The following is a 109925-nucleotide window of genomic DNA, read 5'->3' as shown; positions in this document are numbered from 1 at the left end:
ACACCACGTGCTGCACCTCGCTTGGATGCTGCGAAGACGTATGGATCTCGAGTTGGCCATCTTCGAGCGGATAGGCGACAGATACTTGGCTTTCCAAGTAAAAGTGATCGGCGCCCTCGAGCACGACCGTGTCGGCGAGCGTGTGGTCGCACGCCGCCAACGCAGCTTCGGAAAAGTCGCGATTAATCTCGCGCGGCGAGCCGATAAAGCTGCCCGCGTCGCGCGCCGCGGCGATTGACAATAAAGCGGGCAGCGGCGCGATCTGCAACACCACGCCGGCGCGCAGGCGCAGGCCGGCGCGGCGATCGGTGGTGACCAGCAAGGCAACAGGCTCGCCGGCAAAGGCCACCTCAGTCTCAGCGAGCAACGGCTGATCGCGAAAGATGGTGCCCCAGACGTTATGGGCAAGGTCGCGGTGGGTATAGAACGCGACGAAGTTCGGATCGCTGGCGATCGCGCTCGCGTCTAGCTTACCAATGCGCCCCTTGGCGATCGGACTATAAATGACGGTGACAAACACCTCGCCCGCCATCGCGGCGCGGTCGTCGACAAATTCGCTTGCGCCCGCCACGTGCAGGTGCGCGGCGTCGTGCGAGATTTTGGTGTTGCCGCCGACGCTCATGGCGCGCCTCCGGCTGAGCCGGCCAGCGTGTCGGTTAACCAATTCGCCAGCACGACGCGGCGAAATGCGGCCGATCCGCGCAAATCTGAGAGCGGCGCAATGTCGGCCTGCACCGCGGCGAGCAGCTGATTTTTTGCATCGGAGGTCAGGGGCAGCGTGGCACCGGTCAGCATCGCCTCGGCGACGGCCATACGCACGATGGTTGGCCCGACGCCGCCAACCGCGAGACGGCAGGCCGCGATCTCGCCGCGCGCACTCTTGGTCTGCAGCCATAAGCCCGCGTTGACCGCCGAGATGTCGAGGTCTTTGCGCTGCGAGGTTTTAAAGAAATGTACCTGGTCTCTCGCCGTCGGTAGCTGCAAGCGCAGGCCCGAGATCCATTCCCCTCGGGCAAGCCGCAGCTGGCGATAGCCGACGTAAAGCTCCGCAAGCGACAGCCAGCGCGCCTTGCCGCCATGGCCACCTTCGATGCGCACCTCGCCGCCGCACGCCATCAGCGCGGTGGTGGCGTCGCCAATCGGCGAGCCATTGGCGATGTTACCCACCACCGTCGCGACGTTTTTGATTTGCGGCGATGCGAACAGATCGAGAAAGCCCGCGAGGCTGGCAAAGCGCTTCTCAACCGCGCGTCGCAGCGCTGCCACCGACACCATGGCGCCCAGGGTGAGCGTGTTACCGCTCAGGCTAATTTGATGTAAATCGCCCATCAGATGCAAACTAAGCACCTTTAGCGCCGCTACCTTACCCTTATTGATTTGCACCCCGACGTCGGTGCCGCCTGATACGAAGCGATAGCCCTGCTTGAGATACGCGGCAACCTCGCTGCGCTTGGTCGGCGCCGCAAAGGCAAAACCATCGGCGCCACGCGGCGGCGCGATCGCCACGTTCTGCGTGCGCGCAAGGTCCGTCGCGATGGCCTTGGTCCAATACGTCGGCGCAAGTGGCTGCCAAGCGGCAAGATCGATCGCCGTCGCGCCCGCAATGATCGGCGCGTAGCCGGTGCAGCGGCATAAATTGCCGGTGAGTGCGTTCTTGGCGTCCCCCGCCGCGATGGACTTGCACTTCTCGGCCTTGCGCCTGTCCGTGAGGGCCGCCAGCGCGACGACAAAGCCAGGCGTGCAGAACCCGCATTGGCTACCGTTAGCATCGCAAATCGCCTGCTGCACCGGGCCCAAGGCCTCACTGCTGCCGAGCGCCTCAACGGTGACAATCGAGGCGCCATCGCAATTGGCGACCCGCATGATGCAGGCGTTCACCGCGACAAACCTCGGCGCCTTGCCCACAGGTGCGCCGCGGCCTTTGCCCTCTTGGCTGTCACCGATGCCCCCACCCAAGGCCGGCCGCGCCATGAGCACCGTGCACGCGCCGCAATCGCCCTCGGCGCACACAATCTTGGTGCCGGTGAGCCGCCGCGTTTCGCGCAAATAGTCGGCCAGCATCAGCTCCATCGCCGCCGGCGAGGGCTCGTGACGCTGCCCATTTAGATAAAAGACGGCTGAGGTTCGCGTGGTCATGGAAAGCCTTGAGGTGCGGTCGCTTATGCCGCACGCACGGGAATTAGAGCAAATTTATCGACATCCACTAGGCCCCGATCGGTGAGCTTAAGCTTGGGTATCACCGGCAGGCTTAAAAAGGCTAGCTGTAAAAACGGCTCGGCGAGTTCGCAGCCAATGCCGGCGCTGGCCTGGCGCAAACGCCGCAACCCTTGTTCAATCTGCGCCGGTGGCGCCGCCGACATCAGGCCGCCAAACGGTAGGGCAAGCGATGCCACGACGACGCCATCGCGCACCACGGCAAAACCGCCCGCCGACCGCCGCACGCACTCAAGCCCCACCTTTAGATCGCGCGGGTTCGACGCCACGCCGATGAGATTATGGCTATCGTGGCCGACGCTTGAAACGATCGCGCCCGCAAACGTGCCGCCAAAACCATAGGCGTAGCCATTCGCGGGCGCATAGCCATGTCCATGTCGCTCGACGACGCTGAGTTGTGCGACGCCACGCGCGCCGGCATCTTTCACCAGCGCATTGGTTAAGATCTTGCCCTCACGCACGCCGATGACGTTGACGCGGCCGCCAACGCCTCTCAGCGACGCCTCGGAAATCTCGCCGACCTTGATCGTATTGGGAAAGCGTTCGCCGGTGTCTGCGAGGGAGTCGAGCTCGCGCACGTCGACGCCGGACTTCCACACCCGCGCCACGGCGCACTGCTTGGCGCTGGCGAGCTGCACCAAATCGGCGCGGTAGCCGGGCGCAATGGCGCCGACGTGGCGCAGGCCATAATGCCTCGCCACGCTCAGCGAGGCCGCGCGGTACGCCGCCTCCATCGGCACGCCGAGCGCGATGGCGCGCCGGATGAGATAGTCGAGATGGCCTTGCTCGGCGATATCGAGCGGATTGCGATCGTCGGTGCAAAACCCGACGTACGGCGAGGTCGCCGCGTTGATGAGCGGCGCCAGCGCCTCGACGTCTTTGGCGACGCTGCCCTCGCGGATCCACACCGCTATGCCCTTGGCGAGCTTTTCCTTGGCTTCGCCCAGCGAACTCGATTCGTGGCAGCTGGCAATGCCGGCCGACGCATAGGCCGACAAGGCTTGACCGCTGAGCATCGGCGCGTGGCCGTCGATGGGCATGCCCGCAAAGCCAGCGAGCTTCTCGAGCACGCCGGGATCGTTATGCAACACACCCGGCATATTCATCATCTCAGCCAGGCCGAGCGCATGCGGATGTTTCGCCAGCGGGGCGAGCGCGGCGTAGTCAATTACGCCGGCGCCGTTGGTCTCCAGGCCCGCATGCGTCGCCGGCACGCATGATGAAAGCATGACGCGCAGGTCGAGTCGCAGGTGGCTCGCCGATGCCAAAAACCGCTTTAGCCCGGCGATGCCAATGACATTCGTAAGCTCGTGCGGATCGCAGATTGCCGTGGTCGTGCCCTTGGGCAGCACTAACGTCTCAAAGACCTCCGGCGTAACCAGCGAGCTTTCAATGTGAACGTGAGCGTCGATGAAGCCGGGGACCAAACGGGCGCCCTTGAGATCGACACGGCGCCGCGCCCTAAGCGGCGCCTCGACGCCGACGATGACGCCATCGTGCACCGAGATGGCGCCCTTGCGCCACGCCAAGGAAAAGACGTCGAGGTAGACCGCATTGGTCAGCACCAGGTCACACGGGGTACGGCCCATGGCGGCGTCGATGCGGCGCGCCAGCTGCGCCGACGTGGGTGATTGCGGGGACGGAGTCATGAAACGTCGCGTGGCAGCCAAGGCCTTAAGGGTAGCGCAGAATACACGGTAGGCGCACCCAGCCGGGCGAATAAAACCTTGCAATATCAGCCAGTTGGAAATTGAAGTAGGCAACATTTGGAACAAGGCGGGGGGGCGTTGACGAATTCGTTTGGGGCGCGTAAGTTCCGCCGTTCTAAAGGGTTGTAATCGTTACGCCCGGGGAAGACGCCGTGCTACGCATCAAGGAAACCGAAGATATCGACGCCCGCACCGCGGAAGTTGAAGCAATCGTCACGACCTGGCGACAAACCGTCGCCAACGTAAACCCCAAGCTGCGCGAGATGTTTCGCAATCAGCTGCGCATCTCGATCATCCATCACGATGGCGCCCTTGAGGGCGAGGTGCTCACGCAGAGCGAGATCAAGGCAGCGATCGATCCCGACATCATCAGCGACCAAACCCTGATTCCGTCGTACGACGACGTCAAGCACCTCAATCAGGCGCTGGACTATGGCGAGGCCTTTGCCGCGACCAAGAAGGCGCGCTTTGACGTCGAGATGATCCGCGATGTCTATGCGATCTTGGCCCCCGAAGAAAAAGCCAAGGGCCTGCCGTTTCGCAAGGAAAACCCGCTGCACCGCCTCTACTACCACGACATCGTCGGCCCGGAAAAAATCGGTGCCAGCATGAAAAAGCTCGGTGAATGGTGGGACAGCGAAGACGCCACCGAACTGCAAATGCTCGAGCGCATCGTCGCACTACAACAAAAATTCATGGCGGTGTTTCCATGGGTGAAGGAAAGCGGACGCTGCATCCGCGTCATCAGCAACATGCTGCTGCTCGCGTCGGGCTACCCGTACGCCATCATCCATTCGCAAGACCGGCAAAAATATTACGAGGCCCTGCGCGGCGATCAGACGTCGCTGCTCTCGGTCTATCTCGAGGCCATCCAGACCACCGCGCAATCTGAAATGCGCGTGTATGACGAAGCCCTCAACGGCCGCCGCCGCTAGCGCGCGAACGTACTGGCTGGGCATCTTGAGGTGTACGGCTTCGCGAGCCTCGTTACATCCAGACGGATGCGCCTCGGCATCGCTGCAGGCGTGCACCTCAATCTGCTCCAGCCAGTACGTTCGCTTACATGACGCTAGTTATGCGAGCGAGCGCTGCGACGACTTGCTGTTGGATCTCCAGCGTAATCGTTGAGTAGAACGGTAAGGCGAGGAGTTCGTTGCAGGCAAGTTCGGCGTTGGGGCAGGTGGATTGGGGTAACGCCGCGAAGCAGGGTTGCTGGTGGAGGGGCGTTGGGTAGTAGACCTCGGTCTCGATGCCGTCAGCGAGCAATGCCGCGCGCACGGCGTCGCGGCCGGGAACGCGCAGCGCGAATTGTTGGTAACGGTGTGTTGGAGCGGCGGCTTGCGCAATAAGGCCTTGTAAGCCGACGGCGGTCAGGAGTTCGCGGTAGCGGCTCGCCGCGCGTTGGCGGGCGGCGATCGCCTGGCTTACGGCCGTGAGACGAACGCGCAAGAACGCGGCCTGCATGACGTCGAGGCGAAAGTTGCCGCCGAGCTCGTGGTGCTCGTATTTGCGCGCGGCGCCGTGTTGCCGCAGCCGCCGCACCCGCGCCGCCATGGCCTCGTCTTCGCACACCACCGCGCCGCCGTCGCCCGCTCCGCCAAGATGCTTGGTCGGAAAAAATGACAGCGTGCTCACGTATCCGATTTGCGGACGATCGAGGCGTTGCGCTGCATCTTCAATAACAATCAGATCTCGTAGTTCCTCGCCAATTGGCTGTGCCAACGCGCCAAACAGGTGCACCACCACCACCGCCTTGGTGCGCTCGGTGCGCCGCGCTAGCACCGCCAGAGGATCGAGGCATAGCGTGATTGGATCGATATCGGCAAACACCGGCGTCGCGCCGACGCGCGCGATGGCGCTTGCGGTCGAAATAAACGACAGGGGCGTCGTGATCACCTCGTCGCCGGGGCCGATGTCGCTGGCGAGCAGCGCGCACAGCAGCGCATCGGTGCCAGAGCTTACGCCGATCACGTTCGCGGCGCCGAGATGGCTGGCGAGCTCGCGCTCAAATGCGGCGACCTCCTCGCCAAGGACAAAACCGCCGCTGTCGATCACGCGCGCCACCGCGGCCTTAAGCGTCTCGCGCTGCGCCGTCAGCTCGGCCTGCATGTCGAAAAAACGTACGGTCGCCATTGTCGCGCGCCGCCGCTGCCTACGGAAGTTCGATTGCGTCGCCAAGCGCGGGGACCGACGCGACGACGCCGAAGCGATCGGTGAGCAGCTGCGCGTAAGCCTTGGAGCTTTCCTCTTCGCCGTGGGTAACAAAAGCGCGGCGCAGGCCTTGTCGCGGCAGCTTGTCAAACCAGTTTAGCAGCACGTTGCGATCGGCGTGCGCCGAGAAGCCGTCGATGGTGGTGATGCGCGCGCGCACCGGCACGTGCGTACCGCCAATCCACACATGCTTGGCACCCTGCTGCAGCGAGCGACCGGTAGTGCGCGACGCCTGAAAACCAACCAAGAGCACGTCGGTGCGCGGATCTCCAAGATGCTCCTTGAGGTGGTTACGAATACGCCCACCCTGCAGCATGCCCGAGCCGGCAATAATAATGGCGGCGCCCTTTTGCTTGGCGACGTCGCGCGAGTCAGCCGCGTCGTGCGTGATCGAGAGCGTGTCGAATTCAAGCGGCGGGTCGCCGTCGTTAATAAGCTTGAGGGCCTCGGCGTCGTAGCAATCGACGTATTTTTCGTAAAGCGCGGTCACCGAGATGCCGAGCGGCCCGTCGAGCACCACCGGGATATGCTGGAGCTCACCTTCATGCACTAGATGATTTAGTTCGAAAATGATTTCCTGGGTGCGGCCAATCGAAAACGCCGGAATGAGCACTTTGCCGCCGTCGGTAAGCGCCCGCGAGATGACCTCTCGAAACTGCTTGCGCACCTCGGTCCGCGAAGGGTGCTCGCGATTGCCATAGGTGGATTCGGTCACCACGTAATCGACGGCGTCGCGGCCGGTATCCCAGGAGGTGTTCGGGTCGTTGATGAGCGGTCGATCCACCATGCCCAAATCGCCAGAGAAAATAATGGCACGACGATCGGCGCCGGTGCCCCACGCGACGCGTACCGAGCTAGAACCCAAAATGTGCCCCGCGTCGTAAATCGTAATATCAAAGGGCCCGATCGTCACCGTTTCGCCGTACCGCTTCAAGGGCTCGAGCGCGGCGCGTACCAGTCTCAGGTCGTCTTTGTCAAAGAGCGGCTCGCGTTCGCTGAAATTAGCAATTTTGGCTGAATCCTCGAGAATGAGCATGGCAATGTCGAGCGAGGCGGCGTGGCCAATCACGGGGCCGGCAAAGCCTTGGCGAAACATCATCGGCAGCCGCCCGACGTGATCGAGGTGGCCGTGGGTTAGGACCACCGCGTTGACGTGTTTGGCGGCAAACGGAAACGGCGCCAGGTTCTTGGCCTCAGCGTCCTGGTCTCCCTGAAAGACGCCGCAATCGATGACGATGGCCGCGTCGCCATACTGTAAGTGATAACAACTGCCGGTCACGCCTTGGGCGGCGCCGGCAAACGTGAGCACTGCTGACATGCGCGCATCCTACGCCGAAATGTGCGCCAGGCTAGCGGCGCGACAGCCACAATGCCACGCCGATAAGCGGCACGGCGAGCACGCGCTCCCACGACGCTGCGTGGGCCGGTACGCCCAACCAACCATAGTGGTCGACCACGAGCGACATGATGATTTGTCCCATGACCGCAGCTGCGGCAAATTGCATGGCGCCAATCTTCGGTACTAGCGTGATCGCCAAGGCGACAAAGATGGCGCCCAAGATGCCGCCGGTGAGTTGCCACCACGGCGCCTCCGCAGCCTTGGCAAGGCCATCCAGTTGGCCGCGGCCCAGCGCAACCAAAATCGCGGTGGCAAGCCCGATCGCAAACGACACCACCGTCGCGCCGAGCACGCTGGTGTGCTTGCCGAGCGCCGAATTAATGGGGGCCTGCAGCGCAACCATGCTGCCCGCCACCGCCGCGATCGCGATCGCCAAAAAATGCATGCCGCAGTATCTATGGAAAACGACGCAAACGCCAATTCTGGCCCGCGCTCATAACCAGCATCGCCTGGCGAAAGATCCATCGTCCCGCGCCTCGCGCTTGCTGGCGTCGTTGCGTCCTCGGGATTTGGAACCACCAAACCCCTGCGGGGCGCCTAGCCAGCAACCGCGATGCATCACGACGTTTGGCTCTTTCGCCAGGCGATGCTGGTTAGTATAAGGCGGCATGGCCGATCCGGCAGATGCAGCAACTTCGTGCGCAGGCGGCGCCTCGCGTACGGCCGAGTCAGGTGGCGGTGCCAGCGCCGACGCGCCGCCCTTGCGCCAGGCCGCGGCGGTAATCGTGGTGCGCCCAGCCGCGCGCGTTAGTGCGGGCTTTGAGGTCCTGCTGGTGCGACGACGCCACACCATGGCGTTTATGGCCAATTCGTTCGTCTTCCCGGGTGGCGCGGTCGATCGCAGCGATGCCGACGCCTGCGCCGCGGCGGTGCGCGAGCTGCGCGAAGAGGCCGGGCTCGCGTTACCGGCCGTTGCGCTGAGGCCGTGGTCGCATTGGATCACCCCATCATTTGAATCCAAGCGCTTCTCGGCGCACTTTTTTCTCGCCGTCGCGCCCGCCGATCAAGAGGTCGTCATCGACGGCAACGAAATCACCGAAGCGCAGTGGCTGACGCCCGCTGACGCGCTTTTGCAACGTGCCGAACTACGCCTGCCGCCGCCGCAACAACTCACGTGCCACAGGTTGTCGCAACTTGCCTCGCTCGCCGCACTGGCTCACTCACCAACCAACCTCACGCCCATCCTGCCGCGCCTCGGCCAATTCGACGAGGGCCCTGCCATCTTGTTGCCATGGGACGCCGACTACGACCTCCGCGGCCAAGGCCTCGCGCAACCCTGGTCACCCACCGACATCGCCGCCGCCCGCGCCGCCGCCCTGCCCTCGCGCTTCTGCCAAACCGCCGACGGCTATTTTTCGATGCGTGAGTAGGGGGGGGCCCTCGTTTTGCCATAGAGAAACCTCGATCATTTTTAATCTATGAGGTGAACGCGCAAGGCGCGACGTGTCTAAGCAGGCCGGCAGGTCGGCGCACGTATCTTCCTGCTCGCAGATAGCGCCACTCCCGGGCGAAGCGAGACGCCTGTGGTATCCACCACCCTCGGTCGCACGACCACCGCCCTGCAATCTATGCTCGCGGAAGAAACGATGCGCCACCTGCCGTTAGGCTTGGCGCCTAATTTTGGCCCCCTCCCCAGCGGCTCTACTCATCAGAACGCACCCAGAGACTAGCGGCGTGCGGCACATGCTCTTCGCAGAGGTCACAAGCGGCGCGCGGCACATGTTCGGATCAGCGCGTTTCGCGAAGGCACGTTGGCGCCTGGTGTAGACACGCACGGCCTCCTGAGCGCAAGGCGTCGTGAGCAGGGCGAACAGCCGTAGCGCTGAGACGAAGCATGTGGCCGCGCGACGCGTACGCGTAACATCGCAGCAACGAAGCATGTGCCGCACGCCGCGCCCAACCACCTACGCGTCGCGAAACGCGAAATTTTGCGACGTCGGCTCGTCGTCGAACAACGACAGCGGCAGCTCGATATCGACCTTGGTATCGATGACCTTTGAGACGGCGCCGATGAGTTCGGCATCGTCGCAGGGCTTAAGCAAAAATGCGGCCGCGCCGACCTGCGTCGACAGCCGCGGCGCGCGCGGCGAATCAGAAATCAGCACCATCGGCGGCGCGTCAGGCAATTGATCGAGCGCGTTGGCAAAGGCGGCCAGCGCGTCGTCGGGGCAGTCGATCACGACGACATCAAAGCCGCCGTCGCGGACCGCCGCCAACGCGCGCTTTGGACCATCGACCACCAGAACGTCATAGTAGGCGTTAAGCGCTAGGCACCAGCGCTGCGCGAGATTCGTCTGCGCTTGGACGAGTAGCACTAAGCTCACGAGGCCATGCTACGCATAGCGATCGCCACGCGCAAGCACTCTGTGCTCGTTCCCGGCGTGCGGGTTTGGCTCACCCGGCGCGGTTTTTTGCGTCGCTATGCGTCAAACGCACGCCCTCGCTCCAGCCGATTTCAGACGCGAGCGTGCGCGCCTCTTCGAGCGCCGAGGGCGAGAGGCGCGGCAACGCCTTCGTCATGCTAGCGCCCGAGAGCAGCAACTCGGCCGTGGCACGGCGGTCACCGAGGCGTCGCATTTCCGCCACCGCCGCGACCTTGTGCCGATCCGCGAGGTCGGGGCGATTCATGCGCTCATACACCGCGGCCAACATCGATTGAATGCGCGCGATGCCAAGCCTCGCGTGAATCTTGCGCGCATGCTTGAGCGCCGCCTCGCCAAGTTGGGTTGAAAGCGGAAATTCGCTCGCGGCCTCGGCGAGCTGCGCCAACCGCAAAAAGACGCGCCACATATTAGTTGGCCCCGCGTCGGCGTGAATGCCTTCGCCAAACGTCGCAACATCGAGGCCTTCTTGCAGTTCACGGCGCGCCGCGGCCATATCGCCGGTGCGGAGCAAAACACCCGACAGATCGAGATAGAGTTCGAGCACCAACATGGTGTCGCCGCACGAGATGGCTTGGCCGATCGCCTTGCGCAGCGTGATGCCCGCCGTGCGGTGATCGCCCTCGCTAGTTTGCAACAGCGCCAATGCGCGCGCCACCTGCGCCTCAAGCCGGCGCATGCCTTCGCACCAATCGCGCGCCTCCATCAACACGCCCCGCGCCAGCCCAAGCTCGCCGCGGCTGCGCAGACAATCGGCGAGCTTGACCGAATAGATGATGAGGCGCCGCACCGAGACCTCGTCGTCATGGGCGCCGGCGTAGAGCAAAACGCGCGAGGCGCGCAGCGCGCGTTGGTACATCGAGCTGGCGGTGACGTCGTCGAAAAAGTGGGTGGCGAGATCGCCGGCCTTGCCGAGCAGCTCCGCCGCCGAGGCCGCGTCGTTCGCCAAATCATAGTGATGGCCGAGCAACGATGGGTCGCCAACTTGCCCCGAGAGGTATTCGGCCGCCGCCATATGCAGCATGCGTCGGACATCCGCCGGCGTCGCGTCGTAGACGACGTCGCGTACGAGCGCCGAACGAAAGCGGACGTCTTCGCCTGAGATGGTAATCAAGCCGCGGCCCGTAAGCACGCTGAGCGCGCCGTCGAACATGCCCTCGAGCGAGAGGCTGGTGACATGGCGCAGCGTGGCCAGCGGCAGCTCGCGTCCGAAGACGGCGCAGGTCTGGGCCAAGATCAGCGCCGCGTGCGGCAGCAGCGCGAGCCGCGAGGCCACCATATTCGCCAGGAGCGGCGACACCGCGGAGACTTCGCCGCCCTCAAACGCATAGCGCACCGCGTGTTCGATGTGTTCGAGTTCGCACGTGGTTTCCTTGGCGAGGAAGTCGCCGGTGATGCCGAGGCCAGCGAGTTCGGGCGGCAATTGCGCGGTTAACTGGCTACGCTCGTCGGGACTTAGCGGCCCGAGGTTTACGCTCGGCAACGACGCGAAGCGTGCCGCCATCGCAGGCGGTGAAATCACCAGCATCGCGGCAAAAGGGTGCGGCTCGGCTAGCAAGCGCCCCAAGACATCCATGCTTACCGGATCGTACTGTTCGATCTCGTGCCACACCGTGCTAAAGCGCGCCGTATCGGCAAAGCCTTGCAGCGTGCGCACCGTCGCCGCGACGATCTCGCGTCGCCGCGCCTGCGGCTCGAGCTCGAGCAGATTGGTCTGATGGCCAAAGACCTCGCTGATCCCGGCGATGTCGCGCGGATTGACGCCAAGCTCGGTTAGATGGTTGATGAGCGCATCCGCTAGGCACACCACCGGCACGCGCAAAATGGTGCCGAGCAGGTGGCGCAGCGGATAATACGGCGCATGCAGTCCGCTTGGATCGGCGACGATGGTGAGTAAGGTGTGGGGCTGCGTCGCTTGCAGCCGCTTGGCGGCGGCGGCCACGCGCTCGGGCGCCGAGGCCGCCTCGTTGCCGACGACCATGAGCGACCGCGTGCTGCTCTCCCACGACATCGCGATGGCCTGCGACAGCTCTTTGTCAGGCAACAGCTCGACAAAGCTCGCGGGCAGCGTGACCGGCACCATCGCACCCGCGGTGATGAGCGGCATGCTCGGCCGCGCACGCCCCGGCTGGCCGAGGCCACCAGGCAGCACGCGCGGCGCGCCGCACTCCGGACAAAAACGAAACCGCGCCGGGCTCTTGGCGGCGCACTGCGGGCACGTTAGATCTGGCTCGCTTGAGGCCTCGCGCAGCGCCAGGATGGCATTGCGCATCTCCGCGGCGCTTGCCCACCGATCGACGGGATGCTTGGCCAGGGCGCGCATGCACACCGCATCGAGCGCCTGCGTCGATTCGCGTCCGGACTCCAAGCTGGAAGGAATCGCGGGCTGGCCCTGCACATGCCCCGACAAGACCTTGCTGATGTCTTCGCTAAAGAACGGCGTGCGCCCAGTGATGAGCTCGTACAAGATCACGCCCACCGCATAGAGGTCGCTGGCAAAGCTAGGCGTCGCGCCCGAGATGAGCTCCGGTGCCATGTACTCTGGCGTGCCGAGGATGGCGCCGTCATCGCCGTCGCGCGGCGCACTCACCAAACGACTGATGCCAAAGTCGACGAGCTTGACCAGATCTCGCCCGCTGCGCCGTTGGTCGACGATGATGTTATCGCTCTTGAGATCTGCGTGCACGACGCCGGCGAGATGCGCCTCTTCAAGGCCCGCCAGCGACTGCGCGGTCAGCTCGAGCACGCGCGCCCGCGGCAGCGGCGAATGCTCGGTAATGAGCTGCGTCAGCGTCGGACCGCGCAGATACTCCATCACGATAAACAGCAGGCCGTCGACGGTCTGGCCATAATCGATGACCGAGACCGTGTTGGGATGGTTGAGCCGCGAGGCCGCCAAGGCCTCGTCGTGGAAGCGCTTCATGACCCGCGGATCGCTGGCGACCGAGGGGCTTAAGATTTTCACCGCGACGGTGCGGCCAAGCGTTAGCTGGTCGGCGCGAAACACCGAGCCCGAGCCGCCGATGCCGACCAAGGCGGTGAGGCGGAACTTGTCGCCGAGGACGCGCCCAACCAGGGCCTGCGCCTGCGCAATTTCATCTTGAAGATCCTGATCCATCGCGCGGGGCCTACGCTCCAATTTACCAGAAGCCCCAGCCGCTTGCCGCCGCTTTGCTCGGCGAAAAAATTACGGTTTCGCGACGTTCATGTAAGCAGGTGTACGTGCCAGCTGCGCCTCGTCGACGGCGAGCGCATAGCCGCGCAGTGCTGGCGTTGGATTTTTTTTCGAACGCAGTTGTATAAGCGTGCCCGGCGATTCGATAACCCCCGCGCTCATCGACCATCCGGGTGCATGTGCGGGCGCGGTCCATTGATAGAGCCACCCCGCGTCGGCCTCCGAAATCCACACGCCGCCGCGGCTTGCCTTGGTGCCAAACTGCGCGCGCCGCCGCCACGGATAGATCCCCACGCCTGTCTCCGGCACAAATACTTGGGCCCACGCAATCGCCTCATCGGCGCCGCGCGCCGGGGGCTGAGTCGTCGTGGGGGCCACCGGGCGCGCGACCTCGGCCAAGGCCGAGCTGCTGGCGACGACCATTTTTTTCCAGATGCGAAACACACCGGGCGGGGTGGGCGTTGCCTCGAGACCTGTTGACACCAACGTCACGAAGACAGGCATCAGCCCTTCGTAGGCCGCAAGCGTTTGCGCGTCGAGATCGATGTCGAGCCACCGCTCGCCATCAATGTAGCCGGGCGGCACCGGCGCCGCCGAGATGAGTCGCGCATGGCGAGCCGAGATCCATTCGGTTTCGGAAATGCGGTAGGCGACCGCCGTTGGCGGTTTAGAGGCATTTCGCTCGAGCTGCAACACGGGCACGAAGGCGCGATCTGGCAGCCTGCGCAGCGCACGGGCTGGCGCGGAGGCAGCCCACACCGGCGCGCCACCCGGCGCCACGACGACCGCAATTGGCAACGAAGTCTTGGCGGTCACGAGGTCATACCCAGCAAAGCCCTGCTTGCCAGGCTTGGCGGGCGGGGTTGGGGCCTGCGGAGGCTCGTTGGAGGTATCGAGCAAATCGCCGCACACGTAACCTCGCGGCTCGAGCAACACCCAGCCCATGACGCAACCGTCGCCGGTAACCGCCGACACGGCGCGCACGCGCGCACCCGCGGCCAGGGTGCCAATGCGTTTGCTGTCGGGGGAAGGCGCCAACATGATCGCGGTCGCGGCGCGCGCCTGCAGCGATGGCGTATGCGTCGCAATGGCGGGCGGCGGCAGCGCGGCGCGCGCACCCGCCAGCACCTCAGGTGGCAAGGGTTCGGCGGCGCACGCGCACACCGCGCCAAGGGCAAGCATCAGGGCCATTGCCTTGTGAAGCGCCACGTCGCGATGGTAACGTATTTCAAATGAAGTTGGGGCAGCTGCTGCTACGCGATCGTCGGCTTACCCAAGAAGAGCTCAACGAATCCCTGGCCGTGCAGAGCCAAAGTGGCGGCCGTCTCGGCACCGTGTTGGTCGAACGCGGGTTGTTGGATCTAGATACGCTGACTTATTACCTGGGTTTTGAATCAGGCGTCGGCATCGCCACCGGCGCGACCTTTGAACGCGCCAAGAAAACCGCGGTGCGCTTGCTGTCGCCCGAGATGGCGTATCACAGCAAGTGCGTGCCAATCGTCATCCAAGATCGCCAGCTCATCGCCGCGTTCGAGGACCCCTTGGACCTGCAAGTGCTCGATCAAGTCGCCGAATACACCGGCTATCGGGTGATTCCCCGCATCGCGCCCGAGATTCGCATTTATTACTATATCGAGCGCTTTTACGGCGTGCCGCGCCCGCCGCGCTTTTTGCCGTTTGGCGATGCGCCGCGCCTTTCGACCAAGGAAGGCTTGCCAGCCCTGCCGTTGCCAGGCTTGCCGCCGCAATCCGACGCGGCGAGCGAGCGCGCGGCCACCGTGCCGAGCACCGCGGCCGAGGTCAAGCGGGCACCGCTGCGGCGACGCACCGTGCAGGAGACCAGCGGTGACGAGCTCATGCTCGGCGACCTGGAAGATTTGGTCGAAGACCTCGAGGCCGATACGTCGGATGCCGCCGAGCCCTCGGTGGAGGCGCATGAACGCTCGGGGTCGTTCTTTACCGGCGGCAAGGTGTCGCGCGCGTACGCCGCGGTCGCGATCGAAGGCGCGATCGCAGAGATGGAAACCGCCGAGAATCGCGCCGCAGTGGCCGACGCGTTGCTGTCGGGGCTGGCGACGTGGACCACGCGCTGCGCCTTGTTTCTCGTACGCGACGACTTTGCCATTGGGTGGAAGGCGCACGGCGAAATGCTCGATGAGCGCCTGCCATGTGTGCTAGTGCCGCTGGGCGCCAATTCTATCTTTCGCACGGCGGTCACCGAGGGGCTATTCACCGGCGAGGCGCCACCCGCGACCATCCACGATTACTTGCGACGCGCCTTCAATCAATCCGAATCCACCTTGCTGCTCACGGCGGCGGTAAAGATCGGCAAGCGCGTGGTGAATATTGTCTACGGCGAACCGACGCGGGCCCTAACGCCGGCGGATTGCGATCAAATTCGCCGCCTGTGTGCGAAGGCCGCCGAGACCTATGCGCGCCTCGCCGTCGCCAAGCGTTCGGCGTAACCGTGCCTCGCTAGCTCGCGCCGTAGATCACAGCGCCGCGAGCAGTGCCGCGTTTTCGGCCGGCGTGCCGACAGTAATGCGCACGCAATGCGCGAGATGGCCTGGGCGATGCAGATTGCGAATTGCGATGCCCTGTGCGGCGAGGCGTTGCGTCAAGGCGAGCGCGGGGTTGGCGTGGTCGTCGGCGAGGGCGACGCGGCAGAGCAGAAAATTCGCCGCGCTTGGATAGACTGTAAGCCCGCGCGCCGCGAGCGCAGGCGCCAACGCTTCGCGCGCCAGAACGATCTCGGCGCAGCGCTGCGCGACCCACGGCATGGCATGCCGCAAGTGCCACGTCGCACCAGCCTGCGCCAACGCGCCGACGTTGTACGGCATGCGCGCGCGCTCGAGCACGGTGATGAGCTCAGGGTGCGCGCAGACATAGCCAACCCGCAGCGCCGGCAAGCCGATCTTTGAGAACGTGCGCATGATGACGAGGTTGGGCGTGGCGGCAAGCGCGCCCAGCAGCGACTGCCCGCTGTATTGCCCATAGGCCTCGTCGGCAACGAAGATGATATCGGGAAATTCGCGCGTCAACGCGAGCACGTCGGCGAGCGGCCACAGCGTGCCGCTGGGATTATTGGGCAGCGCGAAGAAGGCGAGGTTGGGTGCGCGGCCGGCGCAGGCATCGCGCACCAGGCGCGGATCGAGGGTGAAATCGCGCTCGAGCGGCACCTCGATTGGCTCAAGCCCCGCGGCGAGCGCGGCCAGGCGATACACGACAAAGGTTGGGTCGGGATAGAGCACGCTGGCGGTGGCGCGCCCGGGGCGCAGTTGTCCGAAAGCCGTACAAAGCAGCGAGATGAGCTCGTCCGAACCGTTGCCGACGCACAGCCACGAGGCGTCGAGCGGTGACGAGGCGCCCGCTTCGCCAAGCTCATGGCGCAGGTGCGTCGCCAGCGCCGCTTTGAGCGCGGTGGCCTTGGCGTCGGGATAGCGGCCGACGTCGACGGCGGCGAGCACCGCGTGCAAGCTGCCGCGCAGCTCGGGCGGCAGCGGAAAGGCGAGCTCGTTGGCGTCAAGCCGCACGGGCGTCTCAGCCGAGCCGCTCGGCGCGTGATACGTCGCGCGGCGCAGATGAGCCGGCGCCAAGGCGAGCAGCGAATCGAGTGACGTCGACGTCATGCGGGCAAACCGTCGCATCGCCGGGGGCGTGCCGCAAGCGGTCTACGTGACAACCGCGCGGCGTCGCTAAGCCGCGGGCGTCGAATCGCTCTTGCGAGTCATCGGGCAGGTGCTCACGCCAAGCAACGTGTACAGCGGGCAGCTACCGATGAGGCCGGTAAGCAGCGGCACGACGCCGAGAAAGCCCCATGGCGTCTTGGGACCGACAAAGGCGATGGCAAGCAGCGCGAGGCCGAGCGCGATGCGCAGCACGCGTTCGATAATGTGCTCGTTGGCAGGAAATAGTTTGGCTAACATGATGGATCCTTTTCTCTCGCACCTAGCGTGCGATGGTACGACTCGTATAGCGCGTCGCGCCGCCGAGGCAAGTTGCAAGGTGCGTGCCGCCGGGTGTGGCTACCAACGATCCATGGCCCCGAGGTCGTGTACCGCGGTGAAGCCCTCGCGCGCCAGGATGGTCGCGACTTGCCCGCTACGATTGCCGCTGCGGCAATAAAGGACGATGGGCGCGGTTTTTGCGCCGAAATCGGCTAGCCGCGCAGAAACCGCGGCCAGCGGAATGTTCTTGGCGCCCTTGATATGGCCTGCCGCAAACTCCTCCGGCGTGCGCACATCGACCAGCAAGGCGCCTTGCCCGACGAGCTTCTTGGCGTCGGCGGGGGCTACCTTGGCGCCGCGGCTGCCGCCGAGCGCTACCGCGATAAAGGCAAAAATAACGAGGCCAATGACAAGCTTGCTCAACATGATGTTCCCTCCGTGATTGCGTGTGGTGCGGGCTGCGTCTTGGCACGCTCCGCGCGCTGCTTGATCGCTATTAGCGCCGCCGTGGTGGCCGCCGAGATCAGCAAGACCCAGCCGATATGCAGCGACGTGCCTAGTTGTCGCGGCACTTCCTGCAACAAGACAAAACACGCCATGGCGACGACGAACCAGGCAAAGCCAAGCCGCAACTTGTCGGGCGCGATACGCCCGGCAAAGGCCGCGCCGACAAAGCTGCCGGCGACCGCGACCGCGACGATCATGGCGGTAAGCACCCAATCGATGTGCACGTGCGAGGCATAGCCCGCAAACGCGGCGCTCGACTTCATCGCGATCACTAGCAACGAGGTGCCAATGGCGTGCTCCATGGGCAAGCCACCGAGCAGGACCAGCGCCGGCACGACGAGAAAGCCACCGCCGGCGCCAACCAGCCCCGTGACCGCGCCCACCGCGATGCCTTCGCCCGCGATGCCGGCGATGCGGCCCACTTGGTTCGCTGGGGGCCGCTTAGGCACGTCGAGGACAGGTGGTGCACTCGCCGCTGCGGTGGCGTTGGCCGAGATGGCGACGCGCTTTTTGCGCAGCATCGCCACCGCGGTCACCGCCATCAGCACGGCAAATAAGATGAGCAGGATGGTGGCGGGAATTAGCGGCGCCAGCCATTGCCCGGCCGCATACGCGCCGGCCATGCTCGCGGCGCCAAAGATAAGTCCCGTAGACCACCGCACCCGCCCGGCTCGCGCATGCGCGATCATCCCAACCAGGCTCGTCGCGCCCACCACGACCAACGACATGGCGATCGCCTCGCGCCCGTCCATGTCGAGCACGTAGCGCAAGATCGGCAGCGTCATGATCGAGCCGCCGCCGCCAAGCAGGCCAAGCGTGATGCCGACCAACGATGAGAGCGCGAGCGCCAACCACAACATGGCTGGGGCTAAAGCATGGTTCGTGCCAACGACGCGGGCTGCCGGGGGCAGAGGCGGAGGCGGCGCGCGGCCGGGCCCGAAGCGTCGCGTTGTTTCAACTGTGATTCACTACTGAAACATGGTGAAACATGAGCCTAGGCCGGCGTCATTGCGCTTAGGCTTGGGTGGCCATTCATGGCGCCCCAGGCGGCCGCGCCGAACCCTCCACCCGTGGCACGCGTTTTGCTCTACGGTAAGGCCATGTTGATTCGCCAAATGTTCGATAGCGACAGCTCGACGTATACCTACCTCGTCGCCGACCAGCGATCCAAGCAGGCCGCGCTCATCGACCCCGTTGCGGGCCAGGTCGAACGCGACCTCGCGCTCGTGCGCGAACTCGGCCTGACCCTCGTCCACGTCTTAGAAACCCATATCCACGCCGATCATATTACCGGCGCCGGCGCGCTGCGCGAACGCACCGGCGCGACCACGGTGGCCTCGAGCCACGGCGCGGCCTGCATCGACCGCCACGTCGCGCATGGCGAAGTGATTCGCCTCGGCGACGTCGCGATCACCGCGTTGACGACGCCTGGCCACACCGATGACGGCGTGTCGTATGTGACGACCGGCGCGGTGTTTACCGGCGATACCCTGCTCATCCGCGGCTGCGGGCGCAGCGACTTTCAAAACGGCAACCCCGAGGCGCTCTACCACTCGATCACGCAGGTGCTATTTGCGCTGCCCGACGACACGGTGGTGTATCCCGGCCACGACTACAAGGGCCTGACGACGTCGACGATTGGCGAGGAGAAGCGCCACAATCCGCGGGTCGCCGGCAAGAGCCGCGACCAATTCGTCGAGATCATGAATAATCTCAAATTGCCGCCGCCTAAACATCTGCTTGAGGCCGTGCCGGCCAACCGCGCGTGCGGCACGGTGCCGGTGCAGGAGGCGCAATGAGCGCGCCCGGGACCGAGGCGGCGGCGCCCACCGCAAATTGGCCCAGCGCGTGGCTGGCCGGCACAACCGCTAATTCTGCCGGCTATCGCGATGCCGAGGTCGCGCATGTCGCGGCGCTCGCCAAGCTGCTAACGCAGGCCGGGGCCGCGTCCGACGCGGTGCGCCTGATCGATGTCCGAGAACCGGACGAATACATCGGTGAGCTCGGCCACATCAAGGGCGCCGCGCTGGTGCCGCTGGCCACCGTCGAGGCGAGCGCCGCCGCGTGGCCGCGCGACGCGATGGTCGTCTTGGTATGTCGCTCCGGCGGCCGCTCGGGGCGAGCCGCGGCCTCGCTGCGCGCCATGGGCTTTGCCCACGTCGTCAACATGGTGGGCGGCATGCTGGCATATAACGCCGCGGGCCTGCCGATTACGCGCTGAGGCCTAGCGCGCGCATGCGGCGCCACAGCGTGACGCGGCTGGTGCCGAGCAGCTTGGCCGCGCGATCGCGATTGCCACCCGCGCGCGCCAACGCCTGGCGAATGCGCGCTGCCTGGTGGACTTCGTTATCGGCCACGGCGTCCTCGCGCCAGCGCTCGTCGGCCGGCAACGAAGGCGCGAGGTCAAGCGCGGCCCCCGAGGCCTGCGCCGCGGCGTCGCCAATAAATTGAACCGTCGCTGTCGTCGTCGCCACCTCTGGTGGCAAGTCGGCGAGATGCAACATCGGCTCGTCGCCCATGACGTGCGCATAGGCCAAGGCATTGCGCAGCTCGCGCACGTTGCCCGGCCAGGCATAGCTGCGCAGTGCCTGCGCCGCCGCCGGCGACAGGCCGGTGATGACGCGCCGCTTGGAGCCATCGTTGATTTCGGCCAACAGCTTGTCGGCGAGCAAGAGCACGTCGTCGGGGCGCTCGCGCAGCGGCGGCAAGAACAGCGGAATCACCCGCAGGCGATACATTAGATCGGCGCGAAAGCGGCCGGCCTCCACCTCGCGGCGCAGCGCGCGATGCGTCGCGCTGATGATGCGGACGTCGACGGGAATGGCATCGCGGCCGCCGACGGGAATTACGGTATGCGTCTCGAGCACGCGGAGCAACTTGGCCTGCAGCTCGGGCGGCATCTCCGCCACCTCGTCGAGAAAGAGCGTGCCGCCATGCGCCATTTGGATGTGTCCTGGCGTGTCCTTGACCGCGCCGGTGAACGCACCCTTGGCGTGGCCAAAGAGCTCGCTGTCGAGCAGATTCGCCGGCAGCGCGGCGCAGTTGATAGCGCGAAACGGGCCGCGGCTGCGAGGCGACAGCTCGTGCAGCGCGCGCGCGACGAGCTCCTTGCCGGTGCCGGTCTCGCCGCGCACCAGCACGGTGACGTCCTCGCTGGCGGCGCGCTCGATGAGCTGGAACACGCGTTTCATCTGCACGTTGCGCGTCCACATGCCGTGAAACAACAACGGGTCATGCGACAGCGCCTCGTGGGCCGCCTCCATGGTCACCAGCCAACCGACGGTCCCCACCGGCGTCGCCTGCACGCGCACCATATGCGGGCCGGCGCCAGATCGCCCGGCGCGGGCGGAAGCGGCCTTGAGGGTGGGCCGCGCGATCACCGTCTGGATCGGCGTGCCCGCGGCCAGGGCCTCGGCAAACGGCCGTTTGGGACCATCGCCGCATAAGAGCGCCGGCGCCGCAATCCCAAGCGGAATCTCGACGCCGAGCAGCGCTCTGGCGCCCGCCGTGACCGCGCTGACCCGCAGCGATTTGTCGAGCACCAGCGCCGCGCCCACCACCGATTGCAGCGCCGCCGCGAGCATGTCTCCACGTGTTTCGTCTTGTTTCACGCCTGTAACGTAGCACGTCTCGCAAGGCGCAGCGCGTCGTACTTGTGCTGCAGCAGCATGCCGACGACCATGGTCGCGACAAACACCATCGGCGCCGTGCCCTGCGATCCCAGGCTCGCCAGGCCCGGGCCAGGGCAATAGCCACCTAGGCCCCAACCGATGCCGAAGATCGCCGCGCCCACTAGCAGCGGCTTGTCGATATCGGTGCGATTGGGCAGGTGAAAGGTGTGATCAAACAGCGGCGAGGCCTGGTGCTTGATGATGCGCCAGAACATGAGATGCACCGCGATGCCGCCGGCCATGACAAACATCAGGGTTGGATCCCACGCGCCAAAGATATCGAGAAAGCCTTGCACGTTGCTTGGATCGAGCATGCCGGCGAGGCCGAGCCCCAGACCAAATAGCAGGCCGGCGATCATGCTGACGAGGTTACCGAGCGCCATGTTAGTTGCCTCCTTGCACGAAGCGTAACGTCGCCACCGTCGCCACGCCGGCGGCGATAAACGTGCCGGTCGCTAAGATCGATCGCATCGATAGCCGCGTGATGCCGCAAATGCCATGCCCGCTGGTGCAGCCATTGCCGAGCCGGGTGCCAAACCCAACCAGCAGGCCCGCCACCGCCACGACGCCGAGCGAGGCCACCGCGCCGCTGCCAAACACCTGCGGCGCAAATGCCTGCAACGCGACGCCAGCGATTACCAGCCCGAGCAAGAACGACGCGCGCGCCGGCTTGTCATCGGTGCGCGGCACAAACAGCGCGCCGAGCAAGCCGCTAATGCCAGCGACCTTGCCGTGCGACCATAGATAGAGTGAAGCGGAAAGCCCAATTAGGGCGCCGCCGAGTGCGGCCATGACAAATGGATGCATGTCGGGTTGCCATAAGCACAGCGCGTGCCAACCGCTCCCGGCTGCGACAACGCACCGCTAGTAGCCAGTTGGCGTGCCATATGCGGATCCCCACGTCGCAAATTGTTTCATTGAAACACCGCGTGTTTCACGACTCGGGCGCAGGCGTGCTGCGCGGGAGGCCGGCTTGAAACGCCCATCGCGGCCCCCACCCCTGAGGCCCTGACTCACCAGCGATCCAACCTCGCTCGCTTGCAAAGCATAAGCTTTTCAATTGGATAAGGCATGGCCCGCGATCTGCATAGTATCCGGCCATGTCAAAAAAACACACACCCACCAAAGCAACCCACCTCAGCACCGCCCTCGTCGCCGCGCTCATCGCCCCGAGCGTCTTGGCGTGCGTCGCACCGGCCCAAGAGCCTTCAGCGCCACTCTATGAACCGCCCACTTGGGCCGAAGACAAATCGGGGCTCAAGGACTACTGGGAAATGGCGGGCCTAAATATGGACACCCTGCCGGCGGACTTTGACTTCTGCAGCCGAATTGGCGCTGATGCCGCGCCGCAAATCGTCGCCTTCCGGCGCTCGGCCGACGACGAAGTCGAGGCGGTGATGGCCGCTTGCGAGGGCGGCAAGACCCGCCTCCTCGCGGTGCTGATGGGCGTCGGCGCGGACGACCCAGCCTCGCCCGGCACCTTGGTCGTCGCGGGCGACATCGCGGCCAAGCCGCTGCTTGGCGCGGAACCCGACACGATTGTGTGGGATACCTTCACGCAGTGGGCGGTCGATTTCGTTGAAACCGACGCAACCTGCGATCCGGCTGCCTTGCGCGTCTCGGCCACCCGCGCGTACTCGCTGCAAGCACTTGACGAGGGCAGCAACACCGAGCCCTTGCTGCGCGGCGCCATCACGTCGACGCTCGTGGGCACGCGCACCGTCGCCAGCTGCGATTAGCGCCATCTTGATACTATCTTGATACCGCCGCCCGCGAACTTGATGACCTCAAAATAGTACAGCTTGCGACCACGCCTTACGCTGATGGCGAAGGATGTGTTCTATGCGAGCTCTTACCAAATTTAGCCTGCTTGTCTCGACAACGCTGGTGGCCGCGCCACTGTCAACGCTGGCCGCCGACCCCGAGGTAGCGACGAGCGGGTATGTCGAAATGTATTATCAATGGAATCTCGGCAACCCGAGCAATGGTCTGACCAATTGGCGTGGCTTTGACAACCGCCACAACAGTTTTACGCTCGATGCGGTGGCCTTGACCACCACGTGGCAAGACGATGGCTTTACCGGGACGCTTGGCTTGCAATACGGCGCTACGCCGCGCACCTACTATGCGGCGGAACCTGCGCTGGCGGGTGCGGGCGGCGCGAGCGCCACCGGCGCCGATGTCTGGCAATACGTGCAACAAGCCAACGTCGCCTACCGCTTGCCTCAACAACCAAAGCTCGAACTCGCGGCGGGGCTGTTCCTGTCGCCGATCGGCCCCGAAGGCATTGCCGTGCGCGACAACTGGAACTTCTCGCGCTCCAATCTGTTTTTTGGCTTGCCATTTTATCACACCGGCGCGCGCGCCAAGTTAGCCGTCAGCGATCGCCTGTCGATCACCGCGGCGGGCTATAACGGCTACAACAGCGTCGTCGACAACAACGACGCCAAATCAGTTTCGCTGCAATTTAGCTATGCGGTGCCGGAACAGCTTACCGCCTCGGTGCTTTACTTTGGCGGCGTCGAACGCAGCGAAGGCGCACCCGAAGGCTCCCCGTGGCGGCATCTAATCGACGCCCATGCCACGTGGCATGTCACGCCTGCGCTCTCCCTGCTCGCGCACGTCGATGTTGGCGTCGAACAAACTAAATTTGGTCGCAGCCATTGGGAGGCGGCGGCGCTCTACGCGCGTTACAAGCTGTCATCCGAGCTGATGGTCGCCGCGCGTGGCGACATCTTCCGCGAGACCGCGGCCAAGAACGATGACGGTCAGGCTGGCGCCATCTTCTTCCCAACGACCCAAATCGCCTCGGCCACCGGCTCGCTGTCTTATCAACCTACGACGCATGCGCTGGTGCAACTCGAAATTCGCCACGACCGCGCGGACGACGACCTGTTCTTTAGCGGTGACGTGGCGCTCACCCCCGAAGGCAACGCGATCGCCAACGCCAGCGACCAGTCGACCATTTCCGTAGGCGTCACCGCTTGGTTTTAGTGTCATGACCAACCTCATCATGCTCGCGGTGCTTTGTGTGGGGCTGCTCTTTACCGGAGATCGAAATATGGACGTTCTGTTTATCTTGGCCATCTTGTTTTTTTTCATCGTCAGCGCCGGCCTTCTCGAGCTGTGCGGAAAGGTCTAAACCCATGTCGCTAATTACCGCCATCGCAGGCGTGCTCGCGGCGCTGCTGCTGATTTACCTGCTCATCGCCCTGCTCTTTGGAGAGAAACTCTAATGACCGGACTCTCGCTGGTTCAGATTTTATTGTTGTTCATCGCCTTGATCGCGCTCGGGCTGCCGCTCGGCGCCTATATGGCGCGCGTGTACGCCGGGGAAGCCACCACGGCTCAGCGTGTGCTTGGCCCGCTGGAGCGGCTGCTCTATCGCGCGGCCGGCGTCGATCCCGCCCAAGAGATGTCGTGGAAGCGTTACGCCGCCGCGCTGCTGCTGTTTAACGCGCTCGGCATGCTGGTGGTGTTCTTGGTCGCGCGACTGCAACAATACCTGCCGCTCAATCCCGCGAATTTGCCCGCCGCGACGCCACAGGTCGCGCTCAACACCGCGGTGAGCTTTGCGACCAATACCAATTGGCAGGCGTACGGCGGCGAAACCACGCTGAGTTACTTCACGCAAATGGTTGCGCTCACCGTGCAAAACTTTGTCTCCGCCGCCACCGGCATGGCGGTGCTGGTGGCACTCATTCGCGGTTTTACGCGGCGCAACGCCGAGACCGTTGGCCACTTTTGGGTCGACCTAACCCGCAGCACGCTCTATATCTTGCTGCCACTCTCCGCCGTCTTCGCGCTCTTTCTAGTCTCGCAAGGCGTGGTGCAAACCTTTGATGCCAGCGCCACCGCGCAACTGGTTGAGGCCACAACCAATGGCGACGGCGCCGCCGTCACCGAGCAAACCTTGGCGCTCGGACCCGCCGCCTCGCAGATCGCCATCAAGATGCTCGGCACCAATGGCGGCGGTTTTTTCAATGCCAACTCGGCGCATCCGTTTGAAAATCCGACCCCGTTTGCAAATTTTCTCCAGCTCATCTCGATCTTGCTCATCCCCGCGGCGCTGTGCTTTACGTTTGGACGCCTGATTAAGGATAAGCGGCAGGGCTGGGCGCTGTTCGCGGTCATGGCCATCATCTTGCTGCCGCTCATGCTCGCCGCGACGTCGGCCGAACAAGCCGGCAATCCCGTCTTGTCGCAGCTCGGCGTCGATCAGGTCGCCTCGTCGCTGCAGCCCGGAGGCAACATGGAGGGCAAGGAGCTGCGCTTTGGCGTCGTCGGCAGCACCATGTGGGCCACCGCCACCACCGCCGCCTCCAATGGCTCAGTCAACGCCATGCACGATAGCTTTACGCCGCTGGGCGGCATGATCCCAATGTGGCTCATCCAACTCGGCGAGATCGTGTTTGGCGGCGTCGGCTCGGGCCTCTACGGCATGCTCGTCTACGCCGTCATCGCCGTCTTCATCGCCGGGCTGATGATCGGCCGCACGCCAGAGTATCTCGGCAAGAAGATCGAGGCCTATGAAATGAAGATGGCGGCCTTGGTGCTCTTGCTGCCCGCGGCGGCCATTTTGGTCGGCACGGCGCTGGCCGCCTCGACCACCGCCGGTACGTCGACGCTCGGCAACCCGGGGGCGCACGGGTTTAGCGAAATCCTCTATGCGTTTTCGTCTGGCGCCGGCAATAACGGCTCGGCCTTTGGCGGCATCACGGTGAGCGGCACATTTTATGCGACGGCAATTGCCGTTTGCATGGCGATTGGCCGCTATTGGGTGATCATTCCGATCTTGGCGATGGCCGGCTCGATCGCCAGAAAAAAATCGATTCCCACTAGCGCCGGCACGCTGCCTACCCATACGCCGCTGTTTGTCGCGCTCGTCATCGGCGTCATCATCTTGGTCGGCGCGCTTACCTTTGTGCCGGCGCTCGCGCTTGGCCCTATCGTTGAACATCTGCAGCTCGGGAGCATGGCGCCAGCGCTTGCGCCCTAGCGCGCCCGCGATGCCTTGCCCCTGAAAGGACCACTATGTCTACGACCCAGTCCAAACCCGCCCATGCCTCCGCCTCGCGCGCGATCTTAATCGCGGCGATCAAGGATTCGTTCGCCAAGCTGCATCCGCGACGCATGGTCAAAAACCCCGTCATGTTTGTCGTCGAGGTCGGCAGCGCCTTTACCTTGCTGCTGTTTTTCTACGCCTGGCTTGGCGGCGGCGCCACCGCCGATGCCACCACCTCGCCTGGGTTCATCTTGGCTATCTCGCTGTGGCTATGGTTTACCGTGCTCTTTGCCAACTTTGCCGAGGCCATGGCAGAAGGCCGCGGCAAGGCGCAGGCAGATACCTTGCGGCAATCGCGCAAGGACGTCTCGGCCAAGCGCCTGGCCGATGCCAAGCGCGACGCGGCGGTCGAGGAGGTCTTGTCCGCGCGCTTGCGTCAGGGTGACTTTGTCTTGGTCGAGGCGGGCGACGTCTTGCCCGGCGATGGCGAGGTCGTCGAGGGCGCAGCGTCGATCGACGAGAGCGCGATCACGGGCGAGAGCGCACCGGTGATTCGCGAGAGCGGCGGTGATCGCAGCGCGGTCACCGGCGGCACGCGAATCTTGTCGGACTGGCTCATCATTCGCATCACCGCCAATCCCGGCGAGACGTTTCTCGATCGCATGATCTCCATGGTCGAAGGCGCCAAGCGGCAAAAAACTCCCAACGAGATCGCGCTCGACATCTTGCTCGTCGCGCTGACGATCATCTTCTTGCTCGTCACCGCGACCTTGCTGCCCTATTCGATTTACGCCGCCAAGGCGGCCGGCACCGGCGCACCCATTTCCATCGCCGTGCTAGTCGCGTTGCTGGTGTGCCTGATTCCCACCACCATCGGCGGCCTGCTCTCGGCGATCGGCATTGCAGGCATGGATCGCATGGTTGCAGCAAATGTGATCGCGATGTCGGGACGCGCCGTCGAGGCCGCCGGCGACGTCGATATTTTGCTCCTCGACAAGACCGGCACCATCACGCTCGGCAATCGGCAGGCGACCGCATTCTTGCCCGCGCCTGGCGTGAGCGAGGCCGAACTAGCAAAAATCGCGATGCTGAGCTCGCTGGGCGATGAAACCGCCGAGGGCCGCAGCATCGTGGCCTTGGCGCGCGACAAATTTGGCGTGGCCGAGCAACAAGGCACTGAACCCAGAGCGCTCGCGGTACCGTTTACCGCGCAGACACGCATGAGCGGCGTTGACATTGGCGATCGCATGGTGCGCAAGGGCGCCTTTGATGCGATCGCGGGCTGGCTGCGCGACCAGAGTGCGTCGCTGCCGCCCGAGGTGAAACGCCACGTCGAAACCGTCGCCAAACAGGGTGCCACACCGCTTGTCGTTGCCGATGGCACCAAAGTAATGGGCGTCATCCAACTCGCAGACATCGTTAAACCAGGCATTCGCGAGCGTTTTGCCGAGATGCGCCGCATTGGCATCAAGACGATCATGATCACCGGCGACAATCCGCTGACGGCGGCCGCGATTGCCGCCGAAGCCGGCGTCGACGATTTCCTCGCCGAGGCCACGCCGGAGGCCAAGCTCGCGATGATTCGCGACTATCAGGCCAAGGGACACTTGGTTGCGATGACGGGCGATGGCACCAACGATGCGCCCGCGCTTGCGCAAGCCGACGTCGCCGTGGCGATGAATACCGGCACCCAGGCCGCCAAAGAGGCCGGCAACATGGTCGACCTCGATTCGAATCCAACCAAGCTGCTAACGGTCGTCGAGGTTGGCAAGCAGATGCTCATGACGCGCGGCTCGCTCACCACGTTCAGCATAGCCAACGACGTCGCCAAGTATTTTGCGATTATCCCGGCGGCGTTTGTGGCCACATATCCCGAGCTCGGCGCGCTAAACTTCATGGGGCTGCACTCCCCGACCACGGCCGTCATGTCGGCCGTCATTTTTAACGCGCTGATCATTGTTGCGCTCATCCCGTTGGCCTTGCGCGGCGTCAAGTATCGCCCTGCGCCCGCGTCCACCATCTTGCGGCGCAATATTTTTGCGTACGGCCTTGGCGGCCTCGTGCTGCCTTTTCCCTTCATTAAAATCATTGATATCGCGCTAACCGCCGTTGGCGTTAACTAGGAGAACGTATGCGAAACCTACTGCGTCCAGCCATTGTCTTACTTGCGCTCTTCACCGTGATCACGGGACTGCTCTATCCGCTGGTGATAACCGGCGTCGCGCAGGTAGCTTTTCCTCACCAAGCGAACGGCAGCCTCATTACGTCCCAAGGCAAGGTCGTTGGCTCGGAGCTAATTGGTCAGCCATTCGCCGGCCCGGGTTATTTTTGGAGCCGACCTTCGGCGACTGGCACCGTCGCTTATAACGCCGCGGCGTCGAGCGGCAGCAATCTCGGTCCGTCCAACCCCGCGCTGCATCAGGCGGTTGCGGATCGCATCGCGGCCTTGCGGCAAGCTGACGCATCCGCGCCAGGCCCCGTACCGGTCGATCTGGTCACCGCATCGGGTAGCGGCCTTGACCCACACATTTCGCCCGCCGCCGCCCACTATCAGGCACCGCGCATCGCCCGCGAGCGCGGCTTGCCCCTCGCCGCGGTGACGCAACTCATCGACGCCCACACCGAGGGTCGCACGCTGAGCCTGTTTGGCGAGCCACGCGTTAATGTGGTGAGGCTCAACCTCGCGCTGCAGCGGCAGAACCATTAGAATCGGGCGGCTCGCACATCGCACGCAAGACCGCCATGGCGCCTACCACGCAAGCCGACCAACGACCCGATCCGGACGTGCTCTTGCGACAAGTGCGCGCTGAAGAGGCCAAGCGCGCCCGCGCCAAGCTCAAAGTATTTTTTGGCTTTGCGCCCGGCGTCGGCAAGACGTATCGCATGCTGCAGGCCGCGCGCGATCTGGTCGCCGAGCAACACGTCGATTTGGTCGTGGGTCTCGTCGAGACTCACAAACGCTATGAGACCGCGTCGCTGGTGATTGGCCTCGAGCTCTTGGCGCGGCGCAAGCTCGACTACCGCGGCATCGCCACCGAAGAGTTTGATCTCGACGCTGCCTTGGCACGCAAGCCACAAGTGATCTTGGTCGACGAGCTGGCGCATACAAACATTCCCGGCTCGCGTCATCCCAAACGCTGGCAGGACGTCATGGAGCTGCTCGATGCGGGCATTGAGGTGCATACCACGCTCAACGTGCAGCATCTCGAGAGCCTCAACGACGTGGTCGCGCAGATCACAGGCATCCGCGTCCGCGAGACCGTGCCCGATGCCATCTTGGAGCGGGCCGACGAAATTGCGCTGATCGACGTCTCGCCGCAAGAGCTGCGCGCGCGCCTCAAGGACGGCAAGGTGTATCTCGGTGCGCAAGCTGACCGCGCATCCGAGAAATTTTTTACCGAAGGAAATTTACTCGCCTTGCGCGAACTTGCGCTGCGTCAAGTGGCGCACTATGTCGACAATGACGTGTTGGCATTTCGCCACCAACACGGCGCCCGAGCGGCGTGGGGCTCAAGCGAGCGCATCCTGGTCGGAATTACGCCGGCGGCGCATGCCGCCAAGCTGGTGCGCGCGGCCAAGCGGATGGCCGAACGCCTGCGCTGCCCGTGGGCCGTGGCCTACGTCGATTCATCAGCGATTCGGCCGCTCGATGACCACTCTCGCGACGCCCTCGAGGCGCATTTTTCGCTCGCGCAATCCCTCGGCGCATCGATCGCGCGGCTCACCGGTAGCGATGTCGCGAAAACGTTGCTCGACCATGCGCGCGCCACCAACGTGACGAGAATGGTGGTCGGCAAGCCGCAGCGCACGACGCGCTTGGGCCAGTGGCGCGATCGCATCGCGGGATCCTTGCTCGAGGAGTTGGTCGCGGAGAGCGGCGAAATCGACATCCACGTCATCACCGGGACCGCACCGGCGCCGGCACCGCGCACGCCGACGAGCCAGCCTGAACCACGCGACGCCATCGAGCTTCGTCGCTATATGATGGCCGTAGGGGTGGTCAGCGCGGTCACGGGGTTTGCGGCCTTGGTGCGCGCGCTGGTGCCGATTCCCGATCTCGAAATGCTGTATTTCGTCGGCGTCTTGGTCGCCGCGAGTGCGTGGGGTCGCGGCCCAGCGATGCTTACCGCCTTCCTCAGCGTTGTGGCATACGATTTCTTTTTCGTGCCGCCCGTACACACCTTCACAGTGGCCGATGGCCGGTATGTACTCACCTTTATCATGATGTTCGGGCTCGGGCTCATCGTCAGCGAGTTGACGTCGCGGCTACGGCGACAAGAGCAGGCCGCAGTCGTGCGCGAAGAACGCACGGCGCGCCTCTACGCCACCAATCGCGAGCTGAGCGAGGTCGCCGACGCCACCGCCGCCTCGGTCGTGGTTGCGCACGCGGCCGCCGAGATTTTTGCCGCCAGCGTCCTTATCATCGGCGAGGGCGAAAATGACGAAATCGTCGATATAGCTAGCTATCCTCCAAACTACGCGCTGGCCCCCAAAGAGCGCACGGTGGCGCAATGGAGCCTCAAGCAGCACAAACTCGCTGGACTCGGCACCGACACGCTCAATGGCGCCACCGTCATATGCGTGCCGATCGGCGACCCCGAACACCATGCCTTTACCCTAGTCTTGGAGCCTCACAACAGGCTGCCGCTTCGCGGTGAGCAACGCGAATTCCTCGAGGCCTTTGTCCGCCAGGCCTCGATCGCGTTTGATCGCCTTCGCCTCGCCGATGAAGCGCGCCGCGCAGCCATCGCCGCGCATACCGAAGAGATGCGAAGCGCCATGCTTTCGGCCGTGTCACACGATTTGCGCACGCCACTGGCCGCCATCACCGGCGCCGCGACATCGCTCAAAGCCGAGCCGCCGCTAACGAGCGCCACCAGCCGTGAGCTCGTCGACGCCATTTGCGATCAGGCCGACAAGATGGATCGCCTGATCTCAAACTTGCTCAACATGACGCGCCTCGAAAGCGGCGGCCTGACGCTCGGGCGCGAGTGGGTGCCCCTCGAAGAGCTGATTGGCTCAGCGTTGGCGCAAATCGAAAGCAAGCTTGGCGACCGCCCGGTCAACGTGCACATCGATCCAAAGGTGCCCTTCGTCGCCGTCGATCCGGTGCTATTTGAACAGGTGTTTGTCAATCTGCTCGAGAACGCCACGAAGTACGCGCCTGGTGCCTCTCCAATCGAAATCGCCGCGACCTGCGCCGATCAACAAATTATCATCGAGGTAATGGATCGCGGCATTGGGCTGTTGCCGGAGCGAGCCCAGGACATATTCAAAAAGTTTCAGCGTGGCCATCACCCCGACGTCGCGGGTGCGGGCCTAGGCTTGGCCATCTGCCGCGGCATTGTCGAAGCCCATGGCGGTACAATCGCGGCGGTGCCTCGCGACGGCGGTGGCACGAGCTTTCGCATCGTCTTGCCGGTGGTCTCGCCCCCAAGCAACATTGCCCTGACGCCCACCGAGACCGCCTCGACCGCGGCTGGCAGCGACGGCAACGCCGCGGAGACAACGCGATGACCGCGGAGTTGGCCACGGCACCACTTGTCTTGCTCGTCGAGGACGAACCCCAAATGCGCCGGTTTATCCGCGCCACGCTGCTGGCTCACGACTATCAATTGGTCGAGGCAGGCACGGCGCATGAGGCCGTGGCGCTGGCGACCAGCCGCCAACCCGCCATCATCTTGCTCGATCTAGGCCTACCGGATGGCGATGGCATCGCGCTGACTCGGCAGTTTCGCGAATGGACCGCCGTGCCCATTATCGTCATCTCGGCGCGCGGTCGTGAAGAAGACAAGGTGGCGGCGCTCGACGCCGGTGCCGACGACTATCTCACCAAGCCCTTTGGCGTTAGCGAGCTAATGGCTCGCATGCGAGTTGCCTTGCGGCACGCGAAGTCCGCACAGCATGCCTCGACTAGCCAACAGCTATCATTTGGCGACATTCACATCGACGTCGGCGCGCGCACGGTTACGCGCGGCGGCACGGCCATTCACCTCACGCCCACCGAGTACAAAATGTTACTTCTTCTCGCCACGCACGCCGGCAAGGTGCTGTCGCATCGCCACATCTTGCGCGAGGTGTGGGGCGCCGCGCACGAAGCCCAAACGCACTACGTCCGCGTCCACATGGCCGAGCTGCGCAAAAAGATCGAAGTCGATCCGGCACGGCCGCAATGGCTCACCACCGAGCCTGGCGTCGGCTATCGCCTGCGCGCGCTGGAGTAGCCCACATTGCCGCGGTAGGCTAAGCGCATGTCGGCCGCCGCCAACCAAGCCCTCGCCCACGCGTGGATCGACGCGTTTAACGCCCACGATGTGCCACGCCTGATCGCGCTCTACGCCGAGGCTTGCACGCATACCTCGCCCAAATTGCGCGCCGCCGGTGGCGAGGGCTGCATCTGCGGTAAGGCGGCGCTTGCCTCGTGGTGGCAGGGCGCCATGAAGACCATGCCCTCGCTGCGCTACGAGCTGCTCACGGTCACCGCAAACGAAGCACGCGTCTTTATCGAATACACCCGCCACTGCGACGGCCAAGCGCCCATGGCGATCGCCGAGGTGTTTGATGTTGCCGATGGTCACATTAGCGCGTCGCGCGTGTTTCATGGCTGAGCGCGCCACCACCGAGCCTACAACTGGCTAAAACGTCCACCCGACATTTAGATTCACCAATGGTTGTACGGTGCTCTCGGCTTCGGTGGTCGTACCGCTGGAGTCTTCGCCTGCGACTCCTATGAGCTGAATCCCGGCTTGTACATTAAACGTGAACCCGGATTGCGTCGCGATTTTGTAGCCGGCATAGGGGCCAATCGATAACCCCTCGGCGGCGACGCGGGTGGCGCCAAGTTGGCTGCTGGCATACATGTAGATTGCTTCGGCGCCGATTTGAAAGCCGCGGTTAAATGACCCCACGACATAATAATTGAGTTGGGCACCAACCTCGTAGATTGAAATATCGAGGATCTCGCCGCCACCCACAATGCCGGCAATGCTCCACCGGTCACCGCCACGCTTCTCCACCGTCAGCTCGACAAATGGCAGCAGCAGATGCACCGGCGAAACCATCACCGAGAGGTTGCGCGTATCTTTGCGAGCCGGAGTTGGCGCATAGGGTGCCGCGCTTGGTTGCGCTGCGGCCTGGCTTGCCATGAGGATTAGTACCGACATCACAACCAACCCACGTTTTGCATTCATAGGGTTGCACCATATGAATCCGCGCGGCTAAAGATCAAGTTAAGTTTGTCTTCATCAGCGTTGGGTGTGACGAGCGCCTCCAACAGAGCGTGCAAACGTCACAACTTCATCAACGCCGCCGCAACATCGCCGCGCGTCCATGCGCGTGCAGACCTTCAATCTGCGCAAATGCGTTAATCGGCGCGGCATCGCGTGCCGCGGCTTCCGCCGTGTATTCAATGTGCGTCACGCGTTTTTGAAAATCGTAGACGCCAAGCGGCGAGGCAAACCGCGCCGAGCCTCCGGTTGGCAACACATGATTCGATCCCGCGAGATAATCGCCAGCCGATTCACACGCGTGCTGACCAATAAAGATCGCGCCGGCGTTGGTGATGCGCGCGGCGATTGCGCGCGCGTGGGTCATGTCAAGATGCAGGCTCAGATGTTCGGCGGCGTAGGCGTTGGCAAAGGCCACGGCGTCGTCGAGTTGCGGCGCGATAATGACCGCACCTTTGGTGGCGAGCGACGCCGCTGCGATTTCGCGCCTTGGCAACGTTGCGAGCTGCGCCGCGAGCTCGGCGGCAATCGCGTCGGCGAGCGCGCGCGTGGGCACCACGGCGATGGCCTGCGCCTGCGTGTCGTGCTCGGCCTGCGCCAACATGTCGGCGGCGATCCACGCTGGGTGCGCCGTGGCATCGGCCAAAATCAACACCTCTGTCGGGCCAGCAACCGAATCGATATCGACCAGGCCAAACACGCGACGCTTGGCGGCGGCCACCCACGCGTTCCCCGGCCCAACGATCTTGTCAACCCGCGGGATGGTCGCTGTGCCGTAGGCCAAGGCGCCCACAGCCTGCGCGCCGCCAATTTCAAAGATACGCGTAACCCCGGCAAGTTGCGCCGCAAACAGGGTTTCCGGCGAGGCGCCCGGCGTCACCATGATAATGTCGGTAACCCCCGCGATGCGCGCCGGAATTGCCGTCATCAGCACGCTGGAGGGATAACGCGCGGTGCCGCCCGGTACATATAAGCCTACGCGGCCAAGCGGCACAGTGTGCAGCGCGAGCGAAATTCCGTCGGCGGTTAAGGTGGCAGAAGCTGGCACATGCGGCGCGGCCGACAGCGCGTGAAAGCGCTCGATGCGGTGCGCGGCCAGCGCGATAGCCGCCTTGACCTCGGGCGCAACGGCGTCGGCCTTGGCGGCCCAGCTCGCCTTGGGAACTTCATAGCTGCCAGCGTGCGGCGACCGCTGATCAAACCGCTCGGTATACGCCTGCACCGCGGCGTCGCCCCGCGCCGCGACGTCGCGCAAAATGGCGTCGACCTGCGTCTCAACCTCGGCGCTCATTTCGGTAGTTCGCACCAGCAGAGCGCCTGCCTCGGCCAATTCGCGAATTGCAATCACGCCCTATTGGTAGCACGGCAATGCGCAATTGACAGTCACACCCCCGCGGTATAAGCCTCGCCCATGTCCAACTTCTTGTTTTCCTCCGAATCGGTCACCGAAGGCCATCCCGATAAATTGTGCGATGCGGTTTCCGATTCCGTCCTCGACGCAATTTTGGCGGAAGATCCCTATGCGCGCGTCGCATGCGAGACCTTCACCAAGACCGGCTTCGTGCTGGTGGGCGGCGAGATCACGACGACGACGTATGTCGACATCCCCTCTATTGTCCGCCAAGCCGTCAAAGAGATTGGCTACAACGGCTCGGACATGGGCTTTGATTGGCAAACCTGTGGCGTCATGACCGCCATCGAGCAGCAGTCACCAGACATCGCGCGCGGCGTCGATCGCGGCGATTTGGCCAAGCAAGGCGCCGGCGACCAAGGCCTGATGTTTGGCTATGCCTGCGACGAAACGCCCGAGCTGATGCCGATGCCGATTCAAATCGCGCACAAGCTGGCATATCGCCTAGCGCAAGTTCGCAAGAAAAAAGTTGGCGGCATCGACTGGCTGCGCCCTGATGGCAAGACCCAGGTTTCGGTGCGCTACATGGACGGTCGGCCGGTTGCCGTTGAGGCCATTGTGGTCTCGACGCAACACTCGCCCGACGTCAAGCTCAAGGATCTGCAGGAAGCGATGCGCGAATATGTGATTGCGCCGATCGTGCCAAAGAATCTCATCACGAAGGCCACCAAGTTTCACATCAACCCAACCGGACGCTTTGTCGTCGGCGGGCCAATGGGCGACTCTGGCCTCACCGGCCGCAAGATCATCGTCGACACGTACGGCGGCATGGCGCGCCACGGCGGCGGCGCGTTCTCCGGCAAAGACCCATCCAAGGTCGATCGCTCGGCCGCATACTATGCGCGCTTCATTGCCAAGCATGTCGTTGCCGCGGGCCTGGCCACGCGCTGCGAGGTTCAACTCGCCTACGCCATCGGCGTCGCCGAGCCGGTTTCGATGTTGGTCGATACCTACGGCACTGGCATTGTCAGCGACCAGCAACTTTCCAAAGCCGTGTCGCGCGTGTTCGATGCGCGCCCGGGCCTGCTCATCGAAGAGCTCGGCCTGCGCAAGCCAATCTTCCGCAAGACCGCGGCCTACGGCCACTTTGGCCGCGAAGAGCCGGAGTTTACGTGGGAGAAAACCCCGCACCTCGCCAAGCTCAAAGACGCCGCTGGCGTCAAAAATGGCAAAGCGACCAGCGGCGGCAAAACGCCCGCCGGCAAGCCCACGCTCGGTGGCCGCAAGACCGCCGGCAATGGCAAGTCGATGATCGCCTCGGCGTAAGTCGCGCGCGATGGCGCACGGCGACCTCGCCTGCGGGCTGAAGTCGCGTCACACCGCCAGCTGGCGCTAAGTCAGTTCAAAATTTATAGGTCTCATTTATTTTTGCGATGCGGTACCGTTTCCGCTGCCCTCGCGTGTCTAACGGTTGTTCGATTCAACAACACAACCCAAAGGACAAGATCATGACCAACAAATTCGCGACCTCTTTGCTCTCCCTCTCACTGCTGGCCGGCGCCGCCTGCGACGCGCAAGTCGACTCGGAATATCGCGGCGAGCCGCTCGCCACGCTCTCGGGCGAGGTGGTGGCGTTGGCCTCGACCTCCGCCGTCAATGCGTCGCTGGTGTGGAGCAACTTCGCGCAAAATGGCGACACCTACCTCGCCGCCGAGGCCCCGGTGAGCGGCGAGTTTCCCGCGCAATTTACGCTCGACGTATTTCTGCCGCCGCCCACCGAGCTGCTCAATCATTTTGCGGAAGATGCGGACGAGGTCGCCTTGGGCCTGGCCTATGTTGTCGCGTTCCCCCAGGACTATGACGCCACCACCGGCGAAACGCCTGAGACGCCATGGGGCATCTCGGCGGGCCATGTCTTGGCCTACGCGCCGGCGGATTTGCCGGCAGGCAGCAGCGCGGCCGAGTTCGCCGGCGCGGCCTTGACCGCGGGCTTTCACGTCCTCGAGGTGCTCGCGGCCGACGATCCGGCGTGTGCGCAAACCGAGGGCTACGATTGTCTGCGCCCCGCGCCGGCAGGCCTGTCGACCTCGATCACCATTACCATCGACGAAGCCGCGGCAACCGAAGAGCTCGCGCCCAATCTCAACTAGCGGGCCGAGCTAACCTTGGCGCTGGATCTGCATGCCGTCTTTGCCAACCACGGCCACGTGGTGTTGCGGCGTGCGCGTCAACTGCTTGGCACAGATGCCGACGCCGAAGATGCGGTGCAAGAAATATTCATGGCGATGATGGAACATCCGGAGCGCTTTCGCGGCGAGAGCACCATGACCACCTATCTCTATCGCGTTACGACGAATCATTGCCTCAACCGCCTGCGCAACCAGGCCCGCCGCGCCGAGCTCGACAGCGCGACGATGGAAGGTGTCAATGAGATCGCGACGGCGACCGCGCCTCTTACCTTTGACGCCAAGCGCGTGCTGGCTCGCTTGCCCGAGCGGCTCGCCCAGGTCGCCGTGCACTATTACATCGACGAAATGACCCACGACGAGATTGCCCAGGTGCTGGGATGTTCGCGCCGCATGGTCGGTAAGCTGGTCACCAAACTACAAAAAGAGGTTGTGCCATGAATTCGCCAAGCCCCACAACGAACGCCTGCCCTTCGGCCTATGCCTTGGATTTGCTCGTCGCGGGCGAGCACGCGGCCAAGGCGGCCGCGGCGGTGCAGGCCCATTGCGATGCCTGTGCGACGTGCGCGTCGCGGCTGGTCGCCCTGCGGCAGGCCCAGACGTCCTTCGCGCAAGCTCATCGGCTGCCCGCGCGCGCGCCGCGGCGGTTGCCAGCGCGTCCGTGGTGGAAGACCTGGCAAGGCTTGCTCGCACCCGCAGCGGGCATGGTCGCGGTAGCGGCGCTCGCCTTGCTGGTGTGGCAGCCTCCGCCACCGACGCGCGAACTCGTCGCCACGACGCGCACCAAGGGCGGCTTTGCGCTCGCGTATTTTTTGCAGCGCGATGGCATCGTCACCCGCGGCCAAGATGGCGACGTCGTCTATCCGCAAGACGCCTTGCGCTTTTCGTTTGTGGCGCCGACGCCGGGCTTTACCTATCTGCTGGGCCTCGACGCCACCGGCAAGGCGGCCGTCTACTATGAGCCGCCGGCGAATGCCACCGCCGTGGCGATGGCGCAACCGGTGCTGATGCCCGACAGCATCGTGCTCGACGACACGCTGGGAGGCGAGTTGTTTTGGGGCCTTCATTGCGACGCGGCGCAGGACCCGGCAGCGCTAACGGCGACGCTTGCGCAAACGCGATCGCTTGCCAATGTGCCCGCATGCGCGTCGGTCACCCTAACGTTGGAGAAACGCCGCCGTGACTAAACGCTTGCTCGTGCTGCTATTTATGGTGGGCGCGGCGACAGGGGCGCGTGCCGAGGTAGTGCGCTTTGCGGTCATCGTCGGCAACAACCAGGGCGAGGCCGACGAGGGCAATCTGCGCTTTGCCGAGGCCGACGCCGAGAAAATGCGCGACCTGCTGCTCGACCTCGGCGATTTTCGCCACGAAAACATTGTGCTGATGCAAGGCGAGTCCGCAACCGCGGTGCGCCAGGCCATCGTCGCCACCAACGATCGCATCCGCGCCCTGCCCGACGCGGCGCAGGCGGTGTTGCTCGTCTACTACTCTGGCCACGCCGATGCGCGCGAGCTCCACCTGGGGCGCAGCGGGCTAGCGGTGCGCGAGCTCGAGCAACTCGTCTCCGGCAGCGCGGCCGGCATGCGGCTATTGATCGTCGACGCGTGTCGGTCGGGGTCGCTGACGCGGGTCAAGGGTGGCACCAAGGCGCCCGCCTTTGACATCGTCATGGACGAACGGCTCGCCGCGCGCGGTGCCGTAGCGCTAACCTCGAGCTCGGCCAGCGAGGATGCCCAAGAATCTGACGCGCTCGCCGGCTCATTTTTTACGCACTACCTGGTTTCCGGTGCGCTCGGCGCCGCCGATGCCAATGGCGACGATGTGGTAAGCCTGGCCGAGGCGTATCGCTATGCCTACGAACACACGCTGCGCGCCTCGAGCAAGACGCTGGCGGGGCTGCAGCATCCGACGTTTCGCTATGACGTCGCCGGCTATGGCGATTTTGTCTTTACCCGGCTAGGCCGCAGCGCGAGCCACCGTGGCCGCCTGGCCTTCCCCAAGGGTCGCAGCTACCTGGTGCTCAAGGGCGACGCCGAAGGCCAGGTGATCGGCGAAATCGGCCTGCACGACGCGCAGCGCACCATCAGCGTGCGCCCTGGCAACTACTTCATCCGCGGCCGCGGCCAGGCCTATCTGCTGGAGGGCCGTGTCGTCGCCGTCGCGGCGCAGCGAACGCAAATCGACGACGGCGCGCTCGAAAAAATCGCCTACGCGCGGCTCGTGCGCAAGGGCGGCGTGTTGCCGCGCGTGGCGACCGCGTTTGTCAGCGGCGCGCTGCATACGGCGGGCGCCAACGCGGCAAGGCCGTGCGTGGGTGGCGACCTCGGCTATGGCGTCGCTTGGCCGAGCCTAGAATTCGCTTTGCTCGCGGGCGGCTGTCGTTCGAGCTTTGACACCTCGACCCTGCGCGCCACGGTTTCGGAGCTGCGCCTCAGCGCGCGCGTTGCCTATGCATGGGATCGGCGCGCGTTCACCCTCGCGCCCTATCTCGGCGTGGGCGGCGGCGTGCTGCGGCAACAATTTTCGACGCGCGGCGAGGCGCCGACGCGCCACTCGGCCTTTGGCCGCGTCGACGCCGGCGTGACGGTGCGAAGGCAACTCGCGGGCGCCATCTACGGCTTTGTCGACGCCAGCGTTCAAACCTACTTGTTTCGCCAGCAAGCTCATGCCGACGCGCTGCGCGCCGACACCAGCCTGAACGTCGCGCTCGGCGTGGGCGCTTGGTTTTAGCGGCCTAACAGCAGCTTTTGGTCGCGGGTGCGGCAGCGGACGGCGCTACGCCCTGCCTTGGTGCACAACAACTCGCATCCGTCGCACAACTCGCGGCGGCGCCAATGGACCCAGCGTTGGCCGCGACGGTGCGCGCATCGGCGCCAAACGTCGGCGCGCTGTCGAGCGTGTGAAAGGTCTCCCACGCAATGCCCTGCGCATCGGTCACCCAATGCTTGTCGGCCTTGGCGTAACAGCACGTCGTCGCTGCCTCGCTGGTGATCGGCGTCGCCAAGGTGGCGAGGCGCGCTTGCATCTCGGCCAGCTCCTCGGCGGACTCAACTTGGATGCCGAGATGGTCAAGGCCGGGCGTGGCGCCGCGTTGCGAGATGGCAAAATTTACGCGCGGGTCTTCGAGCATCCACTTGGCATAGTCGGGCTTGCGCACGGTGGGCGGCGCGCCAAACATCGCCTCGTAAAAGGCGATGCTGGTCGTGAGTTGATCGACGGCGACGTGGACATGGAGACGTTTCATGAGTTCCTCTTTCGTTTGGGGGCGCAGTCGGCTTTGTTTTTGGATTTCCCCGCGGGAGCGCAAGACGCGCCGCCACAGCAGTTTTCGGTGAGAAAGGCGAGGAGCTGGTTCATCGCGGCAAAGTTGGCCGCGTAGTCGATGAAGCGCCCGCGCGGCGCGGCATGCACAAGCCCAGCGTGGCTAAGCTCTTTTAGGTGAAACGACAAGGCAGAAGGCGCCACGGCAGTTTCGCGCGCAATCGCGCCGGCCGTCATCCCACCCGGCCCCGCCTGCACCAAGGCGCGAAACACCGCCAGCCGCGACGCCTGGGCAAGGGCGGCGAGCGATCGCACTGCACTGCTTGATTCCATATTTCAAACATAATTGAATCATTGAATCTGTCAAGTATCAAAAGACCTCGCGACGAGGGCGCCACCGGCAGCCGCCCCAGCCGCGCGCTTACACCAAGGGCGCGTGGCGCAACTTGCTATCGAGGTAATAATGGCGGCCGCGCCAGAACTCACCGGCGACGCCGACCAGCGACACCACCGCCGCGGCATAGAACAACGAGGTGCCCCATGCGGGTAGCAGCAGCGCCAGCAGCAGCAGCAGGGCGACCGTCAGCGTGCGCGCGCCCCACACCAAGGCGCGGCTTGCCGCCTTGTGGTGCGCTAGGAGATTGTCGAGGCCGCCCACCGACAGCTCGGCGGCGAGCACGGCCAGCAGCGCCCACGAAGAGGGCGACACCACCCGCGGCGAGAGTTCGAGCGCTATGAACACGAGCACTGGAATCGCCAAGGCAGCCACCATGCGCACGAGATCAAAGCGATCGATGTCGCCGCGGCCGCGCAGCGAACGCCAGCTCGCCATCAGGTAGTCGCCGCCCGAGAGCCAAGTCACGACGACGACCGTAATCAAGATATAATAAGCGGCCCATTCGTAGCCCGCGGCTTCGTACGTGGCGAGCAGGCCCCCGACCATGGCGCTCATCACCACGGCGCCAGGCCAAAATCGCTTCTTGATGAGCCACAGGCCGGCCAGCGCGACCAGGGGCGCGATGACGCCGATCCACAAGATCACGCGCATGGAGAGATCATCCTTGAGCAGGGCGAGCAGCACCAACATGGCGAGCGCCTGCATCTGGGTCCACGTCTTGACCTTGGCGAGATACGACGTCTTCATCGTCAGCGCGCGGCGTTCGTATGATGATCGCAGCGCCGTCACCGCAAACTCGCGGACAAAAATGAGCGCGCAGGCCCACGCCGGCGCAAAGCCAATATCGGCAAAGGGCGCGTAGACCAGCGCCACAAAGATCTTGTCGGCCATAGGGTCAAGCAGGCCGCCCAGCACCGTCGGGCCCTGCTTGCGCGCGAGGTAGCCATCGACGAAATCGGTGCAGCCGACCAGGGTGCCGACCACCAGGCAGATCCACAGCGCCGTGGTGTTTTGTTGATAGAGCGCCCACGCCAACACGGGCATGGGAATCAGCCGCGCCACGGTCACCATGTTGGCGGTAATCCACGGGCGTCCGGGCGGCATCGCGCCGCTATAACATAGGCCTGCAGCGCCGCCAACCCTGGTTGCGGCCTGGGGCTTGCTGTTGAGAGGTACCCCGGCCTACGCTGCTGGCGCTACTGCCGCGGCTGCCATCAGCGCCAAATTCGTGCTCACCGCCAGCCCCTGTCGTCCCGCCGCGCGTTGCCAGATATTGCAATGCCCGGCGGCGAGCACCCTGCCCGCAACCACGTGAGGCGGCACGTTGGTGAACCACAGCAACGCGCCGCCGCGGACGAGGGCGCGCGAAACGAGGGCAACGTCCGCTAGCTCGCCCACGGCGATCATGGCGGTCACTGGCGCGGGCGTTAGTTGCCCGCTGGCTAGCTGTGCCTCCGTGACCTCACCGCGCACGCATAATCCCGCCACGGCGTGCGCCAATAGCAAGCGCGCTAACGTCGGCGAACCAAGCACCCACGCGTCATCGGCCGCGCCCGCGACGCGCCCTGCGCGCGCAGCCTCGAGCGCCGCAAGCACGTGTCGAAAACGAAACTTGTCGAACATGGATCGCCGCCCAATATAGCGCGCCGGTTTGCCTGCGACGCGGGGGACGCCAAGTTTCGCGACGACGCCGGTTGCACGCCATCGCGCCGCGGTTTATGACCCCACCCGCGCGCGCGTAGCTCAGCTGGATAGAGCGTCGGTCTCCGAAGCCGAAGGTCACAGGTTCGACTCCTGTCGCGCGCACGGCTCGTGGGTCTTCTCGTAGCTTTGGCGGGCGTTTTTTACAGTGCCAAGGCTGGTTTGTTGTGTACCCTTGAAGGGCCATGTCTGCTTGCCTGCGCTGCGCCTCGCCACTTGCGTCCGAGGCGCAATTTTGCCCGCATTGCGGCACGTCGGTCCGCGCGCTCAGCGAGGCCGGTACCGCCGATGGCAAGCTCATCGATGGCCGCTATGCCATTCGCAGCCGGATCGGCGCTGGCGGCAGCGGCACGGTGTATCTTGCCGATCACATTCATCTCGGAAAAAAAGTCGCGATCAAGGCGATGCACAAGGATTTGCTCACCGACGCGCTCGCGCTCGAGCGCTTTCGCCGCGAGGCAACCATGGTGGGCGAGCTGACCAATCCCCATATCGTGCAAGTGTTCGACTATGGCCGCCTGCCCGATGGCCGCGTCTATTTGGCCATGGAATATCTTGAGGGCGAGAGCCTGCAGGCCATGCTCGCGCGGCTCGGTCGCGTTTCGGTCGATCAAACGATCGATGTCTTATTGCAGGCCTGCGAGGCGCTCGGCGAGGCGCATTCGCTTGGCTATGTGCATCGCGATCTGCGGCCTAAAAACTTGTTTCTCTCGCGGCGCGCGACGGAATCTAATTTTCTCAAGGTGCTCGATTTTGGCCTCGCCAAGGCGGTGGATCTCACGCAAACGGCGGCGCACACCACCCTCGGCCTCACCTTTGGCGATCCACGGTATATGTCGCCAGAACAGGCCAAGGGCCTCGCGGTTGACCAACGCAGTGACCTCTACCAATTGGGATGCGTCGCCTATGAAATGCTGACCGGTGCGCCGCCGTTTCATGGCGCAGGCGTCTTTGAGGTCTTGGCCAAGCACGCGACCGAAGCGCCCTCGCCGTTGGTGGTGCATCGACCCGACGTGCCCCCGGCGCTTGAGACCATCATTATGCGGTTGTTAGCCAAGGCGCAGGCCGACCGCTTTGCAACCGCGTCGCAGCTCGCTGAGGCGCTGCGCGCGAGCTTACCTGCCGCAAGCGCACGCCTAGCCGCCTCTCGCGTAGCGTCGACCTCGGCGGACGCACCGCCCGCGCATGTCCCTGCCGCCATGGCCAAGCCGTCTGCGGCACCCTCGCCAAAACCCTTGGGCACGTCGCAAGCCTGGTACAATGCCGGCGACGTGCTCGCAACAGATGGTGGACTGAGCGAGCGCATCAGCCTCGATGAGGTTGCGGCTTCGTTTTCGCTAAATCTTGCCGACGGCCGGCGTCGCCAAAAGCTCATCTTGTTGGTGTCGCTGCTCGCCTCAGCCGCGATCGCCGCGGGCATCGTTCTTTGGTTCGTCGGCCGCTCATCGCCTGCCGCGCGCAAAAGCGCTCGACCCGATGTGGCGATGCAGTCGCCCCCAATTTCGGTGGCTCCCTCCGTCGTAATGGACGCCGCGCCGGCAGATTCGGTTATGGTGAGTCCGCCTGCGAGCCCACCCGAATCGCTGACGGCACCCAGCGAGCCAACCGCCAAAGGGCAAGCGAAGCCAAGTGCTACCACCGCCGAGAGCAAGCCTGTCGCTCCGGATAACTCGCCAGACGCGCCTACCACGCCGGCCACGCCAAGCACGCCACTTACCTTGGACATTCCCAGCGAGCTTGCGCGTGCGCAGGTCGAGTTAGCAACGGGCGACCTCGACACGGCCGAGCAGCGGCTTGGGCAGGTTATCGCCGCCGCACCGCGATCAGCACCGGCGCATGTCCTCCTTGGCGAAACACATTTAGCGCGCGGCGCCTTTGCGCTGGCCGCCGAGGCCTTCAAGGCGGCGCTGAGAATCGATCCTGAAAATGCGCGCGCACGTCGTGGCTATGCGACCGCGGAAAGCAAGCTGAACCAGCGATTGACGAAGAGCCCGAAGTCATTGAAGAGCCGCCGCCGGCCGCGCCATCGGTGCCGCCTGCCGATGCGCCACCTGCTGCATCGGTGCCGCCCGCGAACCCACCGCCGCCGCCTGCTTTATCGCCCAGCGCCTCAACGCCGTAAGTGTGCCCGCCTATTTCCGTTTACCGTTGCCACGCGGTGGCGCCGCAGGTGCCTCGCGATCTTTCGTTGGCGCCGCCCAACTCGTCGACGTCGAGCGATGGCTGGTGCCAAGGCGAATCGAGCGGTGTGAAGAGCGCAAGGCCAACCGAGTCCGCGTAGTTGAAAACGACATACCTTGATCGTAACCACGACTGATCGTCGCTACAAATTTTGTTTGCGTATTCACACATTTGTCACGCCGTGAGATCACCTGCGATCGTCGCGGTTGGTGTTTGATCTGGCATTTGGGGCGGAAGTGTATAGAATGCACGTTCTCCTAATCTATCGCTTGCTGCTGCCGCCAGCTGTCGAGGTGGCCTTACGTTGCCCCACGTTGTCACACCTGGTGCGATACCTGCGGCCCCCAGAAATAGGAACGCAGCCCTCGGCGCGTCGCGCGAATGATCGCATAATCTAGGAGGTGGCCGCATTCCATTTGTTTATCGAAGGCGTGGCGACAACGCCTGGCACCGATGCAACCCAAGTGGCGGCCGCCGTTGGCGCGCGATTTGGAATTGACGGCAGCGAAATCGCGCGTCGCCTCGCCGCGGGCCGTTTTCGCGTCAAGGGAAACGTCGACTACGCAACGGCTTGTTCATTTCGCATCGAACTCGAGCGCCTCGGCGTCCGCTGCGCCATCATCGACGCCGCCACCGACGCGGTCGTAACCGCGCCGCCGTTGCCGGCCTCGATGGCGACCGCTAAACCCGCAGCCATGACGGCTGCCCCTGTGCCTGCGGCCTTATCCACGAACCCCGTCGCGCCAGCTAATACGGGACAATATCAAAGCGGACTCGCCGCGGCGTTTGGTGGCGGCAACATGAACGTCGGGGATGAGGCGATGGGTGCGCTTGCTACCGGCGCCTTTCGCCTAACCGCGCTCGACAAAAACTCCGATGCAGATGATGGCGGCGACGACGACGTTACGACATTTGACAATCAGCCCGCGACGTTACTCGATACGGCCCCCTCGCCCGAGGCGCTGCCGGCACTAACCCTATTGGCGCCGCCACCCGTCGCGACTGCCACGCCAGCGCCTCCCCGCCCTGCGGCCGCACCACCACCGCGACCCAACCCCAACGCGGCCTTTGCCCCGCCCTCAGAAGCCGGCGAAGCAGGCGAACAAGCGCTCACCTTGCTGGTCGACGTGCGCGCCGAAAAAAAGCAAGCCGCGCAAGACGAAGCGACGCGCACAAAATCGCACATGATGGCCGTTGCAACGCCCTCCGCTCATGATGCGGCGGCCGCCGCAACGCTCGCGCCCGCCGCGGCGCCATCGCCGCAAATTGCCGTGCGCAAGGCCTTGGCGGCGGCGCTGGCACCAAATCCCCGTTGGGCCATCGGCGTGTTGCTCGCGATGTTCCTGGGATTTGCGCTTGCCAGCGGCTATGCGTCCGGCAAAGAGCGCGCGGCATTTGCGGCGGTTGATGCCCGGCTGGTCGTACGCCAAGCGGCCGTGGTGACGCCGACAGAGTGGGATGAACTTGATGCCTACCGCGCGACCGAACTCGCGGCCAAGGACGCCGCCCAACGCAACATCGCGCAAAGTGCGGCCGTCGTGTGGTTGCTGCTAAGCATCGCATTTGGGGCCGCCTGGCATTTTGCGGTGCCGTGGACGCGCGTCCTTGACTTGGTAGCTGACCGCGGCGGGAGCAAATCATGAGCACGAAATCGAAAGATTTGCCGACCGCCGCAATCACCAGCCACACGGGCGATTCAAACGAAGGCGGCGAGCACACCAGCGCCGTTGGGCCGGAAGCCTCTGAGACCGGCCAGCGCTTGCTTACCAGCGAGGCCTCACAGTCCTTCGCTGAGCCAGGCGCCGGCAACACCGGACCATCGATCGCGCTGCCAGCACCAAAGAGCGCGCCGCTGCGCCCGCTGCCGAGCGGCTCGCCTGGGGCCTCCGGTACCATGAAGGCGGCCGACGGAGGTCCCGTGCCGGTGGCGCTGCCAACGCCCGCCGCACCGCCGGGACCGGGCGCGCGCAGCCGCAATCCAGGCAACTCGCTGCCGTCGCTTCATTCGCTGCCCAGCGCAAATTCGTTGTCGCACAACAAATCCATGACGATGGCGGCGGCCAAGGCGCCGCTGGAGCAACAAGCCAACATCGAATATGTGGGCCGCTTTGAGGTCATCCGCGAGCTCGGTCGCGGCGGCATGGGTCGCGTCGTGCTGGCGCGCGATCCCAACCTGGGGCGCAAGGTGGCGATCAAGCTCCTGCTAAACGCCGACGAGCGTTTTATGTCGCGGTTTGAAGCCGAGGCGCGCACCACGGCGCAGTGCCTGCACGAGAACATCGTCATCATTCATGAATTTGGCAAGCACAACGGCTCGCCGTTTATGGTGCTCGAATTTCTGGAAGGCAAGCCCCTCAACAAGATCATCGAAGAAGAGAAACAACTGGCACCAGAACGCGTCTGGGGCCTCGCCGTGTCGATCGCGAAGGCACTCAAGCGCGCCCACGAATTCGGCATCGTCCATCGTGATCTCAAGCCCGCCAATATTTTCGTCACCAATGACGGGACGCTAAAAGTACTTGATTTTGGCATCGCCAAGCTGTTTCAGGAAGAAGACGCGCCGACGGGCATGCAACAGATTGACATCTCCGACATGGAGCATACGTACATGACGTTTGCTAGCCAGGGCGTGGTGGGGACGTTGCGCTACATGTCTCCGGAGCAGTGGGGCGCGGCGCCGGTCGACTCGCGCACCGACCTCTGGGCGTTTGGCATCATCATGTTTCGCCTGCTCACCAATCGCCACCCATTTGAAACGCTCAACCAAGATCAGCTGCGCGTCGAGGTGCTCGATCAAGACAAGCCGGTGCCCTCGCTGCGCGAATTCATGCCTAAGTGCCCCGAGGCGTTGGTGCGCATCGTCGACAAATGCCTGCGCAAGGACTGGAACAAGCGCTACGCCTCGGCCGGCGAGGTGTTACGCGATCTCGAGAACAGCAAAGAGGCGATCTGCGACTTTGAGGTCGCCGACAGCAACGATTTTTGGCAGCACCAGCAGGCGCAGCAACTTGGCGCCGAAGTCGATCTTGGTGCGCTCGACCAGAGCGCCGCGCAACTCGACGTCATCTCGCTGCGCCGGGCGATGCAACCAGGCGTGACCCGTACGCCGCACACGATGATCCCAGGCGTCGCTGGCAAGCCAGGCCGCGGCGACCCTTCCAGCGCCGGCATGATGCTGCCAGGCGAGGCCACCTCGTTGACGCTGGCGCCTCAGGCTAAATCCGCGCGAGAAGCCAAGATGTCGGCGCCACCCCTGGTGAGCGCGGTGGTTCAAACCGTCGGTGGGGAGGCCGCGAAGGATGGTTCGCTTCAACTTGTGCTCACCGCGGTCGCCTCGGTCATCGCCGGGCTGCTCATCGCGTTGGTCTTGCGCGGCGGCGCGGCGTGGGCGATCGCGAAATGGTATCCCGTGGCGCCCGGCTGGAGTCTCACGGTGTTGCTGGCCGTGGCGTGGATCGGCGGCGGGTGGTGGGCGTGGCAAAAAACTGACCGCTGGCGCTAGCGACCGCCGATACCGCCAGCTCACGGGGTCGGCGAGGCGGCCCCCATTAATGCCAGCTCACCCTGGATCTGCGCAAGCAATTCGGTTTTTTCGCGATTGGGTAGAAACGCGCTCTTAAAGCCCGCCATAATCACGCCCTTGATCGTATCGAGCGACCAACCGTAGTGCTGGTGACATAGCCACAATTCCTTGCTTACCGTCGTATCTGTCATCAAGCGATTGTCGGTGTTGATGGTCACGCGCAGCCCATAGTCGACAAAGAAATCGACGGGATGAGATTTCCAGCTGGCGGCCGCCTTGGTCTGCAAGTTCGACGAAACGCAGACCTCGAGCGGGATGCGGTGATCGTTGACGTAATTGAGCAAATCGCCGTCTTCCACCAGGCGCGTGCCATGGCCGATGCGATGCGCCCCACATTTGTGGATCGCCTGCCCGATCGACTCGGGGCCAAAGGCCTCGCCGGCGTGCGCGGTGCAGTTGATGTTGTTGTCGATAACCAACTGAAAGGCGTCGCGATGTTCCTTGGCGGGATTGTTTATCTCCGAGCCGGCGAGGTCAAAGCCAACCACGCCGCGGTGCTTAAACGCGACGCAAAGCTCTGCCATGCGCATGCTCGACGCGGCGCTCATGGATCGAATGCCGCACAAGATCACGCCGTAACGAATGCCGAAGGTGCGCCCCGCCGTGCGGAGACCGCGCAGCACCGCCTCCACCACTTGCGTCAGCCGTAAGCCTTTTTCGGTGTGCAGCAACGGCGAATAGCGCACCTCTAGGTAGCGGACGTTTTCTTTCCAGGCGTCTTCGGCCAACTCAAAGGCGCAGCGCTCAAGCGCCTCTTCGGTCTGCATAACCGAAAGCGTAATTTCAAAGGCCTTCAGGTAGTCATCCAGCGATTCACATACTTCGCCGGCGTAGAGCAGCTTAAACAAGCTTTCGCGATCAAATGTCGGCAGCTTCACCTGCTGCTGCTTGGCCAAATCCAACACCGTCTCCAGCCGCAGCGAGCCATCGAGATGACAGTGCAGATCCGTCTTGGGCAAACTCGTAATCAACTCAAACGTTACCGGCGTCGCCATCTCCGCACTCTACCCTCTGCGGGGTCACTCCCGGCTAGTAATTCTTCAACAATCCAGGCCGGTTACCCCCACTACTGCGTGATCACTTAATGCGCAAATAGTGACTACGCAGCACCGCACTTAACGGTATGAATTTATTTGGGAAAAAGAGGGCGAGAGTGACCCTGAATCGAGGCGATGACGGCGGGCGCGAGGGGGGTCCCGTTTAGGCGTTCGATGTGGCGGATGCCTGTGGGCGACGTGATGTTGATCTCGGTGAGCATGCCGCCGATGACGTCGATGCCGACGAAGAACTGGCCGTAGCGCTTAAACGTTGGCGCGATGGCGGCAATGATTTCGCGATCGCGGTCGTCGATTTCGGTTTTGACCGCGGTGCCGCCGACATGCAAATTGCCGCGCGCTTCTTGCGCGGCGGGCACGCGCAACACCGCGCCGATGGGCTCACCATCGACGAGCAAGATGCGCTTGTCTCCCTCGGCGGCCTTCGGCAGATAGGCCTGCGCGAGCGTCCAACGCGTGCCGGCACCCGTGGAGGTTTCCAGGATCGACGACGTATTTGGATCGCCCTGTTTCACCAAGAATATCCCAAGGCCGCCAAAGCCATCCACCGGCTTGATGACCATGGCGCCTCCTTGCTCGCGCATGAAGGCCTGCAAGCGCGAGGCGTCGCGCGTGACGATGGTCGCCGGCGTGAGCTCGGGAAAGCGCAGCACCGCGAGATGCTCATTGAGCTCGCGCAGCCCACTCGGATCGTTGATTAGCAGCGTCTCGCCGCGCGCGTGATCTAAGATCCACGTCGCATGCAAATAGTTGACGTCAAACGGCGGATCTTTGCGCATCAAGACCGCCTCGAAATCGCCCAGGGGTCGGGTTTGCGCCGGCCCCGTGACAAAGGCCTTCGCCGGCGTATCGGCCAGCACCACCTGCGTTGGCACCGCCGCGGCAAAGGCGCGATTGTGTTCGAGCGACAGCGCGCCGAGTTCGCAGGTATAGACCTCGTGGCCTCCTTGCGCGGCGGCGAGCATCAGCGCATAGGACGTATCGCCAGCCAGCCCCAGCGAGGCCAAGGGGTCAATAATGAAGAGCAGCCTCATGCTACGCCACTGCTTGGGTCGGCCCCCGCGATATCTGAGCCCTCGGGCTGGGTCTTGGTTGGCAACAGGTGATCGAGGCCGAGCTTGCGCATGCGGTAATAAAGCGTGGATCGATTAATGCCCAGCTGGCGCGCCGCGGCGGCGATGTTGCCCTTGGCCCCTTCGATCGAGGCGACGATTTCATGTTTCTCGGAATCGAGCAGCTTTTCGCTCAAAGGCTTGCCCACCGCACCACCCGCCTCGCCCGCCGGTGCCGCCTGAAGCGGCGCCGCGGCAAACCCAGCACCGCCGGTCGCAGGCGCCGGCGAGCCACCAGCCTGCGGCCCGAAGCTAAGATGTGCTTCCTCGATGGCGCCGCCATTCGCCAAGATCATCGCACGCTCGATGATGTTTTCGAGCTCGCGCACGTTGCCGGGCCAATTGTACGCCGCTAGCTTGGCCGCCGCCGCCGCCGAGCACCCCAGCGAGGGCCTGCCTTGGCGGGTAAATTTCGCGACAAAGTGATGGGCCAGCGCGAGGACGTCTTCGCGGCGATCGCGCAGCGGCGGCAGGTAGATTGGAAAAACGTTGAGGCGATAGTAGAGATCTTGGCGAAACTCGCCTTTGGCAATCATCTCTTCGAGGTTGCGGTTGGTTGCCGAGACGAGGCGCACATCAACGCGCACGGTTTCCGTGCCACCCACGCGCTCGAACTCCCGCTCTTGCAGCGCGCGCAGCAGCTTGATCTGCACCTCCATTGGCAGATCGCCAACCTCATCCAAGAACAAGGTGCCGCCATCGGCCAACTCAAAGCGTCCTGCGCGCCGATTAACGGCCCCGGTAAAACTGCCCTTTTCGTGGCCAAACAGCTCGGATTCGAGAATTCCTGGGGCGAGCGCCGCGCAGTTCACGCGGACAAACGGTTTGGCCTCGCGCGTCGAATTGATGTGGATCGCATGCGCCACCAATTCCTTGCCGGTGCCGGTTTCGCCGCGCAGTAGCACCGTTGAGCTAGTTGGCGCTACCTGCTCGACCTTGGCCAACACCTCGCGCAGGGCGGCGCTCTCGCCAATAATGTTGCCGAAGTCGAACTCGCCATGCAGCTCTTGGCTGAGATAGCCGGAGTATTGCGCCAGCTGGTCCTGCAGCCGCTGATTTTCGCGTTGCAGCGTGTAGCGTTCAATGGCGTAGTTGAGCACGCCGCGAACTTCTTTGGCATCCCACGGCTTGGTGATGTAGCGATAAACCTGGCCGAGGTTGATCGCCTCTACCAGCACCGCGACGTCAGTAAACGCGGTGAGGATGATGCCAACCGCGTGGGGCTGCATCGCCCTTGCCTCGCGCAGCAGCTCGATGCCCGTCATCTTGGGCATGCGCTGGTCGGTCACGATCACCGCGACCTGTTCCTTCGCCAAGATCTCTAGCGCCTCGGCCCCACTGGTCGCGGTGAGAATGCGAAAGGTCTTGCGAAAGTTGAACCTAAACGCGTCGATGTTGTCGGGTTCGTCATCGACGACGAGAATGGGGATGGTGGTGGTGTCTGGTTCCATAGAGCGCCTGGGCCGAGCTAGCAGCCGCCGCAATCAATCGTAACTCGAAGCCGACTGCCGCCAACGCGGTAGGGAGGAACTATCACACCATTATATAAGTGCGTCATCGCCCCGGTGCACTGAACACATCATTATGTAGGCAAATGCAGGCCAATGAGGGCAAAAATTGGCGTTCGCCGTCATGGCAGCGGACAATTATTTTTCGATGCAACGAACGCGCAGAGCCCCAACCAATCGCGCCACCAAATCGCTAGTGCCTAGAAAGCCGATAGCAACGGTGAGTCGCGTGTCGGTCTTAGAACGTCAATGGAGGTTTCGGCTATCCGCCGCCGCCATGGACGTCTTGATGCGACGAGCGTTGGTGCAAAACGAGGGCCGCAGCGACCGCGGCAGGTACCTGGGCACGACGATGGTCACGATTGATATCGCGCTTGCGAGCGATCTGGTCGCCGACCCGTGCAGCCCAGAAACCGCCGCCAAGTTGGCAGGCCTGATGGAACACGACCCCGGCGTGATCCGCATGATTCGTTCGCTGGCGCTGGCGGGCGCCGTCCGCACCGCGGGCTATAGCCTCGCGGCCGCGCACATGGATCTGAAGTTTCGCGCCAGCGGCACCAAGATCCTGATCGACGTCGATACCGAAACCGAGCGAAAGGCAGCGTAAGAGATGAGCGAAGCGTTAACCGAACTTTATAGCGTGCGGGAAACCGCCAAGATCTTTGGCATGTCCGAGGCGCGGCTGCGCTATTGGATGCAAACCGGCATCATCGCGGCCAGCGTGCGCCAAGGCGGACGCTTTTATTACACGTTTCGCGACATGGTGGTGCTCAAGGCCGCGCGCGACATGATGGCGGCCGAGGTGCCTGGCGAAGCCGTCCGCAAGCATTTGCTAACGCTCGCCAAGATCTTGCGCGACCATGGCACTAGCGGCGAGCAAATGCGCATCTGCTGCGACGGCGAGGTCTTGGTCGCGGTGCACGACGATCGCCCGTTTGAGTCGCTTTCCGGTAAGATCATGATCGCGTTTTCGCTCGCCTCCTTGCGCGAGCACATCGCCGAGACGCTGCGCGATCGCACCGCGCCCGATATCGACGAGGCTGGCGTCATCGCCCCCGGCGACCGCGAGGCCGTGCCCTCGGTCTACGACGACCGCCCGACCGATATGATGTCGGTCGGCTCGGCCTACACGGCTTTTACCGATGGTCTTACGGCCGAGGCGGCGGGCAACCTCGCGCTTGCCGAACATAAATACCAACACGCGCTGGCGATGCAGCCAACGTTTACCGCCGCCATGACCAACCTTGGCAATATTCGCTATGCGCAAGGAGACCTGGCCGCGGCGCGCAAGCTGTATCAACAGGTCTTGGCGCTTGAGCCTGAACATCCCGAAGCGCGCTTTAACCTCGCCACCGTGCTCGAAGACGCCGGCGAGCTTGAGCACGCGCTGAGCGAATTGCGTCGCGTCGTCGTGACCTCGCCGAACTTCGCCGATGCACACTACAACCTCGGCCTCTTGCTAACCAAGCTCGGCAGCAAGCGGCAGGCGACGCGCTGTTTTGAGCGCTATCTCGAACTCGACCCACACAGTGAGTGGGCGGCCAATGCGACCTCGGCGCTGCGCAGAGGCGCCGCGTCGCATGGGGCTGCAGGCTCCACCTCGGCATAAGCGAGGCGCAATCACCTAACGCGCGCAGGCGTCTACCCCCTGGGGAACTTGTCACCACCAGCGGTGACAAGCCCCTCAGTTGCGGCGCACCTCGTGGCCTGCGAGCATGCTTGCATGACCTCGCACTTCGCATGCTTCCGCGCCGCGCTTCTGGCCGCGCTATGCCTGACCTCGGCCTGCACGCTCGGCGCGATCGACGTAGATAATGCGCCTGGCAACGAGCCCACCGACGGCGTCGTCGATCCGGATAATCCAAACGATCCGGACAACCCTGGTAGTCCTGGCAATCCTGGTAATCCCGGCGCACCGGTCGCGGGTGAACCACCCGAGCTTGCCGGCATAACCGCGGCCCATAACGCCACCCGCGCCGACGTCGGTCAAGCGCCGCTGCAATGGAGCAACGAGCTCGCCACGCTCGGCGCTGGCTTCATAGCGGACTGCGTGTGGGGTCACAGCAGCGGCGGCGAACGCACCAACAAGGCTGGTTTTGGCTACGTCGGCGAAAACCTTTACATGTCGGGCGGTGGCCAAGTTTCCGGCGCCGGCGTCAATGGTGCGTGGGCGAGCGAGAAGCCTAACTACAATCCGTCGACCGGTCAGTGTCAGGGCGGCGTCTGCGGCGACTACACACAACAAGTGTGGAGCACGACCACGCACGTCGGGTGCGCCGCCAAGACGTGCCCGAACGGCAGCACCATCGTCGTTTGTGAATACGGACCAGGCGGCAACTACAGCGGCCAGCCGGCGTACTAAGCAGCTGGAGCGCCGCGCGCCTTACGCCGTCACCCACTCTTCGCTGCGTTGCCACAAAAGCGCCGCAAGGGTTTGATCATGCGCCAGCTCATTAGGTGCCGCAACGCGCTCCTTTGCGTAGTACAACCCGGTCTCGCCCGCGCAAGCGTTGGAGGTGGCGCAGTACAGCGTGGTTGCCGCGCCTTGCTCGTTGCTGATCATGCGCAGCATCATGAGCTTGCGAATCGGCCACGGCACGCGCTTCCAAATATCAGAGGCCACCACACCGGGGTGGAGGCTATAGGTCGTGATGCCGCGTGGTGCGAGCTTGCGGCCAAGCTCTGCCGAGAACAGCACGTTGCACAGCTTGCTCACGGCATACTCTGGCATCCCGCTGATCGATTTGGTGGGCGCACGCAGCGTCTCAAACGGAAGGCCCTTGGCAGCTAGATGCGAACGACTGGAAACGGTTACGATGCGTCCGCCGTGATCGGCCACCAGCGGCAGCAACATCGTCGTAAATAGAAAATGCCCGAGATGATTGGTGCCAAACGCGAGCTCAAAGCCGTCGCGCGTTTGCCCGCGCTGGCCAGCTAGCCCGGCGTTGTTAATCAAGACGTCGATGGTGGCGCCCGTGGCCAACACCTGCGCCGCCCCCGCGCGCACCGAGGCGAGCGAACCCAAGTCCATCTCGACGACGGTGGGCGCCGTGCCACCGCTGCTGACGATTTGGTGCACCAGGCCGTCGGCTTTTTTCGGCGTGCGGCACGCCAGCGTTAGCCGCGCGCCGCGTCGTGCCAACTCCAGCGCCGTAGCCTGCCCAATGCCCGCGGTTGGGCCGGTGATGACGACGTGTTTCCCGTGCATATTCATGCCGCGTCAGTAACACAACCGGCGCGGCCCCAAGCGTCGATGGCACTTAGGAATCGTGGCCCGGCACCCGCACGTCGTGCGCGAGCTGCGCCACGCACGCTGCAAAATCGTTGGGCAGGGGCGCCGTCACCAACATGCGTGCGCCCGTGTGCGGGTGGGTAAACGCCAGCGACTCGGCGTGCAACGCCAGCCTCGCCAGGCCGTAATGGGTGCGAAATAGGCGATTGTACGGCCCCTTGCCATAACGGACGTCACCGATCAGCGGACACGAGACGTGCTTGAGATGGCGCCTTATTTGGTGCGTGCGACCCGTATGCGGCACCGCCTCTACCAAGGCATAGCGACCCCAGTCGTGACGCACGGCGACCGTGGTGCGCGCGGCCTGCACCACGCCATCTTCATCTTGCAGCGCGTGGTCAATGTCGCCGGCCACCGGCACGCCGCGCGTCAGCGCGACATACGTCTTGGTAAATTCGCCAGCCGCGAGCGCGATGCCGAGCACCCGCGCGGCCTCACTTGACAGCGCAAACAACACCACGCCCGAGGCGCCCCGATCGATGCGATGGATCGGATACACGTATTGGCCAAGCGTATCACGCACCGCTTGCAAGAGCGGCAGGCCATCATTGGCCCAGCCGCGATGCACCACCATGCCGCTGGGCTTGGCGACCGCTACGACATAGTCGTCGCGAAAGCGCACCGCCTCTGGCGCAAGCAACGGCGAGCGCGACAACGCTCGCGCCTACGGCGCCACCGCGTGGCACTTTTTGTATTTTTTGCCTGAGCCGCACGGGCAGGCATCGTTGCGGCCTGGGGTCTCGGCCGCCTTGACAACTGTGCCTTGGCGTTCGCCTGGTCGCCGCTCGCTTACCGCCGCGTCAAGGGCCTCGACCACCACCTGCAGGGGCTCGATGAGCGCCGTTGCCGTCGCCTCGGTCATGGCCGCCTCCCGCACGTCTTCCTCAATGAGCTCGGCAAACTTGCTACAGATGTGCGGTTGGCGGGCGCGCACGACGCTGGCGATGCGCTCGTGCACCGGCCTCCCCGCAAGCACGGGCTCCGCCGCCAACGCGGCTGCGATCTCCTCTTTGGCCGCGGCCAGGTTTGCGTCGGTGACGCGCGGCACCGTCGACGAATAATGATGGTCAAACATCGACCAGGCCAGGGTCATGTAAAACACCCCCGCCTCGCCTGTAGCCGCATCGTGCGCCGTGCTGAGCTGGGCGCCATACTGCAAGATGAGCGGCTGCTCGCGCTGCAGGCGCTGCGCGATCTTGTTCATCGCGCCGCGATCACCGCGTTTGTCGAGGCGTAAAAACGTCGCAATCGTAGTTTCGACGGCCTGAGGCGAGACCAAGCTATTTGACATAACGGCGCATTTTGGGCCGCCGACGCGCGGTGGTCAAGAGCAGCAACACCACACCGCTCAGAATCCACGAAAAACCACCAGGCGTCCGGCCGCCATCACACGACAAACACCCGTTAGGTGTTTCGGGCAGCTTGCCGTCGGTCAGGCGCACCGCGCCCAGCGCATGGAACAGCACGGCCGCGCGCGCCTCATCGCCTTTGACGTTTTCGAGCGGAAAGCTAAAAAAGACCGAGGCCCCCGGCACCGCAACCGCCGCGACGCCACCTTGGTAACGCATCACCCCGCGGCCGGCGCCATTGCCTTTGATCCAATCCATGGCGCCGCTCTGGTGGGCCCCCCAGCTAGTGTCGCGCACGTCGACCTCGACCAAATCGGTCCAGCCTATATAATCCGTTGAGCCTGAGGCGATATCGGCGGTCTCGGCACCCGCCGCATACGCGACGCCGAACCGGGCTAACATGCTGGGCGACATGCGCGAAAGCTGCTGCGCTAGCGTGCTACCGCTGACGATGACGTGGCCGCCAGCGTCGAGATAGAGCCCTAAGAGCACGCGGCTATCGGCGAGCATGGCGTCGCCATCGTCACCCGCCAACCAAATGACCGTTTCATAGCCTGCTAGCGCCACCTCGCCGCTCGTGACGGCGTCGAGGGTCGCGCTATCGAACGGTTCATCCAGCTGCGTCAACGCCGCGCCCAGCCGCGCGACATAGCTGCCATTATTAATCGCGGGCTCGTCTAGGCGATCGACCACATCGAGATCGCGCGACGCATAGTCGACGCGCCGCGCCTGCGCCGCGTCAAGTCGGTTATAGCCGTACACCACCAGCGCCCGGCGCAACCCGGCGCCGGCGGCGGGCACAAAGCTTGGATCATAGCTATACGCGCCTAGCACTGGCGATGGTCGGGATTCGCCGCCGTCGTTGACCGCAGCCACGCGCACGTAAACAGGGCCCGACGCCAACTGGTCGGTGAGATCAAAATTGTACGCGGCGGTCTCTTCGCCATCATTAAACGCATACCCATCGCGCGAGAGGTACACGCGATAGGCGTACGCCGCATCACCACCGCCTGGGGCGTCCGCCGGAGGCTGCCAACTCAAATACGTCAGGCCTTCGCTGGTCACAATTCGCAACGCGCTCGGTGGTTCGGGGGGCAGTTCGAGCGTGCGCCCATCTTTTTGTGCAAAATACTTGGCGATGCCTTGCGCCATGGCGCGCGCCGCGATGCGCCTAAATGCCGGTTCGCGCAGCGCATTGGCATCGGCCTCGGTAGCGTGGAAGGCGACCTCGATCAGCGCCGATGGCATTTCATCGTTGTGATCGGGGTTGAGCTCGCCAAAGTTGCCCGTGTACTTTTTAAGATCGCCCCACTGCGAGTCCCAACCCGCGCGTAGGTCGGCGACGAGCTCGTCGTGAATGAGGCTGGCAAGCTCGATCGACCCTGGCACGCCGGTGGCCTGTTCGATGGGCTTGTAACTCTGCGTGCCGTAGGCAAAGGACTGCGTGCCCTCCGGCCCTTCCGGCGCATTGGTGTGCCAGGCCACATACACCGCATCCTCGCCATACTCATGGTCCCACGCGGCGAACCGCGGCCGCGATACAACGTCGCTGGTCTGATCGGTCGAGCGGGCGTTCCACACCTCGATCGGCGCGCCGAGAAACTGCGTGTTGTAGCGCGCCGCTTCTTCAAACGCCGGCGCCCCCGAGGTGCTGCCATTGCGCTCGATGCGCGCGCTGCCGCCACCGAGCCTTACCGCATCGCCAGTGATGGTGCGTGATTCGTCTGCCGAATCCGCGATGAGTCGGACTTCCGCCGGGGCATCTTTGCGAAAGAAATGGCGCCCGAGCAACACCCACGTGCCGCCGTGACGGCGTTGATCAACCAGGTAATGGGTCTCGCCGCCGGCGTGGCGAACGACATAGTGGGCATCGGGTGCCGCATTGAGTTCTTGCGTCCAGCTGACGTAGACGTTGAACTCCCCATCGGCAGGCGCGTTCACCGTCCAGCTGGCGTACTTGCCAAACGAGCGCGCCAAAAACCGCTTCGACCCACCGAGCTCAAACGGGTTGAGCTCCCCCTGCAGCGGCATGATGGGCGTGGCCCAGCCCGCCGCGAGCGCATCCGTCTGCCAATCATCGGACATAAAAAAGCCCGGATCTTCGTCGTCGACAATGACCATGGCCGGGCTTGGATCGGACTCGCGAATCGGCACGACATAGGCGCCCATGCGCTGCAATTCCGCGATGAGGTGTTGTGAAATTACCTCAGTGGAAATCAGATCTTCGATCAGGCCCCATGAGTTGCCGCGCTGAGTCGTCCACCAATCGCTCGAATGAAAAAACCAACCGTGCCCTGCGGAGAGGTAGACCGTCTTGCCCATGAGCGTGCCGAATTTGGGCGCGCCCAGGATATTGCGCTCGTCGCGACGACCCGCGCGCACGCGCCGGACGCCGGCATCTGGCTCGGTTGGCGCGGGCGCCAGCCGTCCCGCGACAGGCGGCAGGCGCGGGCCAACATCTTGCTGCTCCGCCAAGCAGGTGTCGCCGGATTGAAACAGCAGCGCGATAATTTGATGAAGGACCATATGGAATCAGCTACGCGCCAGATTCCAAGCAAATTACCAAATTCGAGCCGCTCTGGCTACGCCGACTTTGTGGCCGCCGTTGGATCTAGCAATATCGCTACGATCGCTTGCATGAGCCGCGCGGTTTCTTCGGCAATGGCGCCGGCTACCGCAGTTGCCATCAAGGAGAAGTCGATGCCTTCGGCTGAGGCAGCGGTCGACGCGACCCATTGCGAAATGGTTGGGTCGATCGTTGCGCCGGCACCGCCAGCGTTCGCGCGCCACAACGCCTGTTCTAGATCGGTCGCGGCCATGGTCGGCAGCGCTTGCTGGCGGCCGACCTGCTCGAGAAACTGAACCAATAGCTGGCACGCAACATCGAGGCCATGCGCGTCGGCGTGCCGTGCCGTTAAGCGCGCGCGCACGAGGACCAGCAAGGCCGGTTGCGCGTGCGCCAACCACGCCATCGCCATGGCGCCTGACATCATGGTGGGTGATTTGCGGCGGGTGCGAAACGGTGCGCGCGCGGTGGCGGCGGCGCTCAAACTCGTTGTCGAGCTCGGCACAAAAAAGGAGGGGTGTGGCAAGGGTAGCGTTGACATCGGTCGATAAGTTTACCGTGCAACCAGGCCGGCGCAATTTATTTGCGGCGTCATGAGGCGAGCCTGGCGCAAACCACAGGATATAGTGGTGACACATGGCGAACCCTACATTCGAAGCGTTTTATATAGACGGTATCCGCACGCCGTTTGGTCGCTACGGCGGCGGCTTGGCGGGTGTACGCGCCGACGATTTGGCGGCGGTTCCCATCGCCGCCTTGCTCGCGCGCCACCCCGCCATCGCGGCGAGACTCGGCGACGTCATCATGGGTTGCGCCAACCAAGCCGGCGAAGACAATCGCAACGTCGCGCGCATGGCGCTCTTGCTCGCGGGGGTGCCCGTGAGCGTGCCAGGCATTACCGTGAATCGCCTATGCGGCTCGGGCATGCAGGCGATCATCGATGCCACGCGCATGGTCAAAACCGGCGAGGCGGACGTGGTCATCGCCGGCGGCGTCGAGAGCATGTCGCGCGCGCCGCTGGTGATGGGCAAGCCCGAGGCGGCGTATCCGCGCGGCAACCAAACGCTTTACGACACCACGCTGGGCTGGCGCTTTGTAAATCCTAAGATGACCGCGGCGCACGAAACGCTAGCCATGGGTGAGACCGCCGAACGCGTGGCGCAACAATGCGGCGTCACGCGCGAGGCACAAGATGCGTTTGCGCTGCGCTCACAACAGCGCGCCGGCGCGGCGCAGGCGAGCGGGCGCCTGGCGAAGGAAATTTGCCCCGTAACCGTGGGCGTCGATAAGAAATCCGGCAAGGCGATTGTCATCGACGCCGACGAGCACCTGCGCGCGGACACAACGCTCGAACAATTGCAGAAACTAAAACCCCTGTTTGCCAGCGGCGTCGCGGGTGTTGATCCAGCGCGAGGCTCGGTGACCGCAGGCAATGCGTCGGGCCTCAACGACGGCGCCGCCGCGGTAATCATTGCAAACGAGCGCGCGATCGCGGCGCTTGGGCTTACGCCCCGCGCGCGCTACGTCGCGGGTGGCGCGGCTGGCGTCGCGCCGAGCCTCATGGGCCTTGGGCCCGTGCCGGCCTCGCAGCACGTGCTGGCGCGCGCAGGCCTAACCGCAGCGCAAATCGATTTGGCCGAGCTCAATGAGGCGTTTGCGGCGCAGGCGCTGCCGTGCGTCGCGCAGCTTGGCCTTGATCCGGATAAGGTGAATGTCAATGGCGGCGCGATCGCGCTCGGACATCCGCTGGGCGCCTCGGGTGCGCGCCTCGTGCTGACGCTCGTTACCGAGCTTGGCGAGCGCTACGCCGCGGGCGCGAACGGCACGCGCTACGGCCTCGCCTCGATGTGCATCGGCGTTGGCCAGGGCATCGCCTCGGTGTGGGAGCGCGTGTAGCTATTGTAGAAGGCAGGGTGGTGGGCGCACATATCTTCCTGCTCGCGGATAGCGCCCCTCCGGAGCATAACGAGACCTCTGTGGTATCACCACCTTCGGTGCTTGCGATGCCGCCCTGCAATCTACGCTCGCGGAAGAGACGTGCGCCCACCGCCCTGCCCTTGTCCGCGACGCACCCGCCGACCACTTCCCGGAGCCCCGCTACTTCGACAAGATCACGGCGGCGTAGCGGCCTAACGGCAACGAAATGCTGCACGGCAAGCCATCGCGCGGCGTGGCGCTCGCGGCGACGCTGGTCGCGCCAACATTGCCGAAATCGCTGCCATACGCCGTCGCGTCACTATTAAATCGCACCTGCCATGTGCCGCAGCTGGGGACGCCGAGCTGATACCCGGTATACGCCTTGTCGGCAAAATTGAAGGCCACCACCACGTTGCCGGCGTCGGCCGCATCATACCACCGGTGCATGGCGATGACCTTGTCGACGTCGTTGACGTGAAAGACGTCGCTGCGGTCGCCGGTGAGGCCGCGCGTGGTGTCGGCGAGGTTGCGGCGCAGCGCGATCAAATCGCGATACAGCGCGCGCACGGCGGCAAACGTCTGGGCGCGCGACCAATCGAGCGGATCGTCGTCGCGAAAATAGCCATCTTCGAGAAACTCTTGGCCTTGGAACAGCATGGGAATCGCAGGCGCCGTAAGCACGAGCGCGGCGCCGAGCATCGAGCGCTTACGCGCGTGATAGCCTGCTGGGTCGTTTGGCGCGATCATCACCGGCAGCCGCTGCTTGCCGTTGGCAACCTCGTCATGGTTTTCAGTATAGACCACGCGCGCAAATGGCGCGCCGGCTGCGCCTCCTCGCAAAGCCTCGGCGACTACCGTCATCGAACGCTGGCCATCTTCAGGGGCGACGAGCACGGCATGGATGGGGTGAAAGAACCCGCCATCCCATTGCGCATCAAAGCCCGCGCCGCCTTCGCCAGTGGCCTTGGTCAGCCAGGCATCGCCTTGCAAATCTTCCGCGATCATGATGCGGCCAGAATACTGCGCGTCGACGCGGTCGTTGATCGCCTGCAGCAGCCACCAGCCCTCGGGCACATCCGTGCCGCTCGCGTTGCGGATATTCACCGTCGAGTCAAACCGCAGGCCATCGACGTTGTACTCCTCAAGCCACATCATGACGTTGTCGGCGATATAGGCCCGCACCTCTTCGCGTCCGTAATCCGGACGAGGTCCCCAGCCGCTCTCGCGGCGCCAATCGGTGTAGAAATAGATGCCGCCATTGTCCTCGCCGAGGCAGGGCCCATCAAAGCACCACAGCGAGAGGTCTTGCGGCCCCCAATGGTTGTAAACGACGTCGACCACCACCGCGATGCCGCGCGCATGCGCCGCGTCGACCAGGGCACGAAAGTCATCGGGCGTGCCGTACCCGCTCTCAATGGCAAACGGATGCGCGCCGTTATAGCCCCAGCTATAGTCGCCAGCGAACTCTGCGATTGGCAGCAGCTCGATGACGTTGACACCAAGCTCGGCTAAATCGTCCAGCCGCGCCATCGCCGAGGCGAACGTGCCCGGCCCGCCACCGGGCGCGTCGTTAAAGCTGCCAATGTGCATCTCGTAGATGATTTGTTCGTTCCACGGCGGCATCGCGACGCCGCCATGCTGCCAGGCATAAGCGGTAGGATCGACGATCAGGCTGTGGCCGATCGAATTGGTCATCGCTCGGCCGCGTGGATCGGGCCGCGTCACGCCGCCGCCTTCGTGATGGATGACAAACTGATAGCCTTGGCCGACCTGCGCACCTGGCACGCTGACCTGCCACATGCCGCCCTCCATCGCGATCATCGGCGTGTCGGTCGCGTTCCACGTATTGAAGTCACCTTGCACAAATACAGCGGTAGCATTCGGCGCCCACAGCGAAAATGCATGCGCGGTTTTGTCGGGACCGCTCGGGACGTCGCTCGCATCGCGCCTAGCCGCGGGCCCCCCGCAGGCTGCCAACCCAAGCGCCAGCAAACTGCAAATCGAGCGCGGCATCATGGCGGTGGGTGTAAGTGTAAATCTCATCATTTGCAATCGCGCAATTGCGTGCGCCCCGCGCGCGGTACTTCATGGCAACCACACTTGCCACCGCAACGCCCGCCGTGGTCACATTAATAGGTGATAGGTCGTCATACCGAATTGGCCTCGTTTCATCGCCTTGCCGCCGGTTCCGCGGCGGTATGCATCTGGGGGCCAGCCGGCGTGGGCAAGTCGCATTTTATGCGCGCCCTAGCCAGCGAACTTGGCACGGGCGCGGTGCTCATTGACCTTGCCGACATTACCTCCGCCGAGGGCATGTTGGCGGCGACCGCGACCAAGCTTGGGATTAGCTGTGCGCCCGACCGCTCATGTGAAGACATCCTCGACAATGTCGCGGGCGCGCTCGCGCGGCGCTCGGCGGTGCTCCTCCTCGATGGGGTCGAAGACATGCAAGCGGTGCATCACGTGGTTCAGCGCTTGCTCGCGCTTTCGCCGCGTCCACGCGTCGCCGTCGCGGGGCGCGTCGCCATGCGCGAAGCCGCCTTGTTGAAGCTGACGGGCCTAACCCCACCAGACGCGGCGACCTTGGCGCAAGAGCTCGCCATGCATGCCGCTGCCGAATTGTCGGACGATGCCAAGCTGCTCGCGTTGCGCTTGGCGGCCGGCAATCCCGCGGCGCTTGAGCTCTTGGTTGGCACCGCCGCCGTCATCGGCTCGCCGCGCTTTGTCGAGGCGATCGAGGCCTTGCCGCTTTCGGTGTGGGCACGACGCAACAACGCGCAATTTGACGAGGCGCAACAGCTCGCCGGTGACACCGTCGACGTCGTGCTCGACGCCGTCACCTCAATCATCGATGAAGATGCGGTGCTCGCGGTTGCCGAACTCGCGACCTTTGCGGCCGCCTATATGCCGGTGTTTCTCGAAAACGACGCGACCAGCGCCTCCGAGGCGCGGGCGACCGCGCGCCGATGTGGCCTGCTTCAGCACCAACAGGATCGGTGGCTGGTGCCGACGTACGTCCGCGGCTTCCTCGATAGCTGGAGCGAACAGCACGGCTTGCGCGGCGAGCTGTGGCTGCGGCACTCCAATTGGGTGTGCGCGCGCCTCGCGCCTATTGCCGCCGCGGCGAGCACGGACCTCGCGGCGCGGCAAGAGCTGAGGCAGGCGGGCGCAGATCTCGTGCTCGTGATTCGCCGCTTCGACGGGCAAGGGCCCGCCGCCCGTGCGGCCTTTTTGTTGCATCCCTTGCTCTTTTTGCGCGGGCCCTACGAGATCAGCATGCTCGAATTCGATAGGGCCGTTGCGATGGCGCGCCCGCATCGCGGCAAGGACCTCGCGCTGGCCTTGGTGCGCCGCGCGACCAACATTCGTCATCGCGCCTTGCCAAGCCAAAGTATTCGCGATCTAAGCGAGGCGCTGGCCGCGTATCCCGGGGCGCCCTACCACCTGCGCTATCGCATCCACGTCGGCCTCGCCACGCTGCAGACCGAGGTCGGAGACCTCGCGATGGCGCGCCACCATATGCAGGTCGCCGCCGATATCGTGCGCGACGGCGGCACCGGCACCCACGACGTCGACCTCCGCGCCGATCTCGAATCGCTCGCGGTCTACGTCGCCTCAAGTGCGGGCGATTTCGACGCCGCCAAGCTGCATGCGCTCGCGGCGGCGCAAAACATCCGCCGCAATCCCGAACTTGTCGCCGAGGCGCGGCAAATTCTCGGCGAAGTCGGCGCATTGCAATTTGCCCGCAAGCCGCTCTATGAGCGCGAAATCGACCCTTTGCACTCACAGATCGAATTTCTCGCGCACATTGGTCTCGACGCGCTTCCCGAGCTCGACGGCATCGAACTCGACACGCCCTCGAGCACGACGTCGCCACCACCGATGCCAACGTTAGAATCGGCGCAAGCGTTGCTCGATTCGATGACCGCGCCGCAGTGGCAAGCCGGCGTCGCGCTGATCACCGTGTGCTGCGCGGTAGCCGAGGCACGCAGGACAGCGGCGGCCGGCGATGAATATCGCGCCGAGGCGCATCGTTCGGCGGCACGGCGCCGATTTGCCTTAATTACGCGCGATGCCTCGGTGTCGCTTGGCGCGCATATCGCCACCTCACGGCGGCTTTGGCCGCTCATCGTGCCTGCCGAGCTCGAGAACTTGCCGGCCCAACTCGTGATCGCGGCCGACGCGGCGTGGTTTGCCCGCAGCGGCTGGCCGCGCGTCGATATGAGGCGACGGCGCCTCTTGCGGCGCTTGTTGCAAACCTTGGTGCATCAACGCCTGTCAGACCCCGCCAAACCCGTCACGACGCGCGCCATGCTCGAGGCCGCCTGGCCGGGCGAAATGATCGCGGATCAATACCTGACGAATCGCCTCTACGTCGCCATCTCGACCATGCGTGACCTGGGCTTGGGTGAGCGGCTGGAAACCGTCGAAGGCGGCTATCGCTTGTACTACGGCAAAGAGCTGCAGATCGTGCCCGCGACCCCGTAGCGTGTTGGCGGGGCCTACGCCTGACCGCGTTACTTGACGTCGAGCTCTTTAAATAACGCGAGCGCGTCTTTCTTCAGGTCGTAGCCGGGCGCGAGCTTGCTGTGGCACGACTTGCAATCAAGGCTCGGCCGCTTGGCCTTGGCCGCCTTGGTCCATTTTTTCATCGCGTCCTTGGCGGCGCCCTGCCCGCCTTGTTTGCAAGCGTCTTCGACCAGCTTGGTTTCGAATTTCTTGGCCTTGCAGACGTCGGCCACGGCGGTAGCGGCTTGGCCAAGCGCGGCGACAATGACAACGGCGGCAAGCAAGCGAGCGATGGCGATCATGAAAACTCCTAAACTGATACTATGACGGATATAAGCGAAAAAGATTCAGTCTATGTATGACGAGGGGCCCGCCCTGGCAACAAGTTGATTTTACTGATTCTACTGATTTTGGCTGCGACCAAATGCATCACTGACCGCCTGTGCCGCCTCCTGCACGTTTGCCGCGCCGTTGACCTGCGAGATCACACAAGCCCCAGCTGCCCCGGCGAGAGCGATCTGTTCAAGCACGGCCAGCGCTATGCCGCCAATCGCGATCACCGGCACCGCGGCGCCGCTGGCGGCGGCGCGGCCGACGGCCTCCCGCAGGCCCTCGATGCCAACAACCGGATCAGGATTGCCCTTCGTGGTTGTCGCGAAAATTGGTCCAAAGCCAATATAGCTGGCGCCGCCGGCACAGGCGGCCTCTACCTGCGCGGCGTTGTGCGTTGAGATGCCGATGGCGAGCCGCGTGCCGACAAGCTGACGCGCCGCCGTGAGCGCCATGTCATCTTGCCCCAGATGCACTGCATCGGCCTCGGCGGCCAAGGCCAGATCAAGCCGATCATTGATGACCAACGCGGCGCCAACATGTCGCGTCAACGGCCGCAGCCATTTCGCCACCCGCATGATCTCACGCGGCGTCGCGCCCTTCATGCGAATTTGCAATGCGTGCGCACCTCCGGCGAGCAGCGCACGCGCAAGCGCTTCATCGTCGCGATCGAGGATCGCGTAAAAGCCCTGCCATGGCGCCATCCTCAAGCCATAGCACGGCGACGCGGACGGCGCAGCGAGGTAATCACGCAGTAGGGTGGGCAAGCATTTGAGATCGCTATTGTTCTGGACGTGGAGAGTGACCCCATCCTAGAGTGGGGGGATGCAGCCGTTTCGCTTGGTGTCGCCGTATAAGCCGATGGGGGACCAGCCTAGGGCGATTGGCGAGCTGGTGGCGGGGGTGGAGCGGGGTGACCGGGCCCAGGTGCTGCTCGGGATTACCGGGTCGGGCAAGACGTTTACGATCGCCAATGTGATCGCGCAGACGCAGAAGCCGACGCTGATCATGGCCCACAACAAGATCTTGGCGGCGCAACTCTACGGCGAGTTCAAGGAGCTCTTCCCCGACAACGCCGTGCACTATTTCGTTAGCTATTACGACTATTACCAACCGGAGGCGTATGTGCCCTCGACCGATACCTTTATCGAGAAGGATTCGCAGATCAACGAGGAGATCGACCGCATGCGCCACGCGGCGACGTACGCGTTGTTGTCGCGGCGGGACGTGATTATTGTCGCCTCGGTGTCATGCATCTACGGTATTGGCTCGCGCGAGACGTATGCTGACATGACGTGCGACTTGGTCGCCGGCCAGACCACGGCGCGCGACGCCGTGCTGCGGCGGCTGGTCGAGCTGCAATACGAGCGCAATGACCTCGATTTTTCGCGCGGCAAATTTCGCGTCCGCGGCGACGTGGTCGAGATCTTTCCGGCGTACGAGGCCGACACAGCCATCCGCGTCGAATGGTTTGGCGACGAAATCGAACGCATCGTCGAGATCGATGCGCTGCGCGGCACCGTGAAGCAGGCGCTGCCGCAGACGCGCATTTTTCCCGCCTCGCACTTTGCGACGCCGCAAGACACGCTAGCGCGCGCCGCGGCGACCATTCGCGCCGAATTGGCCGAGCGGCTGCAGGCGCTTGAGGCCGAGGGCAAGCTGCTCGAACGGCAACGCCTCGAACAACGCACGCTGTATGACATGGAAAGCCTAGAACAGATGGGCTTTTGCAACGGCATCGAGAACTACTCGCGTCACCTTAGCGGCGCGGCCGCTGGCGAGCCGCCGCCGACGCTGATGGATTATTTTCCCAAGGACTATCTACTCGTGGTCGACGAGTCGCATCAGACCGTGCCGCAGATCGGCGCCATGTTCGCCGGCGATCGCTCGCGCAAGGAGACATTGGTGAGTTTTGGTTTTCGCCTGCCAAGCGCGCTCGATAACCGGCCGCTCAAATTTGCCGAGTGGGAGCAGCGCTTTGCAACCGGCATTTTTGTTTCGGCGACGCCGGCGGATTGGGAGCTTGCCCAGGCGCAGGGCGTCTACGTCGAGCAAATTATTCGCCCCACCGGGCTGCTCGATCCGCAAGTCGAAATCCGCCCGGTTGGCCGCCAAGTCGACGACCTGCTCGACGAAATTCGCGCCGTCGCGGCGCGCGGCGAACGCGTGCTCGTGACCACGCTAACCAAACGCATGGCGGAAGATCTCACCGACTACTACACGGAAATCGGCGTGCGCGTGCGGTACCTGCATTCGGACATCGACACGCTCGAGCGCATCCAGATCTTGCGCGAGCTGCGGCAAGGCGCGTTCGACGTGCTGGTTGGCATCAACTTGTTGCGCGAAGGCCTCGATATCCCCGAGGTGTCGCTGGTGGCGATCTTAGACGCCGACAAAGAAGGGTTTCTGCGCAGCGCGCGCTCGCTCATCCAAACCATTGGCCGCGCCGCGCGCAACCTGCATGGCCGCGTCATCTTGTACGCGGACAAGCAAACCGAATCGATCAAGTACGCGATGAGCGAGACCTCGCGGCGGCGGACCTTGCAGCAGGCGCACAACGACGCGCACGGCATCGTCCCGGCGTCGACCAAGCGCGGCATCACCGACGTGCACATTTCTGAGCCCACCCGGCGTGGCAAGGGCAAGACCGCGCGCGGCACGGCCGTGGACGCTTCGGCGATTTCGGATTTGGCGTCGCTGCGCGGCGCCATCGACAAGCTGCGCAAAGAGATGAAAACCGCCGCGGCAGACCTTGAATTCGAGACGGCGGCGGCGCTGCGCGACCAGGTGCGCCAGCTCGAGGCGCTCGAATTACAAATGCGGTAGTGGCGCAGAGCCTCGGGGCGCCTCATTTGGTACCAGCGCGGCCCTTGTACTGGCCAGCCTGGCACGCCATAAGGCGGCATGGCCCACGACGCTTCGATTCGCGAGACGAACATAGACATCCTAACCCGCGCCGGTTTTGTGGTCGCGTCTGACCTGCTGCTCGACGATGAGGCGCCCCTGTTGCGACCGGTGGTCGAAATTGCCAAGCGTTTTCTCGCGATCGAGGCGGTGTATGCGTGGTGCAGCGTGCCGCAAGACGAGCTGGCCAGCGATGACCTAAAAGTGTTTGTCGCGGCCAATCATCTCGAGACCTGGATGTCGGCCGGCGAGCTCAAGCTGTGGACGACCAAGCGCAGCGTCGCACTGGAGAAGAATGCGGCGACGATCGGGTGGCGGCTAGAAAACATGTGGCCGCTGGCATGGGTGCTTGGCTTTGAGCCCGCGCCTGGTTTTGACGGCGCGATGATCGATCAGGCCACCGGCCAGGCAATGGTGGTGGAGTTTGCTGGCGCGATGAGCGTCACCTTGGCAGAGCTCGTCGCGCGCGCCACGCCACGCAGCGCCGCGCAGGTGATTGCCATGGAAGATCTGTTTTACTGCGCGCACAATGCGGCAAGGCAGGCACAGTCCGGCGCTGCGACGGTGCCGAGCGGCTTCGATGCCGTGGTCAGCAGCGGCGTGATCATGGAGCGCCGACACGCGCTCACGTGGTGTCTGTCGCCGGGTATTGATTGGGACGATACCAACCTTGACGCGTAATCGAGGTGAACTATTTCAGTTGGTTAGCTCGGTTAGCTCAACCAGGGTCCGGACATCAGTGCTTTGTTCAGGTGATGGTGTCCGCTATTTGTGAATTAATGCAGTGAAGCTGTTAGTTCATGTTGCCGATAGCGTGTCAGCATGGCACGTTGTCCTCATGGAACGACCAAGCTGGATATTTTCCATCGAGCGTCTAGCAGCAGAGCGTGGCCTAACCGCCACCTTACTTGCCGCCGATGGTCGCGGCGTCGCGCCTCATCAACGCGGCGCCACCGACGCGTCGGGGCTTGCGTGTTGCTGGCCGGCGCTGGCCGCCGCAAATCGCAGCAAGTCTTACGCCATTGTGCGTTGTTGCAATGGCACGAGTGAAATTGTGATCCCCGCAGGATCAAAGACGTTACTGATCGGCCCGATCAAGGCGGACGGGCCGCTCGATAGCGCCGTCGCGCTCATCGCTGAAATTGCGGCCGAGCGCGCGAGCGCGGCCGCGGCCGTCGAAGCCACACCCTTGCTTGGCGACACCGCCATCATGCATGGCCTGCGCGCTAGCGTCTCGCTGATGGCGAACTCGGAGGCCTCCATCGTCGTGCTCGGCGAAAACGGCACCGGCAAGGAATTGGTCGCCCGTCAAATTCACGACCAGTCGGCGCGCGCGGCCGCGCCCTACGTCACCGTCAACTGCTCGGCGTTCAACGATAACTTGCTCGACTCCGAATTATTCGGTCACGTGCGCGGCGCGTTCACCGGCGCGGTCGCCGATCGCGAAGGGCTGCTCGAGACCGCGCATGGCGGCACGTTTTTTCTCGACGAGGTCGGCGACATGTCTCCGGCCTTGCAGGTCAAGCTGCTGCGGGTGTTGCAAGAGGGCACCTTCTATCGCGTCGGCAGCAATGAGCCGCGCCAGGTCGATGTGCGCATCATCGCCGCGACCAATCGCGATCTCGAGGCCATGGTGAAGCGCGGCGACTTCCGCGAAGATCTTTATTATCGGCTCAACGTCATCGCGGTGCGGGTGCCGCCCCTGCGCGATCGCCAGGCTGATATTCCCTTGCTGGTTAAAACGTTTTTGGCGCGCCTGGCCGCGCGCAACGGCGTCACCAAGACCATGGCGGCAAACTGCCTGGGCGCGTTGCTGAGCTATGCGTGGCCGGGCAACGTGCGCGAGCTCGAAAATGAGGTCGAGCGCATGTATGTGCTCTCAGGCGATGGCACCGTCATCGACTGGCACCATCTCTCGGCGCGCATCTCCAATGGCGCGGACGTTCCCTTGCAGGCTGCAACGCCCGAGCACACCAACCCTGGCTTGCGGCTACCCGAGGCGGCGGCGGGGGAAGGCTCGCAAGGCGCTCCCGAGCACTCGCTGCCCAAGGTGATCGAGACCACTGAGCGCCTCATGATCCGCGACGCGCTGATGCGCCATCGCGGCAACAAGACGCGCGCGGCGGCCGAGCTGGAAATCTCGCGGCGCAACCTGATTCGTTTGGTGCAGAAATACGATCTCGACCATTGGCGCCGCACGTAGGCGCATTCGGCCTTAGCCCGCCATTGAATCGGTCAGCGCATGCGAGGCGTCGCAACACGCCGTCACCAGATCCATATCTTGCGCGAGATGGCTAGCGATAAGCGATGACAGCGCGCAGCCGGTGCCGCGCAGCGACGTGCCTCCTGGCACAAACGTTTTTTCGATCACGTAAAGGTCTTTACCGACCACCAAGACATCCGAGATGCGGCCGGCGTCGCTCGGCGCGTGGCCGCCCTTGACCATCACCGCAAGGCCAAGTGCCGTCGCGAGCGGTGGCGCCAGCGCCGCATGGGAGGCCTCCCCGCTCGCCTTAATTCCTAGCGCCTTCGCCAACGCGCGCGCCTCCTCTACGTTGGGCGTGATGACGGCGACCGCCCCAAGATGGCGACGAGCGCGCAACGCCAGCGCGGGCGCCAAGGTCTGCACGAGTGCGCGCAGCGAGCCTTTGACCAGCGCGCCGCCGCTCGACGCCGCCAACACGGGATCCCACACTACCGCGGCCTGGGGCACGGTTTTGAGCCAGGTTGCGATCACCGCCGCCGTGGCCGCATCAGGCACCAGGCCGATCTTGATCGCGGCGATCGCCTCGCGCGCCGCCTTGCCTCGCGATAGCCGTGCCAGTTGCGCCGCAAGCACCTTTGGCGCGATGACGGCGCCAGTTTCGGCGGGCGCACCGCCACCTTGAATGGTCGACGCCGTGACGATGCCGTAGGCGTGAAGCCCCGCGGCGCGAATCACCGCCACATCGGCGAGGAGGCCCGCGCCTCCGGTAGGGTCCAGCCCCGCGATCGCTACCACCACCGGCGGCAAGGCAGCGGGCGAGGACCTTGGCAATACGCGCTTTGACATGGCGCCATCGTACGCCGCCGATGGCAATTGCGGGGACGAGGCGGTAGCCTTTGATCATGCGCGTTGCCCTCGCCATCGCTTGCTTGCTTGGCGTCACCAGCGCCATCGCAACGCCACGCACGGCTGCCGCTGCGACCGATGCCGACGCGACGCCACTGGGTGCGGCGTTTGCCGCGTATGAACGCGGCGATCTCGCGGCTGCCGAGGCCGCCTTGGCGCGCGGAGACGGCGCCATCCTCAATGCCGATTATGCGCTCTACCTGCGCGGGTCAATCGCGCTGTTGCAAGGTGATGCCGCCGCGGCGCGGGTCGCCTTCACGCGGCTCGCCACCATGCCCTCGTCGCGCTTCGCTGAGCAGGCCGCCTGGCGTGCCGCCGACGCGCTGTGGCTTTCGCCGTCACCTGATGACAAGCGCCTAGCCGCCAAGGAATACGCCACGCTGAAGAAGCGCCGCGGTCCACCCCCCGCGCAAATCGATCTTGCGGTCATCGAGCACCGTCTGCTCTCGCTCGCACCGCCCGCGCAACAAGTCGCGCGCCTGCGCCAGCTGCTTATCGCTAGCCCTGGGCATCCGCTGGAGTCGCAGTTTATCGCCGACTTGCGTCGGGTCGCGCCAAGGCAACCCTTGTTGGCACCAGCGCAACAGCTCGATCGCATCGCCCAGCTCGCCGCGCAACGCGACTGGGTCGTTGCGATGAGCGAGCTTGCCGCCCTGCCCGCCGCGCTGCCAAAACCGCTGGCCTTGCGCGCGCAGTTTCTTACAGGCGACACGCTGTTTCGCATGCGCAAGCGCTACGAAGAGGCTGGCCGCCTGCTGCTCGCCATCTACGATCAACTCGGCGCCGACGCGCCGCGCGCGATGTTTCGCGGCGCCCGCGCGCTGTCGCGGGCCGATCGCGACGACGAGGCGATCTCTCATTACCTCGCGCTGGTCGCCAAATATCCACGCTCTGAGCAGGCCCACGAGGCGTTTTTCCTCGCAGGCTGGCTCGAATTTAATCGCGGCAACTATGCGCTCGCGGCGCCGCGGCTCGCCGCCATGATCGCCAAGTATCCGGGTTCGGAGTGGCGCGGCGAGGCCGAGTGGTTCTTGGCGTATTCGCATTATCTACTGGCACAATACGATCTTGCAATTGCGGCCTTGGCACGCCTCGCCCGCAGCGACGAGGAACAAATTGGCGGCAAGGCCCGCTATTGGACGGCGCGCGCCCACGCCTTGCGCGGCGACAAGGCCGCGGCCATTGCTGGCTACAAAGACGTCGTCAACACGTGGCCGCTGACTTGGTATGCAACGCTCGCGCGCACGCGGCTGGCCGAGTTCACCATCGCCATGCCGCCGCTGGGTGAGGCGCCTCGCACAGCCACCGGTCCCCTGATTGAGCCGGGGGATCCGTTGGTGCTGCCCGAGGTCGTCGCCGATCCGCTCATCATGCGCGTGCGCGAACTGCAGGCGGCGGGCCTCCCGCGCGACGCCGGAATCGAGCTGCAGCGCGGCGAGAGCGCGCTGCGCAAGCGCTTTGCCGCGCCACGCGCCTGGGCGATCTTGCATGCCTTGTATCCGGCGCTAGACCATCCAGGACGCCTGTTTAAGCTCGCGACCTCCTACCACGGCGGCGCCCTGCGCGCGGCGCCCACCGGCAATGCGCGGCGTTGGTGGGAGGCCGCCTTTCCCCGCGCCTTTGCCGGCGTCATCGCCACGCGCGGCCACCTCGGCGCCGCGCCGCCTGAGTTTATCTTTGCCATCATGCGCGTCGAGAGTGGCTATGACCCGCACGTGGTGTCGTTCGCCGATGCGCAGGGCCTCTTGCAAATGATCCCCCCCACCACCACCCGCGTCGCGGGCAGCCTGGGCCTGAGCTATGGCGAGGGCGACCTGTTTGACGTCGCGTTTAACATCGAGACCGGCAGCTGGTACATAGGCGGGCTGTTTGAGAAATTCGCCCGCCAGGTCCCCATTGCGGCCGCGTCGTTTAACGCCGGGCCCGTCGCGATGATGCGCTGGCTGAACGCGCCGCATATGAACACGCGGCCCCTCGATGAATTTGTCGAGCTGGTATCGTTTCGCGAGACGCGCGAATACATGAAACGCGTCACCACGCACTACATTCGCTACCAATTTCTCTACCACGACGCGGTCTACGAGCAACCCCTGACGCTACAGCGGGGGTATCGCGCCGACGACCTCAATTATTGAGCCGGCGCGAGGGTTGCGATCGCCGCCGCGCGTCTCTACATTCCGCCCATGCGGACGTATCGGCTCTTTGTGCAACGCGAACAATATAAGGTTTCTTGCGCGCACATGACGGTCTTTCCCGATGGCAGCAAAGAGCGCTTGCATGGCCACAACTACCAGCTTGGCTGTGAGCTCGAGGTGAGCGATATTTCATTTCAAAAAATCGTGCCGTTCGCGATGGTCAAGCAGGCGCTGGCCGAGCTGTGCACCGCGTGGAAAGAAAAAGTCTTTCTTGCCAAACACAACCCGTATTTCCGCTTGCTGCAGCAAGACGCGACGTCGGTGATTTTTACGCTATGCGACCAACACTACGAGCTGCCACTAGCCGACGTGCTCTTGCTTGACACCGATAACATCACCGTCGAGACGTTGGCTGATCTGGCAGCGACGCACCTGAGCAACCGGCTGGGCTCCTGGCTCAAGCAACCTCACGTGCTGCGGCTTGAGGCGATGGTGAGCGAGACGCCAGGCCAGGGCGCCAGCTGCACAATTACGTTCTAGGACAGAACCGCATTGGGTGGGTAACTTTCGGTGTACGGCTTCGCGAGCCTCGTTACATCCAGACGGATGCGCCTGCCGCATCGCGCGTCCATGGGTTGGCGCGGTCTGGCTCTGACGAAACACTCGCGTACGATTCCAGCATTCGGACACTAGCGTGTCCGCCTCCACCCACTGCGTTCTGTTCTCCGCCCTTTAGGATCTTAGATTGTCCGGCTCTGTTAGCTGGCGGCGATGCAGGTGCCGCCGGTGCATTGGCTCCCCGGTACACATTCAAAGTTATTGTTGCAGGCTTCGCCGATGGCGATTTGGCCTTCGAGCATGGCGCCGCACGAGCTGTCCGTGAGCAGCCCCGACGGATCTTGCGACCACAGCTCGTCGCAGGTGGTGGCATCGAGCTGCGCGTTTACTTCCTCGACGCAGGCCGCGCCCTTTTCTGCGTCATACACGATGCGACCAGCTTCGACGGATTCCGTGACGCCGTTTAGCCCGAACTGATCGACCAGCACCAGCTTGCAATCCTTTTCGGTGGTGCCAAAAAACGAATCGAAGGTCTCGGGACCGCCGAACGGGAAGCTGTCGCGACACGCAAACAGCTTGGCGCACGCCGCGGTTAGCATGCCATCCACGGCGTCCTCGGGGGACAAGGCCGGCGTGTTGTCGGGCGGCGGCTCGCCTCCCGTGTCATCGCTGCCGCAGGCGCCCAGCGTCAGCGCGAGCAAGGCCGCGAGGCACATCGGCGAGGCAACATGTTGCACTAATTTCATGTGCGGACGCTAGCACGGCCCACGGGGTGCACAAGCGGCCGCTACAAGATCCGGCGCGGCGCGACCGTGGCATTGGCCACAAGCAGACCCGCGACGATGGTGGTGGCCGCGATAAACATCTGAAATGTCGTCTCAACCCCGGCCATGGTGTGGTGTTCGAGCAGCGCGTCAAAACCGCGATAGCCCATGCTACCCGGCACCAAGATCAGCACGGCGGGCACCTGTACCACCTGCGAGGGCCTCGATAAGAGCCGCGCATACAGATTGGTCAGCATGCCGAGCACGAAGGCGCCCAGCAGCGCGCCGAGGTTGTTGCCGAGCACGCTCGAGCCAAGGGTCTTGCCGAGGTAGCCGGCAAAGGCCGCGACGATAATCCAGCCAAGCACGCGGCGATTGGCTTGTACCAGGCCCGCCATGGCAATCGCGGCGACCAGCAGCGCCGGCCACAGCGCCCACGCTGGCAGCGCCTGCGCCCGCACCGCATTGGCCGCAAAGAGCTGCTGCGCGAGCAGTTCGCCAATGGCGACGCCGACCACGACCTGGAGCAGCACGGTGATCGCCGCAAACATGCGCGCCGTGCCGGAAATCAAGTGCTTGGTCGCCAGCTCGCTCATGGCGGTGGTGAGCATGAGGCCGGGCAGCAGAACGACGATCGCGGCCATGGTCACCAGCGAGCTCGACATCGGCCACAGGCGCGCCGCCGCGCCCGCGACGAGCGCCGCCATCACCGCGCTCACCAGCTCGTAGATTTGTAGGCGCTGGCGGTCGCGCGACATCAGGTGCTCGAGCCCGCCGATCAGTGTGCCGATAAACGTCGCCACCACGACCTCGCGCCAGCCGCCGGCAAATAGCACCGCGACCGAGCCCGCCGCCGCGCCATAAGCCGCGATCGACGTCGGCGCGTTCCATTCGTCGGGCGCGCGTTCGATATCGTGCAACCGCGCGGTAGCGTCGACCACGTCGACCTTGCCGGCGATGACTTGGTCGGCAAGGCGATCGGCCTTCGCCAACTTATCCATATTGTTTTCAGGCGCATCCATTGCCATCATCGTGGTGCGCAGGTCGCTCGGCTTGCCAAAACTGACGATGAGCGCGGTCGGCGTCGAAAAGTAGTCGGCCGATAGCCCGAGCTTGCGCGACACCACTTGCAGCGCGTCTTCGAGCCGGTGCGCCGGCGTGCCATAACGGTGCAGCACGCGGCCAAGGTCGAGGACAAACTCGATGGCCTGGCGTTCTTCGGTGGAGGTTTCGCCGCGGGGACTCATGCGGGATTACTCTACGACCTGGCGCACGGGGCCCCAAGTTTTGGCTAAGCGGTCACCTCGCGGTGGGGGTTTACCCTCCCCAGCCTGGTGACAGCGAGCACCAAATGAGGCGCGGCCTGCCTTACTCCCAGGCGTCTGGAGCCGCTTTTGGCGGGCTAAACGCCCGGCATGAATGTTGCTGTGTAGCCCGCCATGCAATCAAAACTTTCCCGTATTATCTTTGCCTCCCTCCTCTCGGTCAGCACAATTTCGTCGGCCTTTGCCGGTAGCCCAGCGCAACAGGGTAAAGGCAAGCCGGCCAAGACGGGTAATCGCCTTAACCCGGCGACCGGCACGCCGCTTAAGCCGGCGCGCATGCGGGTGACCAAGGGTAATAAGCTCACGACCTATCGCGCCGAATCGGCGACTATCCAAAACAACCCCCCTCGCGTCGACCCGGTGATGGTTGAGGTCGACGAGTACTACGGCGAAGGCGTCGCGCTGCACGACACGCCGACGAAAGGCATCGACCTGTCACAGCGCGAATTTGATGCGACCGGGAAAATGAAGCCGCTCACGCCAGGAAGCGTTCGAACCGCTATGACTGGCAAAAAGATGACCGAATCGACGCCGCTAGACCGCGTCGGCAAGGGCGGCCAAAAACAATTTGATATCGCGCAACCCGCGAACAAGCCTATGGCGATGGTCTTTACCTCCGATGACGTCGGCCACGTTGGCACGAAATACACGCGCATCGTCAAGGCCAAGGGCAAGCCGCGCAGCTACAAGCTCGACACCTCGGGCGCCTTCCCCGTCTTTTCTGCTGAAGGCGGCGACCTAGCCGGCGACTTTGCGCCCTACCTAAATGCAAACGTCGTTGGCGTCACACCGGCGCACTATCCAACGCTTGGCGGTGGCGACCAAGGCCAGGGTCAACAAGGCAAACGCGGCGGCAAGGGCTCGATCAGCAAACAGGCGCGCGTCGTTCTCCGCGGCGGCGTCAACGCCATCCCTCCCGGATCCAAATTTCGCGTCGTCAACATGACGACGGGAGAGACGGGTAAATGGATGGACGCGCACGCTGAAACCGGCAGCTTTCGCGCCAGCGCCGACGTAAGCGGGCTCAACGACGATTTGGCGATCGATGTTCAGACCGGCACCGACACGAAAGAGTCGGCCATTATCACTACGCGCTATTCATTTCGCTCTCCCTACGACGCTGAGATAGAGGCCGGCAAGTTACCGCTACTGCCAGCCAAGTTTACGGCCGGCGCTCCAGTTGTTGAAAGCGCACCGCATCCCGTCTCCGGCAAGGCCTATAAGGCCGCAAAAGCTGCCATATCGGCAAAGCTACGGCCGGGTATTACCTTTGATTCCATGATTACGCAGATGCGACTAAGCCCCGCCGAGGCCCGCGAGTTTGCCGTCATCGTCGAAGCTCATCTCGACAAGGTTGACGAGATTGGCAATCCAAGCAACCGGACTATCCAGTTTTATAAAGGCCAATGGTTTGCTTACAACTTCAACTCAACACTCGGGCCGGCACGCACGTGGAACCTAGATCCGGAGCCGGTTGACAAGCCTGACAGCGCGGCGCAGACCGCCCAAGCCGCCACCCGCTAGCGCAATCGCCGCCTGATTTACTACGCCGCCCCCTCCCCCTTGGGCCGCGGTCCGGGGTAATACTGGCGCTGCTTTATGAGCCCCATTTCTAGGCAACTTCTTGCCGTCAACTCCGAAGGCCCCGAGACCCGGGTCGGCGTGATCGAGGACGGCGTCTTACGTGAATTTTTTGTCGAGCGAAAACGCGATCGCGGCATGGTGGGCAACATCTACCGCGGCCGCGTCCAGCGGGTGCTGCCTGGCATGCAAGCGGCGTTCGTCGAGCTCGGGCCCAAGGTCGAACGCTCGGCGTTTCTCTTTGTCGCCGACGTGCTCGGCTCGGGCGAGGAGCGCAAGCTATTCGAAGACGCCGACGTCGGCGACGATTCCCGGCGCAAGCGCGAGGCCCGCGCCAACCGCCGCATTGAGGAGCTGCTGAAGCCCGGCAACGAAGTGATCTGCCAGGTCGTCAAAGACCCGGTCGCGCAAAAGGGCGCGCGCGTCACCAACTTTGTCTCGCTGCCGGGGCGCTACGGCGTGTTCATGCCGGGCGTCGATCAGGTCGGCGTGTCGCGCCGCATTGGCTCAGATAGCGAACGCCAGCGCCTGCGCGCCCTGGTCGACCAGGCGCGACCGCGCGACTCGGGCTTTATCGTGCGCACCGCCGCCGAGCGCGCCAAGGACCAAGAAATCATCGACGACGTCGACTACCTGGCGCGGCTATGGGGCGACATCGTGCAGCGCCGGCAAAACCAACATGGCCTGGGGCTCATCCACGAAGAGCTCGATCTGCCGCTGCGAACCGTGCGCGATCTGCTCACCGAAGACACCGAGGCCATCGTCATCGACGACGCCGAGCAATATCAGCGCGTGCGCCGCTTCACCGAGGCGTTTCTGCCGCGCTTTGTCGACAAGATTCGCCGCCACGAGGGCAGCCGCGCCATCTTTGACCAATATCAAATCGAGCCCGAGCTGCGCACCGCGCTGTCGCGCCGCGTGCCGCTGAAATCCGGCGGCTCGCTGGTGATTGACCAGGGCGAGGCGCTGACCGCAATCGACGTCAACACCGGCAGCTTCGTCGGCAGCGACAACCTCGAAGAAACCGTCACCCGCAACAACCTCGAGGCCAGCGCCGAGGTGGCGCGCCAGCTGCGCCTGCGCAATATCGGCGGCATCATCGTCGTCGACTTTGTCGACATGTCCAAAGAGGGCAATCGCAGCAAGGTTTGGGAGGCCTTTTCCGGCGAGCTGCAAAAAGACCGCTCGCGCTGCAACCTCACCCGCATCAGCGAGCTCGGCCTAGTCGAGATGACGCGCAAGCGCACCCGCGAATCGCTGCACCACGTGCTCACCGAGCCGTGCCCCACCTGCGAGGGCGCCGGCGTGGTCAAGTCGACCGAAACCATGGCCTACGAGGTCTTGCGCGAAGTGCGCCGCCACGGCGAATTGGCCGACGGCGAGCGCCTGGAAATTGAATGCCATCCCCGCGTCGTCGAGATCATCACGCGCGACGAGCGCGAATACCTCGACTTTCTCGAAAAGAAATTCCAAAAGGCGATCGCGCTGGTGCCGCAAAAAAGCTGGCGCTATGACCAGTATCGCATCGCCGGCAAGATGTCGAGCGAGCTCATCGCGTCAGAAAAAAAGCTGCCTAGCCAAGGCGGCAGCGCTGGCGGTCAGAGCAGCGAGAGTGCCGACGGCACCAGCGGCGGCGGTGGTAACCGCACTCGCAGCCGTGGCGGTCGCGGCGGCTCACGCCGCGGCGGCAGCAACCGCCGCTAAGTCAGCGGCGCGCGACCACATGCTTCCACGACGCAAAACCAACCGGCAGGTGGGCGCACGTGTCTTCCTGCTCGCAGATAGCGACCCTCGGGGCGCAGCGAGACGCCTGTGGTATCCACATCCCTCGGTGCCACGAACACCGCCCTGCAATTTATGCTCGCGGAAGAAACGTGCGCCCACCTGCCGGTTGGTTTCTTAGCGCGGCACGATGACACTGGCGCCGGCGCCAACTTCAGGGCCGGTGCATGCAAGCTGCAGCGCCTGGCCTTCGATGGCGACTACGTCGCATTCATAGGCGGCGCCGCCGTCGGCACCGCGCAACGTCGTTTTGCTTCCAACTTGATAGCGTGCCGCCGTGGCGCCCCCGGGGAGCGTCAGGGTATGGGTATGAGAAGGCGTCACCTGCAGCTCAACTAGCGCATCGCCTGCCGCAACTGTATCGCCAACCTTGGCCGCCTGGGAAACCGTCCCATCGGCCGGGGCCTTGACAACAAACGCGGCAAGCTGCGCGGCGATTGCGTCGCGGCGCTTGACCGCATCGTCGAGCTTGGCTTGGCGCGCTTGCACTTGCGAGCCAAGCTGCGCCGCGAGCGGGCCATTAGCGGCGCCCTCGGCGGCCTTTTGTTTATCTTGCAAGGCGCGAATGTCGGCGGGGTAGCGCTTCTCGATGTCGTAGATGAGGCCCTCGGTGGCCGATCCGAGCTGCTTCTCAATTTTTGCGTAGCCCTCGAGCTTGGCGATGGCGTCGCCAGCCTTGACGGGCGCGCCTACCGCGGCGCTGACGGCCACCTTGCCGGTTTGCGCGGCCATAAGCTTGGTTGTGGTTGGCACCGCGGCCGCGAGTGGCGCGGTCAGTGGAGGAGGCGGCGCGGCCGGCTGGGGTGCAAGCTGCGGCGCCGAGTCGCCGGTGTGCTTGGCCTTGTCGAGCACGAGTTTCTTGTAGACGAAAAAGGCTGCCACCGCGAGCACCGCGAGGACGGCCACCGTGACCGCTATTTTCACCGCGGCGGAATGCGTCGGCGCGCCAACCGCGGCGGCGGGCTGACGCGACGACGCGGGTACCGGATGGGCGGGCAATGGCAGCGCAACTGGTGGCGCGTACATGGTCGCGGCCGTGCCAATCGCCGCGGGCGTCTCAACAAAATCGTCGTCATCGACAAAGGCCATCGTCGGGTCGTCATTGCCGCGATCGGCACCAAGCACCGAAGCCGCGCGAGCGGCCGGCGGCGGCGCCATCATCGTCATGTCGGCAACCTCCATGTCGAGGACGTCGTCGGCTTCTTGCAAGGGAATTTGCATCATCTGCGACTTGCGCACCGCCTGCTGCACGTCGGTCGCGCTCACGGTCATGTCATCGTCGAGCAGTGATTGCTGGGCGAGGCGTGGTTGCACGCCTGCGGGCGCGTCCTCGGGCGAGGTGATGGTCTTGTCGTCGCCAAACTCGAGCCGGGCAGGAGGTATCGACGACGGCGACGAACGCCGCGGCGGCATGCCGGCGAGTACGTCGTGAAACTCCACCGCAGGCGTGTCCGTCTCAAAGGCGTCGTCTTCGGCGTCGAGGTCGAGGCTGCGCGCCGACGGCGCCGCATCGCCAAAAGCTGCGGGCTTGGAACGCGGTGCGGCCGCATCTAGCATGCCGTCGAACGAATCGCCCGAAGGCATGCTGGGTTGCGGCGCGGCGGCGACCCACGTATCAGCCTGCGACGAGGCTTCGGCCTGCGCGGCGGTTGGCTCGGCAAACGGATCTTCATAACTCTTGTCAACTTGCGGCGCATAGACCGCGGTGGCGACCGGCACTTCCATCACCGCCGGCGTCTCAGAGGCTGCCGCGCCCGGCGCGCCAAGTCCAAAGGCATCGGCCTCAGCCGCGGCCGATGTGCTCGCCGCGGGCGTCGCGACGCCGCCCGCATTGCCGAGATCAAAATTAACCCCCGCACCAAAGGCGTCCCCGTACCCCGAGGCCAGCGGCGTCATGTGCCCGAGTTCAAATTCTTCGACCGCGTCTGGTGCTTGCGGCCTCGCCGCAACAACGCCTCTCACCAAGCCTTCGGGAACATCTCGTAGCTTGTCTTCGCTAGCGTCCCCAGATCCGTAGATCGGCGCGGGCGTCGCGGTCGACGTACGCGTTCGCGTGATGGCGGGGGCCGACATCGAGCTCGTCAGCGGTGGCGCCAACGCTTCCATGTGGGGATTGGTCGCGAGCGCGGCGACGAGGTCATCCGCCGCCACCGACGTTGCGGTCCCCTGGTCAAACTCGTTATGCGCCTCCATGGCCCGCAGCGCCGCCGCATTGGGCAGCGGCACGGCAATCTGCATGGACGCGGTCGGGCCGCTCTTGGGTGTAGCCGGCGGTGGCGCCGCGACATCGGCAAACGAGATTTCGTCGCCAGCGTCGCGTGGCGCGGCGGGCGAGGCCGCGACGTCGCTTTCGTCGAGATAGCCGAATTGCCCAAGCGCCGCGATCACCGCGCGCACCTCGGCCTCAGACGGCGTAAGCCCCAGCTCTTGCTTGGCCCACGCCGAGAGCGACGCCAGATCGCGCTGGCCATCCATGCCACACGCCAGGCTATATTCGACAAAATACAGCCGCGTCGCCTCGCCGGTGTCGGGATCGATCAGATCGACAAATTGCTCGCCGCCGTCTTCGATCTCCTCGGCCAGCAAGTCTTCGCGCAGGCGCGGACGGTGCATCCAAGCCGCGTCGTCGCCACGTTGCCCAGTGCCTCGGGAGTGATCGCCGCCTGACATCATATGTTAGCTACCTTTTTTGAGTTCTTGCAGCACCAGCTTGGCCACGGCCTTGAGCGTGTCGAACACGCCGATGCCCTTGGGCGCGCACGCCTCAAACTCGGGCACCTTGGTGGGGTTGAGCATCTCTTGCAACTCTTCGAGCGGCGACGCGTTGGGCAGATCGCGCTTGTTGTACTGCACCACGTAGGGCAGCTTGTCGAGGTTATAGCCCTGCTCCTCAAGGTTGAAACGCAGGTTGTCGAGGCTCTCGATGTTGGCCTCTTGGCGCTCGATCTGTGAATCACCGACAAACACCACGCCGTCGACACCCTTAAGGATGAGCTTGCGGCTGGCGTCGTAAAACACCTGGCCCGGCACGGTATAGAGATGAAAACGCGTCTTGAAGCCGCGAATTTCGCCAAGTGATAGCGGCAAAAAGTCAAAGAACAAGGTCCGCTCGGTTTCGGTCGCGAGCGAGATCATCTTGCCCTTGGCCTCGGGATTGGTCTTGTTGTAGATGTACTGCAAATTCGTGGTCTTGCCGCACAGGCCGGGCCCGTAGTAAACGATCTTGCAGTTGATCTCGCGCGACGAGTAGTTGATGAAGCTCATGGTAGTTTTACTGCTCCCCTACTCGCTAAAAAGGTTGTCGATGTCCGCATCGGTAATTTCGGCGAAGACCGAAGGTTGCGAATTGGCGGCGCTCTTTTTCACTAGTTGCTCGAGCACGAGCTCGATTTCTTTGGAGGCCTTTTTCTCGCGCAGGCGGACTAAGCCTGGCGAGGTGCGCTGATCAAACACGATGAGCAAGATCACGCGCTGGCCGATAATGGAGATGCGGATGCTGGTTTGCTCGCCCTCGTGGAGCTGGCCGGTGAACTCTTTTTCGGCGAGCAGCTGGGCGATGCCACCGGTCGCGGCGACGTTGCCGGCGGTGAGCGAAGACAGCGAGGTGACGTCGAGCTCTTCGACGTCGCCGGCGTGAGAGATTTCCTGGCCATTTTTGTCGATGACAAAGACGGCTTTGGAGTTTGAGTCGCGCTGAAGCGCCGCGCAAATCGTATTGATTAGCGTCAGCTCTTCTTCGTACATCACAAGTTGATTGGCCATGTTTGCCCGGCTCCTTTAGCCTTCGTACCTACGTCCCAAAACGTGCGGCAAGGGCCTAGCCCTCACCACAATCCGCAACAGATCAAAGTTAGCAAACGCGCGTTCTAAGATTCAATGGCCGGGGGCCTTTAAGCACCCGCCGAGCCGCGGCAAACGCTATATAAGAGCGCGGATTTGCGGCACATGTAACCCTACGTGGCACATGTGTACGCGCATGGGGTTCGCGGCGGGCATTACACCGGCGCGCGATGCGCGATGGCGCGGGCGATCGTCGCCTGATCCGTGTATTCGAGCTCGCTGCCCACGGCCATGCCGGTGGCGATGCGCGACACCACGATGCCCAGCGGGCCGAGCAGCTTGGCAATATACATCGCGGTGGCCTCACCCTCGACGCTGGGGTTGGTGGCCAAGATGACCTCGGCGATTTGGTCCTGGCCGACGCGCCGCAACAGCTCGCCGATGCGCAGCTCGTCAGGACCGATGCCGTCAAGCGGCGACAGCAGCCCATGCAGCACATGGTAGCGGCCGCGGAAATGTGCGCCGCGCTCAATGGCCGCGATGTCGGCCGGCGTGGCGACGACGCACACCATGCTGCCGTCGCGCGCGCCATCGGCGCAAAACGCGCAAGGATCGGTGTCTGAGAGCGTCATGCAGGTGGCGCAGGTGCCAATTTTTTGCGTGACATCGGCGATGGCCAAGGCGAGGCGACTGGCAAGGTCAGGCGTGCGCAGCAAGTGATACGCCAACCGCGTGGCGCTCTTTTCGCCGACGCCGGGCAGGCGCGCCAGCTGCTGTACGAGAACGCGGATTGGATCGGCCATGGTGCTTCGCGCGGCGCGGGCTACATGCCGGGGATTTGCATGCCGCCCATCAGCGAATTCATGCGCGTCTTGGCCATTTCGCCGACCTTGGCGTTGGCCTGGTTCACCGCGGCGGTGATGAGGTCTTGCAGCATGCCGATGTCGCTCGGATCGACCACGGCCTTGTCGATGGTGAGCTTTAGCAACTCGTGATGGCCGTTGACGGTGGCCGTCACCATGGCACCGCCGGCGGCGCCCTCGGCGGTGAGATTCACCAGCTCTTCTTGCGCCTTGGCCGCGTCGGCTTGCAGCTTCTGCGCCTGCTTCATGAGTTGATTGAGGTCAGGCATGCGCCCGCCGCCAAATGGATTGCCTTTAGACATCGGTTTTTATCTCCTTGATCGTCGCGCCAAAGCTACTTAGCACAAGTTTGGTGATGGGGTGCGCCGCGGCCTCTTCGGTGCGACGCTTGCGCTCGCCGGTGTCGGCCTCCTGCTTGGTTTCCAGCATCGAGCGCGCCGGCAGCGCGGCCGATTCGGCGGCTGACAGCAGCCGCACCACGACGTCGATGGCTTGACCCGTAAAGGCGGTCATGACGGCGCGCATTTCGTCGATCGACTCGCGCTCCTTGGCGAGCTCGCCTAGGGTGCGAAACTCCTCGGCAAACCCCACGACCAGCTCGCCGGCGTTCCACGACAGCACGCGGCCATGTTGGTAATAGCCGAGCAACGACAGCTTGCGCTTTTCGTCGAGGTGGGCCAGCACCCGCTCCCAGCGCGCGCTGGCGTCGGTTTCGCCGCTTGCGGCTGGCGTGGCGACGGCAACGGCAACGGCAACCGGGGATGCCGGAACGGCCGCTGGCGTTGGCGCAGCTTGCCGCGGGGCGGGAGCAGCGGTGGGTGCCGCAGGCGACTGGGCCGGCTTTGGCGCGGGCGCGGTTGCGCTCGCCGCGGGTTTGCCGCCACTGCCTGACCCGGTTGGCCCCGCCGGACCGCTCGGCCCAGGCGAACCAGCGCCGCCGCGCAGCAAGCGCTGCTCCATTTGTTGCAGCCGCGAAAGCAAATCGCTAAGCGGCACAAGGTCTTCCGCCGTCGCCAGCTCAATGAGCGCAAACTCCAGCACATAGCGCGGGCTGCTCGCGCGTGGCATGGCATCGGCGCACGCCATCAGGCGATCGAACATTTGTTGCAGGCGCAGCGCACCGAGCGCCGACGCCTGTTTTTTGAGCGCGGCGAGGTCTTCCGCCGCAAGCTCCAGGCTGGCGCCGGCACCAGGCGCGGCCTCGATGATCGCCGCATCGCGCACGTGGCGCACTAACGCGCGCAAGACCTGCGTCTCGTCGATGCCACGCGCGCATGCCGCATCGACGGCCGCGAGCGCCGCCGCGGCATCGCTTGCGGCGATCGCTTGCATTAACGCCGAGATGAGCGCGCGATCGGCGACGCCTAGGACCTCAGCGGTGTTGGCCTCGGTGAGCGGCTTTGCCCCAACATAGGAAATAACTTGGTCGGCCAGCGAAAGTGCGTCGCGCACCGAACCACCGGATTCACGCACAATCAGGCTCGTCGCGCCAGGCGCGGCCGTTAGCCCCTCTTTGGCAAAAATGCCTTGCAGGTGCGCGGCTAATTGCGTTGCCGACACCAGCTTAAAATCGTAGCGCTGACAACGCGACAAGATCGTATTTGGAATCTTGTGGGGCTCGGTGGTCGCGAACACGAAGCTCACGTGCGGCGGCGGCTCCTCGAGCGTCTTGAGCAGGGCGTTGAACGCCTCGGTGGTGAGCATGTGCACCTCGTCGATGACGTACACCTTCTTGCGAAACATGGCCGGCTGATAACGCACCGCCTCGGTGAGCTCGCGAATGGCATCGATGCCGCGGTTGCTCGCGCCGTCCATCTCGACGTAGTCCACCGCGTTGCCGCCGGCGATGCCCGCGCACGCCGCGCAACTTCCACAAGGCGTCGCGGTCGGGCCCTTTTCACAGTTTACAGATTTGCCCAAGATACGCGCGAGCGTCGTCTTGCCGACGCCGCGTGGCCCGCAAAACAGGAACGCATGGTGCAAGCGATCCGCGGAAAACGCATTCATCAGGGTATGGGTGACGTGATCCTGCCCCACGACCTCGCTAAAGGTTGTCGGGCGATACTTTCGCGCAAGGACCAAATACGACATGAAACTCCCAACCGCCGAGGGCGGCAGCCCGGGCCAATATGTAGCATGCGGCGCCAGCGCCTGCACCATGGCCCCCGCTCCACCGGCTAGCCCTGTCGCAAATAAAGCCACGCGCCCGCGGCGGCGGCCGCGAGGATGAGCAGGGCGGTCATCACGGCCATCCGGCGCGCCCTGCTGGCGCCCATAGGCCTGCTCGCGACCACGCCCGAACCTTGCAAAAGGCCGCGCGAAAGCGAGGTTGTGCGCGCCCGCGCCGAGGCGACGCCCTTCAGCGGGTCGCGATCGGCGACCACCTTGGGGGCGTGTTCTGCGGGCGCGGCAACGCGGCTCGAGACATCAGGGACGTCATCGATCACGACCGGCACCGCTTCAAGCGGCTGCGGGCGGTCCCAGAGTTCCTCGACGATTACGTCGATTTCGTCGGTATCGTTGTGAGGCACCAGCTCGGCGTACGCGTTGGCCAAGGTCGCGGTCGGACGGCGCCATTGCGTGGTCTCAGGCGAAAGGCCGATCGCCTCATTGGTGCCTGCAGCGTGGCCAATCTCCGAAAACAACCACTCGCACCAGCGCTGCACCTCAAGCGGCGTGGAGCGCAGGCGTCGCCGCGCGGCAAAATCGGCGAGCGCGTGCGCGAACTCGCTCGCGGTGGCAAAGCGCTCGCTCGGTTTTTTGGCGAGCGCGCGGAGCACGATGGCGTCGAGTTCGGGTGGCACGGCGCCATTGCGGGTGCTCGGGGGCGGCACGTCGCAGCGCTGAAGTTTCTGCAAGGTCTCGTATTCGTTTTTGCAGGCAAAGAGCGGGCGCACCGTCAGCAGCTCGTGCAGCACGATGCCCGCCGAAAAAATATCGCTCCGCGCGTCGATGGCCTGCCCCATCGCGGTCTCGGGCGCCATATAGGCCAGCTTGCCTTTGACCCGACCGGTGTGCGTAAGAAATTGCTGCGTCTGCGCCTTGGCGATGCCGAAATCGATCATCGTCAGGTGGCCTTGTTGATCGACCAAGAGGTTGGCTGGTGAGACGTCGCGATGCACAATGCCCAGCGGCTCGCCGGTTAGATCGCGGCTGCGATGCGCGTAGTCGAGCGCCTGCAACATTTGCTGCGCCAAGCACAGCGCGACCGAAAGTGGCGGCTGACGGCCGATGCGACGCGCCTGACGCAGCACGCCGCGCAGATCGTGCCCAACCACGTATTGCATGGAAATGAAGTAGGTGCCGCCAACTCGCCCCAACTCGTAAATCTTGACGATGCCCGGATGCTCGAGCAGGGACGCCAGCTTGGCCTCGCGCACGAAGGCGCGCACGAAGCTCTCGTCATCGGCGAGATGAGGCAGCAAGCGCTTAAGCGCCACCTCACGCACCGGCCCGCCGTCTGGTTGGTGGTAGGCGCGATGAACCGTCGCCATGCCGCCGGCGCCGAGCCGCTCGAAGACGCGATACGGCCCGAAGGCCTCGCCTCGCTTTGTGCGCTGCAGCGGCGGATGTGGCGGTCGGGTCGCGATTGGCAAGGGTGGTGGCGACGATGTCGACGCGCGCGCGCGCGGCGGGTCATCAAACCGCGATGCGTCACCGGGGGGTTGCTGGTTCGCCATGGCTGCCCGACGCCGCGATGACGTCGCGGCCAATTTACGTCAGATGGGCGGACGCCGGCGAGTCATTCTTTGCGCTTCGCGGCGTTTTGCGGCGAATCGTCAGCAACCCGACAAAATAGTAGTGGCCCTGGATACCCACTCTTCCCGCTACCGTTGCTTCCTTCCGGATCTGGCGGAGTTCACAGGCGTCGTGTCACCCAGGACCAAGTCGCATATACCACTTGCAAAACACCCGGCAAAAACCAATCGCCACTTTTTTACGTGCTGTTGGCTTTACCGCAAAATCTCGTGGACTTGCGGTCGCTTTGCCCTCGAGGAGAGAGAGGGATTCGAACCCTCGGTACCTTTCGATACATACGATTTCCAATCGTACACCTTCGGCCACTCGGTCACCTCTCCATTCGCTCGCTGGATTGGTTGATCTCGGCGTCAGCGGCGGCTCGGCGATTCGTCATTACCAGGGAGGTAACTCCTCATCGCCTCACCTTGCTTCCTTGACCTCAACCAATCCAGCTTCGCTCATACATACAGACTACAGAATCCGAGGCGTCAGCGGTGGCTTGGCGATTCGTCATTACCCTCTGGGTAAAAAGAGGTAACTCCTCATCGCCTCACCTTGCTTCCTTGACCTCTCGCAAGCTGACTTCGCTCATGCATTTACGGCAGCGCTGCATGCTTCGGGTCGGCATGTATGTGCCGATTCAATATTGGAGGAGAAGGAGGGATTCGAACCCTCGGTACTTTCGTACACCTGATTTCGAATCAGGCACCATCGACCACTCGGACACTTCTCCAGAAACTAACGGGAACCAACCAAACCAAACTTACTTACCAAACTGCAAAAATTAACGGTCGGCAGCCAACCAGCGCGCAACCGGCGAACCGCGAGCGAAATGCCAACCGGGCAAGCTACTTGTAGGCGGGACCCTGGCGCAGTTTAGCGAAAAATTCTTTCAGCGTACGAGCGCACGTATCGGCGAGCACGCCGCCGATAATCTCGCTGACGCGGTGGTTAAGCCGCGCGTCGCTTGGAATCGCAAATAATGACGTGACGCCGCCAGCGTTGGGATTGTCGCAGCCATAGACCAAGCGCTTGACTCTGGCGTTGACGATGGCGCCGGCGCACATCGTGCACGGCTCCTGCGTAACGTATAACGTTCCTTCGACGCGCCACGAACCGAGCGCCGCCGCGGCCTCGCGCAGCGCTTCGCATTCGGCATGCGCCGTCGGGTCGCCGCGCTCCTCGCGGCGATTGCGGCCGCGCCCAATGACGACGCCGTCGATGACCACGACGCTGCCCACAGGCACATCGCCGATGTCGCCCGCCGCCTGCGCCTCAATGAGCGCGAGCTGCATAAAGGCCTCATCCTGGGCGGTGGCCAGCGCTTTGTTCACAATCGTGGTACCGGGAGGGCTCGAACCTCCAACCCCCGGCTTCGTAGGCCGGTGCTCTATCCATTGAGCTACGGAACCAAATACTCGCGTCTCTCGGCAACCAACTTGCCTGGTTGAGACGCCTGCCTAATACCCGCCACGCCTGTTAATTGCGAGCGAGGCGAAACCATTTGTAGCGAGAATCAGAACTTTGCGGAGGAGAAGAGATTCGAACTCTCGATACAGTTACCCGTATGCCGGTTTAGCAAACCGGTGCCTTCAGCCACTCGGCCACCCCTCCAAGACCATGGAATTATTAACTAAATCCACAATCAGGCGCAACGCATCGTAGGTGATGCGCCACGCCAATCTGCGTGTTTTGCTAGGCTATGCGATTGTCAGAGAACGCCGCGGGGGAAGGCAAAGGTGAGTTCCGCGGAGGGGGTGGGATTCGAACCCACGGTACCCGTAAAGATACGGCGGTTTTCAAGACCGCTGCCTTAAACCACTCGGCCACCCCTCCAGGTGGTTTCGCCCCTACGGCAGGGCGTTAATATATGGATCGTTTCCATGATGTAAAGCGGTGGCACGGGTTATCGGCCCGTTTTGCGGCGCGCCGGGGCGGCGGTAGCCAAGGGAGTGCCCGCGCGCCGCTGGTGTCACGTCGAGGAGGTCGTGGCGGGCAGCAAGTGGTCGCCTCCCGGGACGTAAAGGCAGCGCGCGACGTTTTGCGCCAGCAGCTCACGGCGGACCTGCGTGCCGTCAGGCGTTTCCACCAGGCGCCATAAGACATTGTAACGAAACCAACCCGAGGCGCGGAGTTCAAAGCGATGATCGGTCTCTTCGATGCGGTAGCGGTAGCGGCCCTCGCTGCGAGCGCGCACCTCCCCGTGAAGCACGCCATCTCGAATAAAGAGATGTAGCGCGACGGGGAACGGGTGCGGATTGCGCAACCGTAAATCGGCGTAGTTGTAATAAACGGTGGCGCCGCAGCCAAACGGCACCGTGCGGTGATCGTCGGGAAACAGATCGACACCGTGGCGATGGCGTTCGACAATTTCCAGGCCCGCGATGACCGCGAGGTAGTAAAGCAGGTTGGTTACCTGGCAGCTGCCGCCGCCGATGCCCTTGCTCGGCGCCTCATTGCGTAGCTGCAACCCATAGCGGTAGCCGCCCAGCCACGTCGGGCGGCCAACATACCAGTGATACGAAAACACGTCGCCAGGGGCGAGCAGCGCGCCACCAAGGCGGCGTACCGTTTCGCGGACGTTGGCCTCCTTGGCGCGTTGCAACGCGGGGTCGTACGCGCTAGCCATCGAGTCGCGCCTGAGCGGCGACTGATGCGCGGCAAGGACCACCGGCAAGTCATCTAGATGTGACACGCGCGTGGCATGCAGCCGCGGCCAGAGATATCGCGGGACATGCCGCGCACGCGCGATTTCTTGCCGTATGGCGAAGGGAACATGGCGGCGCCAAAGGGCGGCAAATGACGTATGCACGCGCATCTAGAGCCTACCAACGTTCGCGGCCCAGATCTATTCCTCGCGCGGCCGCACGGCGGGCGACTACAGACAGCCGCGAAAGCCCATCATGGTGCGCGTGGCCTCTGTGACGCGAGCCTTCTCGGTGGGGTTGCGCGCGATAAAGAGTTTCCACGCGCGACACGCGGACGCGTCGTTGCCGAGCTGGTTTTCAAGGAAGCCCGACATCCACATGGCTTCGGACAACCATTCGACCTTCTTGCCGGTCTTGGTCTCCTGCTCGATGCCCATGCGCGTCGCGCTGCTCAGCGCGGAGGCGGACGCGGCGGTGCGCTCGAGATCGCGATTGACCTGGGCGATCTTGTAATACGCATCCGCGGTCGGCGTGATGGCCACGGCCTTGGTCAGCGCCGCCAGCGCGTCTTGATAACGACGCAGGCCTTGCAGCGCCGCCCCCTTGCCAAACAGCACCCCGGGATCACTCGGCAGCAGCGTCTCGGCGGCCGTATATGCCACGAGCGCCTTCTCAAAGGCGACGCGCTCGAGGTGCAGGCGACCCAGGCCCGACAGCGAGTTAAACATTTTTGGATCGATCTCCGAGGCCTTGCCATAGGCGCGAATGGCTTCGTCCTTGTAGCGAAGGTCGCCATCGGCGCCGAGCGCTTCGCAGGCGCGTCCCAGTCCGTCAAAGTATTGCGCCTCGCCATCTTCATCGCTGGCGCGCGTGAAGAAGCGGCGCGCCTCGTCGAGCTTGCCAGCCTTGAGCAGGCCTTCGGCCTTGAGAAAGAGGCCCGCGGGGTATTCGGGCGCAACCTCGAGAATTTGATCGCCTTGCTCCTTGGCCTTGTCTATGTCGCCTTGGCGCGCCCAAAAGCGCCCCGCGCGCGCGCGAATGTCGAGCGTTACGTCGCGCGACGATACGAGCTTAGCGTAGAGATCGCCCGCCTCGCCATCGCGCGCTGCCGCCTCGAGCTCGAGCGCGTATTGCAGCCCGACGTCGAGCCGCGAGCCGTCCATCGCGAAGGTCTTGGCGAAGACGTTGATGGCCTCTTGCCGCTTGCCCTGGCGCGACAGCGCGACCGCTAATTGAAAGTTTGTTTCGATGTCGCCGGGGCGCGAGGCGAGCGCCTTGCGCAACCATTCCTCGCCGCGCGCGGGCGCGCCGGTGGTGGTATAGGCGACGCCCAGCGTGAGCGCCGTCGCCGGATCGTTGTTGGCGAGGCTCGAGATGGCGGTTAAGAATTCTTCGGCCTTGGCGCGATATTGCTTGGCGAGCTCGGGTTGCTTTTCGGCGTCGGCCTTGGCGGCGAGTCTGCCTAGCCCGTTGGCAGCCGCGACAGGTGGGCCGTAGTCGCCGGTTTCGGCGGTGGCGACGGCCTCCTGATAGAGCGCGATGACGTCGTCGGGCTTGCCGCCCTCGGCCTCGAGCATTTCGCCGCGCAAAACCAAGACGCGGCTCTTGATGCTGGCATTGGTCGTCGCGTTCGCATCGGCGATTAGGTTGTCCATAACGCCGCGGGCCTCGTTGGGGTTGCCCTTGGCGATGAGCACTTCGACGTGCAACATGCGCGCCGCAATATCGGCCTTGTCGCGGTCGAGCGCGCGCAACACCTGGCGTTCGGCCTCGTCGACGCGGTCTTGTCGCAACGCGAGCTTGGCAAGGCCAAGCGTCGCCGCAAAATCGTCACCCGAGATCGCCAGCGCCTTGCGATAGCGATCGGCGGCGACCTCGAGGCGGCCGGCGCGCAGCGCTTCGTCGGCGGCCAGGCCCCACGCCTTGAGCACGGCGCGAGCATCGGCCTTTTCGATGTCAGGCCGCGCCAAGAGCGCGACGAGATCTGATTCGCGACGCGCGTAATCAGACGGCGGCATCGCGGCGGCGAGGCCTACCTGCGCGCCGATATGGTCCTTATCTTTTTCCAGCACCTTGGCGTAATCAGCGCGCGCGCCTTCCCGATCGCCGAGCATGGCCTTGGCTTCGGCGCGGCCGATGAGTTCGGGTATTTGGCGTTCGGGCGCGGCGGCCAGCGAGCGCTCAAACGCGACTTGTGCGGCCTTCCACTTGCGCGCCGACAGATACGCCCAGCCTTGATACAAGGCCACCTGCTTGTTGCCTGGATCAGCCGCCACCACGGTCTCGAGCCGTTGCAACGCGCGTTCACCTTGGCCGGTATCGAGCGCAAGCAATTTGAGCGCCTGCGCCATTTCGACGTCGTTGCCTTTGGCGGTGCCCATCTTGGCAATCAGGTTCTTGACCTGACCGAGCCTGCGCGCGCCATCAACCCCTTCATCGAGATAACCGGCGAGCAAGCCTTGCGCCGCGATGCCGAGCGCGTCGGAATTGTTTGGTTGTAGCGCGAGCACTTCGTTCGCAATGGTCACCGCCTTATCCCAATGACCGGTATTGCCGCGCGACAGCTCGGTGCGGGCGTCCACCAGCAGATTGGCGATCTTGGTTTCGAGCTCCTTAGCCGCTGACCACTTGAGATAGCCGTAGATCCCACCGCTGATCACGAGCAGCACCGCAACGCCCACGCCGACCGCGATGAGCTTGGCGCGCTTGGTAAGCTCGCCCTTGCTTTTCTTTGACGAAATATCAATTTTTGTCGCAGGGCCGTCGGGGTTCGCCGCGGGGGCCGAGGATTTAGTTGAGCTGCTCGGCATGCCAAAGGCAGGCGCGGCCTGTTTGTCGCTGCCAAGCGAGAGGTCGAGGTCGTCGGTCGAGGTGCCGAAATCTACTTCGGTCTTGTTGCGACCCTCAGTGACCGACGCGCCAGACGCGCCGGACGCCGCGGCGGCGGCATTTGAGGCCATCGCATCAGACACCGATTGGGCCGCGGCTGCACGCTGACTTGGTTGGCTGCTCGAGCTCGCGCTGCTGCTTGGCAAATCGAGGCCGCCAAAATCACCCAAGTCGAGGTTTGGCACGGCGGCGCCCGCGGCGGGTTTGGCGATCGGGGGCGGTGCAAGCGGCTCGGCCTTGCCCCCAGCGGTGGCGGCAGGCGTACTTGGTTGTTCCAGATCTAGATCGTCGAGATCTAGCGCCTTGCCGCCTCCGCTGCTTGGTGCGTGCGTCGAGATTGGCTTGGGCAAGTCACCGAGCAGATCGAGGCTCGCGCCACTGGCTACCTTCGGCGGCGCCGCGGGCGATGGCAGTGGCAGATCCGCAAAAAGATCGGACGGCTTGGCGGTGAGGCCCTGTTCGAGCTTTGGGGTTAACGAATTGGCGGCAGGCGCGGCTGGGCTTGGCAGATCCAGCATGTCGAGCGCGGCGTGGCCGAGATTGAGCGGCGGCGCGGCGGCTGGCGCCTTAGGTGCCGGCAGATCGGCAAAAGCGCCGGCGGGACCCTTAGGCGCGGGCAAATCGGCAATGCCTCCGCCCCCGACTGGACCTTTGGGCGTCGGCAAATTTCCAAACGCACCACCAACGGGACCCTTGGGCGCCGGCAAGTCGCCAAATGCGCCACCAACGGGACCCTTGGGTGCGGGCAAATCGCCGAAGGGTCCGCCGCTGCCGACCGGGCCTTTGGGCGCGGGCAGATCGCCGAACGGTCCACCGCTGCCGACGGGGCCTTTGGGCGCGGGCAGGTCGCCAAACGGTCCACTCGCGGCGGCCGGCCCTTTGGGCGCGGGGAGATCGCCTAGGCCTGCGAGCGCCGACAAGCCCGTCTTGGCAGTTTTCGGTGCGGGCAAATCACCCATATCGCGCGGCGCAGGCCCCGTCGCGATGCCGAACGCGGTCTTGTTGCTAGCAGGTGCCTCGTTGACGGTTGGCAATTCCTGCAAGGCATCGAGCTCAAGACCGAGCGATGGCAGCGGTTGGCCCGCGCCAGTCGGCGCGCCGGCCAACGGTGAAGCGCGCCGAGGCGCTGGCAAATCAAGGACATCGTCGCCATCGCCATCTTCGGCGTCAAAGGCGGCGAGCGCAGGACCAAAACCAATTGGACGCACCGCGATCGCAACGCCACAGGCCTGACACGCGACCTCCTTTGCGCCAGCCGGCAGGTCGCCATCAGCCAAAGATTGAGTCGCGCCGCACGCGCCGCACGTGAGCTGTTTCATCGTGGGAAATCATACCGCGCGGCCACTTGCGCGTGGTTAACCGCGCGGCACATTGTGACGCGAACAGCCGCCCTACTTATGGATGTGTGGCGCGATGTAGGAAACGCGCCGACAAACGCTCAGCCTTGATAGGACGCCGCGGCGCCAGCTTGGCGCGCGAGCATCGACTTAAGCGAAAACCAAAACAGCGTGCCGTAAACCGCGGCCGCGGCGAGGAGTTGCGCGGGGCCTTGCTTCCATTTTGCCTCGAAGAAAAGCATGAAGAGCAGCGCGATGAGCGTGAACATCGACACCATGCCCGAGCCAATGACCAGCGCGCCGAGGCTGAAGCGCTCGCTTTGCGCAAACGCCTCGTTGTTGGTCTGTTGCAACGCCATGCGGGTAAGCCACACAAAGCCTGCCGAGCCGAGCACCATGGCCAGGCCGCTCTTGACCATATCTTTGCCACCCTCGCCGCCTGACAAGGCCCACGCCAAGATTACGGTAATGCCTGCGCTGGCGATGATGACGCCGAGCGTGCCGATGGCATGCAGCGCGAGCTTGATGCCCACTTGCGTGTCGCCGCGGCTCTTGCTCGCATCGTTGCGGCGGTCGACGACAATAATAAAATACGCGAACGCGATAAATTGCAGCACGGTCACGGGGATCATGATCATCCCCACGGCCGCGCCCGTCATAAGTCCAGCAAGTTCACCAAATAGTCCCATCGTTTTCTCCTTTTCCTTACCCCGTAGTGGTGGTGGGCCGCAGTGTTGTAACTTGCGCAGTGACTTGCAAGAGGCAGTCTCACTTACTTTGGTGCGCCTGCAAGCGCCCGCGCGCGACGCCGACATAGGGCGCGCTGGCATCGCCGACGATGAAGCGTCGCCCGAGCGACATCGCGACCGCGGCCGTGGTGCCGGAGCCGCAAAAGGGATCGACGACGAGCTCCCCGGGGCGGCTCGACGCGCGCATCAGCGTCGCGATCAAGGCCTCGGGCTTTTGCGTGACGTGCGCGGTCTTCTCGGCGGTGCCATTACACAGGGTGGCGACCTCGAGCACGTCGCGCGGCTTGGCGCCGAGCGGATGAGGCTGCCATGCCTCGCGCGCCGGCGGCACGTCGACCTGCGGCGGCGCGTCATCGCCGCGCGGCGGCGCCGCCGGTCGGACCGGACGCGCATATTGCGAGCTCACCGCCTGCGTGCGCTGCGGATAGCGCGACGTGTGCTCATTGTACGGAATTCGGACATCATCAATATGGATGCCGCGGCACGCGTGGCGCCGTAGATGCAGGATAGACTCGTGGGAGCGACCCCAATCGCGCCCAAGGTTGGCCTTGTTTTTATAGTGCCAGACAAGCCACTTGCAGGCATCAAATCGGCGATGGCTGCGCGCCTTGATCTCGGCCAAGATCTCCGAGAAGCCAAAGACGTAGGCCGAGCCGGTCGGCCGCAGCACACGGCGCACCTCCGCCAACCACGCGTCGCACCACTCGACGTAGGCCTCGAGCGAAGGGAAGACGTCCCAGGCCGCCTTGCCGATGGCATAGGGCGGATCGGCGATGACGAGGTCGACCGACGCGTCGGCGAGCGAGCCGAGTAGATCGCGCGCATCGGCACGCCACAACGCGCCCGCCGGCAGCGCCAAGGCCTGCCTCATCGGCGCCAGCGGCCCCTCGAGATCGGGTGGCGTCGCCAGCGGCATGGCCTGCTTAGGTGGTCGACGCGGCACGACCCTCACTCTACGCGGGGGATCTGACTGTGATACATGAGGGCATGCCCGCCGCGCACGCCAAGGGAACCCGCCCCGATAAGCCCACGGTGGCGCGGCCGCCCGTAATGGTTCATCCAACCGCGATGGTCGAACGCGGCGCGCGGATTGGCCGCGGCACGCAAATCTGGCACCAGTCGCACGTTCGCCGCACGGCCATCATCGGCGAGGCGTGCATGATCGGTTACGGCTGCTACATCGACGCGACGCTCGGACGCGGCTGTCGCGTGCAGAACCACGCGTCGATCTTTGCCGGCGTCGAGTTGCGCGACGAGGTGTTTATTGGCCCCGGCGTGATGTTTAGCAACGTCAAGCGCCCGCGCGCGATGCGGCCGCAGCGCGATGCCTTTGTGCCGACGCTGGTCGAGCGCGGCGCGACGCTCGGTGCCGGCGTCACCGTGGTGTGCGGCGTCACCATCGGCGCGTACGCGATGGTTGGCGCCGGCGCCACCGTCACGCGCGATGTGCCGCCGCACGCCTTGGTGGTCGGCACGCCGGCGCGCGTGATCGGTTATGTTTGCGCCTGTGGCCAGCCGGCCAAAGCGCGGGCGCCACATGTTTGCGCGGCCTGCGCGGCGGTGGCAACCGCGACTAGCTCCGGCCGCCGCGCCACCTCAAAGCGCGGCCAGCGCCTTGGTGGCCGCACGGTACGCGTCGCTGCCACTCGACGCTAAGGCCTTGGCATGTTCGAGCAAGGCGCGCGCCTCCGCGGGCTTCGTCCCTCGCGCCTGCTTGATTAACGCCGCCGCCTTGTCGTTTAGCGCGGCGAGCAACATCGCGGTCGTCGCATCCTTGGGGCGCTCTACCACCAGAATGTCAGCGAGCGCGCGTGCGTCTTCATAGCGTTGTTGCGTCAGCAGGCTGCGCCCAAGCAATTCGAAATGCGCGATGGCCTGCGCATCGAGCCAGCGACTATGGGCTGCGCCATAGCGCTTGTCGATTTCGCGCGCCTGCCGCAGCGCCTCGAACGCCACCACGATGTCGTGGCTGGCCTGCGCGGTCGCCTTGTCGAGCAGCGTCTGCAGCTGCGAAAAGTCGCGGTGCATTTCCTTGGTCGCTTGGTCGGAAATGCCGGCAAGCGCGCGCGCCGCGCCGGCAAATTCGCGTTTGCCGTAGAGCACCAAGGCGCGTTGCTGCGCCTCTGAGCTGCCCGCGCTGCGTTGGTCGCTGCCCGCGGCCGTTGTGCTTGGCGTGGTGTCCCCGGATTTGCTGCCCGTCGCGTCCGGATCGCCGTATGTCGCGGATGCGCCGGCGTTGGTGGCCGGCTCGCCGCCCATGCCGCCCTTGGCGATAACAAAGGCGGCAAGGCCAAAAATTACGAGCACCACCGCGATGGCCGTCAGCGAAATTCCTGACTTACGTCCCAGCTTAAGCGCCGGATCGAGCTTATCGCCGGCATCGAGCGCCATCCATGCCAGATCGTCTGCGGGTGGCGGGGCTAGCAGGCGCGCGGCCGGCAACGGCAGCGCAGGCGTTGGCAGCGGCACGTCGGCAAGCGCGGGTGCGGCAGTGGGCATTGGCGTTGGCGCAGACTCCGCCAGCGTCGGCGGTAGCTCAGCGACGACCGGATCGAGCAAGGCGTCAAGATCGGTGCGCGCGCGTTTCGTGGCGGCCGGTGCAGGCGCGGGCGCCGGCGGTGCCGCTGGTGGCTCGGCTGCGATCGGCCAGACCGGCGGCGCCCCGGGGACGGCTGGCATCGGCGAGCGTGGCGTCAACACCCGTGCCGCAACCGGTGGCAGGGGCGCGAGCGGCGCACGCGGTGTCGGTGTGGGGATCGCCATGGGTGCGGGCATGGTCACCGAGGGCATGCCGGGCAGCGGCAGCGCCTTCATTTCAGTGGGCGTCAACACCACCTGCACCGGCGCGGGCCTTGCGCGAGGCGCCGGCGCGACGGGCCGAGGCTCGACCACAGGTGGCGTGAATTTTTTTTGTCCGGTGGGCTCCGGTATAGCCTCGCGCACCAGCTCGACGCGCAGCACCGTGAAGCCGATCTCGATCTTATCGTGTTGGGCCAGCGGCGTCGGCGCCACGATGACGTTGCCATTGAGCATGGTCCCGTTGTTGCTGCCGAGGTCTTGTGCGACCAGGCCGGCCTCGCTCGCGATGAATTCGACGTGGTTGCGCGATACCGACTTGTCGCTGAGCACCGCATCGTTGTCGAGGCCGCGGCCAATCCGCAGCGACTTGCCTGGGTCGAGGGAAAACCGCTGACCCTCATCGGGCCCGTCGATCACCATCACGGCGGCGCGCACCAATCGTCCCTCGGCAGCGCGCTCGTCGGCCATGGGCTATTGTACGGGCGCGGGCCGCACCGCCGCAACGTCAAACGCGCTAAGCTGACGCCATGAAACTGCCATGGTTCACCGGGCCACGAGCGCCCGGCCCTGCCGCCGCCGACAGTTCGGCACAGGCCACGACATCGCTGGGCGCTCATACCAAGACGACCGCACCATTTGTGCTCAAGGAAATAGCGCCGAGCAAGATTATCGGCATTGGCGTCAACTATCGCGCGCACGCCGCCGAGATGGGCAAGCCTTTGCCGAGCGAGCCCTTGATGTTTCTCAAGCCACCCTCGGCGCTGCTGGCACCAGGCGAGCCGATCGTGCGCCCCATGGCCTATGAGCAGGTTCATTTCGAGGGCGAATTGGCGGTGGTGATTGGCAGCAAATGCGTCCGCGTTGCCGCCAGCGACGCGCTGGCGCACGTGGCGGGCTATACGTGCATGAACGACGTCACGGTGCGCGACTTGCAAAAAAGCGACGGCCAGTGGGCGCGCGCCAAGGGCTTTGACAGCTTTGCGCCCGTCGGCCCCGCGATCGTCGCGGGCCTTACGCCCAACAACCTGTCGATCAAGACCTTCGTCAACGGCGTCTTGCGGCAGGATTCAAACACCTCCGACATGGTGTTTGACGTCGCCGCCCTGATTGCCTTTGCCAGCCGCCATATGACCCTCATGCCAGGCGACATCATCACCACCGGCACGCCGGCGGGCGTGGGCAACTTGGCGCCTGGTGACGTGGTCACCATCGAGATCCAAGGAATCGGCGCGCTCACCAATCCCGTGATCGCGAGCGCGTCGCCCGTATGACCAATATCGTGCTGGGCTTGGGAGGTAACGTCGATGCCGACGCCGCGATCATCGCGCGCTTTGACGCGGTGGCCGACGCGATGGCCGCGCTGGGCGAGGTGACGCGGTCGTCGCTGTATCGCACCGCGGCGGTCGGCGGCCCGCGCCAACCCGATTATATTAATGCGGCGCTATTAGTCCGGTTACCGGACACACTGGAGGTGCCGACGCCAGCCGACTTGCTGCTGCGCACGCGGCAGCTCGAACATGCGCTCGGCCGCGATCGCGCGCGCGAGCTGCGCTGGGGCCCGCGCACCATCGATATTGATATTTTGTTGTATGGTCACCAAACCCTCGACCTCGACGTCGGCGGCAACCCGCTGACCGTGCCACACGCGCGCCTGCTCGCCCGCCGCTTCGCGCTAGAGCCGACCATTGAGCTGCTCGGCGATGGCTTTATTCATCCCGTCAGCCGGCGCACGCTCACCGCGGCGCTGGCGGCGACGCTGGATCAGATGGTGTCGCGGATGGGGCCGTGGCTGCCCCCGGCCGATCGCGCCACCATCGTCGCGCCTGCTCGATGACGGCGGTGCGCGGCAGCTCGCGTGGCAGCGATTCAAGGAAGACGCGGCCATATTGCTTGGTCACCAGGCGCGGATCGAGCACCGAGATGAGGCCGCAATCGTCGCTGGCGCGCAGCAAGCGGCCGATGCCTTGCCGCAGCGCGATGGCCGCGTCAGGCAGCGCCTGGCCGGCAAATGGATCTTCGCCCCGCTGCTCGGCGAGGCGTGCGCGGGCCTGCGCTACCGGCTCGGTTGGTGGCGCAAACGGCAAGCGATCAATGATCACGTGCGACAACGCTGCGCCCGGCACATCGACGCCCTCCCAAAATTGCCCCGTCCCGAGCAAGACCGATCGCGGCACGGCGCGGAATTGATCGAGGAGCTGTGGGCTCGGCGCCTCGCCTTGCACGAGCAGCGGATAATCGACGTGCGTCCGCAGCCACGCCGCCGCCGCCGCGAGCGAGCGATGGCTGGTAAACAGCGCAAACGCGTGACCATCGGTGATGGCGAGCAGCTCGGCCAAGCGGCGCAGGGCCGCCTCGCCAATAGCCTCAAGCCCTGGCGGTGGCAAGTCGCGCGCGATGTAGAGCAGCGCCTGCGTGCCGTAGTCAAACGGCGAGGGCACGAGCAGCTCGCGGGCGTCGTCAGCAAACAGGCCCCAGCGCTCGCGCACGAACGCAAAGGATTGCTGCACGGTAAAGGTGGCCGAGGTAAAGATCGGCGTTGCCTGCGGCTGCCGCACCACGTGACGACCGAGCACGTCGCGGACGTCGATGGGCGAGGCGCCAACCGTGACGCCCCGATCTCGCTGCGCCCAATACACATAGCCCGGGTCGCGTTGCTCGTGCAGCAGCGCCAAGTCGTCGCGCCACTGCGCCGCGCGTCGCACCGCGCCGAGGATGGCCTCGCTGGGCGCGTCGCCCGCCGCGCTCGCGGCCTCGACGTAATTGTCCGACCACCGGACAAGCTGATCGAGCGCGGTGTCGAGCGCAAAGTAGGCGGCTTGTACGGCGCTGGCCGCCATGAAGCCGGCGGGAAGTTCGAGGCGATCAACACGATCGCCTCGCTCGCCACCGCTCGCACTCGCGGCCGCGGCGACCTGAGTCAGCCTCACCGCATACGCCGCAAATAGCTCGCGAAACGCCGCCTCGGCATGGCTAAGGTGAGGCAGCGCGCCGGAGGCACCCTGCCCGTTCGCTGCGCTAAACAAATTCGGCGCCGCCTCTGCCGCGGCACGGCGCAGGAACTCAAAGACCTCAGGCGCAAACAGGCGGCGCGTGAAATGCTCGGTTGCCACCTCTTCAAGCCCATGCGCTTCGTCGAAGATCACGATGTCGTGATCGGGCACGACGCGCGCGGTCTGGCTGCCGCGGCGCCGCAACGACAGATCCGCAAAATACAGCGCGTGGTTGACGAAGATCAGCTTGGCGCGCTCGGCCTGCCGCCGCGCCGCGGTGACAAAGCAGGTCGAACTAAACGGACACTTTGCGCCAAGCCGCGCCTCGGCGGTGGTGGTGACGTCCCTCCAGCGCGGATCGCCTGGCGCGCGCCAGGTGACCTCGGCAAGGTCGCCCGTTGCGGTGCTGGCATGCCACGCGCGCAAGTCGTCAACCCGCGCGACCTGGTCGGGCTGCCGCCCCAGCACCGCGAGCGCAAAGCGCCGCTGGCAAACGTAATTTCCAACGCCCTTGAGCACCTGATGCGGCACCGGCGCTAGGCCGAGCTGCCATAGGCGCGGCAACTCGCGTGCGACCAGTTGATCTTGCAACGCCTTGGTCGCCGTCGCGATGACCACGCGCTTGCCGCTGAGCACCGCGGGCACCAAGTACGCCAGGCTCTTGCCGGTGCCCGTGCCGGCCTCGACCAAGAGCGCCTGCCGCGCTTCGATGGCCTGCGCCACCGCGACTGACATTTCGCGCTGGCCGGCGCGCGCGGACAGGCCTGTCGCCACCGAGGGCAATTCGTCCCAGGCCGACCACTGCTGCGCGACCTGCTCCGCGAACGTTGCCATCCGCGCCCACTGTAGCTCAGCTTACGGCCAGACTACAGCACGCGTACGCGCACGCGCACCGGGCGGCGACGCGCTGACGTGTGATTGGCGACCTTGGCTGGCGCCACCGCGTGCTCGCGCCCCCGCCCGACGTTGATCAAAATGCCCGCGAGCACCATGGTCGCCAAGAGCGACGAACCGCCGTAGCTGACAAATGGCAGCGTAATGCCCTTGTTGGGCAGCAGGCCAAGCACCACCGCCGCGTTGAATAAGGCCTGCATCGCAAAGAGCATGGTGATGCCAAAGGCCAGATACGACGAGAAGACGTCTTTGGCGCGCAGGGCGGCGCGGGTGCCGCGCCAAATGAGCACCACAAAGAGCAGCAGCACCACCGCGATGCCGAGAAAGCCGAGCTCTTCGCCAATGGGCGCGAGAATAAAATCGTTATGCGCCTCGGGCATGTAGCCTAGCGACTGCCGTCCGTTGCCCAGGCCGGCGCCCCAAAAACCACCCGAGCCCATCGCGATGCGGGCCTGCAAGAACTGATAGGCCTCGCTGTCGGAAAACGCCTCGGGGTTAAAATACGCGAGGAAGCGCTGCATGCGCCAGGGCGTGCCGACGATGAGCTGATAGCCCACCGGCAACGCGACGAGCACGGCGGTCATAATGTACGAAATGCGCGCGCCCGCGATAAACAGCATGCCGAGCGTGGTGGCGCCTATCACCACCGACGAGCCTAGATCCGGCTGCAGGAGCAACGCGCCCATCATGACCGAGGCAACGATGAGATGCGGCACAAACCCAATGGTGAAGGTCTCGATCTTGCTCGCCTTGCGCGCGATCGAATGCGCGAGGTAGACGATGAGCGCGAGCTTGGCGACCTCGACCGGCTGAAATGACAAGGGCCCGAGCAGAAACCACCGCTTGGCCCCGTTGATGCGCGGCATCACCAGCACCGCGAAAAGCGCGGCGATCGCGAAGAAGAGCAGCGGATATACCGCGCGGCGCAGCCAGCGCAGATCTAAATTGGCCGCGATCCACATGCCCACGCCACCGACGCAAAGCCACATGAGCTGGCGGGTGAGGAAGTAGTTGCCACCCGCGGCCGACGACAGCGCGGTCGACGCAAAGATCTCGATCGTGCCGATGAGCAGCAGCCCGAGCACGGCGCCGAGCAGCCAGGTGTCGAGCGGCTTGTCTTCGGCAATACGCGGCGCGGCCACGGGTCCGGCCGCGGGGCCCTCGTGCGGCAAGATGGGAATGCTATCGATGAGTTCGAGCAGCTCGGCCTGCGCCAGCGGCGCCATGGGGAGGGCGTTGTCAAACCGCTGCACGCCGTCAAGGCGCTCTACGCTCCGAGGTGGCAATTGTTGCGGCGACCTGTTCGACGATTCCGCCGTCGGCGTCACGCCCGGCATCGGCGCGGGGGTGCCCACGACCACCGCCGCGCGTTGCTGGCGAAAATCAGTACCGGTGCCGGCGGCGCGCACGCGCGGCCTCGTGCTGCGCTTGGCGCGAGCGTTGGCCAGCGCAAGCTCAAGGGGCGTAGGTGCCTCAGCCGTCGGCAGCCCCCGCGAATCGTGATCTCCTCGCGGATCGGTGCCGGCTGGCCCCTGGGTTGGCATCGAGCCAGTATCAGGAGCAACCCCGATCGCGGCAAGTTTTTGGCTAGGCGGGCTGGCCCTCAGTCACAGCGTACGCCCCCGGCGGCGACGATGGCCTCGCGAAAGACGCGTCCCCGGTGGCCGAAATTTTCGAACATGTCGTAGCTAGCGCAGGCCGGCGATAACACCACCGCGTCGCCTTGGCCGGCAAGATCGGCCGCGACTGCCACCGCCTCGTGCATGGTGGCGGCGTGGCGCACGGGATACGCGACGCCAAAGTCGCGCGCCGCCTGCTCGATGATCGGCGCCGCCTTGCCGATGAGCACCATGCCCTTGCAGACCTCTGCGAGCGCCGACAGCATCGGCTCGTAGGACCCGCCCTTGTCGACGCCGCCGGCGATGAGCACGAGCGGTCGCGGAAAGCCGCGCACCGAAGCCGCGACGCTGGCGACATTGGTGCCCTTGGAATCGTCGTAAAACCACAAGTCGTCTTTTTTGCCGACCAGCTCCATGCGATGCGGCAGCGGGCGATAGCTGCGTGCACCTTGGACGATGGCCTCGCGCGAAACCCCGGCGTGGCGCGCCGCCAAGTACGCCGCCATCGCGTTCTCCAGGTTGTGATTGCCGACGATGACGAGATCATCTACGGGCAGCCGTTCCTCCGCAGGCAAATTGGGCACGCCGTAGCGGAGCACGAACTCGCGCCGATCGGCCGAAAGCGCCGCGCCGCGCGCCACCTCGGCACCGGGCCGCGAATCAAACGCTTGCGTCAGCGCGCGATTGCTCGCGGCCTCGCGCATGGTCCAGGCGTCGGCGGCATTGGCGATCGCAATGTCGCTTGCGAGTTGGAAATCCCAGACGCGACCCTTGATGTGCGCATAGTGTTCGATGGTGCCGAAGCGATCGAGATGATCTTCGGTGACGTTGGTGAGCACGCCGATGTGCGGGCGAAAGCTGGTGCAATGCTCAAGCATGAACGCGGCGATCTCGACGACGATGAGGCCGCCGGGGGCGTTGGCCGGGTGGGCGACAACGTCGATCATGGGCATGTTGCCAAGGTTGCCGCCGCAAAACGTCGGTCGGCCGCTCGCCGCGCACAACGCGCCGGTGAGCGCGGTGGTGGTCGATTTGCCATTGGTGCCGGTGATCGCGATCAGCGTCGCCTCGGGGTGCAAGAAGCGATACGCCAGCTCGATCTCGGCGATCACCTCGGCACCGGCGGCGCGCGCGATGGCAAACGCCGGCAGGTTTGGTACGCCCGGCGAAAGCACGACCAGGTCGGCCGCGGCGAACACCTCATCGGGATGGCCACCCGCGGCCCACCTCACCTCGACATCGGCCAGTTGTGCGCGCGTGGCCGCGAGGGCGTCCAGCGGCTTGGCGTCATTGGCGATGACGTGCGCACCTCGGCTGGCACAGAACCGCACGAGCGCGACGCCGGTTTGCGCCATGCCGACAACGACGACGCGCTTACCGCGCAGCTCCATCCCGCCCGCCGGCGCGCCGGCAATCCTCATGGCAGGTGGATGCGCCCTTGCGTGCCTACTTGGTGACAGCTATTGCAATCACCCGTATTGGCCGCGGCATTCATTGGGGTTTCATCGGGGCACTTGCTCGCCTTGGTGGTGAAGGGCGCCGCGGCAACGATTTCGAGATAGAAATTGCCGTTGGCGGCGGTGACCACCTTGCGGGTCGCCGGTCCGGTGACCAGCACGATGGTTGCGCCGCTGACCGCCTGCGTGCCGTTGGCATCATTATAGAGCGTGCCCGAGGCATAGAACGTCGGCGCACCCGCGCCGGTGTTGCCGAGCAGGTGGCAGCCGCCTACCTGGCAGTTTTCCCCAGGATTATGATGCCCGTTGACGGGCGTTTGGGCCGGTTCGCAATTGGCTTGGCTGCCGTCACCTGGCCCGTCGCCCTGGGGTCCATCGCCGCTCGCATCGCCGGCGGCATCCGAGGTTACGCCCGGTGGCGTTGAGTCACCCACCACGCAGGCGCCTGCGGCGAGCCAGCTCAGACCTAGAACGACGCTTACCGCAAGCTGCTTACTCATCAGCCTGCAAGCCTATATGCAACCGCGACAAAACGCCATGAGCCCGGGCGGGCACGCTTATCTGGCTGATTTTCATTTGATTTTTCGCAGGCGTTGCGGCTCCGCGCGCGCCGCCGGCGAAACGTTGCCCGTAGCCCAAGCACCCCCGTGCATTTCATTAGATCGATGGCGGTTGCGGCGCGTTGAAATCACCATGCCTAAAACAAAGTCTCCTGACGCTTCGCCTCTAGCACCCTTAGCCTCTCCCCGACCGCGTTCGCGCGTCTTGTCGTCGGCGCTTGTCATCGGCTCGCTGCTCGGCTGCGGCGCGCCTTCGGCGGCCAGTGCCGATCGCTACGCGATCCAATCTGGCGGCCAGAGCGCGCCCTACTACGACGAGGCGGCGATTGCCACGTTCGACGTCGATCTGGTCGACGCCTATGGCGCGGTGCTGCCGACGTTTCATCACCGCGGCAAATTTTACGTTATGGGGGACATGGGCGGTCGTTACGCCATTCGGGTGCGCAATCCACTCGGCCAACGCGTCGAGGCGCTCATCAGCGTCGACGGCCTTGATGTCATCGATGGCGAGGCCGGCGACCTGCGCAAGCGCGGCTACATTATTGAACCGTACAGTGATGTCACCGTCGACGGCTTTCGCACCTCGATGAGCGATGTCGCCGCGTTTCGCTTTGCCAGCGTTGGCGCGTCGTACGCCGGGCGCAAGGGCAAGGCGCGCAACGTCGGCGTCATCGCGGTTGCGATCTTCGCCGAACGCCAGGCGCCGCGGCCAAGGCCGCCGGTGTATGTGCCACAACCCGACTACTATTCTGAAGAAGGCTACGGCGGGCGCCACGGCAAGTTGAAAGATGATCGCTCGTCGCGCGACGAGGTGACGGCGCGACCTTCGGCGCCCTCGAGCACGGGCGCGGCTGGGAGCGGCGTCGCCAAATCCGAAGCCGAAGCGGACGGCGCGTACGACGCACCTTACGATCGCCAACCCGAACCAAAGAAACGCAGCGGCCTTGGCACCGAGTTCGGCGAGCAACGCTACTCATCTGTGACCTATGGACAATTTCATCGCAACTCAACGAGGCCATTTCTCACCACCGAGATCCGCTATAACGATCGTCAAGGCCTCATTTCTGCCGGCGTGCTGCCTCGCCCACGGCCGTATCCAAGCGAGACCTACCTGCGTGAAACGGCCAACCCGTTTCCTGGTGACCACGCCTTTGCGCGACCACCGCGCTAAGGCGCCACGTTACTCGCCGGCGGGCACTTGTCGTACGGATTCTTAATGTCTTCGACGCAGCCGCCAAGGCGAATCATCGGACACGACAGCGATTCCATGCTGCCGTCAAACGCGATTGCGGCGGTGCCTTCGGCATAACCAAACATTTGGCACGTGACCGTGCCGCGCGTGCCATAGGGCAGCTGGATGGTGACGCCGCTGGGCCCGCGATACGCCCGATCGAGATAGATGTTGCCGCCCTCGGGGTAGGTGTAGACGCGGACCGATACCTTGGCGCGCGCGGGCACGTTGGGTAGCGTCGTCGTCACGGGCGACGCGGTTGTGCCGGGACGCGTCGACGGTGGTTTCTTAGGTGTCGGCGTGACTGCCGCAGGTGTCACGGCCGCGCCATCGATCGCCGCATCTGCGGCGCCGCCTGGCGTGACGGCGACGCTTGGCGCAGCGACGGCAAGGTCACCCGGCGTGTTCGCGCTGGCGACGGCGGTGGGTGATGGTTGGGCTACCTGCGCTGACTGGGCCGCGCGACGCTGCGCCCACAGCGCCCATCCGCCAACGCCAAAACCGATTGAGATCAAGGCGAGCGCAAACCACATCGCGGCGCCCCCACCGCGGCGCGGCGTGGGGCGATGGCCATCTAGGTCAGGAGCCATCATGCCCGGTGGCAAACGCATGGATTTGGACGCCGAGGCCTCGCCGCCGCTGAGCAGCGCCACCGCCGGCTTCACGCGTTCCAAGGCAAGCGCAAATTCTTCCATGGTCGCAAACCGCGCCTCCGGCTGCTTTTCGCAGGCGCGTTCAATGACGGCGATGAGCTCCACCGGCACGTTAGCGCGCAGGCCCGCAATGGACGGCAGGGGGTCAAAGAGCTGCATCGCCAAGGTCCGCATCAACGTGTCGCCGCGAAACGGCATGCGCCCCGTGATCATCTCAAACATGATGATGCCGAGCGCATAGATATCGACGCGGTGATCGACATCGGCCTTGCCGGCGGCTTGCTCGGGGGCCATGTATTCCGGCGTGCCCATGATCGAGCCGGCGAGCGTGAGCCGCGGCTCGGCGGCGGCCTCGGCATCGCCGATTGCCGTCAGCTTGGCGACGCCAAAATCCACGACCTTGACAAAATCGCTGCGGCCATCGCGCTCAACGAGAAAAATATTTTCCGATTTTAGGTCGCGATGAACCACGCCCTTGGCATGCGCCGCCGCGAGCGAGCGCGCGACTTGCTGCGCGATGTCGAGGGCTCGCGCCAAGTCTAGGGCGCCGCCCTTGACCGCGCGATCGAGCGTCTGTCCCTCGAGCAGCTCCATCACCGCGTACGCGACGCCATCGGGGCTCGTGCCAAAATCCGTCACCTCGACGATGCCCGGGTGGCCGATGCGTGATGCGGCCTTGGCCTCGCGCAAGAAGCGCTCCACCACCTTGGCATCGCGCGCATACCCTCGGCGCAAGATTTTTAGCGCCAGCGGGCGCTCGATCACGTTATGCTTGACCGCGAACACCACCCCCATCGCGCCTTCGCCAAGCTTGCGCAGCAGCTTGTAGCGGCCATCGAGCGTGGTGCCAATCAGCGCGTCGTATTCGGCAAACGGCAGCGCCGGCGCCGCCACCGCCGGTGGGTCTTTGGCGACGTAAGCCGCGGGCCGGCCCGCCTGTTCGGCCGCGACGCTGGCGCGCGAGACTAAGACCTGTGCCTCCGGCTGCGCCACTCGCTCGATGATGGGTTGCGAGGCGCGCGCCACCGCGGCGGCGTGCTTGGCGTCATGCGTGGCCTGTGCCGATTTCGCGATCTGCTCGGCTAGCGCGGCACGCGACAGCTCGGGCTTGCGATCGACTTCGGTCACGACGTCCGCGGTGGCAAACTTCGCACGCGGCCGCGTCGGCACCGGCGCGAACTCGTCTGGATCGAGATAGGTCGGCGCGCTGGTTAGCTCGGCTGGCACCAACTGCAGGCCATCAAATGGACAAAATCCCGCCTCACTAAATCCGCGGCCGCACGTGGGACACAGATGAGGCGCCACGCATCACCATTGCACGTCGGCGGTGAGGCCAGCGTAACCTGGGCCCGCTTGCGGGTTGATCGCCACGCCGCCGACGTCGATGACGGCGCTCGACGCTGGGCCCTTGTCGCGAAACGTGCGGTAGATGGCGAGCGCTAGCGTCACGCCCGCGCCGCCAAACATCACCTTGGAGCCAATATCGAGCGTCTTCTCTGCCGTCGTTGCCTTGAGCCCAAATTTTTTCTCGGGGTCGACGCCGTCGATTTCAGCCTGGTCAATGTCGTCTTGGGTTTTGCCGGCCTCGACGTAGGCCCAGTAGCCGCCGCCCGCCAACGCCACCGCCACGATGTAAGCGACCACCGCGTCACCGCGCTTAGGTTTTGGCGCCAACGTCACCTTCACAAAGGTCTCGGTCTTGGGCTGGATGGAAATGCGTTGGCTGTAGGTTTTGAATTTCTTGCGCGCCACGGCGACCTTGCGCGCGCCCTCGGGCACCGCCTTGCGGCACGGGCCGCGCTCGCAGAAGA

General features: G+C 64.4%; 94 protein-coding genes, 6 tRNA genes and 1 other RNA gene (1 of these 101 running past the window's edge). 40 read left to right on the top strand and 61 right to left on the bottom strand.

Going from position 1 to position 109925, the window contains the following annotated elements; all coding sequences use genetic code 11:
* The 3 genes from IPL79_14810 to ade form a co-directional block, all read right to left on the bottom strand.
* The coding region (locus tag IPL79_14810) for a molybdopterin-dependent oxidoreductase (protein ID MBK9072249.1) at nucleotides 1–622 on the bottom strand (622 nt) is incomplete at its 3' end.
* Entirely contained in the window at nucleotides 619–2136 is a 1518-nt protein-coding gene (locus IPL79_14805) for an FAD binding domain-containing protein (protein ID MBK9072248.1), read from the bottom strand. The genes IPL79_14810 and IPL79_14805, both read right to left, overlap by 4 nt.
* A gap of 23 nt (nucleotides 2137–2159) precedes the next feature.
* Complete coding sequence (ade, locus tag IPL79_14800; GenBank protein MBK9072247.1) at nucleotides 2160–3863, bottom strand: adenine deaminase; 1704 nt, start codon at nucleotides 3861–3863, stop codon at nucleotides 2160–2162.
* Between the two features lie 212 nt (nucleotides 3864–4075).
* Here ade and IPL79_14795 point away from each other — a divergent pair, with 212 nt between their 5' ends.
* Complete coding sequence (locus tag IPL79_14795; protein MBK9072246.1) at nucleotides 4076–4858, top strand: Fic family protein; 783 nt, start codon at nucleotides 4076–4078, stop codon at nucleotides 4856–4858.
* Nucleotides 4859–4982: 124 nt separating this feature from the next.
* Here the strand turns inward: IPL79_14795 and IPL79_14790 are convergent, their stop codons facing one another.
* The 3 genes from IPL79_14790 to IPL79_14780 are packed head-to-tail and all read right to left on the bottom strand — an operon-like array spanning nucleotide 4983 to nucleotide 7918.
* Nucleotides 4983–6056 carry a DegT/DnrJ/EryC1/StrS family aminotransferase gene (locus IPL79_14790; protein MBK9072245.1) on the bottom strand — a complete coding sequence of 358 codons (1074 nt, stop codon included), beginning with the start codon at nucleotides 6054–6056 and terminating at the stop codon, nucleotides 4983–4985.
* A gap of 19 nt (nucleotides 6057–6075) precedes the next feature.
* Nucleotides 6076–7452: an MBL fold metallo-hydrolase gene (locus tag IPL79_14785; GenBank protein ID MBK9072244.1), complete on the bottom strand. Its 1377-nt coding sequence runs from the start codon at nucleotides 7450–7452 to the stop codon at nucleotides 6076–6078.
* A 31-nt stretch (nucleotides 7453–7483) separates the two neighbouring features.
* A complete protein-coding gene (locus IPL79_14780) occupies nucleotides 7484–7918 on the bottom strand; it encodes a DMT family transporter (GenBank protein ID MBK9072243.1) in 435 nt (144 codons plus the stop codon).
* A gap of 223 nt (nucleotides 7919–8141) precedes the next feature.
* On the opposite strand from IPL79_14780, the gene IPL79_14775 reads away from it, so the two are divergent.
* Nucleotides 8142–8903: an NUDIX hydrolase gene (locus IPL79_14775; protein ID MBK9072242.1), complete on the top strand. Its 762-nt coding sequence runs from the start codon at nucleotides 8142–8144 to the stop codon at nucleotides 8901–8903.
* Between the two features lie 534 nt (nucleotides 8904–9437).
* Here the strand turns inward: IPL79_14775 and IPL79_14770 are convergent.
* The 3 genes from IPL79_14770 to IPL79_14760 all read right to left on the bottom strand — a co-directional run bounded on the left by IPL79_14770 (nucleotide 9438) and on the right by IPL79_14760 (nucleotide 14298).
* On the bottom strand, nucleotides 9438–9857 hold the full coding sequence (locus IPL79_14770; protein MBK9072241.1) for a hypothetical protein: 420 nt from the start codon (nucleotides 9855–9857) through the stop codon (nucleotides 9438–9440).
* A 70-nt stretch (nucleotides 9858–9927) separates the two neighbouring features.
* On the bottom strand, nucleotides 9928–13032 hold the full coding sequence (locus IPL79_14765) for a protein kinase (protein ID MBK9072240.1): 3105 nt from the start codon (nucleotides 13030–13032) through the stop codon (nucleotides 9928–9930).
* Nucleotides 13033–13101: 69 nt separating this feature from the next.
* Nucleotides 13102–14298, bottom strand: a complete 1197-nt coding sequence (locus IPL79_14760; GenBank protein ID MBK9072239.1) for a L,D-transpeptidase — start codon at nucleotides 14296–14298, stop codon at nucleotides 13102–13104.
* Nucleotides 14299–14321: 23 nt separating this feature from the next.
* On the opposite strand from IPL79_14760, the gene IPL79_14755 reads away from it, so the two are divergent.
* Nucleotides 14322–15554 (top strand): hypothetical protein, encoded by a 1233-nt coding sequence (locus tag IPL79_14755; GenBank protein MBK9072238.1) that lies wholly within the window; start codon nucleotides 14322–14324, stop codon nucleotides 15552–15554.
* Nucleotides 15555–15581: 27 nt separating this feature from the next.
* Here IPL79_14755 and IPL79_14750 read toward each other — a convergent pair whose 3' ends face one another.
* From IPL79_14750 to IPL79_14735, 4 genes are all read right to left on the bottom strand, one after another.
* Nucleotides 15582–16718: an aminotransferase class I/II-fold pyridoxal phosphate-dependent enzyme gene (locus IPL79_14750; protein MBK9072237.1), complete on the bottom strand. Its 1137-nt coding sequence runs from the start codon at nucleotides 16716–16718 to the stop codon at nucleotides 15582–15584.
* Nucleotides 16719–16784: 66 nt separating this feature from the next.
* Entirely contained in the window at nucleotides 16785–17015 is a 231-nt protein-coding gene (locus IPL79_14745) for a DUF2892 domain-containing protein (GenBank protein ID MBK9072236.1), read from the bottom strand.
* 99 nt (nucleotides 17016–17114) lie between these two features.
* Complete coding sequence (locus IPL79_14740; GenBank protein MBK9072235.1) at nucleotides 17115–17462, bottom strand: rhodanese-like domain-containing protein; 348 nt, start codon at nucleotides 17460–17462, stop codon at nucleotides 17115–17117.
* The gene (locus IPL79_14735) at nucleotides 17456–18403 is read right to left on the bottom strand and encodes a sulfite exporter TauE/SafE family protein (protein ID MBK9072234.1); all 948 of its coding nucleotides are present in this window, start codon (nucleotides 18401–18403) and stop codon (nucleotides 17456–17458) included. The genes IPL79_14740 and IPL79_14735 overlap by 7 nt, the downstream gene beginning before the upstream one ends.
* Nucleotides 18404–18643: 240 nt before the next feature.
* Between IPL79_14735 and IPL79_14730 the strand changes: the two genes are divergently transcribed.
* On the top strand, nucleotides 18644–19342 hold the full coding sequence (locus IPL79_14730) for an MBL fold metallo-hydrolase (protein ID MBK9072233.1): 699 nt from the start codon (nucleotides 18644–18646) through the stop codon (nucleotides 19340–19342).
* Nucleotides 19339–19764 (top strand): rhodanese-like domain-containing protein, encoded by a 426-nt coding sequence (locus IPL79_14725; GenBank protein ID MBK9072232.1) that lies wholly within the window; start codon nucleotides 19339–19341, stop codon nucleotides 19762–19764. Before IPL79_14730 ends, IPL79_14725 begins: the two co-directional genes overlap by 4 nt.
* Here IPL79_14725 and IPL79_14720 read toward each other — a convergent pair.
* From IPL79_14720 to IPL79_14710, 3 genes are read right to left on the bottom strand one after another with little or no spacing between them, the layout of a single operon-like run.
* The gene (locus IPL79_14720) at nucleotides 19754–21127 is read right to left on the bottom strand and encodes a sigma 54-interacting transcriptional regulator (GenBank protein ID MBK9072231.1); all 1374 of its coding nucleotides are present in this window, start codon (nucleotides 21125–21127) and stop codon (nucleotides 19754–19756) included. The two genes, IPL79_14725 and IPL79_14720, sit on opposite strands and share 11 nt — an antisense overlap.
* Nucleotides 21128–21150: 23 nt before the next feature.
* The gene (locus IPL79_14715; GenBank protein MBK9072230.1) at nucleotides 21151–21597 is read right to left on the bottom strand and encodes a YeeE/YedE family protein; all 447 of its coding nucleotides are present in this window, start codon (nucleotides 21595–21597) and stop codon (nucleotides 21151–21153) included.
* Between the two features lies 1 nt (nucleotide 21598).
* Nucleotides 21599–22021 (bottom strand): YeeE/YedE family protein, encoded by a 423-nt coding sequence (locus tag IPL79_14710; GenBank protein ID MBK9072229.1) that lies wholly within the window; start codon nucleotides 22019–22021, stop codon nucleotides 21599–21601.
* A gap of 293 nt (nucleotides 22022–22314) precedes the next feature.
* Between IPL79_14710 and IPL79_14705 the strand changes: the two genes are divergently transcribed.
* The 10 genes from IPL79_14705 to IPL79_14660 all read left to right on the top strand — a co-directional run bounded on the left by IPL79_14705 (nucleotide 22315) and on the right by IPL79_14660 (nucleotide 32827).
* The gene (locus IPL79_14705; protein ID MBK9072228.1) at nucleotides 22315–22953 is read left to right on the top strand and encodes a hypothetical protein; all 639 of its coding nucleotides are present in this window, start codon (nucleotides 22315–22317) and stop codon (nucleotides 22951–22953) included.
* Nucleotides 22954–23056: 103 nt separating this feature from the next.
* Entirely contained in the window at nucleotides 23057–24208 is a 1152-nt protein-coding gene (locus IPL79_14700) for a porin (GenBank protein ID MBK9072227.1), read from the top strand.
* Between the two features lie 4 nt (nucleotides 24209–24212).
* A complete protein-coding gene (locus IPL79_14695; protein ID MBK9072226.1) occupies nucleotides 24213–24356 on the top strand; it encodes a hypothetical protein in 144 nt (47 codons plus the stop codon).
* A 4-nt stretch (nucleotides 24357–24360) separates the two neighbouring features.
* On the top strand, nucleotides 24361–24450 hold the full coding sequence (locus IPL79_14690) for a potassium-transporting ATPase subunit F (GenBank protein MBK9072225.1): 90 nt from the start codon (nucleotides 24361–24363) through the stop codon (nucleotides 24448–24450).
* Entirely contained in the window at nucleotides 24450–26213 is a 1764-nt protein-coding gene (gene kdpA, locus IPL79_14685; protein MBK9072224.1) for a potassium-transporting ATPase subunit KdpA, read from the top strand. Before IPL79_14690 ends, kdpA begins: the two co-directional genes overlap by 1 nt.
* 35 nt (nucleotides 26214–26248) lie before the next feature.
* Nucleotides 26249–28342 carry a potassium-transporting ATPase subunit KdpB gene (kdpB, locus tag IPL79_14680; protein ID MBK9072223.1) on the top strand — a complete coding sequence of 698 codons (2094 nt, stop codon included), beginning with the start codon at nucleotides 26249–26251 and terminating at the stop codon, nucleotides 28340–28342.
* A gap of 8 nt (nucleotides 28343–28350) precedes the next feature.
* Nucleotides 28351–28926 carry a potassium-transporting ATPase subunit KdpC gene (gene kdpC / locus IPL79_14675; GenBank protein ID MBK9072222.1) on the top strand — a complete coding sequence of 192 codons (576 nt, stop codon included), beginning with the start codon at nucleotides 28351–28353 and terminating at the stop codon, nucleotides 28924–28926.
* A gap of 35 nt (nucleotides 28927–28961) precedes the next feature.
* Nucleotides 28962–31736 carry a sensor histidine kinase KdpD gene (locus IPL79_14670; GenBank protein MBK9072221.1) on the top strand — a complete coding sequence of 925 codons (2775 nt, stop codon included), beginning with the start codon at nucleotides 28962–28964 and terminating at the stop codon, nucleotides 31734–31736.
* Nucleotides 31733–32443: a response regulator gene (locus IPL79_14665; GenBank protein ID MBK9072220.1), complete on the top strand. Its 711-nt coding sequence runs from the start codon at nucleotides 31733–31735 to the stop codon at nucleotides 32441–32443. The genes IPL79_14670 and IPL79_14665 overlap by 4 nt, the downstream gene beginning before the upstream one ends.
* 27 nt (nucleotides 32444–32470) lie before the next feature.
* Complete coding sequence (locus tag IPL79_14660) at nucleotides 32471–32827, top strand: nuclear transport factor 2 family protein (GenBank protein ID MBK9072219.1); 357 nt, start codon at nucleotides 32471–32473, stop codon at nucleotides 32825–32827.
* A gap of 27 nt (nucleotides 32828–32854) precedes the next feature.
* On the opposite strand, the gene IPL79_14655 is transcribed toward IPL79_14660, so the two are convergent.
* Nucleotides 32855–33409, bottom strand: a complete 555-nt coding sequence (locus IPL79_14655) for a hypothetical protein (protein MBK9072218.1) — start codon at nucleotides 33407–33409, stop codon at nucleotides 32855–32857.
* Between the two features lie 109 nt (nucleotides 33410–33518).
* Nucleotides 33519–34736 carry a histidinol dehydrogenase gene (hisD, locus tag IPL79_14650; GenBank protein ID MBK9072217.1) on the bottom strand — a complete coding sequence of 406 codons (1218 nt, stop codon included), beginning with the start codon at nucleotides 34734–34736 and terminating at the stop codon, nucleotides 33519–33521.
* 120 nt (nucleotides 34737–34856) lie between these two features.
* Between hisD and IPL79_14645 the strand changes: the two genes are divergently transcribed.
* From IPL79_14645 to IPL79_14625, 5 genes are all read left to right on the top strand, one after another.
* The gene (locus IPL79_14645) at nucleotides 34857–36122 is read left to right on the top strand and encodes a methionine adenosyltransferase (GenBank protein ID MBK9072216.1); all 1266 of its coding nucleotides are present in this window, start codon (nucleotides 34857–34859) and stop codon (nucleotides 36120–36122) included.
* Nucleotides 36123–36304: 182 nt separating this feature from the next.
* Nucleotides 36305–36946 carry a hypothetical protein gene (locus IPL79_14640; GenBank protein ID MBK9072215.1) on the top strand — a complete coding sequence of 214 codons (642 nt, stop codon included), beginning with the start codon at nucleotides 36305–36307 and terminating at the stop codon, nucleotides 36944–36946.
* A gap of 15 nt (nucleotides 36947–36961) precedes the next feature.
* On the top strand, nucleotides 36962–37423 hold the full coding sequence (locus IPL79_14635) for a sigma-70 family RNA polymerase sigma factor (protein ID MBK9072214.1): 462 nt from the start codon (nucleotides 36962–36964) through the stop codon (nucleotides 37421–37423).
* A complete protein-coding gene (locus tag IPL79_14630) occupies nucleotides 37420–38169 on the top strand; it encodes a hypothetical protein (protein ID MBK9072213.1) in 750 nt (249 codons plus the stop codon). Before IPL79_14635 ends, IPL79_14630 begins: the two co-directional genes overlap by 4 nt.
* The gene (locus IPL79_14625) at nucleotides 38162–39712 is read left to right on the top strand and encodes a caspase family protein (GenBank protein MBK9072212.1); all 1551 of its coding nucleotides are present in this window, start codon (nucleotides 38162–38164) and stop codon (nucleotides 39710–39712) included. Before IPL79_14630 ends, IPL79_14625 begins: the two co-directional genes overlap by 8 nt.
* Before the next feature lie 4 nt (nucleotides 39713–39716).
* On the opposite strand, the gene IPL79_14620 is transcribed toward IPL79_14625, so the two are convergent.
* From IPL79_14620 to IPL79_14605, 4 genes are all read right to left on the bottom strand, one after another.
* A complete protein-coding gene (locus tag IPL79_14620; protein MBK9072211.1) occupies nucleotides 39717–40226 on the bottom strand; it encodes a VOC family protein in 510 nt (169 codons plus the stop codon).
* On the bottom strand, nucleotides 40223–40576 hold the full coding sequence (locus IPL79_14615) for a helix-turn-helix transcriptional regulator (protein ID MBK9072210.1): 354 nt from the start codon (nucleotides 40574–40576) through the stop codon (nucleotides 40223–40225). Before IPL79_14615 ends, IPL79_14620 begins: the two co-directional genes overlap by 4 nt.
* An 88-nt stretch (nucleotides 40577–40664) precedes the next feature.
* Complete coding sequence (locus IPL79_14610) at nucleotides 40665–41744, bottom strand: CDP-alcohol phosphatidyltransferase family protein (protein MBK9072209.1); 1080 nt, start codon at nucleotides 41742–41744, stop codon at nucleotides 40665–40667.
* Between the two features lie 78 nt (nucleotides 41745–41822).
* Nucleotides 41823–42263 (bottom strand): hypothetical protein, encoded by a 441-nt coding sequence (locus tag IPL79_14605; GenBank protein MBK9072208.1) that lies wholly within the window; start codon nucleotides 42261–42263, stop codon nucleotides 41823–41825.
* A 109-nt stretch (nucleotides 42264–42372) separates the two neighbouring features.
* Here IPL79_14605 and IPL79_14600 point away from each other — a divergent pair.
* From IPL79_14600 to IPL79_14585, 4 genes are all read left to right on the top strand, one after another.
* A tRNA-Arg gene (locus IPL79_14600) sits at nucleotides 42373–42446 on the top strand.
* Nucleotides 42447–42526: 80 nt separating this feature from the next.
* Nucleotides 42527–44593, top strand: a complete 2067-nt coding sequence (locus IPL79_14595; protein MBK9072207.1) for a protein kinase — start codon at nucleotides 42527–42529, stop codon at nucleotides 44591–44593.
* Nucleotides 44594–44923: 330 nt separating this feature from the next.
* Entirely contained in the window at nucleotides 44924–46165 is a 1242-nt protein-coding gene (locus IPL79_14590; GenBank protein ID MBK9072206.1) for a hypothetical protein, read from the top strand.
* Nucleotides 46162–48024 (top strand): serine/threonine protein kinase, encoded by a 1863-nt coding sequence (locus tag IPL79_14585; protein MBK9072205.1) that lies wholly within the window; start codon nucleotides 46162–46164, stop codon nucleotides 48022–48024. Before IPL79_14590 ends, IPL79_14585 begins: the two co-directional genes overlap by 4 nt.
* A 20-nt stretch (nucleotides 48025–48044) precedes the next feature.
* Here the strand turns inward: IPL79_14585 and add are convergent, their stop codons facing one another.
* The 3 genes from add to IPL79_14570 form a co-directional block, all read right to left on the bottom strand.
* Nucleotides 48045–49100, bottom strand: a complete 1056-nt coding sequence (add, locus tag IPL79_14580; protein ID MBK9072204.1) for an adenosine deaminase — start codon at nucleotides 49098–49100, stop codon at nucleotides 48045–48047.
* 134 nt (nucleotides 49101–49234) lie between these two features.
* Entirely contained in the window at nucleotides 49235–50194 is a 960-nt protein-coding gene (gene gshB / locus IPL79_14575) for a glutathione synthase (GenBank protein MBK9072203.1), read from the bottom strand.
* Nucleotides 50191–51723 carry a sigma-54-dependent Fis family transcriptional regulator gene (locus tag IPL79_14570; GenBank protein MBK9072202.1) on the bottom strand — a complete coding sequence of 511 codons (1533 nt, stop codon included), beginning with the start codon at nucleotides 51721–51723 and terminating at the stop codon, nucleotides 50191–50193. Before IPL79_14570 ends, gshB begins: the two co-directional genes overlap by 4 nt.
* A gap of 286 nt (nucleotides 51724–52009) precedes the next feature.
* Between IPL79_14570 and IPL79_14565 the strand changes: the two genes are divergently transcribed.
* From IPL79_14565 to IPL79_14555, 3 genes are all read left to right on the top strand, one after another.
* Complete coding sequence (locus tag IPL79_14565) at nucleotides 52010–52387, top strand: hypothetical protein (protein MBK9072201.1); 378 nt, start codon at nucleotides 52010–52012, stop codon at nucleotides 52385–52387.
* 3 nt (nucleotides 52388–52390) lie between these two features.
* The gene (locus tag IPL79_14560) at nucleotides 52391–53389 is read left to right on the top strand and encodes a tetratricopeptide repeat protein (GenBank protein ID MBK9072200.1); all 999 of its coding nucleotides are present in this window, start codon (nucleotides 52391–52393) and stop codon (nucleotides 53387–53389) included.
* A 114-nt stretch (nucleotides 53390–53503) separates the two neighbouring features.
* On the top strand, nucleotides 53504–54142 hold the full coding sequence (locus IPL79_14555) for a hypothetical protein (protein ID MBK9072199.1): 639 nt from the start codon (nucleotides 53504–53506) through the stop codon (nucleotides 54140–54142).
* 21 nt (nucleotides 54143–54163) lie between these two features.
* On the opposite strand, the gene IPL79_14550 is transcribed toward IPL79_14555, so the two are convergent.
* Genes IPL79_14550 through IPL79_14530 form a run of 5 tightly spaced genes read right to left on the bottom strand, consistent with a single transcriptional unit; the run spans nucleotide 54164 to nucleotide 59528 of the window.
* Nucleotides 54164–54994 carry an SDR family oxidoreductase gene (locus IPL79_14550; protein ID MBK9072198.1) on the bottom strand — a complete coding sequence of 277 codons (831 nt, stop codon included), beginning with the start codon at nucleotides 54992–54994 and terminating at the stop codon, nucleotides 54164–54166.
* A 46-nt stretch (nucleotides 54995–55040) separates the two neighbouring features.
* Nucleotides 55041–55727, bottom strand: coding sequence for a pseudouridylate synthase (locus IPL79_14545; GenBank protein ID MBK9072197.1), 687 nt, complete (start codon nucleotides 55725–55727; stop codon nucleotides 55041–55043).
* Nucleotides 55728–55736: 9 nt separating this feature from the next.
* A complete protein-coding gene (locus IPL79_14540) occupies nucleotides 55737–56363 on the bottom strand; it encodes an SEC-C domain-containing protein (protein MBK9072196.1) in 627 nt (208 codons plus the stop codon).
* Nucleotides 56353–58947, bottom strand: coding sequence for an N-acetylmuramoyl-L-alanine amidase (locus IPL79_14535; GenBank protein MBK9072195.1), 2595 nt, complete (start codon nucleotides 58945–58947; stop codon nucleotides 56353–56355). Before IPL79_14535 ends, IPL79_14540 begins: the two co-directional genes overlap by 11 nt.
* A gap of 56 nt (nucleotides 58948–59003) precedes the next feature.
* Nucleotides 59004–59528, bottom strand: coding sequence for a hypothetical protein (locus IPL79_14530; protein ID MBK9072194.1), 525 nt, complete (start codon nucleotides 59526–59528; stop codon nucleotides 59004–59006).
* A gap of 95 nt (nucleotides 59529–59623) precedes the next feature.
* On the opposite strand from IPL79_14530, the gene IPL79_14525 reads away from it, so the two are divergent.
* Complete coding sequence (locus IPL79_14525; GenBank protein ID MBK9072193.1) at nucleotides 59624–60883, top strand: acetyl-CoA C-acyltransferase; 1260 nt, start codon at nucleotides 59624–59626, stop codon at nucleotides 60881–60883.
* Between the two features lie 201 nt (nucleotides 60884–61084).
* On the opposite strand, the gene IPL79_14520 is transcribed toward IPL79_14525, so the two are convergent.
* Nucleotides 61085–62917, bottom strand: coding sequence for an alpha amylase C-terminal domain-containing protein (locus IPL79_14520; protein ID MBK9072192.1), 1833 nt, complete (start codon nucleotides 62915–62917; stop codon nucleotides 61085–61087).
* Nucleotides 62918–63040: 123 nt separating this feature from the next.
* Here IPL79_14520 and IPL79_14515 point away from each other — a divergent pair, with 123 nt between their 5' ends.
* Entirely contained in the window at nucleotides 63041–65392 is a 2352-nt protein-coding gene (locus IPL79_14515; GenBank protein MBK9072191.1) for an ATP-binding protein, read from the top strand.
* 29 nt (nucleotides 65393–65421) lie between these two features.
* On the opposite strand, the gene IPL79_14510 is transcribed toward IPL79_14515, so the two are convergent.
* Together IPL79_14510 and thiE are read right to left on the bottom strand one after the other, a co-directional pair.
* Nucleotides 65422–65715 (bottom strand): hypothetical protein, encoded by a 294-nt coding sequence (locus tag IPL79_14510; GenBank protein MBK9072190.1) that lies wholly within the window; start codon nucleotides 65713–65715, stop codon nucleotides 65422–65424.
* Nucleotides 65716–65814: 99 nt separating this feature from the next.
* Nucleotides 65815–66447: a thiamine phosphate synthase gene (gene thiE, locus IPL79_14505; protein ID MBK9072189.1), complete on the bottom strand. Its 633-nt coding sequence runs from the start codon at nucleotides 66445–66447 to the stop codon at nucleotides 65815–65817.
* 121 nt (nucleotides 66448–66568) lie between these two features.
* Between thiE and uvrB the strand changes: the two genes are divergently transcribed.
* From uvrB to IPL79_14490, 3 genes are all read left to right on the top strand, one after another.
* Entirely contained in the window at nucleotides 66569–68569 is a 2001-nt protein-coding gene (gene uvrB / locus IPL79_14500; GenBank protein ID MBK9072188.1) for an excinuclease ABC subunit UvrB, read from the top strand.
* Nucleotides 68570–68647: 78 nt separating this feature from the next.
* Nucleotides 68648–69328 carry a DUF4272 domain-containing protein gene (locus IPL79_14495; protein ID MBK9072187.1) on the top strand — a complete coding sequence of 227 codons (681 nt, stop codon included), beginning with the start codon at nucleotides 68648–68650 and terminating at the stop codon, nucleotides 69326–69328.
* Nucleotides 69329–69485: 157 nt separating this feature from the next.
* On the top strand, nucleotides 69486–70850 hold the full coding sequence (locus IPL79_14490; GenBank protein MBK9072186.1) for a sigma-54-dependent Fis family transcriptional regulator: 1365 nt from the start codon (nucleotides 69486–69488) through the stop codon (nucleotides 70848–70850).
* Between the two features lie 12 nt (nucleotides 70851–70862).
* Here the strand turns inward: IPL79_14490 and IPL79_14485 are convergent, their stop codons facing one another.
* Complete coding sequence (locus IPL79_14485; GenBank protein MBK9072185.1) at nucleotides 70863–71699, bottom strand: bifunctional hydroxymethylpyrimidine kinase/phosphomethylpyrimidine kinase; 837 nt, start codon at nucleotides 71697–71699, stop codon at nucleotides 70863–70865.
* 56 nt (nucleotides 71700–71755) lie between these two features.
* Here IPL79_14485 and IPL79_14480 point away from each other — a divergent pair, with 56 nt between their 5' ends.
* Nucleotides 71756–73894: a transglycosylase SLT domain-containing protein gene (locus IPL79_14480; GenBank protein ID MBK9072184.1), complete on the top strand. Its 2139-nt coding sequence runs from the start codon at nucleotides 71756–71758 to the stop codon at nucleotides 73892–73894.
* A gap of 48 nt (nucleotides 73895–73942) precedes the next feature.
* Nucleotides 73943–74434: a 6-carboxytetrahydropterin synthase gene (locus tag IPL79_14475; GenBank protein MBK9072183.1), complete on the top strand. Its 492-nt coding sequence runs from the start codon at nucleotides 73943–73945 to the stop codon at nucleotides 74432–74434.
* A gap of 218 nt (nucleotides 74435–74652) precedes the next feature.
* Here the strand turns inward: IPL79_14475 and IPL79_14470 are convergent, their stop codons facing one another.
* Nucleotides 74653–75198, bottom strand: coding sequence for a hypothetical protein (locus IPL79_14470; protein MBK9072182.1), 546 nt, complete (start codon nucleotides 75196–75198; stop codon nucleotides 74653–74655).
* Between the two features lie 41 nt (nucleotides 75199–75239).
* Nucleotides 75240–76463, bottom strand: coding sequence for a threonine/serine exporter family protein (locus IPL79_14465; protein ID MBK9072181.1), 1224 nt, complete (start codon nucleotides 76461–76463; stop codon nucleotides 75240–75242).
* Nucleotides 76464–76655: 192 nt separating this feature from the next.
* Here IPL79_14465 and IPL79_14460 point away from each other — a divergent pair, with 192 nt between their 5' ends.
* A complete protein-coding gene (locus IPL79_14460) occupies nucleotides 76656–78065 on the top strand; it encodes a hypothetical protein (protein MBK9072180.1) in 1410 nt (469 codons plus the stop codon).
* 84 nt (nucleotides 78066–78149) lie between these two features.
* The gene (locus tag IPL79_14455) at nucleotides 78150–79826 is read left to right on the top strand and encodes an Rne/Rng family ribonuclease (protein ID MBK9072179.1); all 1677 of its coding nucleotides are present in this window, start codon (nucleotides 78150–78152) and stop codon (nucleotides 79824–79826) included.
* A 195-nt stretch (nucleotides 79827–80021) separates the two neighbouring features.
* Here IPL79_14455 and IPL79_14450 read toward each other — a convergent pair whose 3' ends face one another.
* The 18 genes from IPL79_14450 to IPL79_14365 form a co-directional block, all read right to left on the bottom strand.
* Complete coding sequence (locus tag IPL79_14450; GenBank protein ID MBK9072178.1) at nucleotides 80022–82577, bottom strand: hypothetical protein; 2556 nt, start codon at nucleotides 82575–82577, stop codon at nucleotides 80022–80024.
* A gap of 3 nt (nucleotides 82578–82580) precedes the next feature.
* Nucleotides 82581–83168, bottom strand: a complete 588-nt coding sequence (locus tag IPL79_14445) for a GTPase domain-containing protein (protein ID MBK9072177.1) — start codon at nucleotides 83166–83168, stop codon at nucleotides 82581–82583.
* Nucleotides 83169–83186: 18 nt separating this feature from the next.
* Entirely contained in the window at nucleotides 83187–83666 is a 480-nt protein-coding gene (locus IPL79_14440) for a roadblock/LC7 domain-containing protein (GenBank protein MBK9072176.1), read from the bottom strand.
* Between the two features lie 233 nt (nucleotides 83667–83899).
* Nucleotides 83900–84487 (bottom strand): recombination protein RecR, encoded by a 588-nt coding sequence (recR, locus tag IPL79_14435; GenBank protein ID MBK9072175.1) that lies wholly within the window; start codon nucleotides 84485–84487, stop codon nucleotides 83900–83902.
* A gap of 20 nt (nucleotides 84488–84507) precedes the next feature.
* Nucleotides 84508–84849 carry a YbaB/EbfC family nucleoid-associated protein gene (locus IPL79_14430; GenBank protein MBK9072174.1) on the bottom strand — a complete coding sequence of 114 codons (342 nt, stop codon included), beginning with the start codon at nucleotides 84847–84849 and terminating at the stop codon, nucleotides 84508–84510.
* Nucleotides 84842–86638, bottom strand: a complete 1797-nt coding sequence (gene dnaX / locus IPL79_14425) for a DNA polymerase III subunit gamma/tau (GenBank protein MBK9072173.1) — start codon at nucleotides 86636–86638, stop codon at nucleotides 84842–84844. Before dnaX ends, IPL79_14430 begins: the two co-directional genes overlap by 8 nt.
* Before the next feature lie 86 nt (nucleotides 86639–86724).
* Nucleotides 86725–88227 carry a serine/threonine protein kinase gene (locus IPL79_14420; protein MBK9072172.1) on the bottom strand — a complete coding sequence of 501 codons (1503 nt, stop codon included), beginning with the start codon at nucleotides 88225–88227 and terminating at the stop codon, nucleotides 86725–86727.
* A 116-nt stretch (nucleotides 88228–88343) separates the two neighbouring features.
* An RNA gene (ffs, locus tag IPL79_14415) (signal recognition particle sRNA small type) lies at nucleotides 88344–88436 on the bottom strand.
* Between the two features lie 105 nt (nucleotides 88437–88541).
* Nucleotides 88542–88626 (bottom strand) — tRNA-Ser (locus IPL79_14410).
* 309 nt (nucleotides 88627–88935) lie between these two features.
* Nucleotides 88936–89021: transfer RNA gene (locus tag IPL79_14405), tRNA-Ser, on the bottom strand.
* A 115-nt stretch (nucleotides 89022–89136) separates the two neighbouring features.
* Nucleotides 89137–89622 (bottom strand): nucleoside deaminase, encoded by a 486-nt coding sequence (locus tag IPL79_14400; protein ID MBK9072171.1) that lies wholly within the window; start codon nucleotides 89620–89622, stop codon nucleotides 89137–89139.
* A 5-nt stretch (nucleotides 89623–89627) separates the two neighbouring features.
* A tRNA-Arg gene (locus IPL79_14395) sits at nucleotides 89628–89700 on the bottom strand.
* 115 nt (nucleotides 89701–89815) lie between these two features.
* Nucleotides 89816–89902 (bottom strand) — tRNA-Ser (locus tag IPL79_14390).
* A 135-nt stretch (nucleotides 89903–90037) separates the two neighbouring features.
* Nucleotides 90038–90124 (bottom strand) — tRNA-Ser (locus tag IPL79_14385).
* A 136-nt stretch (nucleotides 90125–90260) separates the two neighbouring features.
* On the bottom strand, nucleotides 90261–90983 hold the full coding sequence (locus tag IPL79_14380; protein ID MBK9072170.1) for a VanW family protein: 723 nt from the start codon (nucleotides 90981–90983) through the stop codon (nucleotides 90261–90263).
* Between the two features lie 183 nt (nucleotides 90984–91166).
* Nucleotides 91167–95144, bottom strand: coding sequence for a tetratricopeptide repeat protein (locus tag IPL79_14375; GenBank protein ID MBK9072169.1), 3978 nt, complete (start codon nucleotides 95142–95144; stop codon nucleotides 91167–91169).
* 119 nt (nucleotides 95145–95263) lie between these two features.
* Entirely contained in the window at nucleotides 95264–95851 is a 588-nt protein-coding gene (locus IPL79_14370) for a hypothetical protein (protein MBK9072168.1), read from the bottom strand.
* A gap of 79 nt (nucleotides 95852–95930) precedes the next feature.
* The gene (locus IPL79_14365; GenBank protein MBK9072167.1) at nucleotides 95931–96854 is read right to left on the bottom strand and encodes a site-specific DNA-methyltransferase; all 924 of its coding nucleotides are present in this window, start codon (nucleotides 96852–96854) and stop codon (nucleotides 95931–95933) included.
* Nucleotides 96855–96898: 44 nt separating this feature from the next.
* Here IPL79_14365 and IPL79_14360 point away from each other — a divergent pair, with 44 nt between their 5' ends.
* Nucleotides 96899–97567 (top strand): N-acetyltransferase, encoded by a 669-nt coding sequence (locus IPL79_14360; GenBank protein ID MBK9072166.1) that lies wholly within the window; start codon nucleotides 96899–96901, stop codon nucleotides 97565–97567.
* On the opposite strand, the gene IPL79_14355 is transcribed toward IPL79_14360, so the two are convergent.
* Nucleotides 97508–99178 carry an FHA domain-containing protein gene (locus IPL79_14355; protein MBK9072165.1) on the bottom strand — a complete coding sequence of 557 codons (1671 nt, stop codon included), beginning with the start codon at nucleotides 99176–99178 and terminating at the stop codon, nucleotides 97508–97510. The genes IPL79_14360 and IPL79_14355 overlap by 60 nt on opposite strands.
* 59 nt (nucleotides 99179–99237) lie before the next feature.
* Between IPL79_14355 and IPL79_14350 the strand changes: the two genes are divergently transcribed.
* Both IPL79_14350 and folK read left to right on the top strand, forming a co-directional pair.
* Entirely contained in the window at nucleotides 99238–99981 is a 744-nt protein-coding gene (locus tag IPL79_14350) for a fumarylacetoacetate hydrolase family protein (protein MBK9072164.1), read from the top strand.
* On the top strand, nucleotides 99978–100544 hold the full coding sequence (gene folK, locus IPL79_14345; GenBank protein MBK9072163.1) for a 2-amino-4-hydroxy-6-hydroxymethyldihydropteridine diphosphokinase: 567 nt from the start codon (nucleotides 99978–99980) through the stop codon (nucleotides 100542–100544). Before IPL79_14350 ends, folK begins: the two co-directional genes overlap by 4 nt.
* On the opposite strand, the gene IPL79_14340 is transcribed toward folK, so the two are convergent.
* The 4 genes from IPL79_14340 to IPL79_14325 are packed head-to-tail and all read right to left on the bottom strand — an operon-like array spanning nucleotide 100444 to nucleotide 106170.
* Nucleotides 100444–102534, bottom strand: coding sequence for an ATP-dependent DNA helicase (locus IPL79_14340; protein ID MBK9072162.1), 2091 nt, complete (start codon nucleotides 102532–102534; stop codon nucleotides 100444–100446). The genes folK and IPL79_14340 overlap by 101 nt on opposite strands.
* 32 nt (nucleotides 102535–102566) lie before the next feature.
* Nucleotides 102567–104138: a putative lipid II flippase FtsW gene (ftsW, locus tag IPL79_14335; protein ID MBK9072161.1), complete on the bottom strand. Its 1572-nt coding sequence runs from the start codon at nucleotides 104136–104138 to the stop codon at nucleotides 102567–102569.
* A 59-nt stretch (nucleotides 104139–104197) separates the two neighbouring features.
* The gene (gene murD, locus IPL79_14330) at nucleotides 104198–105634 is read right to left on the bottom strand and encodes a UDP-N-acetylmuramoyl-L-alanine--D-glutamate ligase (protein ID MBK9072160.1); all 1437 of its coding nucleotides are present in this window, start codon (nucleotides 105632–105634) and stop codon (nucleotides 104198–104200) included.
* Nucleotides 105631–106170, bottom strand: coding sequence for a hypothetical protein (locus IPL79_14325; GenBank protein MBK9072159.1), 540 nt, complete (start codon nucleotides 106168–106170; stop codon nucleotides 105631–105633). Before IPL79_14325 ends, murD begins: the two co-directional genes overlap by 4 nt.
* A 265-nt stretch (nucleotides 106171–106435) precedes the next feature.
* Between IPL79_14325 and IPL79_14320 the strand changes: the two genes are divergently transcribed.
* A complete protein-coding gene (locus IPL79_14320; protein ID MBK9072158.1) occupies nucleotides 106436–107401 on the top strand; it encodes a hypothetical protein in 966 nt (321 codons plus the stop codon).
* Here IPL79_14320 and IPL79_14315 read toward each other — a convergent pair.
* Both IPL79_14315 and IPL79_14310 read right to left on the bottom strand, forming a co-directional pair.
* On the bottom strand, nucleotides 107398–109419 hold the full coding sequence (locus tag IPL79_14315; protein ID MBK9072157.1) for a protein kinase: 2022 nt from the start codon (nucleotides 109417–109419) through the stop codon (nucleotides 107398–107400). The genes IPL79_14320 and IPL79_14315 overlap by 4 nt on opposite strands.
* 3 nt (nucleotides 109420–109422) lie before the next feature.
* On the bottom strand, nucleotides 109423–109925 hold the 3' end of the coding sequence (locus IPL79_14310) for a PEGA domain-containing protein (GenBank protein ID MBK9072156.1). Its footprint extends 928 nt past the window's final position; only the last 503 of its 1431 coding nucleotides appear in the window; its start codon lies beyond the right edge, outside the window; it ends in the stop codon at nucleotides 109423–109425.

Source organism: Myxococcales bacterium, from assembly GCA_016716835.1.
Taxonomy (GTDB): domain Bacteria; phylum Myxococcota_A; class Polyangia; order Haliangiales; family Haliangiaceae; genus JADJUW01.
Note: the sequence above shows the minus strand (reverse complement) of the source record. Positions and strands in the feature narration are given on the sequence as shown.

What these genes read in the sequence shown, in the direction of transcription:
- IPL79_14360 (MBK9072166.1), top strand. Translation starts at nt 96,899, where the DNA reads ATGCCCGCCGCGCACGCCAAGGGAACCCGCCCCGATAAGCCCACGGTG.
- IPL79_14610 (MBK9072209.1), bottom strand. Translation starts at nt 41,744, where the DNA reads ATGCCGCCCGGACGCCCGTGGATTACCGCCAACATGGTGACCGTGGCG.
- IPL79_14495 (MBK9072187.1), top strand. Translation starts at nt 68,648, where the DNA reads ATGGCCCACGACGCTTCGATTCGCGAGACGAACATAGACATCCTAACC.
- IPL79_14695 (MBK9072226.1), top strand. Translation starts at nt 24,213, where the DNA reads ATGACCAACCTCATCATGCTCGCGGTGCTTTGTGTGGGGCTGCTCTTT.
- IPL79_14370 (MBK9072168.1), bottom strand. Translation starts at nt 95,851, where the DNA reads ATGGGACTATTTGGTGAACTTGCTGGACTTATGACGGGCGCGGCCGTG.
- IPL79_14690 (MBK9072225.1), top strand. Translation starts at nt 24,361, where the DNA reads ATGTCGCTAATTACCGCCATCGCAGGCGTGCTCGCGGCGCTGCTGCTG.
- IPL79_14740 (MBK9072235.1), bottom strand. Translation starts at nt 17,462, where the DNA reads ATGTTGAGCAAGCTTGTCATTGGCCTCGTTATTTTTGCCTTTATCGCG.
- gshB (MBK9072203.1), bottom strand. Translation starts at nt 50,194, where the DNA reads ATGAGGCTGCTCTTCATTATTGACCCCTTGGCCTCGCTGGGGCTGGCT.
- IPL79_14470 (MBK9072182.1), bottom strand. Translation starts at nt 75,198, where the DNA reads ATGAAATTAGTGCAACATGTTGCCTCGCCGATGTGCCTCGCGGCCTTG.
- IPL79_14450 (MBK9072178.1), bottom strand. Translation starts at nt 82,577, where the DNA reads ATGATGTCAGGCGGCGATCACTCCCGAGGCACTGGGCAACGTGGCGAC.
- add (MBK9072204.1), bottom strand. Translation starts at nt 49,100, where the DNA reads ATGGCGACGCCGGTAACGTTTGAGTTGATTACGAGTTTGCCCAAGACG.
- thiE (MBK9072189.1), bottom strand. Translation starts at nt 66,447, where the DNA reads ATGGCGCCATGGCAGGGCTTTTACGCGATCCTCGATCGCGACGATGAA.
- IPL79_14735 (MBK9072234.1), bottom strand. Translation starts at nt 18,403, where the DNA reads ATGTTGTGGTTGGCGCTCGCGCTCTCATCGTTGGTCGGCATCACGCTT.
- IPL79_14785 (MBK9072244.1), bottom strand. Translation starts at nt 7,452, where the DNA reads ATGTCAGCAGTGCTCACGTTTGCCGGCGCCGCCCAAGGCGTGACCGGC.
- IPL79_14750 (MBK9072237.1), bottom strand. Translation starts at nt 16,718, where the DNA reads ATGACGTCGACGTCACTCGATTCGCTGCTCGCCTTGGCGCCGGCTCAT.
- IPL79_14585 (MBK9072205.1), top strand. Translation starts at nt 46,162, where the DNA reads ATGAGCACGAAATCGAAAGATTTGCCGACCGCCGCAATCACCAGCCAC.
- IPL79_14465 (MBK9072181.1), bottom strand. Translation starts at nt 76,463, where the DNA reads ATGAGTCCCCGCGGCGAAACCTCCACCGAAGAACGCCAGGCCATCGAG.
- IPL79_14490 (MBK9072186.1), top strand. Translation starts at nt 69,486, where the DNA reads ATGGAACGACCAAGCTGGATATTTTCCATCGAGCGTCTAGCAGCAGAG.
- kdpA (MBK9072224.1), top strand. Translation starts at nt 24,450, where the DNA reads ATGACCGGACTCTCGCTGGTTCAGATTTTATTGTTGTTCATCGCCTTG.
- hisD (MBK9072217.1), bottom strand. Translation starts at nt 34,736, where the DNA reads ATGAGCGCCGAGGTTGAGACGCAGGTCGACGCCATTTTGCGCGACGTC.
- IPL79_14790 (MBK9072245.1), bottom strand. Translation starts at nt 6,056, where the DNA reads ATGGCGACCGTACGTTTTTTCGACATGCAGGCCGAGCTGACGGCGCAG.
- IPL79_14700 (MBK9072227.1), top strand. Translation starts at nt 23,057, where the DNA reads ATGCGAGCTCTTACCAAATTTAGCCTGCTTGTCTCGACAACGCTGGTG.
- IPL79_14805 (MBK9072248.1), bottom strand. Translation starts at nt 2,136, where the DNA reads ATGACCACGCGAACCTCAGCCGTCTTTTATCTAAATGGGCAGCGTCAC.
- IPL79_14710 (MBK9072229.1), bottom strand. Translation starts at nt 22,021, where the DNA reads ATGCATCCATTTGTCATGGCCGCACTCGGCGGCGCCCTAATTGGGCTT.
- IPL79_14755 (MBK9072238.1), top strand. Translation starts at nt 14,322, where the DNA reads ATGAAGTTGGGGCAGCTGCTGCTACGCGATCGTCGGCTTACCCAAGAA.
- IPL79_14595 (MBK9072207.1), top strand. Translation starts at nt 42,527, where the DNA reads ATGTCTGCTTGCCTGCGCTGCGCCTCGCCACTTGCGTCCGAGGCGCAA.
- IPL79_14605 (MBK9072208.1), bottom strand. Translation starts at nt 42,263, where the DNA reads ATGTTCGACAAGTTTCGTTTTCGACACGTGCTTGCGGCGCTCGAGGCT.
- IPL79_14430 (MBK9072174.1), bottom strand. Translation starts at nt 84,849, where the DNA reads ATGTCTAAAGGCAATCCATTTGGCGGCGGGCGCATGCCTGACCTCAAT.
- dnaX (MBK9072173.1), bottom strand. Translation starts at nt 86,638, where the DNA reads ATGTCGTATTTGGTCCTTGCGCGAAAGTATCGCCCGACAACCTTTAGC.
- IPL79_14445 (MBK9072177.1), bottom strand. Translation starts at nt 83,168, where the DNA reads ATGAGCTTCATCAACTACTCGTCGCGCGAGATCAACTGCAAGATCGTT.
- ade (MBK9072247.1), bottom strand. Translation starts at nt 3,863, where the DNA reads ATGACTCCGTCCCCGCAATCACCCACGTCGGCGCAGCTGGCGCGCCGC.
- murD (MBK9072160.1), bottom strand. Translation starts at nt 105,634, where the DNA reads ATGAGGATTGCCGGCGCGCCGGCGGGCGGGATGGAGCTGCGCGGTAAG.
- IPL79_14375 (MBK9072169.1), bottom strand. Translation starts at nt 95,144, where the DNA reads ATGAAACAGCTCACGTGCGGCGCGTGCGGCGCGACTCAATCTTTGGCT.
- uvrB (MBK9072188.1), top strand. Translation starts at nt 66,569, where the DNA reads ATGCAGCCGTTTCGCTTGGTGTCGCCGTATAAGCCGATGGGGGACCAG.
- IPL79_14780 (MBK9072243.1), bottom strand. Translation starts at nt 7,918, where the DNA reads ATGCATTTTTTGGCGATCGCGATCGCGGCGGTGGCGGGCAGCATGGTT.
- IPL79_14530 (MBK9072194.1), bottom strand. Translation starts at nt 59,528, where the DNA reads ATGTCAACGCTACCCTTGCCACACCCCTCCTTTTTTGTGCCGAGCTCG.
- IPL79_14730 (MBK9072233.1), top strand. Translation starts at nt 18,644, where the DNA reads ATGTTGATTCGCCAAATGTTCGATAGCGACAGCTCGACGTATACCTAC.
- IPL79_14485 (MBK9072185.1), bottom strand. Translation starts at nt 71,699, where the DNA reads ATGTCAAAGCGCGTATTGCCAAGGTCCTCGCCCGCTGCCTTGCCGCCG.
- IPL79_14715 (MBK9072230.1), bottom strand. Translation starts at nt 21,597, where the DNA reads ATGGCGCTCGGTAACCTCGTCAGCATGATCGCCGGCCTGCTATTTGGT.
- IPL79_14475 (MBK9072183.1), top strand. Translation starts at nt 73,943, where the DNA reads ATGCGGACGTATCGGCTCTTTGTGCAACGCGAACAATATAAGGTTTCT.
- kdpB (MBK9072223.1), top strand. Translation starts at nt 26,249, where the DNA reads ATGTCTACGACCCAGTCCAAACCCGCCCATGCCTCCGCCTCGCGCGCG.
- recR (MBK9072175.1), bottom strand. Translation starts at nt 84,487, where the DNA reads ATGGCCGATCCAATCCGCGTTCTCGTACAGCAGCTGGCGCGCCTGCCC.
- ftsW (MBK9072161.1), bottom strand. Translation starts at nt 104,138, where the DNA reads ATGCCAACCCAGGGGCCAGCCGGCACCGATCCGCGAGGAGATCACGAT.
- IPL79_14520 (MBK9072192.1), bottom strand. Translation starts at nt 62,917, where the DNA reads ATGCCGCGCTCGATTTGCAGTTTGCTGGCGCTTGGGTTGGCAGCCTGC.
- IPL79_14535 (MBK9072195.1), bottom strand. Translation starts at nt 58,947, where the DNA reads ATGGTCCTTCATCAAATTATCGCGCTGCTGTTTCAATCCGGCGACACC.
- IPL79_14555 (MBK9072199.1), top strand. Translation starts at nt 53,504, where the DNA reads ATGACCTCGCACTTCGCATGCTTCCGCGCCGCGCTTCTGGCCGCGCTA.
- IPL79_14570 (MBK9072202.1), bottom strand. Translation starts at nt 51,723, where the DNA reads ATGGAACCAGACACCACCACCATCCCCATTCTCGTCGTCGATGACGAA.
- IPL79_14720 (MBK9072231.1), bottom strand. Translation starts at nt 21,127, where the DNA reads ATGCTCGCGGCGGCGCTGCAATCGGTGGTGGGCGCGGCGCTGGTGCTC.
- IPL79_14665 (MBK9072220.1), top strand. Translation starts at nt 31,733, where the DNA reads ATGACCGCGGAGTTGGCCACGGCACCACTTGTCTTGCTCGTCGAGGAC.
- IPL79_14630 (MBK9072213.1), top strand. Translation starts at nt 37,420, where the DNA reads ATGAATTCGCCAAGCCCCACAACGAACGCCTGCCCTTCGGCCTATGCC.
- IPL79_14705 (MBK9072228.1), top strand. Translation starts at nt 22,315, where the DNA reads ATGTCAAAAAAACACACACCCACCAAAGCAACCCACCTCAGCACCGCC.
- IPL79_14655 (MBK9072218.1), bottom strand. Translation starts at nt 33,409, where the DNA reads ATGAATGCAAAACGTGGGTTGGTTGTGATGTCGGTACTAATCCTCATG.
- IPL79_14355 (MBK9072165.1), bottom strand. Translation starts at nt 99,178, where the DNA reads ATGGCCGACGAGCGCGCTGCCGAGGGACGATTGGTGCGCGCCGCCGTG.
- IPL79_14670 (MBK9072221.1), top strand. Translation starts at nt 28,962, where the DNA reads ATGGCGCCTACCACGCAAGCCGACCAACGACCCGATCCGGACGTGCTC.
- IPL79_14350 (MBK9072164.1), top strand. Translation starts at nt 99,238, where the DNA reads ATGAAACTGCCATGGTTCACCGGGCCACGAGCGCCCGGCCCTGCCGCC.
- IPL79_14620 (MBK9072211.1), bottom strand. Translation starts at nt 40,226, where the DNA reads ATGAAACGTCTCCATGTCCACGTCGCCGTCGATCAACTCACGACCAGC.
- IPL79_14510 (MBK9072190.1), bottom strand. Translation starts at nt 65,715, where the DNA reads ATGATCGCCATCGCTCGCTTGCTTGCCGCCGTTGTCATTGTCGCCGCG.
- IPL79_14765 (MBK9072240.1), bottom strand. Translation starts at nt 13,032, where the DNA reads ATGGATCAGGATCTTCAAGATGAAATTGCGCAGGCGCAGGCCCTGGTT.
- IPL79_14660 (MBK9072219.1), top strand. Translation starts at nt 32,471, where the DNA reads ATGTCGGCCGCCGCCAACCAAGCCCTCGCCCACGCGTGGATCGACGCG.
- kdpC (MBK9072222.1), top strand. Translation starts at nt 28,351, where the DNA reads ATGCGAAACCTACTGCGTCCAGCCATTGTCTTACTTGCGCTCTTCACC.
- IPL79_14645 (MBK9072216.1), top strand. Translation starts at nt 34,857, where the DNA reads ATGTCCAACTTCTTGTTTTCCTCCGAATCGGTCACCGAAGGCCATCCC.
- IPL79_14560 (MBK9072200.1), top strand. Translation starts at nt 52,391, where the DNA reads ATGAGCGAAGCGTTAACCGAACTTTATAGCGTGCGGGAAACCGCCAAG.
- IPL79_14640 (MBK9072215.1), top strand. Translation starts at nt 36,305, where the DNA reads ATGACCAACAAATTCGCGACCTCTTTGCTCTCCCTCTCACTGCTGGCC.
- folK (MBK9072163.1), top strand. Translation starts at nt 99,978, where the DNA reads ATGACCAATATCGTGCTGGGCTTGGGAGGTAACGTCGATGCCGACGCC.
- IPL79_14615 (MBK9072210.1), bottom strand. Translation starts at nt 40,576, where the DNA reads ATGGAATCAAGCAGTGCAGTGCGATCGCTCGCCGCCCTTGCCCAGGCG.
- IPL79_14775 (MBK9072242.1), top strand. Translation starts at nt 8,142, where the DNA reads ATGGCCGATCCGGCAGATGCAGCAACTTCGTGCGCAGGCGGCGCCTCG.
- IPL79_14340 (MBK9072162.1), bottom strand. Translation starts at nt 102,534, where the DNA reads ATGGCAACGTTCGCGGAGCAGGTCGCGCAGCAGTGGTCGGCCTGGGAC.
- IPL79_14460 (MBK9072180.1), top strand. Translation starts at nt 76,656, where the DNA reads ATGCAATCAAAACTTTCCCGTATTATCTTTGCCTCCCTCCTCTCGGTC.
- IPL79_14440 (MBK9072176.1), bottom strand. Translation starts at nt 83,666, where the DNA reads ATGGCCAATCAACTTGTGATGTACGAAGAAGAGCTGACGCTAATCAAT.
- IPL79_14725 (MBK9072232.1), top strand. Translation starts at nt 19,339, where the DNA reads ATGAGCGCGCCCGGGACCGAGGCGGCGGCGCCCACCGCAAATTGGCCC.
- IPL79_14525 (MBK9072193.1), top strand. Translation starts at nt 59,624, where the DNA reads ATGGCGAACCCTACATTCGAAGCGTTTTATATAGACGGTATCCGCACG.
- IPL79_14540 (MBK9072196.1), bottom strand. Translation starts at nt 56,363, where the DNA reads ATGTCAAATAGCTTGGTCTCGCCTCAGGCCGTCGAAACTACGATTGCG.
- IPL79_14325 (MBK9072159.1), bottom strand. Translation starts at nt 106,170, where the DNA reads ATGAGTAAGCAGCTTGCGGTAAGCGTCGTTCTAGGTCTGAGCTGGCTC.
- IPL79_14550 (MBK9072198.1), bottom strand. Translation starts at nt 54,994, where the DNA reads ATGAATATGCACGGGAAACACGTCGTCATCACCGGCCCAACCGCGGGC.
- IPL79_14420 (MBK9072172.1), bottom strand. Translation starts at nt 88,227, where the DNA reads ATGGCGAACCAGCAACCCCCCGGTGACGCATCGCGGTTTGATGACCCG.
- IPL79_14745 (MBK9072236.1), bottom strand. Translation starts at nt 17,015, where the DNA reads ATGTTAGCCAAACTATTTCCTGCCAACGAGCACATTATCGAACGCGTG.
- IPL79_14480 (MBK9072184.1), top strand. Translation starts at nt 71,756, where the DNA reads ATGCGCGTTGCCCTCGCCATCGCTTGCTTGCTTGGCGTCACCAGCGCC.